Annotated in this window: 105 protein-coding genes, 1 pseudogene and 2 riboswitches (2 of these 108 only partly in view); of the genes and pseudogenes, 22 read left to right on the plus strand and 84 right to left on the minus strand. The window is 50.1% G+C overall.

Going from position 1 to position 115,343, the window contains the following annotated elements; all coding sequences use genetic code 11:
- On the minus strand, window positions 1-433 hold the 5' portion of the coding sequence (moaC, locus tag OIN60_RS19490; RefSeq protein WP_305756538.1) for a cyclic pyranopterin monophosphate synthase MoaC. The gene continues 53 nt to the left of window position 1, outside the view; the window shows 433 of its 486 coding nt (coding positions 1-433); its start codon is at window positions 431-433; its stop codon lies beyond the left edge, outside the window.
- 12 nt (window positions 434-445) lie between these two features.
- Window positions 446-1,081, minus strand: coding sequence for a 5-formyltetrahydrofolate cyclo-ligase (locus tag OIN60_RS19495; RefSeq protein ID WP_305756539.1), 636 nt, complete (start codon window positions 1,079-1,081; stop codon window positions 446-448).
- Between the two features lie 248 nt (window positions 1,082-1,329).
- On the opposite strand from OIN60_RS19495, the gene OIN60_RS19500 reads away from it, so the two are divergent.
- A complete protein-coding gene (locus tag OIN60_RS19500; RefSeq protein ID WP_305756540.1) occupies window positions 1,330-3,285 on the plus strand; it encodes an ABC-F family ATP-binding cassette domain-containing protein in 1,956 nt (651 codons plus the stop codon).
- Between the two features lie 498 nt (window positions 3,286-3,783).
- Here the strand turns inward: OIN60_RS19500 and tsaD are convergent, their stop codons facing one another.
- From tsaD to OIN60_RS19530, 6 genes are all read right to left on the minus strand, one after another.
- Window positions 3,784-4,839: a tRNA (adenosine(37)-N6)-threonylcarbamoyltransferase complex transferase subunit TsaD gene (tsaD, locus tag OIN60_RS19505; protein WP_305756541.1), complete on the minus strand. Its 1,056-nt coding sequence runs from the start codon at window positions 4,837-4,839 to the stop codon at window positions 3,784-3,786.
- A 2-nt stretch (window positions 4,840-4,841) separates the two neighbouring features.
- Window positions 4,842-5,345 carry a ribosomal protein S18-alanine N-acetyltransferase gene (rimI, locus tag OIN60_RS19510; RefSeq protein ID WP_305756542.1) on the minus strand — a complete coding sequence of 168 codons (504 nt, stop codon included), beginning with the start codon at window positions 5,343-5,345 and terminating at the stop codon, window positions 4,842-4,844.
- Window positions 5,346-5,364: 19 nt separating this feature from the next.
- Window positions 5,365-6,156, minus strand: a complete 792-nt coding sequence (gene tsaB / locus OIN60_RS19515) for a tRNA (adenosine(37)-N6)-threonylcarbamoyltransferase complex dimerization subunit type 1 TsaB (protein WP_305756543.1) — start codon at window positions 6,154-6,156, stop codon at window positions 5,365-5,367.
- 5 nt (window positions 6,157-6,161) lie between these two features.
- Window positions 6,162-6,638 carry a tRNA (adenosine(37)-N6)-threonylcarbamoyltransferase complex ATPase subunit type 1 TsaE gene (gene tsaE, locus OIN60_RS19520; RefSeq protein WP_370872550.1) on the minus strand — a complete coding sequence of 159 codons (477 nt, stop codon included), beginning with the start codon at window positions 6,636-6,638 and terminating at the stop codon, window positions 6,162-6,164.
- A gap of 158 nt (window positions 6,639-6,796) precedes the next feature.
- Window positions 6,797-6,976 (minus strand): H-type small acid-soluble spore protein, encoded by a 180-nt coding sequence (locus OIN60_RS19525; protein ID WP_305756545.1) that lies wholly within the window; start codon window positions 6,974-6,976, stop codon window positions 6,797-6,799.
- 21 nt (window positions 6,977-6,997) lie between these two features.
- Window positions 6,998-7,246, minus strand: a complete 249-nt coding sequence (locus OIN60_RS19530; RefSeq protein WP_305756546.1) for a hypothetical protein — start codon at window positions 7,244-7,246, stop codon at window positions 6,998-7,000.
- Between the two features lie 143 nt (window positions 7,247-7,389).
- On the opposite strand from OIN60_RS19530, the gene ku reads away from it, so the two are divergent.
- Both ku and ligD read left to right on the plus strand, forming a co-directional pair.
- Window positions 7,390-8,298: a non-homologous end joining protein Ku gene (ku, locus tag OIN60_RS19535; protein WP_305756547.1), complete on the plus strand. Its 909-nt coding sequence runs from the start codon at window positions 7,390-7,392 to the stop codon at window positions 8,296-8,298.
- A 23-nt stretch (window positions 8,299-8,321) separates the two neighbouring features.
- Window positions 8,322-9,230: a non-homologous end-joining DNA ligase gene (gene ligD / locus OIN60_RS19540; protein ID WP_305756548.1), complete on the plus strand. Its 909-nt coding sequence runs from the start codon at window positions 8,322-8,324 to the stop codon at window positions 9,228-9,230.
- 41 nt (window positions 9,231-9,271) lie between these two features.
- On the opposite strand, the gene OIN60_RS19545 is transcribed toward ligD, so the two are convergent.
- The 9 genes from OIN60_RS19545 to cls all read right to left on the minus strand — a co-directional run bounded on the left by OIN60_RS19545 (window position 9,272) and on the right by cls (window position 19,270).
- Window positions 9,272-10,483 carry an ABC transporter permease gene (locus OIN60_RS19545; protein ID WP_305756549.1) on the minus strand — a complete coding sequence of 404 codons (1,212 nt, stop codon included), beginning with the start codon at window positions 10,481-10,483 and terminating at the stop codon, window positions 9,272-9,274.
- Window positions 10,480-11,199 (minus strand): ABC transporter ATP-binding protein, encoded by a 720-nt coding sequence (locus tag OIN60_RS19550; RefSeq protein WP_305756550.1) that lies wholly within the window; start codon window positions 11,197-11,199, stop codon window positions 10,480-10,482. The genes OIN60_RS19545 and OIN60_RS19550 overlap by 4 nt, the downstream gene beginning before the upstream one ends.
- Window positions 11,196-12,644, minus strand: a complete 1,449-nt coding sequence (locus tag OIN60_RS19555; protein WP_305756551.1) for an efflux RND transporter periplasmic adaptor subunit — start codon at window positions 12,642-12,644, stop codon at window positions 11,196-11,198. The genes OIN60_RS19550 and OIN60_RS19555 overlap by 4 nt, the downstream gene beginning before the upstream one ends.
- A gap of 12 nt (window positions 12,645-12,656) precedes the next feature.
- Entirely contained in the window at window positions 12,657-13,805 is a 1,149-nt protein-coding gene (locus tag OIN60_RS19560; protein ID WP_305756552.1) for a TolC family protein, read from the minus strand.
- A gap of 239 nt (window positions 13,806-14,044) precedes the next feature.
- Window positions 14,045-15,175 carry a sensor histidine kinase gene (locus OIN60_RS19565; protein ID WP_305756553.1) on the minus strand — a complete coding sequence of 377 codons (1,131 nt, stop codon included), beginning with the start codon at window positions 15,173-15,175 and terminating at the stop codon, window positions 14,045-14,047.
- Entirely contained in the window at window positions 15,168-15,869 is a 702-nt protein-coding gene (locus tag OIN60_RS19570) for a response regulator transcription factor (protein WP_305756554.1), read from the minus strand. The genes OIN60_RS19565 and OIN60_RS19570 overlap by 8 nt, the downstream gene beginning before the upstream one ends.
- A gap of 109 nt (window positions 15,870-15,978) precedes the next feature.
- On the minus strand, window positions 15,979-16,491 hold the full coding sequence (locus tag OIN60_RS19575) for a VanZ family protein (RefSeq protein ID WP_305756555.1): 513 nt from the start codon (window positions 16,489-16,491) through the stop codon (window positions 15,979-15,981).
- Window positions 16,492-16,721: 230 nt separating this feature from the next.
- Window positions 16,722-17,636, minus strand: coding sequence for a YitT family protein (locus OIN60_RS19580; protein WP_305756556.1), 915 nt, complete (start codon window positions 17,634-17,636; stop codon window positions 16,722-16,724).
- Between the two features lie 203 nt (window positions 17,637-17,839).
- Window positions 17,840-19,270, minus strand: a complete 1,431-nt coding sequence (cls, locus tag OIN60_RS19585) for a cardiolipin synthase (RefSeq protein WP_305756557.1) — start codon at window positions 19,268-19,270, stop codon at window positions 17,840-17,842.
- Between the two features lie 189 nt (window positions 19,271-19,459).
- Here cls and OIN60_RS19590 point away from each other — a divergent pair, with 189 nt between their 5' ends.
- Together OIN60_RS19590 and OIN60_RS19595 are read left to right on the plus strand one after the other, a co-directional pair.
- Window positions 19,460-20,464, plus strand: a complete 1,005-nt coding sequence (locus OIN60_RS19590) for a M23 family metallopeptidase (protein ID WP_305756558.1) — start codon at window positions 19,460-19,462, stop codon at window positions 20,462-20,464.
- A 56-nt stretch (window positions 20,465-20,520) separates the two neighbouring features.
- A complete protein-coding gene (locus OIN60_RS19595; RefSeq protein WP_305756559.1) occupies window positions 20,521-20,949 on the plus strand; it encodes a bactofilin family protein in 429 nt (142 codons plus the stop codon).
- Between the two features lie 68 nt (window positions 20,950-21,017).
- Here OIN60_RS19595 and OIN60_RS19600 read toward each other — a convergent pair whose 3' ends face one another.
- Complete coding sequence (locus tag OIN60_RS19600) at window positions 21,018-21,794, minus strand: ABC transporter permease (RefSeq protein WP_305756560.1); 777 nt, start codon at window positions 21,792-21,794, stop codon at window positions 21,018-21,020.
- Window positions 21,787-22,695 (minus strand): ABC transporter ATP-binding protein, encoded by a 909-nt coding sequence (locus tag OIN60_RS19605; RefSeq protein WP_305756561.1) that lies wholly within the window; start codon window positions 22,693-22,695, stop codon window positions 21,787-21,789. Before OIN60_RS19605 ends, OIN60_RS19600 begins: the two co-directional genes overlap by 8 nt.
- Window positions 22,696-23,128: 433 nt before the next feature.
- Between OIN60_RS19605 and OIN60_RS19610 the strand changes: the two genes are divergently transcribed.
- The gene (locus tag OIN60_RS19610) at window positions 23,129-23,497 is read left to right on the plus strand and encodes a helix-turn-helix domain-containing protein (protein ID WP_305756562.1); all 369 of its coding nucleotides are present in this window, start codon (window positions 23,129-23,131) and stop codon (window positions 23,495-23,497) included.
- Between the two features lie 73 nt (window positions 23,498-23,570).
- Here the strand turns inward: OIN60_RS19610 and OIN60_RS19615 are convergent, their stop codons facing one another.
- From OIN60_RS19615 to gltB, 22 genes are all read right to left on the minus strand, one after another.
- Entirely contained in the window at window positions 23,571-23,744 is a 174-nt protein-coding gene (locus OIN60_RS19615) for a hypothetical protein (protein WP_305756563.1), read from the minus strand.
- Between the two features lie 182 nt (window positions 23,745-23,926).
- Complete coding sequence (locus tag OIN60_RS19620; protein WP_305756564.1) at window positions 23,927-26,611, minus strand: discoidin domain-containing protein; 2,685 nt, start codon at window positions 26,609-26,611, stop codon at window positions 23,927-23,929.
- Between the two features lie 48 nt (window positions 26,612-26,659).
- Window positions 26,660-28,273: a glycosyl hydrolase gene (locus tag OIN60_RS19625; protein WP_370872570.1), complete on the minus strand. Its 1,614-nt coding sequence runs from the start codon at window positions 28,271-28,273 to the stop codon at window positions 26,660-26,662.
- Between the two features lie 28 nt (window positions 28,274-28,301).
- Window positions 28,302-28,391: riboswitch (cyclic di-GMP riboswitch) on the minus strand.
- Window positions 28,392-28,557: 166 nt separating this feature from the next.
- Window positions 28,558-29,934 (minus strand): sugar phosphate nucleotidyltransferase, encoded by a 1,377-nt coding sequence (locus tag OIN60_RS19630; protein ID WP_305756566.1) that lies wholly within the window; start codon window positions 29,932-29,934, stop codon window positions 28,558-28,560.
- A 62-nt stretch (window positions 29,935-29,996) separates the two neighbouring features.
- Window positions 29,997-31,337 carry a UDP-glucose dehydrogenase family protein gene (locus OIN60_RS19635; RefSeq protein WP_305756757.1) on the minus strand — a complete coding sequence of 447 codons (1,341 nt, stop codon included), beginning with the start codon at window positions 31,335-31,337 and terminating at the stop codon, window positions 29,997-29,999.
- Window positions 31,337-32,446, minus strand: coding sequence for a glycosyltransferase (locus OIN60_RS19640; protein WP_305756567.1), 1,110 nt, complete (start codon window positions 32,444-32,446; stop codon window positions 31,337-31,339). Before OIN60_RS19640 ends, OIN60_RS19635 begins: the two co-directional genes overlap by 1 nt.
- Window positions 32,447-32,475: 29 nt before the next feature.
- Window positions 32,476-33,624: a glycosyltransferase family 4 protein gene (locus OIN60_RS19645; protein ID WP_305756568.1), complete on the minus strand. Its 1,149-nt coding sequence runs from the start codon at window positions 33,622-33,624 to the stop codon at window positions 32,476-32,478.
- Window positions 33,618-34,808, minus strand: coding sequence for a glycosyltransferase family 4 protein (locus OIN60_RS19650; protein ID WP_305756569.1), 1,191 nt, complete (start codon window positions 34,806-34,808; stop codon window positions 33,618-33,620). Before OIN60_RS19650 ends, OIN60_RS19645 begins: the two co-directional genes overlap by 7 nt.
- A complete protein-coding gene (locus OIN60_RS19655; protein ID WP_305756570.1) occupies window positions 34,795-35,634 on the minus strand; it encodes a glycosyltransferase family 2 protein in 840 nt (279 codons plus the stop codon). The genes OIN60_RS19650 and OIN60_RS19655 overlap by 14 nt, the downstream gene beginning before the upstream one ends.
- Before the next feature lie 21 nt (window positions 35,635-35,655).
- Window positions 35,656-37,035, minus strand: a complete 1,380-nt coding sequence (locus OIN60_RS19660) for a lipopolysaccharide biosynthesis protein (RefSeq protein ID WP_305756571.1) — start codon at window positions 37,033-37,035, stop codon at window positions 35,656-35,658.
- Window positions 37,036-37,042: 7 nt separating this feature from the next.
- Window positions 37,043-38,482 carry an O-antigen ligase family protein gene (locus OIN60_RS19665; protein ID WP_305756572.1) on the minus strand — a complete coding sequence of 480 codons (1,440 nt, stop codon included), beginning with the start codon at window positions 38,480-38,482 and terminating at the stop codon, window positions 37,043-37,045.
- A complete protein-coding gene (locus tag OIN60_RS19670; protein WP_305756573.1) occupies window positions 38,472-38,645 on the minus strand; it encodes a hypothetical protein in 174 nt (57 codons plus the stop codon). Before OIN60_RS19670 ends, OIN60_RS19665 begins: the two co-directional genes overlap by 11 nt.
- Entirely contained in the window at window positions 38,642-39,415 is a 774-nt protein-coding gene (locus OIN60_RS19675) for a WecB/TagA/CpsF family glycosyltransferase (RefSeq protein WP_305756574.1), read from the minus strand. The genes OIN60_RS19670 and OIN60_RS19675 overlap by 4 nt, the downstream gene beginning before the upstream one ends.
- Window positions 39,412-40,758, minus strand: a complete 1,347-nt coding sequence (locus tag OIN60_RS19680; protein ID WP_305756575.1) for an O-antigen ligase family protein — start codon at window positions 40,756-40,758, stop codon at window positions 39,412-39,414. Before OIN60_RS19680 ends, OIN60_RS19675 begins: the two co-directional genes overlap by 4 nt.
- A gap of 13 nt (window positions 40,759-40,771) precedes the next feature.
- The gene (locus OIN60_RS19685; RefSeq protein WP_305756576.1) at window positions 40,772-41,710 is read right to left on the minus strand and encodes a glycosyltransferase; all 939 of its coding nucleotides are present in this window, start codon (window positions 41,708-41,710) and stop codon (window positions 40,772-40,774) included.
- Window positions 41,710-42,408 (minus strand): sugar transferase, encoded by a 699-nt coding sequence (locus OIN60_RS19690; RefSeq protein WP_305756577.1) that lies wholly within the window; start codon window positions 42,406-42,408, stop codon window positions 41,710-41,712. The genes OIN60_RS19685 and OIN60_RS19690 overlap by 1 nt, the downstream gene beginning before the upstream one ends.
- Window positions 42,409-42,425: 17 nt before the next feature.
- Complete coding sequence (gene galU / locus OIN60_RS19695) at window positions 42,426-43,316, minus strand: UTP--glucose-1-phosphate uridylyltransferase GalU (RefSeq protein WP_305756578.1); 891 nt, start codon at window positions 43,314-43,316, stop codon at window positions 42,426-42,428.
- A gap of 29 nt (window positions 43,317-43,345) precedes the next feature.
- On the minus strand, window positions 43,346-43,987 hold the full coding sequence (locus tag OIN60_RS19700; protein WP_305756579.1) for a CpsD/CapB family tyrosine-protein kinase: 642 nt from the start codon (window positions 43,985-43,987) through the stop codon (window positions 43,346-43,348).
- Window positions 43,971-44,714: a YveK family protein gene (locus OIN60_RS19705; RefSeq protein WP_305756580.1), complete on the minus strand. Its 744-nt coding sequence runs from the start codon at window positions 44,712-44,714 to the stop codon at window positions 43,971-43,973. The genes OIN60_RS19700 and OIN60_RS19705 overlap by 17 nt, the downstream gene beginning before the upstream one ends.
- Before the next feature lie 260 nt (window positions 44,715-44,974).
- Window positions 44,975-45,613: a response regulator gene (locus OIN60_RS19710; protein ID WP_305756581.1), complete on the minus strand. Its 639-nt coding sequence runs from the start codon at window positions 45,611-45,613 to the stop codon at window positions 44,975-44,977.
- A 35-nt stretch (window positions 45,614-45,648) separates the two neighbouring features.
- Window positions 45,649-47,295 (minus strand): sensor histidine kinase, encoded by a 1,647-nt coding sequence (locus OIN60_RS19715; RefSeq protein ID WP_305756582.1) that lies wholly within the window; start codon window positions 47,293-47,295, stop codon window positions 45,649-45,651.
- 296 nt (window positions 47,296-47,591) lie between these two features.
- A complete protein-coding gene (gene gltB, locus OIN60_RS19720) occupies window positions 47,592-52,193 on the minus strand; it encodes a glutamate synthase large subunit (protein WP_305756583.1) in 4,602 nt (1,533 codons plus the stop codon).
- 585 nt (window positions 52,194-52,778) lie between these two features.
- Here gltB and OIN60_RS19725 point away from each other — a divergent pair.
- Window positions 52,779-53,969: an MGDG synthase family glycosyltransferase gene (locus OIN60_RS19725; protein ID WP_305756584.1), complete on the plus strand. Its 1,191-nt coding sequence runs from the start codon at window positions 52,779-52,781 to the stop codon at window positions 53,967-53,969.
- Here OIN60_RS19725 and OIN60_RS19730 read toward each other — a convergent pair.
- Window positions 53,960-54,766: a cell wall hydrolase gene (locus tag OIN60_RS19730; RefSeq protein ID WP_305756585.1), complete on the minus strand. Its 807-nt coding sequence runs from the start codon at window positions 54,764-54,766 to the stop codon at window positions 53,960-53,962. The two genes, OIN60_RS19725 and OIN60_RS19730, sit on opposite strands and share 10 nt — an antisense overlap.
- 101 nt (window positions 54,767-54,867) lie before the next feature.
- A complete protein-coding gene (gene thpR, locus OIN60_RS19735; protein WP_305756586.1) occupies window positions 54,868-55,461 on the minus strand; it encodes an RNA 2',3'-cyclic phosphodiesterase in 594 nt (197 codons plus the stop codon).
- A gap of 110 nt (window positions 55,462-55,571) precedes the next feature.
- Between thpR and OIN60_RS19740 the strand changes: the two genes are divergently transcribed.
- On the plus strand, window positions 55,572-56,531 hold the full coding sequence (locus OIN60_RS19740; protein WP_305756587.1) for a D-2-hydroxyacid dehydrogenase: 960 nt from the start codon (window positions 55,572-55,574) through the stop codon (window positions 56,529-56,531).
- Window positions 56,532-56,652: 121 nt separating this feature from the next.
- On the opposite strand, the gene OIN60_RS19745 is transcribed toward OIN60_RS19740, so the two are convergent.
- The 29 genes and pseudogenes from OIN60_RS19745 to OIN60_RS19885 all read right to left on the minus strand — a co-directional run bounded on the left by OIN60_RS19745 (window position 56,653) and on the right by OIN60_RS19885 (window position 87,376).
- Window positions 56,653-57,615, minus strand: a complete 963-nt coding sequence (locus OIN60_RS19745) for a THUMP domain-containing class I SAM-dependent methyltransferase (RefSeq protein ID WP_305756588.1) — start codon at window positions 57,613-57,615, stop codon at window positions 56,653-56,655.
- The gene (locus OIN60_RS19750; protein WP_305756589.1) at window positions 57,612-59,417 is read right to left on the minus strand and encodes a methyl-accepting chemotaxis protein; all 1,806 of its coding nucleotides are present in this window, start codon (window positions 59,415-59,417) and stop codon (window positions 57,612-57,614) included. Before OIN60_RS19750 ends, OIN60_RS19745 begins: the two co-directional genes overlap by 4 nt.
- A 315-nt stretch (window positions 59,418-59,732) precedes the next feature.
- Window positions 59,733-61,148 carry a deoxyguanosinetriphosphate triphosphohydrolase family protein gene (locus tag OIN60_RS19755; protein WP_305756590.1) on the minus strand — a complete coding sequence of 472 codons (1,416 nt, stop codon included), beginning with the start codon at window positions 61,146-61,148 and terminating at the stop codon, window positions 59,733-59,735.
- A gap of 96 nt (window positions 61,149-61,244) precedes the next feature.
- A complete protein-coding gene (gene nikC / locus OIN60_RS19760; protein WP_305756591.1) occupies window positions 61,245-62,144 on the minus strand; it encodes a nickel transporter permease in 900 nt (299 codons plus the stop codon).
- A gap of 70 nt (window positions 62,145-62,214) precedes the next feature.
- On the minus strand, window positions 62,215-63,216 hold the full coding sequence (locus OIN60_RS19765) for an ABC transporter permease (protein WP_305756592.1): 1,002 nt from the start codon (window positions 63,214-63,216) through the stop codon (window positions 62,215-62,217).
- A gap of 102 nt (window positions 63,217-63,318) precedes the next feature.
- Window positions 63,319-64,962, minus strand: a complete 1,644-nt coding sequence (locus OIN60_RS19770; protein ID WP_370872553.1) for an ABC transporter substrate-binding protein — start codon at window positions 64,960-64,962, stop codon at window positions 63,319-63,321.
- Between the two features lie 744 nt (window positions 64,963-65,706).
- Window positions 65,707-66,939: an IS110 family RNA-guided transposase gene (locus tag OIN60_RS19775; RefSeq protein ID WP_305756593.1), complete on the minus strand. Its 1,233-nt coding sequence runs from the start codon at window positions 66,937-66,939 to the stop codon at window positions 65,707-65,709.
- Between the two features lie 311 nt (window positions 66,940-67,250).
- Complete coding sequence (locus tag OIN60_RS19780; protein ID WP_305756594.1) at window positions 67,251-68,135, minus strand: glycoside hydrolase family 25 protein; 885 nt, start codon at window positions 68,133-68,135, stop codon at window positions 67,251-67,253.
- 447 nt (window positions 68,136-68,582) lie between these two features.
- Window positions 68,583-68,975: pseudogene (locus OIN60_RS19785) on the minus strand (phage holin family protein); the annotation flags it as partial.
- 42 nt (window positions 68,976-69,017) lie between these two features.
- Window positions 69,018-69,458: a hypothetical protein gene (locus OIN60_RS19790; protein ID WP_305756595.1), complete on the minus strand. Its 441-nt coding sequence runs from the start codon at window positions 69,456-69,458 to the stop codon at window positions 69,018-69,020.
- Between the two features lie 16 nt (window positions 69,459-69,474).
- Window positions 69,475-72,099: a hypothetical protein gene (locus OIN60_RS19795; protein WP_305756596.1), complete on the minus strand. Its 2,625-nt coding sequence runs from the start codon at window positions 72,097-72,099 to the stop codon at window positions 69,475-69,477.
- Window positions 72,100-72,358: 259 nt separating this feature from the next.
- Window positions 72,359-72,487, minus strand: coding sequence for a CD1375 family protein (locus OIN60_RS19800; protein WP_305756597.1), 129 nt, complete (start codon window positions 72,485-72,487; stop codon window positions 72,359-72,361).
- Window positions 72,488-72,537: 50 nt separating this feature from the next.
- A complete protein-coding gene (locus OIN60_RS19805; RefSeq protein WP_305756598.1) occupies window positions 72,538-73,068 on the minus strand; it encodes a hypothetical protein in 531 nt (176 codons plus the stop codon).
- An 18-nt stretch (window positions 73,069-73,086) separates the two neighbouring features.
- Complete coding sequence (locus tag OIN60_RS19810) at window positions 73,087-75,708, minus strand: hypothetical protein (protein WP_305756599.1); 2,622 nt, start codon at window positions 75,706-75,708, stop codon at window positions 73,087-73,089.
- A gap of 94 nt (window positions 75,709-75,802) precedes the next feature.
- On the minus strand, window positions 75,803-76,372 hold the full coding sequence (locus OIN60_RS19815; RefSeq protein ID WP_370872571.1) for a YmfQ family protein: 570 nt from the start codon (window positions 76,370-76,372) through the stop codon (window positions 75,803-75,805).
- 7 nt (window positions 76,373-76,379) lie between these two features.
- Window positions 76,380-77,540, minus strand: a complete 1,161-nt coding sequence (locus OIN60_RS19820; RefSeq protein WP_305756601.1) for a baseplate J/gp47 family protein — start codon at window positions 77,538-77,540, stop codon at window positions 76,380-76,382.
- Window positions 77,540-77,998 carry a DUF2634 domain-containing protein gene (locus OIN60_RS19825; protein WP_305756602.1) on the minus strand — a complete coding sequence of 153 codons (459 nt, stop codon included), beginning with the start codon at window positions 77,996-77,998 and terminating at the stop codon, window positions 77,540-77,542. Before OIN60_RS19825 ends, OIN60_RS19820 begins: the two co-directional genes overlap by 1 nt.
- Entirely contained in the window at window positions 77,991-78,398 is a 408-nt protein-coding gene (locus tag OIN60_RS19830) for a hypothetical protein (protein WP_305756603.1), read from the minus strand. The genes OIN60_RS19825 and OIN60_RS19830 overlap by 8 nt, the downstream gene beginning before the upstream one ends.
- Window positions 78,391-79,368 carry an XkdQ/YqbQ family protein gene (locus tag OIN60_RS19835; protein WP_305756604.1) on the minus strand — a complete coding sequence of 326 codons (978 nt, stop codon included), beginning with the start codon at window positions 79,366-79,368 and terminating at the stop codon, window positions 78,391-78,393. Before OIN60_RS19835 ends, OIN60_RS19830 begins: the two co-directional genes overlap by 8 nt.
- The gene (locus OIN60_RS19840; protein WP_305756605.1) at window positions 79,365-80,012 is read right to left on the minus strand and encodes a LysM peptidoglycan-binding domain-containing protein; all 648 of its coding nucleotides are present in this window, start codon (window positions 80,010-80,012) and stop codon (window positions 79,365-79,367) included. Before OIN60_RS19840 ends, OIN60_RS19835 begins: the two co-directional genes overlap by 4 nt.
- Before the next feature lie 39 nt (window positions 80,013-80,051).
- Complete coding sequence (locus OIN60_RS19845) at window positions 80,052-82,010, minus strand: glycine zipper domain-containing protein (protein WP_305756606.1); 1,959 nt, start codon at window positions 82,008-82,010, stop codon at window positions 80,052-80,054.
- A 27-nt stretch (window positions 82,011-82,037) separates the two neighbouring features.
- Window positions 82,038-82,166 (minus strand): hypothetical protein, encoded by a 129-nt coding sequence (locus tag OIN60_RS19850; protein WP_305756607.1) that lies wholly within the window; start codon window positions 82,164-82,166, stop codon window positions 82,038-82,040.
- A 23-nt stretch (window positions 82,167-82,189) separates the two neighbouring features.
- Entirely contained in the window at window positions 82,190-82,624 is a 435-nt protein-coding gene (locus OIN60_RS19855; RefSeq protein WP_305756608.1) for a phage tail assembly chaperone, read from the minus strand.
- Between the two features lie 57 nt (window positions 82,625-82,681).
- Entirely contained in the window at window positions 82,682-83,089 is a 408-nt protein-coding gene (locus OIN60_RS19860) for a phage tail tube protein (protein WP_305756609.1), read from the minus strand.
- Between the two features lie 70 nt (window positions 83,090-83,159).
- A complete protein-coding gene (locus OIN60_RS19865) occupies window positions 83,160-84,620 on the minus strand; it encodes a phage tail sheath family protein (RefSeq protein WP_305756610.1) in 1,461 nt (486 codons plus the stop codon).
- 1 nt (window position 84,621) lies between these two features.
- On the minus strand, window positions 84,622-84,831 hold the full coding sequence (locus OIN60_RS19870) for a YqzN/YkzM domain-containing protein (RefSeq protein ID WP_305756611.1): 210 nt from the start codon (window positions 84,829-84,831) through the stop codon (window positions 84,622-84,624).
- A gap of 9 nt (window positions 84,832-84,840) precedes the next feature.
- Window positions 84,841-85,674 (minus strand): hypothetical protein, encoded by an 834-nt coding sequence (locus tag OIN60_RS19875; RefSeq protein ID WP_305756612.1) that lies wholly within the window; start codon window positions 85,672-85,674, stop codon window positions 84,841-84,843.
- 420 nt (window positions 85,675-86,094) lie between these two features.
- Window positions 86,095-86,625, minus strand: a complete 531-nt coding sequence (locus OIN60_RS19880) for a DUF5412 family protein (protein WP_305756613.1) — start codon at window positions 86,623-86,625, stop codon at window positions 86,095-86,097.
- 277 nt (window positions 86,626-86,902) lie between these two features.
- Window positions 86,903-87,376: an ArpU family phage packaging/lysis transcriptional regulator gene (locus tag OIN60_RS19885; protein ID WP_305756614.1), complete on the minus strand. Its 474-nt coding sequence runs from the start codon at window positions 87,374-87,376 to the stop codon at window positions 86,903-86,905.
- Window positions 87,377-87,733: 357 nt separating this feature from the next.
- Here OIN60_RS19885 and OIN60_RS19890 point away from each other — a divergent pair, with 357 nt between their 5' ends.
- From OIN60_RS19890 to OIN60_RS19905, 4 genes are all read left to right on the plus strand, one after another.
- A complete protein-coding gene (locus OIN60_RS19890) occupies window positions 87,734-88,174 on the plus strand; it encodes a transcriptional regulator (RefSeq protein WP_305756615.1) in 441 nt (146 codons plus the stop codon).
- 40 nt (window positions 88,175-88,214) lie between these two features.
- Window positions 88,215-88,673, plus strand: a complete 459-nt coding sequence (locus OIN60_RS19895; protein WP_305756616.1) for an ImmA/IrrE family metallo-endopeptidase — start codon at window positions 88,215-88,217, stop codon at window positions 88,671-88,673.
- Window positions 88,674-88,844: 171 nt separating this feature from the next.
- Window positions 88,845-90,707, plus strand: coding sequence for a 5'-nucleotidase C-terminal domain-containing protein (locus tag OIN60_RS19900; RefSeq protein ID WP_305756617.1), 1,863 nt, complete (start codon window positions 88,845-88,847; stop codon window positions 90,705-90,707).
- 204 nt (window positions 90,708-90,911) lie between these two features.
- A complete protein-coding gene (locus tag OIN60_RS19905) occupies window positions 90,912-91,583 on the plus strand; it encodes a 3'-5' exonuclease (RefSeq protein WP_305756618.1) in 672 nt (223 codons plus the stop codon).
- Window positions 91,584-91,634: 51 nt separating this feature from the next.
- Here the strand turns inward: OIN60_RS19905 and OIN60_RS19910 are convergent, their stop codons facing one another.
- The 3 genes from OIN60_RS19910 to OIN60_RS19920 all read right to left on the minus strand — a co-directional run bounded on the left by OIN60_RS19910 (window position 91,635) and on the right by OIN60_RS19920 (window position 93,900).
- On the minus strand, window positions 91,635-92,615 hold the full coding sequence (locus OIN60_RS19910) for a helix-turn-helix transcriptional regulator (protein WP_305756619.1): 981 nt from the start codon (window positions 92,613-92,615) through the stop codon (window positions 91,635-91,637).
- A 100-nt stretch (window positions 92,616-92,715) separates the two neighbouring features.
- Window positions 92,716-93,414 (minus strand): hypothetical protein, encoded by a 699-nt coding sequence (locus tag OIN60_RS19915; protein ID WP_305756620.1) that lies wholly within the window; start codon window positions 93,412-93,414, stop codon window positions 92,716-92,718.
- 354 nt (window positions 93,415-93,768) lie between these two features.
- The gene (locus OIN60_RS19920) at window positions 93,769-93,900 is read right to left on the minus strand and encodes a hypothetical protein (RefSeq protein WP_305756621.1); all 132 of its coding nucleotides are present in this window, start codon (window positions 93,898-93,900) and stop codon (window positions 93,769-93,771) included.
- 181 nt (window positions 93,901-94,081) lie between these two features.
- Between OIN60_RS19920 and OIN60_RS19925 the strand changes: the two genes are divergently transcribed.
- The 7 genes from OIN60_RS19925 (at window position 94,082) to OIN60_RS19955 (ending at window position 99,463) form a co-directional block, all read left to right on the plus strand.
- The gene (locus tag OIN60_RS19925; RefSeq protein WP_305756622.1) at window positions 94,082-94,513 is read left to right on the plus strand and encodes a hypothetical protein; all 432 of its coding nucleotides are present in this window, start codon (window positions 94,082-94,084) and stop codon (window positions 94,511-94,513) included.
- A 23-nt stretch (window positions 94,514-94,536) separates the two neighbouring features.
- On the plus strand, window positions 94,537-95,244 hold the full coding sequence (locus tag OIN60_RS19930; RefSeq protein ID WP_305756623.1) for an AIM24 family protein: 708 nt from the start codon (window positions 94,537-94,539) through the stop codon (window positions 95,242-95,244).
- 104 nt (window positions 95,245-95,348) lie between these two features.
- A riboswitch (PreQ1 riboswitch) is annotated at window positions 95,349-95,387 on the plus strand.
- Between the two features lie 132 nt (window positions 95,388-95,519).
- On the plus strand, window positions 95,520-96,203 hold the full coding sequence (gene queC, locus OIN60_RS19935) for a 7-cyano-7-deazaguanine synthase QueC (protein ID WP_305756624.1): 684 nt from the start codon (window positions 95,520-95,522) through the stop codon (window positions 96,201-96,203).
- The gene (queD, locus tag OIN60_RS19940) at window positions 96,196-96,687 is read left to right on the plus strand and encodes a 6-carboxytetrahydropterin synthase QueD (RefSeq protein WP_305756625.1); all 492 of its coding nucleotides are present in this window, start codon (window positions 96,196-96,198) and stop codon (window positions 96,685-96,687) included. Before queC ends, queD begins: the two co-directional genes overlap by 8 nt.
- A complete protein-coding gene (gene queE, locus OIN60_RS19945) occupies window positions 96,680-97,432 on the plus strand; it encodes a 7-carboxy-7-deazaguanine synthase QueE (RefSeq protein ID WP_305756626.1) in 753 nt (250 codons plus the stop codon). The genes queD and queE overlap by 8 nt, the downstream gene beginning before the upstream one ends.
- Before the next feature lie 39 nt (window positions 97,433-97,471).
- Window positions 97,472-97,969 carry a preQ(1) synthase gene (queF, locus tag OIN60_RS19950; protein WP_305756627.1) on the plus strand — a complete coding sequence of 166 codons (498 nt, stop codon included), beginning with the start codon at window positions 97,472-97,474 and terminating at the stop codon, window positions 97,967-97,969.
- A 225-nt stretch (window positions 97,970-98,194) separates the two neighbouring features.
- Window positions 98,195-99,463 (plus strand): MFS transporter, encoded by a 1,269-nt coding sequence (locus tag OIN60_RS19955; protein ID WP_305756628.1) that lies wholly within the window; start codon window positions 98,195-98,197, stop codon window positions 99,461-99,463.
- 255 nt (window positions 99,464-99,718) lie between these two features.
- On the opposite strand, the gene OIN60_RS19960 is transcribed toward OIN60_RS19955, so the two are convergent.
- A complete protein-coding gene (locus OIN60_RS19960; RefSeq protein ID WP_305756629.1) occupies window positions 99,719-100,564 on the minus strand; it encodes an EcsC family protein in 846 nt (281 codons plus the stop codon).
- Window positions 100,565-100,783: 219 nt separating this feature from the next.
- On the opposite strand from OIN60_RS19960, the gene OIN60_RS19965 reads away from it, so the two are divergent.
- The 3 genes from OIN60_RS19965 to OIN60_RS19975 all read left to right on the plus strand — a co-directional run bounded on the left by OIN60_RS19965 (window position 100,784) and on the right by OIN60_RS19975 (window position 105,261).
- Window positions 100,784-102,535 carry an ABC transporter ATP-binding protein gene (locus OIN60_RS19965; RefSeq protein WP_305756630.1) on the plus strand — a complete coding sequence of 584 codons (1,752 nt, stop codon included), beginning with the start codon at window positions 100,784-100,786 and terminating at the stop codon, window positions 102,533-102,535.
- Entirely contained in the window at window positions 102,519-104,330 is a 1,812-nt protein-coding gene (locus OIN60_RS19970; RefSeq protein WP_305756631.1) for an ABC transporter ATP-binding protein, read from the plus strand. Before OIN60_RS19965 ends, OIN60_RS19970 begins: the two co-directional genes overlap by 17 nt.
- Before the next feature lie 100 nt (window positions 104,331-104,430).
- Complete coding sequence (locus OIN60_RS19975; RefSeq protein WP_305756632.1) at window positions 104,431-105,261, plus strand: YfjC family protein; 831 nt, start codon at window positions 104,431-104,433, stop codon at window positions 105,259-105,261.
- A gap of 204 nt (window positions 105,262-105,465) precedes the next feature.
- On the opposite strand, the gene mmsB is transcribed toward OIN60_RS19975, so the two are convergent.
- The 8 genes from mmsB to OIN60_RS20015 all read right to left on the minus strand — a co-directional run.
- Entirely contained in the window at window positions 105,466-106,629 is a 1,164-nt protein-coding gene (mmsB, locus tag OIN60_RS19980; RefSeq protein ID WP_305756633.1) for a multiple monosaccharide ABC transporter permease, read from the minus strand.
- A 2-nt stretch (window positions 106,630-106,631) separates the two neighbouring features.
- The gene (mmsA, locus tag OIN60_RS19985; RefSeq protein WP_305756634.1) at window positions 106,632-108,164 is read right to left on the minus strand and encodes a multiple monosaccharide ABC transporter ATP-binding protein; all 1,533 of its coding nucleotides are present in this window, start codon (window positions 108,162-108,164) and stop codon (window positions 106,632-106,634) included.
- 51 nt (window positions 108,165-108,215) lie between these two features.
- A complete protein-coding gene (chvE, locus tag OIN60_RS19990; RefSeq protein WP_305756635.1) occupies window positions 108,216-109,298 on the minus strand; it encodes a multiple monosaccharide ABC transporter substrate-binding protein in 1,083 nt (360 codons plus the stop codon).
- 459 nt (window positions 109,299-109,757) lie between these two features.
- Complete coding sequence (locus OIN60_RS19995) at window positions 109,758-110,429, minus strand: hypothetical protein (protein ID WP_305756636.1); 672 nt, start codon at window positions 110,427-110,429, stop codon at window positions 109,758-109,760.
- 35 nt (window positions 110,430-110,464) lie between these two features.
- Window positions 110,465-111,019, minus strand: a complete 555-nt coding sequence (locus OIN60_RS20000; protein WP_305756637.1) for a hypothetical protein — start codon at window positions 111,017-111,019, stop codon at window positions 110,465-110,467.
- Between the two features lie 258 nt (window positions 111,020-111,277).
- Window positions 111,278-112,486 (minus strand): response regulator transcription factor, encoded by a 1,209-nt coding sequence (locus tag OIN60_RS20005; protein ID WP_370872555.1) that lies wholly within the window; start codon window positions 112,484-112,486, stop codon window positions 111,278-111,280.
- Window positions 112,483-114,411 (minus strand): cache domain-containing sensor histidine kinase, encoded by a 1,929-nt coding sequence (locus OIN60_RS20010; RefSeq protein ID WP_305756639.1) that lies wholly within the window; start codon window positions 114,409-114,411, stop codon window positions 112,483-112,485. The genes OIN60_RS20005 and OIN60_RS20010 overlap by 4 nt, the downstream gene beginning before the upstream one ends.
- Window positions 114,401-115,343, minus strand: the 3' portion of a protein-coding gene (locus OIN60_RS20015; protein ID WP_305756640.1) for a substrate-binding domain-containing protein. Its footprint extends 65 nt past the window's final position; only the last 943 of its 1,008 coding nucleotides appear in the window; its start codon lies beyond the right edge, outside the window; it ends in the stop codon at window positions 114,401-114,403. The genes OIN60_RS20010 and OIN60_RS20015 overlap by 11 nt, the downstream gene beginning before the upstream one ends.

Consider the following 115,343-nt stretch of genomic DNA (forward strand, 5'->3'; position numbering starts at 1 on the left):
ACTTCAACAGGGTCGGTCCAATCACCATATCCTTCTGCAGCGCCTTGCACATATCGTAGATGGTCAATGCGGCTGCCGAAGCGGCGGTCAGCGCCTCCATTTCTACCCCTGTTTTCCCTTCAGTCTTTACCTCTGCTTCAATAAAAAGCTTATCATCCCCATTATCCGAAAATGTGATATTTACCCCGGTTAAAGCAAGCGGATGACACATCGGAATCCAATCGGATGTCCTCTTTGCCCCCTGGATTCCGGCTATCTGCGCGACTGCCAGCACATCGCCCTTGCCGACGGAGCCGCCCTTGATCGCCGCTAGCGTTGCCGGAGCCATAGTGACTTGTGAAACGGCGACAGCCGTGCGGACACTCGACGCCTTATCCGAAATGTCAACCATTCGGGCCCTGCCCTGCTCATTAAAATGTGTAAAAGCGTCCATACAGATAAACACCTACCCTTTTCCCGCGCTAATGGCGCCCTCTGCGGTGATCAGCCTGTCCACTCTTAAATCTCCGGGCTCCATCGGAATATGGCTTATAATCTGCCCCGGCAGTGCAAGCGAAACGAAAGATGGACCAGCCTCTCCCATCCGGGAGCATTCCTGGAGAAGTGTCCTGGTAAAACGATCGTAAAAACCGCCTCCATAACCGATACGCCCTCCCGCCAAATCAAAAGCAAGCCCGGGCACGACTACCCAGTCCAACTGCGACCACTGCCTGACAGGCCACAGCGGGCAAGCTTCGACAGGCTCAGGTATCCCCCAACTGCCGGAAGAAAGCTCATCCACACTCTTGATGCTCCGTAGCTCAAATGTGCGGGATACCTTGTCCACCTTTGGAGCAAGTACACGGTCTCCCCGCGACCAACAGTGCCTGACCAGCGGAGTGGTGTCCAGCTCGCTGCCGAAGGACAGGTAGGTAAACAACGTAAGCTGTTTCCACCCGCTGACCGCTCGCAACTCTTCCCACAGCTTAATGGCATGCCCGCACGCAGCCGCTGATGCCCGCAGCCGCTCAGCAGCACTCATTTCGTTCCGCAGACTCCGCATTTCAGCCCGCAGTCTTGCCTTGATCGTACGAACGTCCATTCTTCTCATCCTTTCGGACGAAACATTTCCAAATTGCGCACGGACCGATGCATTGCACGCATTCCGAATCAGCCGCGCTTTTTCAACATACTTGTTTTAGTTTATCATTGATTATGAAAAATGACCACAATCCCGGAGCCTCAAGCTTTAATCTGCTGTCCACGGACACGAATTTACGGTAAACTTAAGGGGGTCTGCCTGTTACCCTAGTTAGGGTGCAGGCCAAATCGTAATGGAGGATATAGGCTATGCTACTGCAAGTAACAGGAATTGTTAAAGCTTATGAGGTGGATCCCGTTCTCGACGGGGTGAACCTGCAGGTGCTGGAGCGTGAGCGAATCGGGCTCGTCGGAGTAAACGGCGCAGGCAAATCCACCTTGCTCAAGATTATCGCCGGAGAACTGTCCTACGACAGTGGGCAAATATATAAATCCAAAGAAACTACGCTAGGTTATCTGGCCCAAAACAGCGGCCTGAACTCGGAGCGTTCGATATGGGATGAAATGCTGCAGGTATTCCAGCCATTGCTGGAAACGGAAGCGGAGCTGCGGCGGATGGAGCAGCAAATCGCAGATCCGGCATCCATGACCAACGAAAAGGCTTATGATGACCTGCTTGAACGTTACGCCAGACGCTCAGACTGGTTCAAGGATCAAGGCGGATATGAAATGGAAACCCGCATCCGCAGCGTGCTGCACGGAATGGGCTTCAGCTCATTCGATCCACAAACCCCGGTATCCTCATTAAGCGGGGGGCAGAAAACGAGGCTGGCTCTGGCGCGCATTTTGCTGCTGGCCCCTGATCTGCTGATGCTGGACGAACCGACCAACTATCTGGACATCGAAACGCTGACCTGGCTCGAGGATTACCTGCGTGCTTATCCCGGCGCACTGCTCGTTGTATCCCATGACCGTTATTTTCTCGACAGGCTGGTGACCACCATTGTCGAAATCGAGCGCCACCGTTCGACAAAATATACAGGGAATTACTCCAGATACATTGAATTAAAAGCCGCTGAATACGAAGCACAGATGAAGCAGTATGAAAAGCAACAGGACGAGATTGCCCGCATGGAAGCATTCGTGCAACGCAACATCGTGCGTGCCTCAACAACCAAGCGTGCCCAAAGCCGCCGCAAAGCGCTTGATCGCATGGAGCGAATGGATAAACCGGTGGGAGAGCTGAAAAAAGCTCATTTTGCGTTTGAGCCTGCCTTTATGTCCGGCAAGGAAGTGCTGGATGTGGACAGCTTGTCCGTCACCTTTGATCCCGGTAAAACGCTGTTTCGGAATGTGACTTTCAGCTTGCGCCGCGGCGAAACAGCCGCGCTGATCGGGCCTAACGGAATCGGCAAATCCACGCTCTTGAAATGTCTCACCGGTTCGCTTCAGCCGTCTTTAGGCACGATCCGATGGGGGACCAAGGTGAAGATCGGATACTACGATCAGGAGCATACGAGCCTGAATCCTGCCAATACAGTGATGGAAGAGCTATGGAGCGAATATCCGCATTTGGAGGAGGTCCGCATCCGGACTGTACTCGGCAGCTTCTTGTTTAGCGGGGATGATGTGCTCAAAAAAATATCCGCTCTGAGCGGCGGGGAAAAGGCACGTGTATCTCTGGCTAAGCTTATGCTCCGTGAAGCAAATGTGCTGATTCTCGACGAACCGACCAACCATCTGGACCTGTTCAGCAGGGAAGTGCTGGAAGCCGCCTTAGTGGATTATGAAGGCACACTGCTCTTCATTTCGCATGACCGCTATTTTCTCAACAAGATGGCAGAACGCGTCATCGAGCTTCACTCTGAGGGTGCCGAGCATTTCCTAGGAAATTATGACGACTACATCGCTAAAAAGGACGAGCTCGCCGAAATCGCTCAGGAGCAGGCACAACAAGAAGGAACGCGGTCAGCAAGCTCCACTGAACGCATGGTCCAGCAGGAGTTGGAGAAGAGCGGCGCTGCCGCCTATGCCGCCGGTAAACAGGCTTCCCGCGAGGAACGCAGCCGTAAACGGAAGCTGGAGACACTTGAACAACGGATTACCGAATTAGAGGAGGCCATCGGCTCGCTGGAGGAACAAATGACCCTTCCGGAGGTTTACCAGGATTATACGGCTCTCCAGGAAATTCAGACTCAGCTTGATCAGCACAAACAAGAGCTTGCTGAGGTCTATGCCTCTTGGGAGGAACTCATGGAGGAGTAGAACCGTAAGTTCGACATTTTTTTAATTTCGTCGGTATTTGTTATCCACAAGATTATACACAGATTCCGAACATAATTAAGCATAAAAAAATGGCCCATGAGGCCGTTTTTTTATGCATATACCGCCTATTCCCTCCAAAAATCCATTATTATCCACCGAATTATCCACATTATCCACATTTTCTCCTTGATCATTTATTCACCGTTTTCACAATTACGCAGATCGACAAAATCCCTTATACCGTCTGCGTTCAGCAATTTTGTCCACAGAAAACTATGGATATGTGGATAACATTGTTAACAACTTGACAAAAGCTTAATAATCAATACAGCGAGCTTCCATTCAATAGAAGCTCGCTGTTTTGTAAAACCTATTTTATCTAAACGACCGCAATCTGAGCCGTATTCAGGCTGAAAGACAGGCGTTCCACCATACCGCAGCTCTCTTGATCCAGGATTCATCCCTACTGCTTCTGTTCATCGCGTTTGTTGTATAGCTTCAAACCGACCAATCCTCCAGGGACAGCCCAGGCTCCGCTTTCATATCCAGCGTCGTATATTGGCCTTGCTGCCATTTCAGATGAGCAGCCGCCCCGATCATGGCCGCATTATCGGTGCAGTACTTCAACGGCGGAATCAGCAGCCGCAGCCCTTCACGTTCGCAGCGCTCGCTCAGGGCTCTGCGCAGTCCCTGATTCGCGGCGACACCGCCGCATAACAGCAACTGCTGGCCGCCGAACTGCCGCATGGCACGGACGGCCTTCTCAACCAGCACCTCGACGACCGATTCCTGAAAGCCACGTGCCACAGCACCCGTATTCACCGCCTCGCCGCGCATTTTCATCTGGTTGACCGCATTCAATACGGCCGATTTCAGGCCGCTGAAGCTGAAATCATACGAATCCGGCTCAAGCCACACCCGCGGCAGCGAAATCGCTTCTTCCGATTCCAGCGCGGCTCGGTCCACGTGGGGACCTCCCGGATACGGATATCCGATGGCTCTAGCGACCTTGTCATAGGCCTCACCAACCGCATCATCCCTTGTTCGGCCGATCATCTGGAACCGCCCAGGTGATTCCAGCAGCACCAGCTCTGTATGACCTCCGGATACCACCAATGCGATACAAGGATAGATGATTTGATCCGTAAGATTGTTGGCATAAATGTGTCCAGCAATATGATGTGTACCAATCAGTGGCTTGCCGAAGGCCAGCGCAGCGCTCTTGGCTGCAACAATCCCTACAAGCAGGGCCCCGACTAGCCCCGGTCCCTGCGTTACAGCTACAGCGGACAGCCGATCAGGAGTAATTCCCGAAGCGTTCATGGCTTCTTCCAGCATGAATGTAATGCTCTCCACATGCTTGCGGGAAGCCACTTCAGGCACAACTCCTCCAAACTGCTGATGTGTGGCGATCTGGCTGGAGATAAGATTAGAGATCACCTCCTTGCCGTCCTTAACGACAGCTACCGCTGTTTCATCACAGCTTGTCTCGATCGCCAGTATATAACTGGTCCCAGCTGTTTCGTTCCCTTTGATGTCTTGTTCCTCCTGCATCCTCAATCCTCTTCCTCTCCGCCGGAGCTCTCAGCAGGAGGCAAATCCGCCCACATAATGAGAGCATCTTCATGGTTATCCGAGTAGTAGCCTTTACGGAGACCAGCCGCTTCAAATCCTTTTTTCTCATATAAATTACGGGCAACGCTGTTGGAAACTCTGACCTCCAGCGTCATCCGCTTCATCCCCACGTATGCAGCCGTTCGCATCAGCTCGTCCAGAAGACGCTCGCCAAGTCCGCAGCCCCTGTATGCTTCACGGATCGCGATATTCGTTACATGAGCCTCATCCATAATCGTCCACATCCCGGCATAGCCGATCGGCTCTCCGTCCAGCTCCATCATCATATATTTGGCAAAATGATTGTTGGCCAGCTCATTCCGGAACGCCTCCCGCGTCCACGGTAAGGTAAACGATTCATGCTCAATGACCATCACGTCCGGTAGATCATCCATCGTCATCAACCGGAAAGACAGCTCCCCGGCCAAGCGTTTTGACTCCTCCATTCTATTCAACCGGCTCCCTTCAACGCTGACGCAGCAGGTTTACTTCCGCCTCCGCCAACTGGGTATAATTCGGAACGAGCGTATGCAGCTCGTCCTGTTCTCCATTCAATAACCGTTCAGCACCCAGCCGGCCGATCCAGCGTCCTTCCAGCTCATAAGGCAGCGCCTGCACCGGTATCTCCAGATCAGCCGCAGCTTGTACATGCAGCGCGATTTCACCTACGAACCACAGGACTGCAGGACGGCTGCCCTCATCCGTATCGGATAAGCGCTGCTTCAGCTCCTCTACCCAGGAAGTCATCAAGCGGATGCCGTCCTGCTCCAACCGAATGGGAGCCCCCTCTCCGTCCGCCGCAAAAAGCCCGGTGTACACCTGGCCGCGCCGCGCGTCCAACAACGGGATGATCCAGTGAACCGCACTGTCCTGCAGCGGAGCATGCTTGTCCATCAGCCCATTCTGCCCTCGAACCCAACCGCCCCACGCCAGAGCGTGGAGCGTAGATACACCGGCTACCGGCACCTTCCATGCCCATGCCAGCGTCTTCGCCGCCGTCACCGCGATGCGGATTCCCGTGTATGAACCGGGCCCCACACCGACCGCCAAGCCTGCAATGTCTCTGCCCGTCATTCCGGCATCGGTCAGCAAGCGCTGCAGCTCGGTAATGATATGCACAGAATGATTGCGCTCCCCTTGAACATGGGCTTCCCCGATGACCTGCCGCCCATCCATTAACGATGCAGCCATAACGGTCGTCGCCGTATCTAACGCCAAAAACCGTTGTCTGGGCTGCTGCATTTCCTCTTCATTCATATACGTCATGCTCCATTCTCTCTCAAACTCCGGCACCATTCGGCGTACACTTGGCCACAGCCCGTCAGATGAAGCATCCGCTCATCCGCTGTAGCCGTTGTCTCCATAACGATGTGCAGCCGTTCTGCAGGCAGGAGAGAGGGGATCAGGCTTCCCCATTCCACAAGACAGACGCCGGTGCCGTAAAAATATTCATCCAGGCCAAGCTCCCCGGCTTCATGCTCATCGATCCGATATACATCCATATGGTATAAGGGCAATCGTCCTTCATACTCCTTGATCAGGGTAAAGGTTGGACTGTTTACGACTCCCTGAACTCCAAGATGCTTGGCGAACGCTTTGGAGAACGCGGTTTTGCCAGCTCCCAGATCGCCATCCAGCACAATAACGGTGCCTGCGAACGATCGCCCGGCAAGCGCTGCCGCCAGCCGCTCCGTGTCCTGCTCACTCTGCGCCAAATATGTGAAATGTTCCTCTATCATATCCAAATGCCCACCTCTCGGCGGCCCTCAGGCCTTGCAACTTGTTCTTTATTATATAGCTCTTTCACATTCTGCCGCAAGAAAAGGGCAGCAAGAAGCTGACACGACAAAAAGAACCGCATCTACCGGCAACGGCGAGCGGCTCTATCCTATTTGCATCATTTTTCCTCAAGTCGGTCGATTTTTACGGTTTGCGTGTCGAGCGGATCTGATCCCACCTGCACCGTCGCCATCCCGTTGTCCACATCCACATGCTCGATCCACACCGGTTTCCCCTCCAACTTGACCGCGATCATTTCCGGCGAATCAAAGATCGCTTTGGCACGCTGAGCATCCATAGCAGGGTCCTCCTTTTTCCTCTATTGTTCATCCTTGAGCATACAGTCGATATCCAGGCTCATGGAAGCCGTTAAATCTGCTTCCTTCTCGGCCATGGTCACCTGCTCCCAATTCACATGAGAGCCTGACACACCAGCTATAGGTTCCGCGTTATGGGTTAAGGCAAATTCGGGGGCAAGCGCCTCTTCCTCTCCTGCTGCCGGTGAACGGAACGGGATAGCTCTTTTGAAAGTATCTCTCCATCCCGGCTCAGGAAGCTTATCTGACATCGGTTCATCTTCCTCTCCATATGGATGTTCCCTGTTACTATGCGCCAAAACGAACCCCGGCATGCGCTACATACAATAAGACATGATACGCATACTACGTATGCACAGCATAAAACCGGCTAACAAGGAAGGTGACTATAACCATGCATACCGTCTGGAAAGGAGCCATCAGCTTTGGCCTTGTCCATGTCCCTGTCAAGATGTTTTCCGCCACGGAGGACAAGGATATTTCCATGCGTTACATTCACAAGGAATGCGGCAGCCCTCTGACCTATGTACGAAAATGCCCTGTATGCGATAAAGAAGTGGAATGGGAGGAAATCGGCAAAGGTTATGAATATGAGAAAGGCCGTTTCGTCATGTTCGAGAAGGAAGAGCTTGACCAGCTTACGGAACAGGGCAACAAAAATATTACGATTCTGGACTTTGTCAATTTGACCGATATTGATCCGATTTACTTTCAAAAAACCTACTACCTGTCCCCAGATCAGACCGGGGCCAACCCATACAGCCTGCTACTGAATGCGATGAAGGACACGGGCAAGATCGGCATCGCCCAAATCTCGATTCGCTCCAAAAGCAGTCTAGCCGCAATCCGTGTACTGGAAGGATGCCTTGCCATCGAGACCATTTTCTACCCGGATGAAATCAGGCCTGTCTCCCAAGTCCCCAATCTTCCGGGCACGACTGCCGTTAATGAAAAAGAGCTTTCCATGGCTAAAATGCTGATCGAGCAACTCTCCACCGAGTTTGATCCGGAAAAATACACGGACGAATACCGTGCGCGTCTTCTGGATCTTATCTCCCATAAGGTGGCTGGAGAAGAAGTGAAAATTGCACCCGCCAAGCCGCAGACCAATGTGGTGGATTTGATGGCCGCGCTGCAGGCCAGTATTGAGGCCGTCAAGCCTATTGTCACCGACCCGGGCCCCTCTCCAGGACGCAAGCGGGCTGCCAGGAAAACTGTCGCTCCAGCCAAAGCCGCTTCTGGAGAAGCCTCGCCGCCCCAGCCCAAACGAAAGCCGTCAGCCAGAAAAACCAGCAAGACCTAACCGCCCGATAAGGAGGCTCACGTATGGCCAAAACGGTGAAAGGCAGCATAAGGATTGAAGGGCGCGAAATCACGGTCACCAATCCGGACAAGCCTTTGTGGCCTGAAGCAGGGATTACGAAGGCGGTATATTTGACCAAGCTTGCCGTTCTAGCTCCTTATTTGCTCCCTTACTGTCGAGACCGCCTGTTAACCGTGATTCGTTGGCCGCACGGTATTCACGGCGAATTCTTTTACCAAAAAAACGCGCCTGATCCGAGACCCGACTTTGTCAATAGCTATGTTCATGAAGGGATCAATTATATGTTGCTCAATGACCTGCCACAACTGCTCTGGCTCGGCAATCAAGCCGCACTCGAGTTTCACCCTTCCCTGCATAAGGCAGGCAGTCCGCTCCCCTGTGAATGGATGATTGACCTGGACCCCTCGGTTGAAGAGGAGCCCCGTATTATGGAGGCGGCAAGCATCGTTGGAGATGTACTGGCTTCACTTGGTCTGCAATCCATCGCCAAAACCTCCGGGGCTACAGGCATTCAGGTTATTGTGCCCATACATGAAGGCATTACTTTTGACGAGCTGCGGACCGTGGGCCATTTTGTCGGAAAATACGTGACCGAGAAGCTTCCGTCCCTGTTTACGCTGGAAAGGCTGAAGAAAGACCGCGGCACCTGCATTTATTTTGATTATCTTCAGCATTACCACGGAAAAACGCTGGCCGCACCCTATACACCGCGCGCAAGAATAGGCGCTACGGTATCCACGCCCCTTACATGGGAGGAGGTTCGGCGGAATGTATCTCCCAAGGATTATCATCTGCTCAATATCGGAGAACGGCTGGAACGGATAGGGGACCTGATCAGCATGGTTCCTCCCCAGCCCATCCGCCCGTTATTGGACTATTTGAACGGCAAAAAACCTGTACAGATCCAGTGACCGTACAGGTTTTTAAAGTTTTAGGCCTCTGCTGCCTTCCTTTACTCATATCTCAAAGCATCGATCGGTTTGAGGCGCGAGGCTTTAAGGGCGGGAATAACTCCGAACAGGATGCCAACAACCATACAGCTCAGAAATGAATACAGCACCGGCTCAACCGTATATACGATCGGCATCTTTGCCATGCTGTTCAGCAGCCTGGCCGCCCCGATTCCGGCGAGCACGCCGAGGATGCCGCCAAGCAGACTGATGAATACCGCTTCCATCAGAAATTGCAGCATAATATCGCCGCGCTGGGCTCCGATGGCTTTGCGGATTCCGATTTCCCTGGTCCGTTCCGTAACGGCCATCAGCATCATATTCATGATACCCACCCCGCCTACGAGCAACGCAATCCCGGCCACTCCGAGTATCAGCAGATTCATAGTATCATTAACACCGGTAGTCATCTGCAGATAGTCTGTCTGGCTCATCAATTGAAAATCGTCCGGCTCCCCTTCCTTGATCATATGCCTGGTCCGCAGCTTCTGCGTAATTTCAGCACGTGCGCTGTCCATTAATTCGGGAGCCGCAGCGGAAATATTCAATTGCTGAATACTCATATGACTCATCCGGTCCATGCCGGTTGTGATTGGAATATAAAGCTGGTAGGCGCTGTTGTTCATCATGGAGTTTTTATTCGACAGCAAGCCTACAATTTTAAATGGCAGATTGTTAATCAATACCGTTTCACCAACCGCATTGGCACTATTATCCCCGAACAGGTCACTGGCAGCCTGCGACCCGATGATGGCCACGTTCATCCCTTTTTCCACCTCATAATTCGTGAAGGTTCTGCCATCAGTGAAGAAAAGCTTTTGCACGCTCGCAAATGAGGCCGAAGTACCTTCGATTTGAAGATTCACCTTTTGTCTGCCCCAGACAACATCAGAACTGCTCATCCCGCTCGGAGCCACATCGGCAACGGACCTGAGCTGCTCCAATGCGGCCACATCCTCCAGGGTGAATTCCGGCGGCTTTTCAAATAGGGTGCCATTGGTTCCGTCATATTGAGCAAAAGGATAGATCATGATTAAATTATTGCCCATATTATTAATCTGCGAGGTGATCTGGGCATTGGAGCCCTTGCCGATCGCCGCAATGGCAATGACTGCCGCAACCCCGATAATGATGCCGAGCATGGTCAGCAGCGAGCGCAGCTTATTGCTTTTCAGACTGGAAAAGGACATCTTCAGCGTTTCCAGCAGGTTCATGCGTTCACTTCCTCTGCCGTCATTCTTCGCGGAGTAATCCGTTCATCCTTCTCGATCCGTCCGTCCCGGAAATAGATCAGGCGCTTGGCACATGCTGCCACCTCCGCATCATGCGTCACGAGAACGATCGTGATCCCCTGATCATTCAATCGTTGAAAGATATCCATAATCTCCACGGTCGTGCGAGAATCCAGCGCGCCTGTCGGCTCGTCCGCCAGCAGAATGACCGGATCGTTCACAAGCGCGCGGGCGATGGATACACGCTGCTGCTGTCCACCGGACAGCTCGTTCGGCTTGTTCTTCAGCCTGTCCCCGAGCCCTACATGGGTAAGCGCCTCAGCCGCCCGCCGCTTCCGCTCCCTTGCAGGCATCCCGGCATAAATCATCGGCAGCTCGACATTGGCCAGCGAGGTGGAGCGGGACAGCAAATGAAATTTCTGAAATACGAAACCGATCTTGCGGTTCCGAATCAGGGCCAGCTCATAAGGCTTGGCTCCCAGCACCGGATATCCATCCAGATAAAACTCGCCGGAGTCCGGCAGATCAAGACAGCCGAGCACGTTCATGATCGTGGATTTCCCCGATCCCGATGGACCCATGATGGCGACAAATTCTCCCTGCTCAATGGAAAGGTTCACATCATTCAGGGCGTGAATTTCCTGGCCGCCTACCCTATAGGTTTTGCGAACATGCCGAATGTCAATGACGTGGCTCATCCCGCACCTCCCATCATGGGATCCACCGGCATCGCAACAGGCGCAGGGATCACCACCGTATCCCCTTCCTTCACACCGGACTTCAGTTCAACCCGGTCAGGAGTGTAAAAGCCTTGCTCAATCGGCACAAATTTATAAGCCTCTGGAGCTGCCGGATTGGACGCCACATATACGCCGTCCTGTCCTCCCTCGGAGCGGATCGCCATGGCCGGAACGAACAGCACATCTTTATGCGTACCCAGTAAGATGGATATTTCCATGACCATCCCGGTTTTCAGCTTGCCATCGGGGTTTTTGACAGACAGCTCAATCGGATAAGCGGTGCTCCCATCCTCGGTGGACGGTTCAGGCGACACAAACTTCACCTCTCCCTGAAACTCCTCACCAGGATAAGCGTTGGTACGAAATATAGCCTTCAAGCCTGTCTGCACCTTAACGATATCGCTTTGTCCAATTTTGGCTGCAATCATCAAATTGTTGGCGCTCGCGTTGTTCATCACAATGAAAGGAGCCGTCGGGCTTGTCCCCACATCGCCGTTTACTTTCAGAATTACACCGTCCCACGGTGCCTTGATTTCCAGCTTCGTCAGACTGTCCTGTTTTTGCTTCAGCACGGTTTCAGCCCGCCGCACATCAATCCGTGCCGCCTCAATCGCGGAGTCATCTGTGGGAGTCTGGACTTTTTTCAGCTCGGCCATCGCCTGCCGGTACGCTATTTCCGCATCCTCGATCGCTTGCTTCTGCTGATTTTCAATCTTGCGCATGTTCCTCTCTTGCGCTTTATAGTCCTGTTCAGCCTTTTCCAGTGTCTGCTCAGCCTGCTCCATTTCATTGGCGGGAACAGCCCCTTCTTCCAGCAGAAATTTCTGGTCATCATAAGCCTTACGAGCCTGTTCGAGCTGCTTGGAGGACTGCTCTTTCTGGCTCTGAGCCTCCTCAATATCAAAGTTCTGCTTGGCTCTTTCCAGCTCCGTCTTCGCACGCTGCACACTGACCTGCTGGATTTCCACTTCCTCCGGCTTCGGCCCTTTAAGAGCCTCCTCCAGTTTGTTTTCGGCCATAGCCAGGTCGTCCGCCGCGCTCTGTGCCTGATTGCGGGCCTCCGTATCATCAAGACGGGCCAGTACCTGTCCGGCCTTGACCCGGTCCCCCGGCGCGACATTGACCGCCGCCAGCTTATCGGTGCTTTCGCCTGTGAAGTTGAGGTTAAGCTCCTTCGACGCTTTGACCGTCCCCGTGGCGTCCAATGTCTCCGTGACATCCCCGCGCTCCACCTGCAGTGTCTCGTTCTGAGGCACGGCCGCTACTTCTTCTTCAGGCCACTGCCAATATACCACCGCTCCCGCTCCGCATAATGCAAGCACAATAACGGTCCGAATGATCCATTTCCTTCTTCGTTTCTTTTTCCATTCCACGATTGCATCGTTAGCAACGATTTCACTCACAGCCTGTCCCTCCTAGACACTCCACGGCTTATTCAGCGTATATTCCAGCTGGCTTATCTCGATCACCAATTCCTCAAGCTGACGGCGGAGCTGGTCGGCATTCAAGCGGCTCTCCACCAACTCGGACTGAATGATCATACCTCTGTCCAATTTCTTGCGGGACAGTTCCAGCGCTTTTTGGGCAATATCATAGTTTTCCTTCAGTCGTATGTATTCCTGGCCCTTATCCATCAGCGTACTGTAGACCGTCCTCAGCGATTCGGCAAAATCCTCCTTCCCTTTCGTCAGGCGCTCATTGGCATCTTCAAGATCCATACGCTTCAGCTTTTTATCAGCGTCACTGCCCTGGAAATTATCGTATCTGATATCCCATTCACTATTCTTGACCGCTTCCTTCAGGTCGATAATCTCCGGGGTACCTTCTACGAGCTTGCTGATGTGGGCCTCGATATCCAGTTTAACAGGCTCCCGATACTCTGGCGGGTTCTCCAAAGTATATGTTGTGCCCTTGGCTTTGCCTATCAGCGTATTTAACGCATCATATGACTTTTGCAGCTCCGAGCTGCGCTGCCTGACAGCTTCCTCCGCTTCCGTCCTGCTGTGCACGGCATCATCGTAATCTTTCTGTGCCACTAGACCGCGGGATGATTTGGCGGCGGCGATGCGTTCTTTTGCCCGTGCAAGCTCCAGCTGCTGTTGGGCGGTTTCAGCATTGTTTTCCGCAACATAAACGGCCTGGTAGCTCTTCATGACCGAGAAATAGACCTTATCCTTGGCAAACTTGGCATGCCTTGCAGCCGTAAGATAAGCCTCATTGGCTGAAGTATAACTCTTCCAGAGCGGATTGCTCTCCGAGGCATCAACGCTCCCATCGACATCATAAGGCGAGATATACCCCAGGTCTTCCGCTGCCTCCTGCAAAGAAATCCCCTTGCGCTCCAAATCTCGTGCCGAACTTCTCAACAGATCGTTGTTAGCCTCTGCCAGAGCTACGGCCTGCTCCAGGGTAAGCTGGACTTCCCCCTGTTTGGCAGGCGCATTTACTTCCGCATTCGATGGCTGCGGCTGCTGATTGCCCCCTGACGCTGCTTTTACTTCTCCGGCCAAAGCGGCGGATAAAGAAACAACAAGCAGCAAGGCAACCGTTTTCTCTTTCATCATGAAACCTCCCTTTGATCATGCTCTTATTCCCTCTCACACCTTCTCATGACGAGGGGATGGAAAAAATGAATTCCTTCTCCCTAGCTATTGTAAGTGAAGAGGTTATGGTAGATAAAGTTCTAATAAAACACATTTTTGTAACCTTAAACGACAAAAAAACACTTCTTCATCTTCCAGTCCTCCTGCCGTTCATATTCTAAGTTTAGGGCAGACTGTTAAAATAAGAAGTGCTGTAAATCTTAACTTTCTCTTAAAAGATCTGGCTCTTTCGTCGATGATGACAAATGCGGCAAACGCACCTCGAATTCGGTACGGATGAGATCGCTTTGCACCGATATGGTCCCTTCATGCTGCTCTACGATGTTCTTAGCGATAAACAGGCCAAGCCCGGTGCTCCCTTCCCGATGGGTTCGGGCACGATCCCCGGTAAAAAACATGTCGAACACATGAGGAAGCTCGTTCGGAGGGATGGAATCGCCGTAATTGATGACCTGAATGACGACTTGGCTCTCCTCCAGGTGGCCGCAAACATCGATGTATTCGCCGTCTTTGCCATAACGGGCGGCATTGGACAGCAGGTTCTCGAACACACGTGCGAGCAGGTCGCCGTCTCCGGAGGTCATCAACTGCGGCGCGACCTCTAGGCGTGCGGTCAGCTCGCTTTTTTCGAATACGGGATACATCTCTTCGGTTAATTGGGTCAGCAATTCGCCCAGGTCGAGCGGTTTGCGATTGATCCTCAGCTTGCCGTGATTCATCCGCGTAATTTCGAACAGTTCGTCGATCAGCTTCTCCAGCCGCTTCGATTTGGTATAGGCAATCATCATGTAATGCTTCATCTGCTCGGCGGTCAAATCTTTGCCTTGAAGGATGAAATCCAAATACCCGATGACGGAAGTCAGTGGGGTCCGCAAGTCATGGGCGAGGTTTAACACTAGCTGCTCCTTGCTGTTCTCGGCGAAATCACCCCGTTCCACCGCCTGCTGCAGCTTCTCGCTGGCCAGGTTGATGTCCCGGGCAATATCCCCGATTTCATCGTTGGATGGAATATTGACCCGGTGGGAGAAGTCGCCCCCGGCCAATTGGTTGATCCCCAGGGAAATCTCCCGGAAATAAGCAACGTATTGCCGGGTAAGCAGATAGAAGTAGACAAACGAAACCGGGAAAAAAAGGATCAGGAACACGTTAATATCGCCGATCTCTCTGATGGTTTCGCGGACCTCGTACATCGGGTCTTCGCGGTACAACGTATGGTAATACTGCTGAAGAGCCAAATAGATCAGAAAAGTAGTGCCGGCGGACAACAGCATGCTGAGCCCGAACAGCCGTATCATATGGAAGCGGAAACTGCGGAATTTGGGTTTAGCCATTGAACGTATAACCTACCCCCCAGACGGTTTTGATCAGCTTGCTCTTGTGCTGCTCCTCCCCCAGCTTCTTCCGCAGGGTACGAATATGCACCATCACAGTATTCCCGCCTTCATAATAAGCCTCGCCCCAAACTTGCTGAAAAATATGCTCCGAGCTGAATACCTTCCTCGGATTGCTGGCCAACAGCATCAAAATATCGAACTCCTTGGGCCTAAGCTCCACCGGTTTGCCGTACAGGAACACGGTCCGCTGCTCGGGATGGATCACGAGCCCCCCGGCTTCCAGCACGGACGCATCCGCCGGGGCCGCCATCGACGGGTTCAACTGAATGAAGCGTCGCAGTTGGGCGTTCACCCGGGCCACCAGCTCCATAGGGTTAAACGGTTTGGTCATATAATCGTCCGCACCGCGAACGAGACCGGTGATCTTATCCAGGTCAGTTGCCTTGGCGCTAAGAAAAATAATTGGCAGATGATGCTGCTCGCGGATTTGCCGGGTCACCTCGTACCCGTCGATCTTAGGCATCATGATATCCAAAATCGCCAAATCCACGGACTGCGTCCGGATCGTGTCGAGGGCCTCTTGTCCGTCAGCGGCTTTTAGGCAGCGATAGCCCTCTTTGATCAGATGCAGCTCGATCAGGTCGGCAATTTCCGCCTCGTCATCCGCAATCAGAATGGTGATCGGTTTCATGTCATTCTCTCCTTTTAAGGACAAGCATAACCGAGTCCGGCTTACGATTTCAAATGTTCGATATGTGCTGTAAAGTCTGTAACGCACATTGAAAACTGAATGTATTGGGCTAGTGCAGGGATTCCCCACCTCTCCAGATGATGAAAGTGTTCAATCGGTATATCACGAAGCCCAGAAATCCTCCCGCGGAATTCAGCAAAATGTCATCGACGTCAAATTGGCCAATCATGAACAGAAGCTGGGCGATTTCCAAACCTAGGCTTAGAAAAAACGCACAGATGAATATCCTCATCCCGGGCATCCCTTCTCTTTTGAACATAAGTCCCAGCAAAATGCCCAACGGCATAAAAATCGCCACATTTCCGAACAGATTAAATATATCGTGGCTGGTTAACGAATGCATCGATCTGGAGATTTCCTGAAAGGGAACCAAATTGCCTGTATGCAACCGCTGGGAGAACAAGCTGGGCTGCTGCAGGCCGGCCAGCAGCCGGGCCCAAAGAAAACCCAAGTCCAAGGAATTAAATTTCAATAAGATGATTTTGACCAACATATATACATAGATGACGAGCAGCGTTCCCACTTTCATATTGCTTATATTCACGCTCGTATTCGTTTTCATCCTGTCACCAACCATTTCTTCATGCTTAAGCTCCCCCTAATCCTTCATATGCTTGTAGCATAAAGAAAACTATTAAAGAGGAAATGAGGCTAAAAATAAAGTTTTTCTTAAATTGAAGGGCGAGCGGCTTCCTGAAGCATTACCGCTGGAACGCCAAACTGTTTCCGGCAAATAAAAAAGCCCCTGAAAATGGATCAGGGGACTGGTTTTGTCTTACGATTTTAGCCTAGCTAATGAATTCCTTTTTTCTTAAATCTTCCGCCCTTCACATCATGGATATTACCGATCGCAACAAAGGCTTGCGGGTCCCAATCCTCAACAATGGACTTCAGCTTCGCTTCCTCAAGCCGGGTAATCACGACGAAAATAACCTTTTTGCTATCCCCGGTAAAACCGCCTTCACCCTCCAGATAGGTAACACCGCGGCCCAGGCGGTCTGTCAGTGCATCTCCGATATCGCGGTATCTATCACTGATAATCCATACGGACTTGGACTGATCCAGACCTTCAATCGTAATATCGATCATTTTCATGGCAATATAATAAGCAATCATGGAATACAGCGCATTGGGCCATCCGAAGACGAAGCCGGCGCTGCCCAGAATAAACAGGTTCACAAACAGCACGATCTCTCCCACCGAGAACGGTGTTTTTTCACTGACGATAATCGCCACAATCTCCGTGCCATCGAGCGAACCGCCCGAACGAATGACGAGTCCTACGCCAATCCCGAGAATGACTCCCCCGAAGATGGCACCCAGCAGCGGTTCACCCGGCGTCAATGCCGGAACCGGATGCAGCAGCGTCGTGCCGATGGACATGAGAACTACGCCAAGCAGTGTAGAGAGTGCGAAGGTCTTGCCAATTTGTTTATAACCCAGGACAAGAAAAGGCAGATTTAGAAGAAATAGAAATATGCCGAGCGGCAGGTGAAATAATTCCGAGAACATAATGGATACGCCTGTGATGCCCCCGTCGATAACCCCGTTGGGAACAAGGAAGATTTCCAGCGCTACCGCCATCAGTGCAGCTCCCAGAGTAATAAAAGAAATCCGCTGCAGCAGTTTCTTTATCTTATTTTTCCGACTGATCGGAAGCTTTTTCTCCAATGCCGCGACTTGTTGTTTTTCGATGGTTTCCATCATCCTTCCCCCCTAAATATATATGAAATAGTCTACATATTAATAGATGAAAAAAGGGGGATTTATCAGCAAGCCCCTCCTTCGAAGTATCGTTAACTTATTTATAGTATATCACAAAATGGTCGATTTAGAGCAAAAAAGTAAGCAGGGAGCAGAAAAACAACAAAAGAATGCGCTTTCCCATCAAATTCAGGCTATTTTGGCCTTTAAAGAAGCGGAGAGAGCATGCGTGTCAATATTTCAGCTATCTTCTGGATTCTGGACCGGTTGGCAAACTCCTCGTGATCGATCGGTCTGGAATGCTGTAAATCCTCTTCAAAATCCCGCACCAGTCGGTCAATGGCCTCTTTGGAAAACAATACTGCGTTCAGTTCGAAATTATAAAAGAAACTGCGCATGTCCAAATTGGCTGTTCCTACGGAGGCCAGCAATTCATCCACAATCATCACTTTGGCATGGATAAAGCCCTTGTGATATTGATAAAATTTCACCCCGGCCTCAAGCAGCTCCTGAATATAGGATAAGGAAGCAAAATGGACCCATACGGAATCCGTTTTGAGCGGAATAATGATCCGCACATCCACACCGCTAACGGCAGCCGTCTTGAGCGCTTCATAAATGCCGGGATCCGGGATGAAATACGGAGTTGTCAGCCATATTCTATTCTGGGCAAGTGTCAGGGCTCCAAAGCACATTTCCTGAATCGCATCCCAATCCTGATCGGGACCGCTGGCCAGCACCTGTACCTGCTCATTCCCCTGGCATTGATGGGGAGGGAATAGATTTTCATCGTAAATCCTCTCCCCGGAAGCAAGCCTCCAGTCACCCAGAAACGTATTTTGCAAAAAATATACCGCATCCCCTTCAATCCTAATATGGGTGTCCCGCCAAAATCCCAGCTTCGGATACAGTCCCAAATAATCATTTCCAACATTGATGCCGCCGACAAAACCAACCGTGCCATCCACCACCAGAATTTTACGGTGATTCCGGTAATTCACCCGCCGATCCATGGTGGCTATAAGCGGAGGCAGAAAAAAATGAAATTCCACTCCTGCTTCCTGGCAATCACGGATGAAGGAACGCGGCAGATGGTAGCTGCCCAGTCCATCTACTACAAAGCGTACCCTAACCCCTTCCCTTGCCTTTTGCTTCAAGACCTGCTGAAAACGCATACCGATTTCATCATTACGGAATATGTAAAACTCGATATGAATGTGGTGCTTCGCGCGCTCCATCGCTAATAGCATGTCGGGGAAGGCCTCTTCTCCGTTCGTCAGCACACGCGTTATATTGCAGCCGGTGATGGGACTTTCCGACAAGCGGGACAGCAGATTAAACAACCGTTCTTGGGTGAAAAAACCTGGATTATTCATTTGCTCGATGCGTCCAATCACCTTGGTCTGCTGCCAGAGCCGGTCTTTCAATTCCTGAAAAAGGTAGCTGCCCCTGTGTCGCATGAACTTACGTTTTGTATAATCCTGGGCCATGAAATAATAGACAACAAAGCCGATCAGCGGAAAACAAAACAGGATAAAGAGCCAGGCTACAGTCTTGGCGGGATTACGGAATTCAAAAATCAGGATGGTTCCGACCTGAAAAATAAAAATAAGCAGGGCAATCACTAACCAAAGCATACAGAACCCCCTTTACAGAAATCCCCTTGATAGCCAGATACTCTTTACATCTTTGTCATATATGGAAAAATTCATGAATACATAGTAAGTAATCAGGCAATTTGGCCGGCGTTCCGGCTGTGCTGCCGCCGCCTGCTGTGTATCTGCCGGAAAGGAGCTGTTATGAAAAAAGGAGACATAAACCGACGTATGACCCTTCTTTTGCTGCGTGACGCACAGCGCCCTGCCCGCCAATTTCAACTTTCCAAACCTGTTATTATTCTAGTACCCGCTTTGGCTGTCCTGTCCATCTCCACCCTCGTTGTTTCCCTTCAGGTCCGTTCCTCCCAAATCATATCCAGACTGGAGACAAGCCTCGCCGCCCAAAACCTGCAATTGGAAATTACTGTATCCGACAAAGAAAAAGCCATTTCCCTGCTGCAAAATGAAGTCATGAAGCTCAACGATCAGGCCATCGACATGAGGGAACGCATACAGCGGGTTAACGAGCTTGAGCAGCAGCTTGAGGAGTTTATCCAGAAGTATGACCCCGATTCCTCCACCAAGGAAGGTGATAAGAACGAAAAGATCTCTTGGGACGGATCCGGCAGCAAAGGCGGCCAATGGATCGCAGTTCACAATCGGGAAATACTGACAGTTGGCCGGGAGCTGAAGGACGACTTTGAAGAGATCCAGGAGCTGCTGGACACCGTGGAGAAGAACGTGCCCAAGACGCTGGAACGCGCCGAGGGCGCACGTAAGATCTGGGAACAGCGCAAACAGGCCAGTCTGCTGCAGGCCAGAAGACTGGAACTGGCCCGTGAGGGCAAGCCTACGTTCTGGCCCACATCAGACCGCCGCCTCACCTCCAGCTTTGGTTATCGGCGTGACCCGCTTAACGGTCGCAGCGCTTATCATGCAGGTATTGATATTGCAGGCCGCATCGGCGATCCCGTCTACGCGGCAGGTGCGGGAGTTGTTATAGCCGCCGATCAGATGAGTGAACGCGGCAAGTATATTATCATAAAGCATCCGAACGGGCTGCAGAGCTGGTATATGCATCTCAACGGAATGAACGTATCGCAGGGTGATCAGGTGACCAAGGGCGACCTGATCGGACAGTTGGGCAACACCGGACGAAGCACCGGCCCGCATCTCCACTTCCAGGTCGTTAAACAAAATATTCCCGTTGATCCGCTACTCTATGTACAATGAGAAACCAAGACGGACCGGCCGTTCTTTGTTAAAAGAAGATCAGGGAGGTTATAACCATGTTTAAAGCGATTGCCAAACCTGTACACCCCATCTCTACGGATACACTGCTTTCCAGCGGTTCATCCTTTGAAGGAATGCTCCATAGTGAAGCTCCGCTGCGGATTGAAGGCAGGTATCAGGGTGAGATTAAAAGCACGAATGTCGTCGTCATCGGTGAATCAGCCGTGGTTCAAGCCGACATCAACGCCGCGGAGGTGGTTATTGCGGGGAAGGTTTTTGGCAATATTCGTGCAGACAAACGGGTTACCATCACTTCTACGGGAGAGCTGTATGGCAATTTAACCTCCAACACGCTTGTCATTATAGATGGTGGTATTATGAACGGTTTCAGTCAAATGACAGGTGCGGTGGCTGCCCAGACCGGAGAACTGCCTGACCCTCAGAACGGAACACTGTCTACCAGGCATGCCGCAGAGGCAGGTTGATTTTATTTAACACAGAGAAACCCCTGCTACCCGCCATGCCGGACGGATAACAGGGGTTTTGCCTGAACTCAGGCGGTGACATCCCTTTTGACAAAAACGATCCAACAGATGGCAATAAATAGGACATAATAAACGGCCAATACGGAAATGGAGAAACCGAGGGTCATGCCTCCGGGACCGATGGGGGAGAGCATATATTGGCTTAGCCCCATGTTATTAAATAATGCGTATTTCGCCCAGCCGTACCGTTCAGGAGTGAAAAACAACGACAAGGTATTCTGCATAAACAGAATGAACAGGGACAGGCCGATGGTCAGACCGCCGGAACGGAAGACGGCTGAAAGCATAAACGCAAAAGTACATATGATAAACAAGTCAGCATAACGGCTGAGCAAGTTGGCAGTCGTATATCCTTCAACGCTCCAGCCCGGCAGCATCTCTGTTATGCCTCCTGTTCCACGCAAGAACAGCAACGAAAAGATAGAACCCATCACGATTAACAGGACGGTGCCGACCAGGCTGAACAGCACGACGGACAGGTATTTTGAAATAAGCAGCTTGCTGCGGCTCCAGGGACGGATCAACAAAAGCTTGATCGTTCCCGCAGAAAATTCTCCCGCTATGGAATCAGCCGCCACCACCACGGTAAATATAATGTTGAGAAAAAATGACACAGAAGCCGATAACAGCATACCGTCCCAAGCACTGACTTCATCGGAAGCTAAATAAATAAGCACCGGGACAATCGCCGAAATGAATGCCAGAATCACGAGCATAACCCAAGTTCGGATGCGGATATAAATCTTCAAATTTTCGTTATGCACAAGCTTAAAAAAATCAGCCAATGGTACCGCCTCCTGTCATCTCCAGGAATTGATCCTCAAGCGTTCTTACAGACCTATGTATAGAATATACCTTGATCCCGGCCGCGGCCAGTCTGGCATTCAAATCCGCAGTGTCTTCCATGTTTAGCTCAAGAATGAGGCTCCCCTCCTCAATCAGGCCACCCCCGGCAATGCTCTGAGCCTGCTGCGGGTCGTTGACCTCGAAGGCTACACGGGACAACTCGGGTGCCCTGACCGTTGTATTAAGCTCCCTGACCCCCATCAGCCGCCCATTCTGGATAATGGCCACACTGTCACACATCAGCTCCATCTCAGACAGCAAATGGCTGGACACAAAAATCGTTGTGCCCTCGCTACGGCTTAAATGCCGCAAATAGTCACGCAGCTCGCGAATTCCCTGTGGATCGAGGCCATTCGTGGGCTCGTCCAGAATGAGAAGCTTGGGACGATGCAGAATTGCCTGGGCAACTCCGAGCCGCTGGCGCATGCCAAGCGAATAGGTCTTTACCTTATCCCGAATTCTGCCTTCCAGACCAACCAGCCTGACAGCCTCCTCTATGCGTTCACGGGTTACGCCCGGATTCATGCGGGCATAGTGAAGCAGATTCTGGTAGCCTGTCATAAACTTGTACATTTCAGGATTTTCCACGATTGCACCGACAGTGGCAATCGCACGCTCAAAGTCTCTTTTGATGCTGTGGCCGCATATATGTATATCCCCCTCGGTTAACGATATGAGGCCCACCATCATTCGAATGGTTGTCGTTTTTCCCGCTCCGTTTGGCCCAAGAAAGCCGAATACCTGCCCTGCAGGAATATCCAGTGTCAGGTTATCGACAAGTGTTCTGGAGGATTTAATCTTAGTGACCCCTTGCAGTCGTACAACGGGATCTATCTGCATGTTGTTAACTCCTTCCTTCCGGATATATGAAGATCCCTAAGGAAATAAATCCGGTTTTAAACTATTGTACCATATAATTATATGAATTCTCCCTTTTTCTTCCTAAAACCGGAAGTTTACATTAAATGATAGCTTCAATATCATCTTATTACTTTTATTCCCATTAAATAAGATTCTTTAGTCACATATTCTATAAATGAAGGCATGCTTTTTCTGCTACCATATAACTATATATACTCACAAAGCCCGTCCTACTGCGAAAAAACTGTTCATTCTCCATGTATTTATAGTAAAATGCATATATGCTAATACTTTAATCCAGTAAAGATACTATGCGTATCTTTATATTTTTTGCATGCGATACAAAATGTTTCATTTTATTCATAATACTCCTTACCCTCTCTAAACAACATGCAACCAGGAGGAGATTACGATGGATTATGGCACCCGCATTGCAGAACTACGGGAGAAAAGGGGTTGGAAGCAAGAAGAATTGGCTCAGATTCTTGGAATCACGCGAGCTGCTCTCTCTCATTATGAGAAAAACCGACGCAAACCTGATTTTGATACACTGACAATACTGGCAAATCTCTTTGGCGTATCGATCGATTACTTAATCGGCCGCATACCGCACACGCAAAATGACATGAACCCGGAAGTCAAACAATTTATTGATCATCTTGAGCTGTCTGACAAAGATATTTTGCGCCGCTTTAATCTAATGATTGACGGACGCAGCTTAAGCGAAGAGGAAGCCAAACGCTTCATCGCATTTATCCGTATGGAACGTATGATGGAGTAGTCTAGGGGGCTCCAACGCCATGTCAGGCTGTTGGATTCCCCTATTTCCGTTCCCCCCTTACTTTCTCTTATCTCTAATCGTCAGGATTCGCGGCGTGCGAGCCATTTTCACGGAGCCATTCCGGTTCGTCCAGACCACACTGCCTCAAAATATCCTGAACATCAAGTCTGACCATCCCTTCATTCCATTCCCATGCTTTCAGCCGTCGTGCCCCGTCTATTCGAATTTTCGCATGCTCGCTAGTCAATTGGAATCCCCCGCTTAAAATGAAATTTCCGGCTGTCTCCACCAGTTTCTATAAAACTTATATTTTTAATATTCATTATTATATAAAAAGAATACCGAAAATGTTGTCGTCTTTTGCGCACATTTGTAAAAAAACAAGCTTCCCTCCCTTTAATTTGGAGAGAAGCTTGTCGTTGGTTAAGATCATTCAGCATAAACCTGCAGTTCATGAATGGACCAGAACATGGACGCGTCTTTAGTCAACACAATTTTTACATACCTAGCCTCAACAGGGTTAAAGCGGATGTCCGTCCATTTCCCGCTGCCGCGCCCCGAGCTGACCTTGGTCCAGTCCATGCCGTTGACAGACACCAGCACGTTATATTCGCGCGGATAATCATTCTCGGACGTCGCTCCATCCAGCGTGATTTGTCCGATCCGGCTCAATTTCCCCAGGTCAACCTGAAAATAGGCTCCCGCACTCTGCCCGACATTCGTGTCCCAGCGTGTGCGCGTGCTTCCGTCAATGGCCAGTCTGGCATTCGCTTCATTAGGGTTGGCGCGTGCTTTCCAGGCTGTTCGGTCGAGTGCGGCAAGCCCTGTGTATTCGATCCCTGCTGCGGACGAAATTTTATCCGAGCCTGATGCACGTATTTTGTAAGTGTAAGAGGTGCCCGCTTTCACCGATATATCCGTATAGTGGGTCCCTCCCACTGCGGCAGCAATGACCTGATATGAACCTCCAGCGCTTTCCGCACGCAGAACATCATAGGTCTGGGCTCCCTCAGCTTCCGACCAATCCACTTCAATGGCCGCTTCCTGCGATACCACGGCTTTTACCCAATTAGGGGCGGGGATGGCATCGATTGTGCTGATGCCGTCCACCACCTTGGTCGGAACTAGAATGTACTGAACGGATTCACCGGGACCCAGGGTTTCTTCAAAGTCCAGCGTTGGGGAGGCCTGCAGTCCGGACAATGTGCTCTGTGCCTCGGAGTAGGTGGCTCCGGGTCCGATGCGCTCTCCCTGGTAGGTTCCCTGATTAGGCATCGTTACACGGACCTTTATGCGCTGGGTTGTGGATTCAAAGTTCACCAGATTGACCAGCAGCTTGTTGGATTTCGCCCCGCTCCCTGGCAACGGATCAAGCGTAGAGGTGTTCACCGCACGTACATAAACCATTTTATCAGCGGTTTCGTTCTTGTTCAGCACCTGGTAGGTCAATGGCGTGCCGTGTGTCGCATAAGCGAGGCTGAGACGCCTCATGATATCGACGCGTGAATCCAGACCGCCGGGAAATTCATGAATTTTCGTGTCCGCAGGGTTATGATCGTTCAGATCAAAGCCTGTTTCAAACAAAGAATAATCTTTATAGAACGCGGCATGCTGGATGAACATGTCAGAATAACCGATCTGTGACCGCATAATCCGGTCAAAAGCCGCGGCCTTCGGCTGGTTTGCTCCATAAATCGGATTATCCGTATGGGAGTCAGAGGTGCCAAACTCCGTGTTCAACATCTGCTTGCTGAGTCCATCCTTGGAGCCACCGAACGTCTGCAGATTTTCGACAAAGCTGCCGCCTCTTCCCTGCACATACGATTCGCCATAAGCGTGACCGTTGGTCAGGTCCGTAACCTTCTCCAGCTCAAGGCGCTGCTGAGGATCCCTTTCCCATCCGTCCGGATCGCCGCACTGATTCTTGCCCCCCGTCTGGTTCTTGCATGCTTTGACGGAATATTGCGGCCAATATGCCCATCCGGGAGCTACTGTTTGCAACTGAGGGGCGATTTTCTTCCCTTCATTGTTCAACCAGTCGGCTACCGCCAAATTGACCGCCTTGGAGCGGTTGAACAGCCCTGGTTCGTTGTCAACTTCAAAATACTGCACATACGGGCCGTAACTTTGCAGATAAGACGTTAGCTTTTGTTTGGCGGTATCCGGCAGCGTTCCGTCTGCCTTCAGCTTGATGTCACCGGTATACAGATACAGGGCAACAGCCTCCATATTGTATTGCTTGAGCGTCTTATAGTAGTCATCCATATCCGAGCATGCATTACCGACATTACTCGCACAGGTGACCCTCATAATATTGCCGCTATAGGCAAGCCCAAGCCATTTCAAAACGGCAGGAAGATGGCGGGTAGCTCCCTCATCATAATAAAACTCGTTATTGTTTACATTGGTTCCCGTACGGATATAACTGCCGTGAATCGGTTCAGTCACCGGGGAGGCAAGCTTCTCAAGGCTCAGGCTATCCCATTTCCACCAGAGATTCGTATCCTCCGCAGCCGAGCAGTACAAGCATCGTGCCGTCCGGATCTTGAGCTGATTTACTCCCGTTAGGAGCTGTTCTTTCGGAATATACAATTGATAATTGCTCTTAAAAGTGTACTGGCTTCCGGTTCCCGACACGCCCGCGATCTGGATGATGCCGGAAAGCTGATTGTTCGAGAAAACAGCCATCTGCGGTATAGCCTTGCTTGCATCCAGAATGCGGACATTAAATCTTACACCGTTAGCCGGAATGGTATCCAGCTCATACTCCAGCGCCAGCTCCGGATTGGTTGAAGCATTCAATCCTGAGGGGACCTCTCCGTTTAGCTGAATGACTGGGGAAGAGGTCTTGACTGCCTGCGCAGCGCCTCCCGCTGCCTTTAACGCCGTTCCATTCACCGGTTCAACGTCCACAGTAACAGATTCCCGATCTGTTGTTCCTCTGAATTCACTGGAAGAATCGTCTTTGACGCCCAGCATCCATAAAGTTGTAGCTGCAGTTTTGTCGTTTTCCTCATTGCTTTCGTTGGCACAACCTACAAGCGAAAACAAGATAGTTAAGCCAAGCAGGCTCAGAAGGAAATATGCATACTTGTTCGCCAACCAATTCTTCATTGTTCTTGTCCACACTTTCTGTACAGGATAATCGACGGAAAAAGAGATTTATTCCACGGAGTGGAACAATGCACTTGAGGGAATGATCGCTTTGGATACCTGCTGGCTCTCCCACATCAGGCGTGCCATAGCATCGCCTGTTCCGTCATAAAATTCCACTTTGATGTCGTAGAACTGGTCTGCCTCGAGACTGATGCTTCCTTTACGTTCCGTCCAGCTTTGCTTGATCCAACTGTCAATAATTAACTGCCCATTCACCCATACCCGAATTCCGTCATCGGAAATGGTCGTAAAGGTATAGGTCTCGCTGTACTTCGGTTTCACCTTGCCTGTCCAGCGTACTGAGAATTGATCAGTATGAACCGCTGGAGCCGGTGCGGCACCACGCCAGTTGAAATCCAGTTTGGCATCCGTGCGCGTAAGCACAGGAGTACCGCTCAGATTCGTATTGTTGAAGAACTCGACGTTCAGTCCTTCATCTACCGTGTCCGGATCCGATGGAGCCGGACCTGGTGGGTCCGGTTTTGGTGGGTCCGGTTTTGGCGGAACCGGCTTTGGTGGAGCCGGTTCTTCCTCGGCTGGCGGCGCCGCCGGAGGATTCGGCTCAGACGGCTGTACAGGAGGGGATTCGACCGGAGGGGCCATAGTGGCAATCAATTCATCCCGATTCAGTGTTCTGTCTTCATTCATGTATGCAACAATGTCATCGTTCGAATTGTTCTCTGTCAGCATCTTTCCCCAGGTCATGGAGTATACCCATCGCGGCTGGGCTAACAGCACATTTTCAGAAGGCATTTCTCCATGCTCACCGATGGCGATCGGTTTTCCCCCGGCCAAATTCAGCAGGCCATCATAGTAGCTCTGCCTAAAATCATTGTCATAAATGTCCGCAGCCAAAATATCCACCTTAGACAAACCAGGGAAGGTTTTACGATAAGGAGCGGACCAAGCATTCGGAGCGTTGGGGTTCCAGACCCACAGCAGATTGTTCAGTTGGTGGACATTCACAAATCTATCATACATGATATCCCATAATTTGACAAACCTCTTCTTTTTTCCCCACCAAAACCAATTCCCATTCATTTCGTGGTAAGGTCTCCACAGAACGGGCACACCCGCATCCCGCAGTTTGCCAAGGGATACCGCAACTTTATCCAGGTCGGCGATCAAACTTGCATATTCCGCAGTGCCTGGTGTTACATACCTGTTAAATTCCGCTTGGGTGAGCTTGATCTGTACATTGGGCCAGGTCAAGGGCTTGCCGGGAAGCGCCTGATGAAAAGTCATAGCGACGATGCCGCCCTCATTGTGCCAATTAATCGCACTATCCACAACATTGCTGCGCTGAGCCTCGGCCTTCTCAGCCGATTGGTTAGAAATGGCGCCCAGCTCGTAGCCGTGAAGGCCAGCATACTGGCCGCTGATTCTCTTCAGCTTTTTGTTCAACTCATCCGGGCTTTCCAGATAATCATGCTGACCGGTAATCATTCCCTCTCCGTCCAAATTAGACAAGTACGTATATAATTCACGCGCCTCGGCTGAAGCAGCCGGATTAATCGGTGCTTCAGCAGCCTGAACAGCAAAGTGCTCCGGAGACAGGCCTGATGGAAGCAGAGAACATAACAGCACGACAGGCAACAATTTTTGAATAAATCGATACATAGAATAAGTTTTCACCAATTCTCTCCCTCTCGGTAGCTAGGCTGCCATCCCACAACAAGGATAAAGGCCCTATAGCTTTGCGTTCACCTGCCTTTCGGCAGGGTTGCCATTTTTCTATGAAGGCTATAAAGCTTCCTCTTATCCTAGAGTATCGACTGCAATTTACCAAAAATTTATAAATAAAATTTATTAGAACCAATTTTTCGAGATTTTTTTACAAAAAAAACCTTAAAACCACATCATTTTTTTCAATTATATGCATAAAAACGCAGCATATGCGTTTTTCATGAAATGAATTGCTGCAGAGAAATGTCATTCCAGTCCATGCAAATGCGAACGATATCTTCCTCCACCAGCTCGGAACCTGTCTGCACCTCAATCAGCTCCACATCGGTTACGGCCAAAATGCTGTGCTTCGTCCCTTCCGGAATACGTACAACATCACCAGCTTTCACGCTGTGCAGCTTCTCGTTCAAAATTACGTCCGCTTCACCGCTGATGATCGTCCATATTTCACTACGTTTCAGATGAAGCTGATAGCTGATATTTTTGCCCTGCTCAATGCAAATCCGCTTGGTGAGAACTTCATTGCCCTTAGGGTATTTCACATAATCCACAACCCGGTAATGTCCCCAACGCCGCTCCTCGTACATCGGACGCTGATTGTGTGCCTTCAGCACTTCCTTGATACGCGGGCTCTCCGCTTTATTGGTTACAAGGATGCCATCCGGACTTGCAGCCACGATCAGATCACACGCCCCGATGACGGTGACCGGGATATCAAGCTCATTGATTAGGCTTGTATTGGTGCAATCCTCAGTCATGACTCCCTTGCCTACCTGGCGCTGTGACATTTCTTCCGTCAATGTGTTCCAGGTGCCGAGGTCCTTCCAGAAGCCGTCATACGGGAGAACCACAATGTTCTCTTCTTTCTCTACAACTTCATAATCAAAGCTTATTTTCGATAAAGCATGATACTGCTTCTGCAGTTCTTCATAATTCAGCGGAAGCCCCTTCTCCTCCAGGATATTCAGCAGGTATCCCAAACGGAAAGCAAAAACTCCGCAATTCCAGAGCGCACTCCGCTCAATCAGAAGCTCAGCCTGCTCCCGGTCCGGTTTTTCCTGGAAATGACTGACCTGCAAGCAGCCCGCAGGTCCTGCTGGCGAGCCTTCTTTAGGAATGATATAACCGTATTTTTCGGATGGATAGGATGGGACAACACCCATCAGAGCAAGATTGGCGCCCGTCTCCTGCAGCGTATATTCCATGCGTGCTACCGTATGGAAGAAGGCGTGCTCCACATACGGGTCTACCGGCAGAATCGCGATCACCGTATCTTGGGATACACCGGCGATGCTGTATAGGTAAGTGGCCGTAAGTGCGATAGCCGGGAAGGTATCCCTGCGCTCAGGCTCCACGATGATGCTGACTTCATTCCCAATTTGGCTCTGAATCATTTCAACCTGCGCCCTGCCTGTAGCGATATAAGAGGAGTCCGCCATACCGGAGTCCCCCAATTGTCTCCACACCCGCTGCACCATGGATTCAGGTTGTCCTTCAGGGCTTTCCAGCACCTTCAGGAACTGCTTGGAACGGGAATCGTTGGACAGAGGCCATAACCTTTTACCGGAACCGCCTGACAAAAGTACCAATTTCATTACTCAACTCTCCCTCCAGATTTAATTTTCCTAAAAAGGTCATATTTTCCTGACCACTAATATTATACTGCACCTGCTACACTTGACGAAAGGCCGTTCAGCCCACTCATACGCGGTCTGCCAACCGAATAATATTCTAATCCAGATTCGGCAATCTGCCGTTCCGTGAATACATTGCGTCCGTCAATGAGAATCGGCTTGCGCAGCACGGAGCCCAACATACGCAGGTCCACCTGCTTGTAGTGATCCCAGTCCGTCAGCAGGCAGACAGCATCGCAGCCAAGTGCCGCTTCCTCGGGTGTAGAGCACCACTGAATATGTTCGTGATTGAACTGCTCCCTGAATTTGTCCATCGCGATCGGGTCATGAACCTTGACGAACGCCCCTTCTTTGACCAAGGTTTCGACAATCTCAAGAGAAGGTGCCTCCCGGATATCATCCGTATTCGGTTTGAAGGACAAGCCCCACACACCTACGTGTATACCGTTTAACTGCCCGAGGGATTCGCGCAGTTTGGAAATCATCATATAACGCTGATCGGAGTTCACATCAACAACGGATTTAAGCAGCTTGAACTCGTAATCCACGTTGCCCGCGATTTGAATGAGCGCATTCGTATCCTTCGGAAAGCACGAACCGCCATATCCGATTCCCGCCTGCAGGAAGGAAGAGCCAATGCGTTTGTCCATGCCCATTCCTGCCGCTACATTCGTAACGTCCGCGCCTACCTTTTCGCAAATATTTGCGATCTCGTTAATAAAAGAAATTTTAGTAGCCAGAAATGCGTTGGAGGCATACTTGATCATCTCGGCGCTCCGGATATCCGTCACATAGATATTGTCCGTGAAATCCTGATGAAGCTCGACCATCGTCTCATGCAATGAAGGATTGTCAATGCCTATGATGATCCGGTCAGGGTGCAGCGTATCGCTGATCGCAGAGCCTTCACGCAGAAACTCGGGTGCAGATACGATATCAAATGACTGACGGGTATATCTTGCTACAACCTCACGGATTTTTTCGTTCGTTCCGACAGGCACGGTGCTCTTGGTCATAATGATCTTGTAGCCATTCATAGCCGCACCTACATCAGCCGCAGCCTGTTCAATATACTGCAGATTGGCTTCCCCGTTCGGCAGAGAAGGTGTCCCGACCGCCAGCAGAACAATGTCCGAGCGACGTACCGCATCACTCAGATCAGAAGTGAACTCAAGCCGCTCTTCCCGAAGATTCTGCTCAATCAGCTCCTCGATGCCGGGTTCGTAAATCGGTGATTCGGCCCGTTTCAGCTTTTCAATTTTGTCCTCAGCCAGATCGACACAAATGACCTTGTTGCCCTTCAAAGCAAAACATACTCCAGATACCAAACCTACATATCCCGTTCCGATCACAGCCAGCTTCATCATGGCTTCAGTCCCCCTTTAAGAAAGTTCACATAGGCTTGCTCCACATACTTTTTGAACTGCTCCTTGAACGTGTTTTCGTCAAATTTACGTGCATGCTGAGTGATATCGTCCACGTTCCATTGATGATTTTCCACTGCCTCCACCGCTGCCAGCACATCCTCCACTTCATGCCTGTGGAAGAAAACACCGTTCAGATAAGGCACGATCGTGTCGAGCGCCCCGCCTCCCTGAAAGGCAATGACCGGCCGACCGGCTGCGTTGGCCTCCAGCGGGGTGATGCCGAAGTCCTCTATTCCCGGGAATACAAGTGCCCGGCACTCGGCCATCAGCTTATTGACTTCGCCATCTTCCAGCCTGCCAAGAAATTGAACATTGGATTTGGCCATGCCTTCAAGCCTCTTCCGGTCAGGTCCTTCACCAACAATAAGCAGCTTCAAGCCATTCCGGTTGAAGGCCTCGATGGCCAGATCGATCCTTTTATATGAAATGAGACGGGATACGATCAGATAGTAATCTCCAATTTGGGTGGACCTCTCAAAGCGGGATGTATTAATCGGCGGGAAAATAACATCCGCATCCCGGTGATAGTACGACTGGATACGCCGCTTGACCACCGATGAGTTGGCAACGAACTGATTGACATTGCGGGACGTTTTCTGATCCCATGTTTTCAGGCGGTTCATATAAATTCTCAGCATGCTCTTGAACAGATTGGATCTGGACTGTCCAGCCATGTAAGTATCGTAATCCCATGCAAACCGCATCGGCGTATGACAGTAACAGATATGAAAAGTATGCTTGGGTACCTGTATGCTCTTCATAAAAGCGCTGCTTGAACTCAATACGATGTCAAATTCCCTGAAGTCAAAGTCACGGATGGCAATGGGATACAGCGGCAGCACGCCCTTGAAATTGGCCTTCACTCCCGGAATGTTCTGCAGCCAGGAGGCCCTTATATCCGCATCCTTCAAATTGTTTGATAAGCGGCTGTCACTGAACACCGTCGTGAAGATAGGAGCATCAGGGTACATGCTATGGAATACTTCGACTACTCTTTCGGCTCCGCCCATTTGGATCAAATAATCATGTGCTATCGCTATTTTCATCAGTACCATCCTTTTAAACGCAAGATCGTTTATACACCTGCCAGCAAACCTTTATAGTAACGAACGATATCCTTGACGGTATTCTCAATAACGAAATTTTCCTTCACCCGAATCATCCCTTTCTGTCCCATTAGCTTCCGCTCCTCGGGATGCTCCAGCATCCAACGGATGGATTCGGCCAGCTTGGCAGGGTCGCCCGGTTGAATCAGCAGCCCTGTCTCGCCATGCACCACCGTCTCTGTCGGTCCTCCCTCATTGGAGGCAATGACTGGCAGACCGGCGGCCATCCCTTCAACAATGACCTGACCGAACGGTTCCGGTGTGATGGAAGTGTGAATCAGCAGGTCACAGCGTCTCATCAGGCCTTGAATATCATCGACATGCCCAAGTAGATTGACGTTTTTCAGTCCGTAACGCGTTATGGTCTCTTCCAACTGCCGTTTATAATCCTGTTCACCGAACAGCGCATCCCCGGCAAGCCAGAACTTGACCCGAGCATCCTCCTTAAAGGAGCGCGCCGCCTCCAGCAAAATGTGCTGTCCTTTCCAATTGGCCAGCCGACCGACCAGGACCACATTGAATTCACTGGCGTCTTTGCCGGAGTCCGTTTCGCCTGCCGGACCTATCGTTTTGGCGAACGCCGAGTACACCACGAGCGTTTTTTTATTCGCAGGCAGTTCCAGTGCTCGGAGCGTGGACTTGGAGTTGGCAATCACGCCGTTTGGCAAAAAGCGTGACAGCAGGCGGATGCCCTTCGCCACAATCGGTTTGAGGTACGGTGGCCCGATATGATCCCGGATATGCCAGATAAGCGGGATTTTTGCCGATTTGGCGGCAACCGCCCCGTAGATGGCTGATTTTAGCGAATTCGTATGCACGCACTGCACATTTTCCTGTTTTAATAGCGGAGCCAGACTTTTGCCGTACGACAGCATCTTGAGCGCAGCCGCCGGCGCCCCAAAGTTCACGGCATTTCGGTTCCGGTTGCGAATTGCTTCATCCATCGGCAGGATCCGGACGTCAATGCCTTTTTGGCGCAGCCGGTCAGCAAGATCTCCTTCTTCCGCCAAAATGACCAGTGGCTCAATGTGCTCGCCGATATGGGTCAAGATGTTGTACAATGCTACCTCACCGCCGCTCCATCTGGCGGTATGATCGATATATGCTACCTTCAGCATCCTGCCGCCGCCTTTCTGTTCACAACTTGATCGAATACATTCTCTACTTGCTCGGATACCCGTTCCCACGTATAGTTGGCCAGCACATGCTCCCGGCATTCGACCTGCCCTGGCAATGAAGCCCTGTCGCTCAGAATCCGCAGCATCCCGTTCTTGATCGATTCACTGTCCGTGCCGCTGAACAGAAGCTCCGGCCGGAACTTGTTAAGTATCTCTTTACTGCCTCCGACCGGTGTCGCCATCACCGGCAAACCGGATGCCATGGCCTCGACCGTGATCAGTCCAAAGCCCTCCAATGCCTGTGTCGGCACGATGAACATATTCGAGGCCTGGTGGTACAATGGAAGCTCTTCATCGGAAACGTAGCCCAGCAGTTTTACCTGCCCTTCAAGCCCGTATTCCCTGATCTTCGCTTCCAGTTCGGAGCGGAGCGGACCCTTGCCTCCGATCAACAGGATATGATCCGGATGACGCTGGGCCACATGTCTCCAGGCTTCCAGCAGTTGAATCAAGCCCATCCGATTAACCAATCTGCGGACGGTCAGTATAATCGTAGCCTCCTGCGGCAGCTTCAGGCGCGTCCGCACCCGGCTGCGGTCTGTGGAAGGATGGAATCGCTCGACATCGGCCGCTCCTGGAATGATATGAATTTTCCTCATCGGAACTTTGTAATGCTCATGGAGAATGTCACGGAACGTCTCGCTGAGAACGATGAACTTGTCGGCCAGGCCGTAGGCTTTCATTTCAATGGATTTGGCCATTGTCGTTTTAAGCAGGTGCTTCAGCCCCTGACCTTCAATTTTCATTTCCTCCGTCCACGGACCATGGAAGGTCATGACGACCGGAATTCCGCGTTTTCTTGCTTCCAACGCCGGACCTACGCCGTAAGGGGCGAAGTGGGAATACAGCACATCCATCGGCTGATGGTTGAAGAAATCGGCCGCATACCGCTGCATCAGATCCCTGCGTTTCCATAGTGAAAGATCTTTGCTTCCGATATTGTGAATCTTCATTCGATCGGGTGCCTGTGGCTTTTCCGCGCTGCAGATCAGTGCTTCCAACTGATTTCGTTTGGATAATTCTTCACATATGGATTTGAAGTATGTGTTCAGACCTCCGGGTTGCAGTGACGGCCAGCTTAGACCCGTCGCTGCAATGCGGAATCCACCGTTACTGTACGACATAACTGGTTTCCCCCTTTTTCTCGGCAGGCCCCTCTTCTGTGATCGTTACCTGCTTCTGCCTCCGGGTCAGCTCATAATGCTTGAAGCAAATGAGAAATTCATACATCACCCAGAAAAAAGAGACGGCAAAACCGGCAAGTCCTTTGCGGTACAGACCATGCACGAAATATTTCTGTACAAAACGGGCAGGCGGTCTGAACAGCAGGTTCGTAATCCGAAATGGTTTGCCCTTGTTAAATGCGGTTTGGGCCTCCAGATCCGTGTACTTATTAAATCTCATCACATGATCGCTGATGCTGCGGAAGCCGTAATGCCACAGCACACCGTTCAGCTTGATCGTATGCTCTCCTGCTACATCAGGCATCTCGTGGACCAGACTGTTTGTAATTCCGTAAATCTGGCGGTTATACAAACGAACCAGAAATTCACCCCTATTCATCCATTTGCCGAGGAAGTCGCCAATCCGGAACACAGAATAAGCCTTGGCCGGATCATGCAGTGTCTCCTTGTGCTTAAGAATGTCAGCCGCCATGTCTTCACTGACAACCTCATCCGTATCAATCAGAAAAATCCAATCATAGTTTGCGCGCTCTACGCCGAACGTCCGCTGTTTGGCATAACCCGGCCAAGGATTCGTAAACACCTTGCAGCCCAAGGATTCGGATACCTCGACTGTATTATCCTTGCTGCCGCCGTCAATGACGACAATTTCATCCGCAAAGACTTTACAGGATTGTATGGCATTCGCAATTCTGACTGCGTCATCCTGAGCAATGATAACAACCGATATTCTGTTATCCGCCGGAACGCTCGACATATGGTTCATTAGGGGGTGCCTCCTTTTTTCTTAACCGTTCGCTGGGTTTCTCCGAATGTAGTTTGACATTGTTTTCCGGAGCCATTGAATGTCCTGCCTGGAGATAATCAATCTCGGTATTTTGGTTTTAAGTACAAATTTGACGTTGAACAGAATGCAGATGAATCTGAGAATTACCGATGACAGCATGGCTATGCCAGCCCCCGTGAGACCATATGCGGGTACAAGTATAATCAATAGCGGAACAACCAGAGCCAAGCCGAGTCCTTGAAGTATGGTAACAAGCTTAGGCTTGCCGAGCGCCATGAATGTCTGTGCGAGCACCATGGTCCCCCCTCCGATGGAAACCTCAAGTACCAGTAATCTAAAGACGGTAAGCGCCTCTTTAAATTCCGGTCCATACAGCAGAGTGAATACAAAGGGAGCAATCAGCATAAGTACGATCGCCGTCAGAATTGCCGCGGTCGAAGTAATGCGAAAGGCTCTGAACGTGATGGCGATCGCGTCCTCTCTCTCCAGGCTTGATGCTTTCGGAAAAAGAACCACGATGATGGAATTTGCGAACACGCTGACCATCCGTGCTAGGCTGACCGCCACCGCATACAAACCAAGTTCGGCGGGTGCCAACAGCGCGGCAATCAGAATCTGGTCGATATAGATGGAGACCTGCCCCATCAGATCATTGCCATAAGAGCCCATTCCATAGGAGAACAGGCGCTTGAAATGTAGCCAGCCGTTTTTAATTTTCGGACGATATTCACGAATAAGCCGCACGGTAACGACCACGTACACCGGCACCGACGGAAGCAAATAAGCCAGTGCAGAGGTATAGGGACTTATGTAGCCGGTTATAATGAGCAGTCCCAATAGAGCAAGCGTGCTCAGCGGAACAATATAACGAAAAATATTGTATTGCCTATACTCGCCGCGCACCTGCATCATGGCGTTGTTAATTTGCGAGATGGCAATCACTGGGCACATCACCATGGATAGTTGCGCGAACAAGACCACACTCGGACTGAAGGCATCCAGCCATAACGGAATGAGAAAAACCCCGACGGTTGACGCCAAGCCCCCGAATATAATGGCTAGCAGCAAAGCGATGCCATACAGGTTACCCGCGTCCTTTGGATTTTTCTTGGCGTTATAGATCAATGCCGAAGGAACCCCAAAGGTCATGCAGAAGGCAAGAAACTGCGACCAATTGGTCATGGCTGCCTGTTCGCCGCGCCCAGTGGGTCCCAGGTAACGTGCTGTCAGGATACCTGTCAGCATATTCACAAGAAGGATTAGTATGCTGAAGAACATGGTTTTGACGGCGGCCGAGCTGTTGTCTTTGCTTCTGGCGAAACGCATAATTGTTCCGATAACTGTCCGAATTGGGTTGGACAGCGCTTGTAAATACTGCATCCGAGAGTCACCTTCTTTCCGCCATAGCATCTTTGGCCCACAATCCAATCCCAATCAGCGTCCAGACCACATAACCTCTTAATCCGGGAAAGCCGTTATCAGAGATCAGATTGGCACACGCTCCCATCCATGCCGCAAAGCCCAGCCGTGCATAGGGTTGAAACGAATTTCGGGCGGTGATCCGTGAAATCAGCTTCTTCGCGAGCAAGAACAAACCTGCAAAGAAGAATATGGCACCCGGAACACCAAAGGTTAGGAAGACCGCGATAAATCCGTTGTCCATAATGCCCATCTCACCGAGATCTCCACCATTATCCAGCTTCGTTCCTGTTCCCACACTGCCCAGTCCCTGACCGACCGGGTTGCCTATGACGGTCGGCAGCATCGTGTTCAGCAAATCCAGCCGATCATTGTACGACCGATCCTCCTCAATGGACGTCAGCGTTTCCATCCGTGCGACCAATCCTTCGGCGCCCGGGAGCTTGGGTACAATGTATACAAGCAGCGCTCCCAGGATGACAAGCTGAAGGATCGTTTTCCATTTCCCTTTGGAGGAGGAAGTCAGAATATAAGCAAGCAGCATAACAAATACCAGCAGCCATGCAGAACGCACAAGGGTGGTCATGAGGCAGACCAGCGTCAGCAGCACGCCGAACCAGCCCAAGGAACCACGCCAGCGCTTCTCCATCAGCATCGGCATCAGCGCCCCTGCCAAAAAAAAGGCGCAAGGCCCCGGAGAGTTCAAGGTAGAGAATACCCGGATCTCAAGCGGATAGGGCAGACCGATCGAATTCATCTCCACATGATTCATCCAGAAGGCATCCCATGGCGGTACAGTCAGATACTGAATAATTCCATATAAGGATACTGCAACCGCAATATTGGCGTATGTGGTTAGAAGGCGGTCAATGTCTCTCACATCAAATGGCCGTACTGCGAAATAGGGCAGTATCATAAGCGGAATGATATAGTTTGCAAGATCGTAAGCAAAGCCCATTCCGTTCTTGGCGACACCGATCAGACTGCCATATCCCAGTGCCACTGCGAAATAAAGCGCTATTCTGGCCAGCGGTTGTTCCGCTTGATGGATACCGCGCAGCACCGGAATCAAGATCATGGTGCTCGCCAGCAACGGCGCAATACTAAGCAGCGACACCGACTGGTATGTTCCTTCCATCCAGTCGGAGATCCGCCGAATTTCCGGGCCGATCGCCCACACCACAAGGGTGTAGGGAATCAAAGCCTTGGACTGGATGACTGCAAATATGAATGCCGGAAAAACCAAAGCGAGCACGATTGCACCCTGCTGGCTCATGGTCGGACTCATTTTAGCGCTGATAAAACCGATGATAAGCGGAAGTATGCAGGCTGCAGCTCCCATCACCAACAGCGAGAGGCTGCGTCTATTCCACATGACGAGATGTTGTAAACGTCCATCATTTCTCATTGGAGGCCTCCCTTTCGGCTTCAGGCCCCTGCTTGCCGCCATCGATGGTCAGCATGCCATATGGAATGGTTACTTCGGATAAATGATAGGTCAGCGGAATCTGATCCACCCGCTGGGACAGCGGCTGTTCGATGGACTGCTCATCACGGGCGGAACAAGTCATTCCGCATTCCCCCCCTTCAACCGGTTGCGTTTGAGCATTTCCTTGGCCAACAGAATCAAAAACTGCGAATCTTCGATCAGGTATCTTTTCCATAGACGCCGCGGCTCCTGCGACAGTCTCCAAAACCATTCAAATCCCGTTTTTTGCATAAAATCCGGAGCCCGCTTCACGGAGCCTGACAGGAAATCGAAGGTAGCCCCTACCCCGATGGATACCGGCGCGCGATAGGTTCCGTAATGCTGATAAATCCACTTTTCCTGCTTCGGTGCTCCGACACCGACAAATACAATATCCGGGCGGGATTCAATGAGCATCTCCACAATCCGTTTGTTTTCCTCTTCGTTTTTCTCAAAACCGTAGGATGGGGAATAACAGCCGACAATGTTCATTTTCGGGAAGGATTCCTGAAGATTGTGCATCGCCTTCTCAGGCACCCCTCGTGCGGAGCCGAGAAAAAAAAGTCTGTAATTCCTTTCCTCAAATGCCTCACCGAGCTTATGAAACAGGTCCGAGCCGGATACTTTCTCCTTTAACGGTTTTCGCAGAAGCTTCGATGCCCATATAATCGGCATCCCGTCGGCGACGACTGCCCCAGCACCCGAGTAGACCCGCCGGAATTCATCATCCTTGCGGAGCTTAATCACATGATCCACGTTGCAGGTGAGAATGTAGGAATGATGCTGTGTCTGGATGGCTCTATCAATAAACTCAAGTAGATCATTAAAATCATAATTATCAAAATTGACATCAAACATGTTCACTCTGCTCATCGTATCACTTCTCTTTTGCGGAAATCGTTTTGATTGGCTGTCTGGTACAGACAGTTCAGATACCAGCAGAAAGGAATAATCATTTGAACTGTCGACAAGGTGTTATCGGAAAAAGAATACATCAGAAATCCAACAATTAAGCCTGCATAGTACGGCTTGATCGGCTTGGGAAGAGAGCGGTAAATAAGAACGAACACGATCAGCAGGGAGAGCATCAGCAGCCCGCAGCCTATATATCCTGTATCAAAATAAAAGCGGATGTATTCGTTATGCGGAACGACAAAGCCTCTGAACAGTGTTCCATCGTTCGCCACAGTCACGGCACCTAGTCCTCTCCCCGACCACGGATAATCATGCACCTTGCTTAAGAAAAATTCCCACGCCTCCGTCCTCCCCGACAGATCGATACCTTCATCTGTCTGTCGTTCGAAGGAACGCTTTTCCAAGTTATCCCACTGCATAGCCAAAGCGCCGAGGACAAGTATGAACGAACCCGCCAGAGGAAGAAGATAGTTGATTTTCCCTCTGAGATACTGCCGTGAAATGTCATACAGATATACAAGTAACATCAAAACCAGTGCCAGAATCGGACCTCTGGTGCCGGTGGAAATCAAAATCAGAAAATTGAGCGCCAGTACCGCATAAAAAAGCACCGTCTGCTGTGATCTGCGCTTGAGTTCAATCAGCGAAACCGCGATACCAAGAAAAGCAAGCATCGCCAGATGTGGCGGAATGTTCGCTCCCTGCAACCTTACAGCTCCGGTAAATTCGACTGCCGCTAACGAATGCAGACCCGCTGCTGACAAGAGAACACCTACACTCACGCTGATGATCGGCAGCAGACTGATCATGGTGATATGCTTCTGCGCCACTTCCTTCTTCCACTTAATCAGCAGGAAGACAAAAGGAAGTGACAGCCCGATAAACGCCTTAAGCGCAATGGAGGCCGTCAATGTCGGCAGCCATACTGAAAAGGTGAAGGTGATCCCTAGCATGGCGATGAGTGCAAGTATCGGATAGCTGAATTTCAAACGAATGCCATACACCAGCATACACGGGACGAGCAGTGCTAGAATTCCAAGCTTGTAAAGAGATAGAATCTCTATTCCGAAGACGCTGCCCGAATACAAGGAGTCTACAGAAACCGCCGTGCTAACCAGCACCACATAACTGATCCGCTCCGGATGCCGGATGGAGACAACCAGCAGCAGCAGCAGACATACTGCAGCAAGACTGATTATCGGCTGGTATGTAGCCGCGATTCCTACAAACAGTGCGGCTGCAAGGAAGATAAATCCGTACTGCAGGGTGTTTATTCTTGCAAGCCATGGATAATTACTCATCTTTCAACACCTCTCACCCTGCAGCAGATTCACTTTTACGGTTACGGACCGTATCCATGGTCCCGCGGATGCTTTCCAGTCTGCAGCGGTTCAGCAACTTGCTGCCTTCAGAGCGTGCATTCAGGGAACGGAACACAATATACAACAGCTTCGCCGCCGTTTTCCCTATCAACATCACCCTTTCTTTCAGGCTGGTGCATTGGACCGCGTTGGACATCCCCTGGCAGTAATAACGATTCATAATCCATTCCTTGGTCAAGCGGGCAGCGGGGACGAAATGATCGACCGCCATGTCTGGATGGTATTTGACTAAACCGCCTTTTCTGCGGATTTGTTCGAATACCCAGGACTCTTCGCCAGACAGAAGAAGATTCCCCTTTCTGCCCAGATGAAGCGGGAAGAGGTTATCCTGCAAAGCCTCACTGCGCATGGCCATGTTGGCGCCGAACGGATTCAGACTGCGCGGGTACTCCTTTTCTTCCTGGCCGAGATTCACGATCGTATAAGGAAGCTCAAGCGGACCCGTAAGCCATGCGGGACGATCGGATTCAAATATAGGTGCAATAGGGCCGCCCATAGCACTCATGTCCGAGTTCCGTTCAAAAGCGGAAATAATCGTGCGAATCCATGCAGTTGCCGGAATCGCATCATCATCCAGAAAGGCAATAATCTCGGCTGCCGCCAGCCGGATGCCCGCATTGCGTGCCGCAGAAAGGCCCTGTTCGGCTTCAAAATGATATGTCACATTAACGAATTCCTTGTGTGCAGCGATAAAGCGACGCACAACCTCTGCCGTATGATCGGAGGAGCGGTTATCCACCACGATGATTTCAGCCCGATCCAGTTCATGCAGGCTCAGTAGAGAAACAAGCGTTTTGTCCAACAGGTCAGCGCGGTTATAGGTGCAAATAATGACCGATAGATCAGGCCGGGAAAAGTTGGGCTTTTCCATCAGTATGCATCCCTAGAGAAAATCATCATAAATGCCGTTTTCACGATGATTTTAAGATCAAGCCAGGTGCTGCGGACATGGATGTATTTCAAATCCATCTGCACCATTTCCTCAAAGCCGACGCTGTTGCGGGCAGTTACCTGCCAGTAACCTGTACAGCCGGGTGTTACCAGCAACCTCTGTTTATCGTAATCCGAATACTGCTCCACTTCGCTTGGCAACGGTGGACGTGGACCAACCAGACTCATATCGCCAATCAGCACGTTCCAAAGCTGGGGAATTTCATCGATGCTGGTTTTGCGCAGAAATCTGCCCATCTTGGTTATGCGTGGATCGTTCTTAATCTTGAACATCGCTCCGCTGACCTCATTCAGTGCCATTAAATCCTTCTTCAGTTCCTCCGCATTGGACACCATAGAGCGAAATTTGTACATGTTGAACAGCTTTTCATTTTTTCCAACCCTCGTTTGTTTGAAGAAAACTGTACCTTTGGGATCCTCCAGCTTGATCAAAATCGCTATGACCACGAACAGCGGCAGCAATACGATCAACCCGACCGCACTCAGAATCATATCCAGCAAACGCTTCGTAACCAGATAGGATGTCTTGTCCTGCATTTGTTTCGTTCCATATGGCATGTAAAACGTCGTACCCGGCATGACAGCCTCATAGTCGTCCGGCAGATTTTCCATGCTCATGCTTTAAAGCCCTCCTCTCAACCGACAGTTGTTGGGTGTTCAGCTTTAGCCAGCCAATCCGTCATAGCTTCCAGCACCGACTCGCGCAGGTCGCCATTTTTCAGTGCAAATTCAAGTGTTGTCAGAACAAAGCCCAGACGTTCGCCCACATCATAACGGACACCTTCGAAGTCATAAGCGTACACGCGCTCGCTTTGATTCAGCTTTTGGATGGCATCGGTCAATTGAATTTCACCGCCTGCCCCTTTTTCCTGCAGATCCAGATATTTAAAGATTTTCGGTGAAAACACATAACGTCCCATAATCGCCAAGTTCGACGGTGCCGTTCCTTTGGACGGCTTCTCCACAAAGTTGTTGACCCGGTACAGTCGGCCATCCTGAAGATCCGGTTCGATGATACCGTAACGATGTGTTACTTCGTCCGGTACGCTTTGCACGCCTATCACCGAATTTTGCGTGTCTTCATATTGTTCAATCAACTGCCGGAGGCACGGTGTTTGTCCGGTGACAATGTCATCTCCCAGCAGTACGCCAAATGGCTCATCCCCGATAAAACGTCTTGCGCACCAAACGGCATGCCCCAGACCTTTCGGCTCTTTCTGCCGGATGTAGTGAATATCCACTTTGGAAGAACGCTGTACTTCCTGTAAAATTTCAAGCTTGCCGTCCTCCAGCAGTCTGGATTCCAGCTCAAATGCGTTGTCGAAGTGATCCTCAATGGCGCGTTTGCCCTTTCCTGTCACGATGATGATATCCTCAATACCGGATTCAATCGCTTCTTCCACAATGTATTGAATGGTCGGCTTGTTGATAATCGGCAGCATCTCTTTCGGCATGGCCTTGGTCGCAGGCAGAAAGCGCGTTCCGAGACCCGCTGCTGGTATGATCGCTTTTTTCACTTTTTTCATCGCACTCGTCCTCCTAGCGTTTTATATGACTACATTTTCACCTGATTCATCACGATGCCCAGCAACGTTGCTCCAGCCTGATCCATTAGCTGCTTCGTCTTGCGCAAGCTTTCTCTTTTAGTACTGGCATGCTTCGCCACCAAGATGACACCGTCCGTAAGAGAGGCCAGCAGACGGGCATCCGTATAATCCAAAGCCGAAGGACTGTCAAGCAGGATAAGATCGTATTCGTTCTTCAACTCATCCAGCAGTGCCGTCATCCGCTCCCCGCCAAACAAATCGGGCGCATTGTACAAATTCTCCCCACCCGGTACAACATACAGCTCCTGTCCGCCTTTGCGCAGGATTTCTTTGGAGGAGGCACCTCCGCGCAAGTATGCCGACAAACCATTTGTATTCTCCATGCCAAATGCTTCATGAAGGGAGGACTGGCGCAGATCACAATCGATAAGAACCACCTTACGCCCCTCCTGAGCAAAGGAAACGCCTAAATTGGCCAACAAGGTTGTTTTTCCTTCCCCTTTATCCGGCGAAGCAAACATCAGGACGGTCCCCCGGTCTGTATGGCGCAAAACCTGCTGATGGATATAGGTACGCAGGGAACGGAAGGACTCCGATATGTAGGACGCCGGATTACTTTCGGCAATCAACGTGTCATTCAATCGCAGCATAAGTTCGCTCCCCCACTCGTTCTTTTGAATTTCCTACAGTTCCGCTCAGGTCTTTCTTCCTCATGAGCGGAATGCTTCCGATGACCGGAAGGCCCAGATCCGCCTCGGCTTCCTTCTCATTGCGCAGCGTGGCGTTAATGCTCTCCAGGAAAACAATCGTTCCCAAAGCGATCATCAAGGACACCAAGAAGCTGATTGCAATATTCATGACCGGACTACCGTTGATCGGCTCCGGCTGATTTACGATATCGGCCAGGTTCAAAATTTTCACATTATTCATATTCATCAATTCAGGAACGGAGCGTGTGAACGTCTGAGTTATGGAGTTTACCATAGCAGCGGCCGTCTGGTAGTCCTCCCCTTCGATGGTCAGCCCGATCACCTGACTTTTGTCCGAGGACTGAATCTTCAGCTTTTCAGATAGCTCTGATGGGTTCACCCCGAATTCCGGATGCTCGGCAACGACTTTGCCCATAATGGCAGGAGATGTGAGAATTTGTCTGTAGCTCTCCACCAGATTAAGGCTTGTGCTTACCTGGTTCAGTTCATTGCTGCCTTCTGCTCCGGTAATGTTATTAATAAGCAATTGACTGGAAGCAGAGTACACCGGTTTCACAAAATTTTCACTGACATAAAACGTCGTGATGCATGAAATCAATACGAATGCCGCAATCAGCCACAGCCTTTTCCTTATTAACACTAGATAGTCCAATATCGTCTTCTCCACAGATATCCTCCCTTCCGCCTTTTTTTTCTTCTTATAAGAAATATATTTTCATTTTATCAATGGCATCTATAACGCACATGGACCCTATCGGCACTTTGATCGGAACTAAGGTGGTGATTTATCTACCACTTCCGTTCATTTTTTGGTATACTTTTGGACCATCTTTTTATGGAAAATAAAAAAACACGGAACAGCTTCCGTGTTTTTACTTTCATTTAAAATTTTAGTTAATTTTTAATAATAGTATACAATTCAGAGCATCAGACGGTGGTGGTCGGTTCATATTTCGCAAGGCCAATGGCATTGGCATAAAGAGCAGCCTGTGTCCGGTCCGTCAAACGAAGTTTGGCCAGGATTTGGCTAACATGCTTTTTCACCGTAAATTCGCTGATAAATAGCTTAGCAGCAATCTCACGGTTACATGCTCCCTGCCCCAATTCAATGAGAACTTCCCTTTCCTTCGGTGTCAATTCATCGGTCAATGATCCGGCATCCTCGCGCAGCTTATTTTCCAAAATGGTCGGATCGTAATACTTGCGTCCCTTGCTCACAAGCTGAATGGCATACAGCAATTCCTCCGGTAGCGCTTCTTTCAGCACATACCCATCCACGCCTGCTTCCTCCGCTTTCAGAAAATCTTCACGACTTGCAGAGGAGGTCAGCAAAATAAACTTGCCGCTAAAGCCCTTTCGGCGTGATGCCTTGATGATATCCAGACCGGATTCATCTCCCAGCTTCAGATCCAACAGGACCAAGTCCGGTTGTGTTTCTTCGAGGACCATCAGAGCTTCCCGTTGATTTTTGGCCTCTCCTGCAAATTGTACATTCGGCTGCATAGATATTACCGCAGCGAGTCCTCTCCTTACTAAAGGATGATCATCTACAATGACAATTTTCATCACACGACCTCCTGTTCCTAGTGGAATGATTCAGTTCACTGAATTCGTTCGGCTGCCTGGACGGGAATCGCGATTACAATCTCGGTTCCTTTCCCGACTGCGCTGGAGACACTAAATTCACCTCCCATAGAACGTGCAAGGTATTCCATATTCCTCATACCAAGTCCACCCTCCGATCCAATCTCCTCCCCTCCAGCCGCAAGCTTCTCGGTCCTGAACCCGATCCCGTCATCCAAAATGGCCAGTTCAACCTGCTGCGGTGTCAGCGTAAGCTTCACCTGAATCTGCTTGGCATGACCGTGGCGAATGGCATTGCCGGCCGACTCCGATATGATGCGAAATAATGCTTTCTGGTATGGGTAAGGGAGCGTATACTGATCTCCCGTGTTGTGCAGCTCGATCTGTACGTTGTTTAGCCGAGACAGCATATGCAAATGACTCTTTACCGTTGCCATCCAGGTCGGTCCGCCGCTCTTCTTGGAGCTTAGACTATGAATGGCAAGCTTTAATTCGCGCACCGCCTGATTCGCAGATTCCTGAATCAATTCAATCTGCTCATCCACCTGGGCCCTGCCAAGCTGATGCCACGTTTGCCGCAGCGAATGGGCTGCATAGACAATCCCGAACAAACTCTGCGATACATTGTCATGCATTTCATTGGCGATCCGGTTCTGCTCATTCGTCACCAGCAACTGGCTTTCGACCCGTTCCAACTCATAACGTTCGAGGAAAATCGCACTTAGCTCCGCAAGAAATATGAGCTGCTGTACAAGCCAGCGCCTTCTTCCCATTCCTTGCTCCGGGTCAAGCTTTACACCGATCGCTGCCACAAACCGCGTGGTCATAGGCACCGTAATCATCAAAAAATCTCCCCATTCCGGGAAGTTCTTGAAGAATGGCTCCTGCTCCAAGCGGAATTGCTCACGATAGGCAGCCAGCTCCTGAAATAGTTTCAGCTCTTCATCCGCTGCCCAGCCCGTCTGGCTGCTCGCCGGCGCGTCCTCGACTTCCCTATTATCCAGCCAGAAGAACGCTTTGCTCTGCTTGGTAAGCTTCACTGCATAATCCGAGATGACCTGCCCCATATTCATTGCTTTGTTGTGACTTGCCGTCTCCATGATGTGATACAGCGATTTGATATGATCCATCGTTTCATTGGTTCGCTCATTCGCCTTCACAAGCTCCCTCTTCATAGTGCCGATCACCTGCATCGCCATCGTTGTCAAGGCCAATACCAGAATCATATTCATATTTTGGAGCAGCACATCCAGGAGACTGATCCGATTCACATTGAAGAAGACATAACAAATCGTGAGCTGGATGCCGATATAAGAAATAAGCAGTGTCCAGCTATACAGAGCGCTTAAATATACCCCTGCGGCGAGAATCGGATTCATGACATACCATTTGTACGGGCTATCCATCCCGCCGGTTAAAAACTGTAAAACTATAATTCCTAAGGCTTCCACGGCGATACATATTTTCAGTACCGGCCCTTGATTGCGATATCTACGATAAATGTACGTAAACATCGTCACAAAAAAGAACAATAAAAAAATTAAAACCAGCTTGTGACTTAAAGTGCCTGAGTCATTTAATGCATAGGCAAGCGATGTAAAGGCCCAGGATGCATACCTGTATACAAAGATCATCCTGCCTTCTGCTGTGGTCCTCGCTTTCATCCTTTCACCCTATTCTTTGATTAGTAGGGAAGATGAAACATCCGATGTGTTACAAAAATGATAACGAATAAAAAAAGAAATAACAAGTCGTATTGATTCTAGTAAACGTTTACATCGAAAATATTTTGGTATTTTTTATGTCAAATTTCATGTTTCAGTAAACTTCTAACGGGGTAATGTCGCAATTTGTTGCATTTGTCAACAAGAGAATTATTTATTTTTCAAAAAAAATGACTTACTGCCAGGAAAACTCAAAATCATCCTGTAGTAAGTCATCTTTTTGTCATTATATCGAATCAGTTGGTGCCTGTGCGGGCAAGTTCACGCATGTTGGCTTCAAATGCAGCCAGCAGAGCTTCATCACCAGTCAAGCCGGTTGCCTCCACCTTCTCGATCTGCTCCATCATCCGTTTATAATCTTTAGGGATGATACGGACAAATTGCTGGAGTGATGTCTGCCAATCATGCAGAATACGCTGTCCCGCCTCACTATCCGTATAGGCAACATGACGCTCGATCATCCCGTGTAGGTCCGCAGCCTCAGCAGCCTCCTCCACACGCTCCAGCAGCACCATTTCCAAATTACAACGAGTAAGGAATGTGCCTTCAGGATCATACACATAGGCTATACCGCCAGACATACCCGCCGCGAAGTTGCGCCCTGTGTTCCCAAGCACAACAACCCTGCCGCCAGTCATATATTCGCAGCCATGATCTCCCACACCTTCAACCACAACCCTGGCCCCGGAATTCCTTACGGCGAAGCGCTCACCGGCTATGCCGCTGATATAAGCCTCCCCGCTGGTCGCTCCGTAGAAAGCGGTATTGCCGATAATGATGTTTTCCTCCGCTTTAAAGGTGGCCTTAGACGATTTCTTGACGATAATTTTACCGCCGGACAAACCTTTGCCCACATAGTCGTTCGAATCCCCCTCTACCGTGAGGGTCATGCCTTTCGGTATGAAGGCTCCAAGGCTTTGTCCCGCCGAACCGACAAAATGGAAGCGAATCGTGTCGTCTGGCAGGCCGACTGCCCCATATTTACGTGTCACCTCGCTGCCGAGTATGGTTCCTGCGGCACGGTTGACATTGGTAATCTTAAGTGTTGCTGCCACCGGTGTCTTGCTCTCCAAAGCCGGAGCAGCAAGAGGGAGCAGTTGCTGGACATCCAGCGTTTCTTCCAGACCATGATTCTGACGCTGTGTGCGGTACGGTTCTTTTCCTTCCGGAAGCTCAGACGCGTGCAGCAGCAGACTCAGGTTCACACCACTCTTCTTCCAATGCTCATTGGCATCGGCTGCATCGAGGCAGTCTGTACGTCCGACCATTTCCTGAATGGTACGGAAGCCGAGCTCAGCCATAATTTCGCGCACATCTTCCGCCACGAATCGCATAAAGTTAACGACATGCGCCGGATCTCCCATGTAATTCTTACGCAGCTGCGGATTCTGGGTAGCCACGCCTACAGGACATGTATCCATTTGACACACACGCATCATGATGCAACCTAATGCAACCAGCGGCGCAGTAGAGAAACCATATTCTTCCGCCCCAAGCAGGGCAGCTACCGCGAGATCTCGTCCTGAAAGCATTTTACCGTCCGTTTCAAGAACGACACGATCTCTCAAATTGTTCAGGATCAGCGTCTGGTGCGCCTCGGCAAGCCCAAGCTCCCACGGCATTCCTGCGTGGCGGATGGAGCCTTGCGGGGATGCGCCGGTACCTCCGTCATATCCGCTGATCAGAATGATATCCGCGCGGCCTTTGGCTACGCCGGCGGCGATCGTACCTACACCTACTTCCGAAACGAGCTTCACGTTGATGTCAGCACGAGGATTCGCGTTTTTCAAATCATAGATGAGCTCGGCCAGATCCTCAATAGAATAGATATCATGATGCGGCGGGGGTGAAATTAGACCTACACCCGGTGTTGATCCGCGCACTTCCGCTACCCATGGATACACTTTACGTCCTGGGAGCTGCCCGCCTTCACCCGGCTTAGCCCCCTGCGCCATCTTGATCTGAATTTCGTCAGCATTCACCAAATAATTCGAGGTTACTCCAAAACGGCCGGACGCTACCTGCTTGATGGAGCTGCGCCGAGAGTCACCGTTCTCATCCGGAACAAAGCGTGCCGGATCTTCTCCACCTTCACCTGTATTGCTCTTACCGCCGATACGGTTCATGGCGATCGCCAGATCTTCGTGGGCCTCCTTGCTAATCGAACCGAATGACATGGCACCTGTCTTGAAGCGGCGCATAATCGATTCTGCAGACTCAACTTCCTCAAGCGGAACCGGTTGGCCATTAGGCTTCAGCTTCAGCAAAGAACGAAGCGTCAGCTTCTTCTCGTTTTCACCCTGAACGAGCACTGCATATTTCTTATACAGCTCATAATCACCTGTCCGTACCGCCTGCTGCAGCAAATGGATTGTCTGGGGATTGAACAGATGCTCCTCCCCATCATTCCGCCACTGGTACTCTCCGCCGGAGTCCAATACTTTATCGCTGCCGTCCTTGTCGGTAAAGGCACGGTTATGATGGGCCAACGCTTCCGCCGTAACCTCTTCAAGTCCAATGCCGCCAATACGGGACGGTGTCCATGTGAAGTATTTATCCACAAACTCCTGCTTCAGGCCAACGGCCTCAAAAATTTGTGCGCCCCGATAGGACTGAATCGTAGAAATTCCCATTTTGGACAGGATTTTGACGACACCCTTCGTGGCGGCTTTAATATAGTTCTTTACGGCCTTCTCGTGTGATACGCCGCGCAGCATTCCCTGCTGAATCATGTCATCCAGCGTCTCGAACGCCAAATACGGATTGACGGCGCTCACGCCGTATCCAAGCAGCAACGCATAATGATGGATATCACGCGGTTCACCGGATTCAAGCAGAATGCTGACTTTCGTGCGCGTTCCGTTCTTGATCAGATGGTGATGCAGGCTGGATACAGCCAGCAGTGCCGGAATGGCCGCATTCTCCGCATCCACGCCGCGATCAGACAGAATCAGGATGTTATGACCTTTGGCAATAACGCGGTCAGCCGACTCGAACAGCCCTTCCAGCGCATTGCGCAGCCCTTCCGCTCCTTCCTTGGCAGGGAAAAAGATCGGGATGGTCATTGATTTAAAACCCGGACGGTGAACATGTCGGATTTTAGCGAAATCCTCATTAGAAAGCACTGGAGTCTCCAGACGGATCTGGCGGCAGCTCTCAGGCTCCGGATGCAGCAGATTCCGTTCCGGTCCGATGGTTGTGCCCGTAGAAGTCACGATCTCCTCACGGATGGCATCAATCGGCGGATTGGTTACCTGAGCGAACATCTGCTTAAAATAGTTATAAAGACGCTGCGGCTTATCGGACAGCACGGCCAGCGGAGCGTCATAACCCATCGAGCCGATCGGCTCCGCTCCCGTAGCGGCCATGGGCTCCAGCAGCTTGCGCAGTTCTTCGAACGTATAGCCAAACGAAAGCTGTAGCTGGTTCACATTATCATGCTTGGGCTCCGGCAGCTCCGGCGCATCAGGCAGTTCGTTCAGATCCATGAGATGCTCGTTAAGCCACTCCTGATAAGGCTGCTCCGAAGCAATCTGCGCCTTGACTTCCTCATCAGAAACGATCCGGCCTTCCTTCGTATCGACCAGCAGCATGCGGCCAGGACGAAGACGGTCCTTGTACAGCACATTCTCCGGCGGAATGTCGAGCACACCCGCTTCTGAGGAGAGTGCGATCAGGTCGTCTTTCGTGACATAATAACGCGCTGGACGAAGTCCATTGCGATCCAGGATGGCGCCGATCTGAACGCCGTCCGTAAACGCCATCGCAGCCGGTCCGTCCCAAGGCTCCATTAATGTGCTGTGATATTCATAAAATGCTTTCTTTGCTGGGTCCATGTTCTCATGGTTATTCCAGGGCTCAGGAACCATCATCATGGCCACATGAGGCAAGGAACGCCCGCTCAAATATAAAAATTCCAGCGTGTTGTCGAACATTGCCGTATCCGAACCATCCGGGTTGATGACCGGCTTGACCTTATTCATATCTTCCCCGAACAGCTCGCTCCGGAACTGCGCCTGACGCGCATGCATCCAGTTCACGTTGCCACGCATGGTGTTGATCTCGCCGTTGTGGATCATGAAACGATACGGATGCGCGCGTTCCCAGCTCGGAAACGTGTTTGTGCTGAAACGGGAGTGGATCAGAGCCATGGCCGAGGACACCCGGCTATCCCGTAAATCCAGATAAAACTGGCCAACCTGAGCCGTCGTCAGCATCCCTTTGTATACTACTTTCCGACAGGAGAGACTTGGAATATAAAACGTTTCCCCATTCTCTTCATTCTCGCTGTAACGAATCGCAAGCTCTGCCCGCTTGCGGATGACGTACAGCTTCCGCTCGAAGGCGAGCTCATCCTCGAAATCCACACTACTGCCGATAAATACCTGGCGCACACACGGCTTGGCAGCTTTGGCTGATTTGCCCAGCATGCTGTCATCCGTCGGAACATCACGGAAGCCCAGAAGCTGCTGGCCTTCCTCAGCGATAATGTTCTTCAGCGCTTCTTCATGAGCCGCACGTACGGAGACATCTGTAGACATGAACAGCATGCCGACGCCATAACGTCCAGGGGATGGAAGCGTGAAGCCAAGTTTCTCCGCTTCTTCCGCAAGGAAAGCATGCGGAATCTGCAGCATAATTCCGGCTCCGTCGCCGGAATTCGGCTCGCTCCCCTGACCGCCGCGGTGCTCCATATTCTCAAGCATGGTAAGCGCCTGACTTACAATGTCGTGAGAAGCCTTGCCCTTGATATGCGCGACAAAGCCCATCCCGCAGGCATCTTTTTCAAATTGGGGATCATAAAGCCCTTGTTTTGGAGGTAGTCCTGTCTGTCTCATGGAACGCAACCTTTCTGTATTGAACTCATAAAGCCGGGACCTGCCCGGTATGGGGCCTGAAGACAGTGGCGACAAACAAACAATTCAGCAGGAGCTGGAAATGGGGGTACGACGAAACGCCGCCACTTGGACACCAAGGGCGCAGCGCCTGACAGATTGAATACGGATTAAAGCGGCAGTACCGCTTCAGTAGATTGCAAATTCAATAAATATGCACTTCTCACTTTTGAATAAGATTAGTTCTATCATTTTAACACTGACCTAGCGCGTTAGCAATTCAAAGTTTTTATGATAGTGATAATATTTTTTTGGATGCGCAGCTTCACCGCAATAGTGCGATAAATAGCGAAGGATATGTATAAATATACGATAAAATGATGTTTTTATTATTTGATCGGCACTTTAAGCGCCTGAAGCCTTTTTTTTGACTCATGAATGCAAAATGAATTTCATATTTTACAAATAGAGATTAAAACGAAAACGTTGCGTCTATAAAATTTTGGCAAGCAGCATCACGGCAGACGGCAGGACAACCTTCAACAGTATGCCCGCATTTCCAACGATCCGAATAAAGTAGGTGCATTGATGTCATCCAAAAAATTCCTGATTTTGTCCGAAGGCTTCGGCACGGGGCACACCCGCGCAGCGGCCGCTCTTGCCGATGGTCTGCACAGATTGTATCCCGGTGTTGGCACACAGGTCATGGAGCTCGGTAGGATGCTGAATCCTAAAATAGCCCCGGTCATCTTCTCCGCTTACCGCAAAACTGTGTATAAGCAGCCCAAAATGATCGGCAGGCTGTACCGCAGACAGTATCACAAGCGGCTAAACGGGCTGACCCGCATGGCTTTACATAAACTTTTTTACACCAGGGCCTTGAGGGTAATTGGAGGCTGGGAGCCGGATGCGATTATTTGCACCCATCCGTTCCCTAGCGCAGTCGTCGCCAGGCTGAAAAGACTTGGTCTCAATATCCCACTCTATACTCTGATTACAGACTATGATGTGCATGGAGCCTGGATCAGCCAAGAGGTAAATCAATATCTGGTCTCCTCACCACAAGCTGAAGAAATGCTCAGAGCCCATGGCGTAGAAAAGTACCGGATATCGGTCACAGGCATCCCCGTTCACCCCGATTTCTGGAACTGTGGTGACAAGCCTACGGCCCGTGCACGCTTTGGATTTCATGATATGCCGACAGTTCTTGTCATGGGCGGTGGCTGGGGCATTCCGCTCGAAGAGAGCATGATGAACGTACTAATCCGTATGGCCGATCAGATTCAGGTGATTCTGTGCACAGGCAACAATGACAAGCTGTTCGACAAGCTTACAGAAAGCCCTAAATTTCGACATCCCCATCTTCACGTGCTTGGCTTCACCCGCGCAATCAGCACACTGATGGATGCAGCCGACCTGCTCATTACAAAGCCGGGTGGGATGACCTGCACAGAAGCGATGGCCAAAGACCTCTCCATGCTGTTCGTGTCCTATCTTCCAGGTCAGGAAGAAGAAAATTGCGATTTTTTTGTAAAAAATGGTTGCGCCAAAGCAGTGACCCATCCCGTCCAACTGGAGCAAAGCCTGCGTAATGAACTACTTAATATTCAGGATAAAAAAGGTAGTGCACGCCCCACGAGAACATCAGCTACGTCGGACTTCAGATACGATCCGTTATGCTGTCCGGCAACTGTATTTCGTTTGACTATCGCAGCCTCCGTTCGTGATCGGCCTGAGCTTGTATCACCCGGTGCAGCGGAACTGTCTGCTCATTTATAAAACGTATGATTGCCTATCGTTTTGACTTTGGCACGTGAGTGATGGACTGTCAGATCATCAGCTAAAGTTAGAGACAGAAAATAATAAGTATCATCCGGAACGGCTTTGTGACCACTCAGCGCGTCATTGACTGCTTTCACTGTTTCTTCATTCGGACGAACACGGTTAAGACGACCGTTTGCCACCGGACTGAATTGAGCTTTCTGATAAATTACTTTTTGTATGGTATCAGGGAAATTGGCTGACCGCAGCCGGTTCAAGACAACATTGGCGACTGCCACTTTGCCTTTGTACGATTCGCCTTCTGCTTCCGCCATGACGATTTTTTGCAGCAGAAGCACTTCTTGCGCGGTGATACTGTAGCTCCAAGTTGCTTTGGCCTGATCTGCCTGGGTCAACGTTGCAGTTCGCGTAAAGAAGAGTTTTTTAGGAGGGGTTTGGGATTGGATTTTAATTTTGCCGATGGCTGGAGCCGCCTGTTTCGAGGCAGACCTGTCATTCTTCGCAGTTTGGGCCGCCTTTTCCACCTGTGCGATCAGCAGAGGTGCAATGAGGCTTTTCCAACTATGCAGTTCATCCATGGACGAGCTCGTTTTATCCATAATATGCATAGACTGAGACCTATCCTGCCCCTTCTCGTCATTCGTAGCAGCCGGCCATTGCAGCGCGTTGGCTGTATGTGCCGCTGTTGTTGTCTGTGCATTCTGACTTTCCACTACCAAACTGATCCCCAATATACTTACTATAAGCACACTCAGCAGAGGTGCGATCCAACGATGTTGTTTAATGATTTCCATATTGATCCTCCCGTTATTTAGGCACATTTTTCAGTTATGTAACCTAAAATCCACCTTTTTGAATAACGCTGCACAATAGTATCACTAAGTTGACAGCAATTTCAAGGCCAAGAAGTTGGAAGCGGGAATGTTTGCAGAACTTTGTACATCGGATGATGTCCGAGCCTGGTCGCAAAAAGCACAAAATCCGTGACCTTCCAGACGGCCTGATTACCAGCATCTTCCCCCTCTGTTAGAGGCTGCGCAGGCTCAGCTCCGGTGTACGACCTCGCAACTGTAATGTGGGGACTGTATGGCCTCTCCTCCGGGCTGAAACCGAGCGGTATCATATGCTCTACAACGGTTTTTTGCAGCCTATGAAGCCTCCCCATCTCCCCTTCCACACCCCGCCACAGCACCCTCGGAGAAGACGGTTTCCCGAAGGCTCCTGGCGCACCCAAATAAAGCTCAAAGGCTCCACATTTTACCGCAGCTTCCTTCAGCGCTTCAGTCACAAGAGGGATGGTGTTCATATCCACATCACCCATAAATTGAAGGGTAATATGATAGTCCCGCGGATCGGTCCATTTACGAAATGACAGACGCCTTTTTATATCGTTCCGCCAAACATACACCTGTTCCTGGAGATGACCGGGCAGCCGAATAGCTGTAAACAAACGCTCCGTTTCCGTGTTGTCTTTTCCGTGTTTTGTCATGTACAAAGGTCCATTTCTCACATCTGTGTTTTATTTATTGGGCCACATCCGGGCTATATCTGTTATCCTAATTATAGATGAATCCATCAAATTCGGGAGGTAATGATCAGATGGGAAAGATCGTTTGTCTGCAGGCACTATCGCCTGAACAGGAGTCCCTTATTCAGAAAACGGCTCCAGGCTATGAGATTATCCAAGGAAAAGCTAAGGAAATCGATCCGGCAATCGTCCGGCAGGCTGAAATTCTACTGGGCTGGTCCAAGCTGCTTGAAGAACCCGCACTTCATGCGGAGAGCCCACTGCGCTGGGTTCAGGTCCGATCCGCAGGAATAGACATGCTGCCGCTGGAGCGGCTGGAGCAGAAAAGTGTTTTGCTGACAAATGCCAGCGGCGTGCATGCCATTCCGATCACGGAAATGATCTTCGGGTTCCTGCTGTCCCACACCCGCTATTTGCATACAGCCGGCAAACAGCAGCTTCAGCAGATCTGGAAAAAACCCGCCAACAATACGCTTGGGGAACTGCATGGACAGACGATGCTGATTGTCGGTGTTGGAGAAATCGGTTCCGAAACCGCACGCATCGCAAAAGCATTTGGCATGCGAGTTACCGGAATCCGCCGCTCCGGCAGGAACCTTCCCTATGTGGATCACATGTATACGATGGACGGATTACAGCAAGCCGTCGCGGATGCGGACATTGTCGTGAACATTCTGCCGGCGACGGATGAGACGCTGCATATTTTTGACGAAAAGCTATTCGCCGCCTTCAAGCCGGGCATGTTCTTTGTCAACGTCGGACGAGGTCAGACTGTCAATACCGATGCACTGGTACAATCCCTGGAGAACGGGCAGGTTGCCTTCGCCGGATTGGACGTCTTTGAAGAAGAGCCTCTTCCTGCTGGCCATCCGCTGTGGGCGATGGAGAATGTGCTGATTACACCACATATTGCGGGAGATACCGAACGTTATGATGGACGAGTCTTTGATATTTTTCTGGAAAATCTAAAGGCTTATGCAGCCGGACACGAGCTTCCACGCAATAGGGTGGATTATAAGATAAAATATTGAAGAAAGGGGTAGCTACCTCTACCTCAACAACAAACCTTTTATGCTCGTCAATAGGGGGCGCCCACTCATAGATTCAATCTAGCTTTAGGGCAGCCCTCTCCTTTTCATGAACTTATCTATTCTATTTACAAAAATAGATGTCCCTTATCATGCCACCGCGTTCCCCTTTATATAATCTGCATTCTCCCTCAATCTTCCAGCCCGCGGCCAGCAGCTCCGCACGGATCGGTTCAATGCTGACGACGACAGCCTCAACGGCGAGCCTTCTAAGACTGTTCAGCATTCGTGCTCTTTCCGGCTGGGTCAGTACTGAGCAAAGATTATACGGCATATCCAGGATAGCCGTATCATAACGACCTTCCAGCAAATTCATATCTCCAAGCGTTACCAGATCTTCCCGAAAGCCATAGTGACGCAGATTCACCCGTGCTCCTTGAACTGCCCGTGGATTCATGTCGTTCCCACGGATGTCAATGCCGTTCATTAGCGCTTCAATGACGACATTGCCCATACCGCAGCAGGGATCAAGCAGCCTCACAGCCTCGGGATAAGGTGCCGCCAGATTGACCAGCGCTTTGGCCGCCAGCACAGGCAGACCTGTGGAATAATTTTGCGGCTTATGCCGACGCTCCAGCCAGGAACGATCGCTGTACACGCATCTGCCCAGCAGCCATTGCCCTTTGAAACGGATTACACCGAAAACAACAGCGGGCTCCTTCATTTTTGCTTTTCCCCGGATGCGCAGACCGATTTCCCGCTCGATCTCCCTCTGTCTTGTATATTCCTCTGTGCCGTCCCCTTCTTTGATAAAAGTTACTTTAAAGGTTGTTCCTTCCTCCAGAACCAGCTCAGAAGCGGATACCGCCAGTTCATCCAGATCCGACACCGCTGTAAGCACGTCCAGCCTGAGCCGAATAAACGGACTTACATCCGGGGCTATCAGACGATTCGCTGCAAGCAGCGAGGAGGTATGCGGCCTGGTATCGAACAATCGCAGCATTTCCAGCTCACACAGCTCTCTTTCGGTATCATGGCATGCATACACATACATATGACGGAACTCTCCGGACATCCTGCTGCTCATGATGTTTTCCGCACCTCGAATTGGGAGACGGATTCAAGCAGAATATCAGACAGCTCCTTCAGTGTATGAATGCTTTCCGTAACCATTTCAATGTTGGACACCTGCTGCTGCACTGATGCTGACGTCTGCTCAGCCCCGGCAGCAGCCTGCTGGGAAATGGCGGAAATATTCTGACTCTGCTCGCTCATCTGCTCACTGGCCTCCTGCATGCTCATCAGATTGGAAGAGACCTCCGAAATGACCTGCACCATAGAAGCAACCGATTGATTAATATCTGAAAAAGCTTCACCAGTGACATTCATCTGCTTGTTCCCCTCCTCTGTCTGCAGCACTCCATCCTGCAGCAAATTTACGATTGCCCGTGAATCATTCTGAATATCTGCGGTAATGCCCGTGATTTGCGATACAGCCAGCCGCACCGCCTCAGACAAGCTGCTTACCTCCTTGGCCACTACAGCAAAGCCCCGCCCGCTCTCTCCAACCCGTGCCGCTTCTATTGCAGCATTGAGTGACAGCAAATGGGTCTGCTGAGCAATCTCACGGATGGTCTGAACCAAACGGTCGATGTTCTGGTTTTTGCGGTCAAGCTCCATAACCTTTGTCATGGAATCGGCTACCAAACGGGAGATAACCGTCATCTGATTGATGGATTGGTCCATTGTGCTTTTGCCAATACCGCCTTTATAAAGCACAAGCTCGGAATTGCGCTGCAACTCCTCTCCATGCCGCGCATGCTGCGCAATTCGTTCATTCAATTGCTCTACAGTGGCAGCCGAGTCAGCCGCCGTCTGCGCCTGATCCTCCGCTCCCTTCGCCAGCTCTGCCGCCGTGATGGCAATTTGCCCGCTTCCTGCCTTCACTTCCGCTGCTGAAGCCGCCAGTTCAGTGGTGCGCTGATTCATAACCGTGGAAATATCATGAATACTTTGAACCATGGCTGTAAAGTTACGCTTCATCAGATTCACTGAATCGGCCAGCTCTCCGATTTCGTCCTGATAAGAGACCGTTATATTTTCGCCAGTCAAATCCCCTTTGGCAATAATTTCAACATTAGAAGTAAACTCCCGCAGCGGGACAACCACACGTCTCAATATTTGCCGGTTAGCAACATAAACCAAAGCAATAGCCAACAGAAGACAAATGCCTGTAATCATCTGCGCCCAGACAAAGCTGCCGGCTGTCTCACTCCCTGCTACCGCAGCCTTCTCCTGATGAAAGGAAACGAGATAATCCAGATCCCCCTCCATAGCGGCAAAAGCATTCGTTCCTTTGGAGGCAACTTCCGCCGCCAGCTCGCTCTGATCATTATTACTGAGGTTGATCGCCTGCATGTTCAGCTTTAAGTAATTATCCCATTTCTCATGAAGCGCCTGCAAATGCTCGGTCTCTCCGGATGTCAGCGGACGCGCTTCCAGCCTCTTGAAGCTCTGTGCCGCCGTCCGCACCATTTCATTGCGCTCTTCCTCAAGCAAACCCTTTTCACCGGGGTCCCCTGTTGAGAAATGGCGGAAGCTTAATGTTAATACGTGCTCGGTTGCATATCGTATGCTGTTGATATCCTCCAAAACGGGCATTACACTGTTCACAATATTAGACGAATTTTGCTGCATTTTATTCATTTGCACCAATGAAACGACCCCAAAGATCAACAAGTAGACGATTAGACCGGCAAAAATAAGAGCCACAAATTTTCCAACACTTTGGTTTATGCCAACTAGCTGCAGCCATTTCCCCGGATGGCTTCTCACTTTCTGCCGCTGTTTGCGCTCTCCACGCTTGTCCAAAAATTTACGATTGTTCATCTTTTCAGACACCCTCCTTCATCCTACTCCTCTTCTCTGTATACGGCCCTTTAAGAAATCCTACCGTGGAACGCTGCCGGAATAGATATACCTGCAAATTGTATAGGTTATCCATCCAATGGACCTCTAAGCAATTAACACGTATATCTATTTTTCGGTAGGTAGGGAGTTAGATTTAAGGTCATTAGTCATGAAAATGATGTATTTTCGATAATTTTCATGTTTTGCTCAGCTTTCCACAAGAAAAAAGCAGCCCTCTTAGGACTGCTCCATTCTCTTCAATATAATACATTCAGATAACCCGCTTCAATCCGGCTAATCCAGATCATAAATGGATCCGACCTTCAATCCATACAGTTCATTGTAGATTTTCTCAGCGAACGCATCCGTCATGCCGGCAATATAATCAATGACCATATGCTCCCAGGTCCAGATCGGCTTCGGTTTGGCCTGGTCACGTTCAAAACGGAGCAACCAGTCACTGGGGATGATCGCTTTGGAGGTCTCGGGATCAAGAAAAGCCTGCCATAACCGCTTCAGCATCCATTCACTGCGCTTCTGCAACCGCTGTACTCTGAGATCACGGATCATCGTAACCCAAGCAAAGCTCTTGAGCACACTTACGATTCTCAGCATATCTTCATCCTCAGCGCCTTCGTTAACAAAGGTAACCTTCTTCCAGTTTCCGTCATCAATGATGCCAAGGCTGTTCACAAAGAGGCTGACCCAGTATGCTTTGACCTCACGCCGGGTGCGGGAATAGTCGTTTTCGCAAAATGGCATTTTGGCATTCCATACCTTGAGGAATTCCTTGAGCACCGCTTCCACCTTGCGCTCGATTTGTTCAGAAGCCCAGCCTTTCCAGAACGGGTCCTCCAATGTAGTGATTTTCTCCGTTATGAGCCGGTTCAATAATGGGTCGTACAGAAAATGCTCGTGTACCTCAATCTTGCCTGCTTTAATACCATCCTCCAGATCATGCGCGGAATATGCAATGTCGTCACATAAATCCATGAGCTGGGCCTCCAGCGTTTTCTTGCCGTCAGGAATGCCCCAATCTCTGCGGATGGCCTCTAAATACTGCCATTCATGGAGATACATGCCCTTCTTGTTCACCGTTCCCGGATACGGATATTTGTTAATGCCCAGCAGCACCGCATCAGAAAGGTTCAGGCCGTCGATATCCTCCCGCTTCTCAAGGAACATGATCAGGCGGAAATTATGTGCGTTGCCCTCAAAATGCTCATATTTGAGGCGCGCATCCGCTCGCAGCTTCAGAGCTGGTTCCGATCGTGGAGGCAGCCCCAGAGCGTCGGCGGCTTCCCAGGCTCTTTGCTTCACCAATTGGTCCAGAATACCGTCCAGCACTTCCTCGCCTTTATGACCGAAAGGAGGATGCCCGAAATCATGAGCGATAGCTGCACATTCCACAACCTCGGAATCCATGACCAGACCGGGATTATCCGCCCGTTCGAAGGTGGCGTCCGGGTAAGCCCGGATCAGGCTGCGCGCCGCTTCACGGGCAATCTGCGCAACCTCCAGTGAATGGGTGAGCCGGGTCCGGTAGTAATCGCCTGTGCCTGCACCGAATACCTGGGATTTCCCTTGCAGTCTGCGGAAGGTCGGTGAATGGATCAAACGTGAATAATCTCTTTCGTAAGCCGCCCGAGAAGCATCGGAACGAATTTGCTCCGGATGCTGGCGGTGTTCTCTTTTAGCGTTCCATGTCATGCAACTTCACTCCCTACATCGTTGGAGTGATTATACACATTTTTGATCCAGTGGAAAAGCCAGACCCTCAGCTAGGTCTATAAGCGGATTACCGGATCATCTCGGTTTCATACGCGGATCCAACACATCTCGTAATCCGTCCCCAAGCAGGTTAAAGCCCAATACTGTCAGCATGATCGACAACCCCGGAAAAACCACCGTCCACGGTGCCGTCTGAATAAATTGTCTGGAATCGGACAGCATCTTGCCCCATTCCGGCTCCGGCGGCTGTGCCCCCATGCCCAGAAAGCCCAGCGCGGCCGCTTCAATAATCGCCGTACCAATCCCGAGTGTTCCCTGCACGATGATGGGTGTCAAGCTATTGGGAAGAATATGCTTAAGCAGAATCCTGGAGTTTTTAACCCCGATCGCCCGCGCCGCCGTGATATACTCCTCTGTCTTCAGACTGAGCACCTTGGAGCGCACGATACGTCCATAAGTCGGCACATTAACGATCGCAATCGCATATAGAGCATTCTCAAGCGAAGGACCCAGAATGGCGACGATCGCAATCGCCAGCAGAATGCTGGGGAAAGCAAGCAGAATATCGAATAAACGGGAAATGAGCATATCCCACCATTTTCCGTAAAACCCGGCCAGAATGCCAAGCGCCGTCCCCAGAATAATTGAGCCTACAACAGATAAAAAGCCGACCCAGAGTGAAATACGCGCTCCATATAAAGTCCTTGTAAGAATATCCCGTCCCAGATCGTCTGTGCCAAACCAGTGCTCGGCAGACGGAGCCTGCAGGCGATCCGTCAGCACCTGCTCCTTATAATCATAAGTGGACAGCAAAGGTGCAAAGATCGCAATCAAAATGAAGATAATAATAATAGACAGACCAACCACGGCGGTCTTGTTGCGCCGGAAGGCCTTCCAGGCGTCCCGCCACGGCCCTGATGCCCGTTCTGCGGCCGGAACGCTGGCCTTATGTGTATTCATTGAAATTTGACTCATAATTTCCTCCTGCCTGTCATTGCCTCACCAGAATGGCGGCCATTTTCAGAGTGAGTTAGTGCCGAATGGACTAGTAACGTATACGGCGGTCGATCACGGCATACAGCAGGTCGACAATAAGGTTGATGACGACGAACAAGAATGCAATGACCAGAATACCGCTCTGAATGACAGGATAGTCCCGGGAACTGATCGCATCATAAATATAACGGCCTACACCCGGCCATGCGAAGATCGTCTCTGTCAGCACCGCCCCGCCGAGCAAAGAACCTGTCTGCAGGCCGATGACGGTCAACACCGGAATGGCAGCATTTTTGAGCGCATGCTTGTAGACCACCCGAAATGGAGCAAGCCCTTTGGCACGGGCCGTCCGGATATACTCGGAATTCATCACTTCAAGCATACTGGAGCGTGTCATTCTTGCAATGACAGCCATCGGAATTGTTCCCAGAGCGATGCTCGGCAAAATCAAATGCTTGACGACTGTCCAGATCTGATCCCACCGTCCGGCAATGATGGCATCTACCACAGCCAAATGCGTAACTGCTTCGACAGGATCACGCGGATTCATACGTCCAATCGAAGGAAGCCAATGCAGCTTGTTCGCAAAAATCCACTGTTCCATAAGACCGAGCCAGAAAATCGGCATTGAGACACCGACCAGCGCGACCACCATACTGGCATAATCAAACCAGGAATTTTGCTTCCATGCGCTGATAATACCGGCATTAACACCAACGATCAACGCAAACAACATACTAGCTACCGTCAATTCAAGAGTAGCCGCCAGATAAGGCAGCATTTCCCGGGCAATTGGCTCGCGGGTCCGAATGGAATCTCCCAAATCTCCGCTTAACAGCTCCCCTAAATACGATCCATACTGCTGAAACCACGGCTTGTCCAGCCCGAGCTGCTCCCGCAGCGCCTGTTTGGACTCCTCTGTAGCTTTATCTCCCAAAATGGTATCCGCAGGATCACCAGGAATCGCATGAATAATGGAAAATACGATTAATGTCATGCCTAGCAGTACCGGAATAAGTACAGCTATTCTTTTAATAATATAAGCGCTCAAATCGATTCACCGCCCGCTTGCTGTGGGTATGAACATGGCGGCGGCTGCCCCATGCGGCCAACTTTCGACCGCGGAGCAGACCGCCGGATGTTCATTCATATTTTATTCAAAATAAATGCCGGAGTAAGGCTCCGTGCCTGTTGGGGAAGGTGTGTAACCCTTCAGGTCCGATCTTGCAGCCATCAGTGGCGTAGTATGCACCAGCGGAATCCAAGGAGCATCCTTCTTGATGATTTCCTGCGCCTTTTCATAGAGTGCAGTACGTTTAGCCTGATCTGTCTCCTGCTGTGCCTCAACAAGAACCTTGTGCAGTTCTTCATTTACATAAAAGCTGCGGTTGTTGCCTGGAATGGTATCCTTGTCGAGAAGCGTATAAATGAAGTTGTCAGGATCTCCGTTATCGCCGGTCCAGCCAAGCATATACATATCGTCTTTCTCGCCTGCCTTAAGGTCATCAAGGTAGGTCGCCCACTCAGGAGACTGGATGTTGACCTTAACACCGATTTTGGCAAAATCAGCCTGGATCGCCTCAGCCACCTTCTTGCCGTCAGGCATATAAGGACGTGAGACTGGCATTGCATAAAATGTCACTTCTTCAGGCAGGCCGTTCGCATATCCGGCTTCAGCCAGCAGAGCTTTCGCTTTCTCTAAGTCGTACTCATAATCCTGGATGCTGTCATTGTATCCCCATAGCGTTGGTGGCATCGGGTTTTTCGCCGGAATTGCGCTGCCTCCGAAGAAAGCATCTACGAGTGCTTGTTTATTCACCGCATGATTCAGCGCTTGTCTTACGAGCGGGTTATCAAACGGCTTTTTCTTAACATTGAAGCCGATGTATGCGACGTTGAAGGAAGGACGCTCGATCTTCTGCAGCTCCGGATTGCTTTCCAGCACTGTCAAATCATCTGCGTTCAGGTCTTCCATAATATCGATTTCCTTGTTCTGCAGTGCGTTAAAACGGGCTGTATTATCAGGGATAGAGCGAATGATAACTTTATCCAACTTAGGCAACCCCTCTTGCCAGTAATCCGGATTCTTCTCCAGCGTGATGGAGTCATTGCGCTTCCATTCCACAAACTTGAACGGTCCTGTACCTACCGGCTCGCTCTTGAAGTTCTCTTTCTTCTCTTCGATGGCCTTAGGGCTGGCAATACTAAAGGAAGTCATCGCGATATTTTGCAGGAACGGCGCCTGTGGAGCGTTCAGCGTAAACTGAACCGTCAGGTCGTCAACTGCCTTAACTTCTTTAATCACCCTGCTGTCAGGGGATCCAAACATGGAATCGTAGTAGTCAAAGGAATCTCCTTCAAACTTGTATGGGCTGTTCGGATCGGACCAACGGTTAAAGTTGAATACAACCGCATCGGCATTGAAGTCCGTGCCGTCATGGAATTTTACGCCAGCTCTCAATTTGAAAGTGTAGACGAGGCCATCCGCAGAAACTTCATAACTTTCAGCCAGTGAAGGCTTGACCGTTGTTGAACCTTCTTCATACTCAAGCAGCCTGTCGAATACCTGCTGAGCAACTTTCGAAGATTCGCCATCTGTCGTGATCGATGGGTCCAATGCCACCGAGTCACCGCCACGGCCGAAAATCAGCGTATTATTTTGTGACGCATCCCCTTGATCCGAGGACGGGTCGGCAGCCGGATCAGCACCTTCACCCGATCCCCCTCCGCAACCGGCTAAAACAATCACTGCCGCCAGCATCATAACAAACATACTGTACCATCTTTTCTTTCTCATTCTGAAACCCCTCTCGATTTGTATGTTTATGTTATAAATGTGTTGTTACCCAATTGAAATTGCTGACCACATCCAGACACAAAAATAAGGACCAAAAAAATCCAAATAAAAAACAAAATTCGACAATGTTAGAAAAAACAAAACTAGGAAACATGAAAATTGTCAAATGTCATGATTAATAACATTAATTCATCATCTTCTATGTACCTCAGAGGTTATTTATGGATACTTTACAACAGGAAGACGTTTTTAACAAGCATTTTTTAGAAGATTACGACAATTCAATTTTCATTATGTAAAGTATTATCACAAGTAAAATAATGGATTGTAGACTTTCACTATCAATCTAGTAATTAAATAATGGTCAATAAAACGCCATAAATTCGCTATAAAATAAAAAAGAGTGGGTGTCCCCAAAGGCTCTTGACCGGTGCACTCTTTTCGTGCGTGTTTCGTGCGTGGGTGGGACGCTCCGAGAACGAAGCATTCCTCCATCACTGTTGACCCTCCGGGCCAAAGGTGACCGCTCCGCTTTTCCGGAATTGCTTCGTTCTCTCCGCTGCTTTTGTGCATCCCCCAACTTAAAAAGAACAACCGGAAATCGCAATCTTCTGGCTTAACAAAATTGAAAAGGGGGCTGCCCTAAGCCATTTTCATGACTTTTTATACGAAAATATAAGCTCCCAAAAAGCACAAAAAGGCCTCCTCTACAATGTTTGTTTAATTACATAAAATGGATATTATTTAAGAGACCTCCGTGGATATTACGTTCACCTTAAATCCCTGAGCCTCGATTTTTTTAATCCAATAATCTACGGGCGATTGCGAAGAAGTTAGATAATCCCAACCTACTTCACAGTAGGGTACTCTATCTTTTAGCATTTGATAGATGATTCTAAGTAACAGATGAGCTGTCGCTATAGTTGCCTTTTTCTGCCCTCGTCGTTTTTGTATTCGATAAAAGAAAGAGGCGACTCGCGTACCTTTGGTTTTACTTGCTGCCCAAGCAGCTTGGCAAAGTACCGCCTTCAGGCTTTTATTTCCCTTTGCTATTTTCGAGCTTTTCTTCTTCCCTGCACTTTCATTATTCCCCGGGCTTAATCCTGCCCAAGCTGCAATTTGCGAATCGCCTCCAAAACAAGACATATCATTCCCGATCTCTGCTAAGATGACCGCCACCGCATCTTTCTGGATTCCAGGGATGGTGACCAACAGCTCAATGGATGCCGAATAAGGCTCCAGCAATCGATCAATTTCCAGTTCTACTTTCTTCAATTGCTTTTCAACGAATGATAAGTGCTCCATATGCAGCCCCAACATCATCCGATGATGTTTCTTCAAACGTCCATCTAAAGCCTCCAAAAGTTCAGGAACTTTGCGCTTTAGTGAAGTTTTTACTTTTTCCTTGATCTCATCCGCCTCTAAAACCTCACCATTAATGACGCATTCCAATAAAGCACGGCCCGATACGCCAAAAATATCGCTAATGTAAGTGGTAAGCTTCAAATTAGCATCTTGTAATATCTTGTGAATCCTATTCTTCTCAGAAGTCGCATCCCGAAGCAGCTTTCGACGGTAACGCGTCAAATCCCGCATATTTCGAATGTCCGCTGGAGGTACAAAACTAGGAGTAATGAGCCCCGAGCGAAGCAATTGGGCAATCCATGCTGCGTCCGATACATCCGTTTTCCGACCGGGTACGTTTTTGATCCGTCTCGCGTTAGCCAGGATTAAAGTAAATTGTTCCTCTAATATGTTCCAAACCGGTTTCCAATACACACCTGTACTTTCCATGGCAACATGCGTGCATTCCCAATCGTTTAACCCATCATGGAGTGCGAGTAATCCCTTTGTTGTTGTAGAGAAAGTACGAATTTCCTGCTTAGGTTTATGATCCAAATCACCATATAGAACACAAGCAACCACGGTCTCTTGATGTACATCAAGTCCAGCACACCTTTCCAAAATCGCTTCCATCCCACAGATCACTCCCGTAATTGTTAAGTTGCAGGTCACGTACCCTCAGAGAAAAGAATTTTTATACACGTGCTCGTGGCAACAATTGGCGGTACTCGTGGGATACGGTCGGCCAGTTTGGGACTCAGAGTGTTATCCTACCAAAAAAGTCTCGGCCTGTGCCCTGCAGTTCCATTATGGAACATACAGATTAGCAGGCCAAGACATTTTCATTCATCGTGGTGGCCGTCAGGCCATGTTAGTTTGGGACAGCCCCTTCTCGTGCTCGGTCTACGCTTAATCAGCGTACTCTAGCGTACTCTATTGCAAGTTTACTTACCATTTTTATTAAAAAGACCCATACGGTGCATGATTACGATCAAGCGGTACATATCATAGCTCGTGGCACTCTTTACATCTAGTAGAGGCTCTCCCGGATTATAAGCTCCCGCTGCTGCTACGGCTTCCTTTGCCCATTCAGGAACCGGCATATTGTGCAATGCCTGCAGTTCGGTTATCTGCTGCTGGAGCGCCTGAAGTGCTGCTTTCTCCCCATTCGTCATCGCTTCATCTCCTCCGCTTTTTGCAAATTCTTCACGCAGCTCTGCTTCCGTGCCACTGTACACATTTAAGTCCACAGGGCCTGAAATCCCGTCCACACGTCCACTATCCGTGTACTGCCAGAAATCCCACTGCTTCCAGGCAGGAGAATCATAAGGTGTACTGGTACTATATCGGGCAACCCACAGCTTGTACGATCCGAGTGAAGTGTCGAAGTTGGAGGAAAATGAATTCCCCGAATAAATGATCGGCCGGTTTCCTGTTAAATCTTCAAGATCTGTCAGAAAAGCCTTGGCTACACTGCTGATTGCCGATTTGCTGAGTCCAGCCGGATTCGTTTCATAATCCAGAACCGGCGGAAGATCCAGTACAGCCGCACCCCCAACCCGCTCGAGCACCTCCGCAAAGTGGCGGGCTTCCAGCCTGGCCGCACTTACGCTCGTCGCATCCAGAAAATGATACGCGCCGATCAGCACCCCAGCCTCCTTCGCACCCTTCACATTGGTTTCGAACGTAGGATCCACGTAACTTTGTCCCTGGCTCGCCTTGACGAAGGCAAAAGACTTGCCATCTGCACGGACCTTTCGCCAGTTAATGCTTCCCTGGTATCTTGAAGCGTCAATGCCCTCGGCATCTGTAGGGCGGCGATTCTGCATGTTGCCCTCCCCCTTTGTCTATCCGGATAATCCGGATTTTTTGAGTAAATAAAAGCTCTTAGGTGATTATCTTGTCTTACCCTATATTGTATGCCTGTCTTCCATTCTTGTACGGGCCGTTATCTTTGCAACCACACAACAATTTATAAAAATGTATCATTTAGGGTTTTATGGTAGTTTTGTCACTTTAGAATGAGCTTGCTTCTCTTGCATATCAACAGCCACTGATGCAGTCATATGGTCCTTGGGTTCCAGCACTGTCTCGGGATCTATAGCCAGCGTATGCAGCAGCCCAGCCGCCCCTTCCCGATTAACCACAGCAGGCTCCTGCGGGTTGATTTTTGAAGATTTTTCTGATTGGCCAGAAGCCTGCAGTCGCGTATCTTCCTTTTCCGTTCTGTGTCCGACCTCATTCTGCTCTATATTATCCTGTTCACCTGTGTTCGTCGCTGATCGGGACTGGAATATGGCAACCGCATTGCGTAAAATATCCGGCATCGGAACGCCCATTCTACCCACATTTTCAATAATGGACAGCAGCTCGTTCGCCAGATAAAAGAAAACAACGGCATCTCGGAAATAGTGCTCGTCTCCAAGGATACCGTCGATTAAATGTGCAATGGTGATCAGCAAAAACACAGTGACCTTCCTAAAAACGCCGTAATATCCTGATCGGCTCTTGAGTTCGCCATTGATCCAGGCCGCCGCCCAGCCGGTGAAAAAGTCGATAACCACCATCCACCACAGCAATGTCAGCATCGTCGTCCAGCCGCCGAAAAGATATTCAACCACCCCTCCGGTGGACTGAGCCACGGGCATAAAGGCTGTATATTCACTCATAGCTTCTCCCTCCTTCCTACTGCCGGTTTGTTGCGCATAGGGTTACACCGACCTTTTGCGAAATATAGCATGATACCATTTCCCCTTGATGGCTATGGAAAGATCCCCTTCGGACTGCAGCTGAGCAATCTCCTCGGGAGTTAGTCCCTCGATCCATAGCTTCGGCTGCTCCGGCGACACATACATAGAAGCCTCACCGCGCTCTTCTTCAGGAATAGCAGACCATTTGGCACATGCTGCCTGGTATTCGCTGACGGCTTCCTGATATGTTGCCCAGGCTACCAGGTCAAAGCGCGGCTTGTACAATCCGGAAGGGACGACGTAACCAATAACATAGCCTGCGATTTCCGGCTCTTTGTATTCGCCGCCACCGTCCGTTTCTCCCCACTGAGAATAAAAAGGGACGACCCCGAAAAAGGAATCGTCCATGATTTCGTCCTCAATAAAGGAACCGTTTATATCGACTTTCGGTACTAGTTTCATCCTCTACGGCCTCCTTTCAATTGTGTGCATAAAACTTTATAGCATCTAATCTGACCCAAATCATTGCCTCGGGAGGAACAAAGGATACGTTTCCATCAGAGCCGACAATGCTTCTGACAAGTAGATCCCCCTTAGTGGAGCCATATCCGGAACATAAAACCACACACGTCTGTTTAGGTCTGTATCCTACAGGTAATGTAAAAGCTGTGATTGATGAAGAAGATCCAGAGAATTTCAAAGACCCTTGCAGTAAAACAAGACCGTCTGACATTTTTCGGATTTCTACAGGTGTAGTGCTTAATTCCAACGTTACGCCGTTTATCAAAGTTGGAGTCAGTATAGGAGAAGCCGTATCCTTTTCCAACTTTTTATTTTCAACGGTAGACAAGCGAACTTCCTGCTGCGTGACACTATCTACCAAATCCTCCAACAACGATTTTTCATTTGCAGCATATGTTCCGATCATTGACTGAATTGGGGCTGTTGTCAGCATCAAGTACGAAGCACTATATGTTACGTTAGGATCAAAGTGTAATCTTGATAGTTGACCATAGGCGTAAAACTCGTTGTTATAAACAGACGTTCCCTTATACCATGAAAAATCATTAATGTCGTTTTTGTATACAGCAAGTATTTTTCCCGAACGATACTTCAACCTCGTACCAGAATTTATAGAGTTTATATACACGTTTAGTGGGTCCCTATCGTCCAGCTTAACAGTTTCCCTTAACACGATTCCCGTACCCACCTCCACCTGATTACTACCCTCGTTAAACGTAAGCTGACCCTCGGAAACAATCGGCTCGACGGTCGGTATTGCTAGTTGATAAACAAGTTCATAAGGCGTAATATCGCGGGCTTTTGTATAGTTATCACTATTAAACGTGCTGGGCGTTGCCGTAGGTACCCCTGGCCCTGACCACCACCCATAGTAACGCACACCGTTGTATGAATCCAAAGGAGTCCAAAGCTTATTAGTCTCCTCTGATCCATTATACGGCGAATTACCATCACCTGCAGTTAGAGATTTGTCAAACATCTTCCAACCCAGGAAATATGCCTTAATCTCAGCGGTTGTCGGTGCGTAGTTATCGCCCCATCCACTATCCTCATTGGATATAGATATATGCAAAATTGTACGGTCCCCATAGTCAATACCTGATCTATCAGGTCCCGCCATATTTTGATCCGTCTGTAGAATGGAGCCCGTGAACTTAGTTACAAGCTCAGAATTTATTTCACCCGCTGCTGGCAACCTGATAGCTATTTGCTTCCTTCCCGTTGTGGAAAACGCATTTACAAACGTAATATTGCTGTCAATTTTGAATTGGTGCCATTTCTTTACCTTATAATACTGCCCATTCTGCTCAAATACGGAATCGGCACTTGTTCCGGTCAATGGATCGGCATATAAATCTGTTTGCAGTGCTAACATAGCATCCTCACGGGGTACGAATGGCAGAGCTTTGTCGCCGATATTAAGCATAGGATTGGAAAACGTAAAATCACCAATTTGTGGTGTGCTACTACCAGTGGTGTAATTTGTCACATAAACTCTTATCCATTTGTGCACTCCTGTATTAAAAGTGACACTCGTGGCATTCGTATTACTAACAATGATGCTGGATATACCGTCGGTTACAGAAATCGTCGATCCGTTTGATCCGACACTAAATGTATAGTCTGTGTTGGGTAATACAGCGAGTTCGTACCAACATGCTGTTTCTACTGTTTTTGTTGAGTTAAGGGTAGCTGTGTAAGGAGATGCTACATTAATCACCCCCTTGCTCATCCATTTATAAAACGGCGGCAGCAAATTAGCCCCGTACCGGATCACATATGGATTACGGACAGGCATAACGCTGTCTACGTAGGGATATTTCGCGGCTACCTGTTCGGAAGTCATACTTGCAATTGCGGTCGCTTCCTCTGCTGTAATCTCGTAAACTGCTATCTCGTCGAAGTATGCTGATTGTCCAGCACCTCCCCTTGCCACGCAATAAACCGCCGGAGTAGCTGTTGCTTTACTAGCATCATAAACAGCATAGCAAAAATTAAATTTAGTTGTATCGGTTGTACTCATTTCGCTAGCATAAACTTTTTCGTCTGTAAGTTGAATATAAGCTCTGGCACCTGTCCCTACCAGATTTCCGTTTTTGACGTAGGCTCGCACAAGATAAAAAGGCGCTCCACTCCCATATTTCAGAGGGGTATTATACTTACTAATTACTGCTGGGCTACTAACAACAGTCACCTTCAACCCATTTGAGCCAGAAACTTTGTTATTTGCATCAAGCGCTAGCGTTGCGGATGAGTTATTAGAAGTCCATCCTGCAAGACTCTCCATCGATCCAGCTCGACCCAACAGGTTAACCAGCGTCCGGCCTTCCAATCCTTTCAAAGAGAACGGTGCAGCCTTCACGGCATCAACGATCTGCACTCCTCCTGTGAGGACAACTTCTTCTTCAACATTTGTATTCAATCGATCTTCGAGTTCTTCAATACTAGACTTCGCTTCGCCAGCAAACTGATCAATCTTCTGCCAGTTGTCGTTCATCATCGTTTTCACATTAAAATATTCATGACCATCTAATGTCGGGTCTTTCATTAACAAATCCAACTGTGGCGTATTCTCGCTCAAAATTCTCACCTCTCTACTCGTTAATAGCTATTAAATACATCTACATCGCTTCTCAAGAGACTAAATATCTTTATACAGACACCTCGTTTGCTTTCAATGGGCCATACTGAGCGATCAAATTTAAATAGCCAGTTAAAGTCTAAGTAAAGTTGCCTCCAACTGTTTACTGTATTCCAATTATCCAATCCACTTCCCCTGTCATAACAAAAGCCCGCGGTCGGCTCAGAAGGAATAAAAATAGCGCCTCTCGGCGCACAAACTATTCGACCAAGTATTCAAGTCCGCTGTCAACCAAAATCCCCTTCACTCCAGCCTGCAGTGTTGCAGGCACATCTGCATACTTTGTCTTACCCAAGATAACACGTTGAGCAAAAAACATCGCCATCATAGTCTCACCTCCCCTACCACGGAATAAAAGCCACAAGAGCAGCCGGGTAATCACTGATACACCTGCAGAGCCATTTCAGCAACGACGTCCTCAATAAAATCGGCTCTCTCGGACAGGGCGGCATTCTGCGCTTTGAGCAAAGCGTTCTCCTGTTCAAGCCGGGCCATCTTTTCTTCTGGTGTTTCCGTCGCCGGCGGCTTGGTCAACTCGTCGATTTCTTCCTGTGTCAACCCCTCAACCCAAAGGATCGGTTGCTCTGGCGAAACATATATGGGAGCCTCGCCGCGCTCTTCCTCGGGCAGTGCGGTCCACTCGTCATATGTGCCCTGATATTCGTCCAGGGCGGCGCTGACAACCTTCTGATACGCTTCCCATGCCATGAGGTCAAACCGGGGCTTGAACAGTCCGACTAGGACCGGAACGCCGATGATGTACCCCGCAGGCTGCGGCTCCCCTTCCGGCTGCTCGTCTGCCGTCACGGGTTGATCGGCATAAAAAGGGACGACTCCAGTAAAGGAATCGTCCGTGATTACGTCCTCAATAAAGAGGCCGTCAGTATCAACTTTCGGGACTGCTTTCATGATTTATGAGTCCTCCTTTTATTGTTCTGCCACAAAGGAAATCCCGTCCAACCACAAAGTTGAATATACCACATTCTGTATAATTACTTTGCCGTCCGGATTTATGATTATTGTTGAGTTGCTTGAATCTCCGCTCCCATTATATGATCTAGCCCTAATTTCCATGGATTGAGATGGCCGGAAACCTGCTGGCAATTGGAATATCAGTGTTCCCGCATTTGTAGTACCGTTTTGTATAACACCCCTTAAAACTACTAGCCCGTTTTCTAACTTTGTGAACATCGCAGTTCCGCCAATCCAACCATAAAGCAGTGTAGGTCTAATCCATACTACAGGGCTATCCTTTTCAGCCTTCTTATTCTCGACGGCCGCAAGTCGTATCTCCTGGTGCGTGACGCTATCCACCAAGTCCTCCAGCAATGACTTTTCATTTCCGGCATAGGTTCCGGTGATGGTCTGTACCGGTGACGTTGCAAGCATTAAATACGTGGCGCTGTAAGCTGCGGATGGGTCGTATTGATAAGCTGGTTTTGCTGCCTGTGAAAGTCCATATGATGTCTGATCCCCTGTTGAATGACCTATAACAGACCACAAATCTTTCTTTCCGTTTTTGTATACTTGCAAAATTTTCAGAGGTTTATTGTTTAATCTAGACGATGCACCTGTAGCTCCATTTATCCAGTATTGTCCTCCGCTCCACTGCGGCTTCGCAGCTTCTCGCAAGACAATCCCCGTGCCCACTTCCACCTGATTACTGCCCTCGTTGAACGTGAGCTGACCCTCAGAAACAATTGGCTCAACGGTAGGCGTTGCGAGTTGGTATACAAGTTCATAATAATCAATTTCAAAATTGTCCAATTTTCTGGCGGCTGGAGTCGTAGGTAAAGTTGAAACAGCATTTGTTGAAGTGGGTTGATTTTTTACTATAACAATATCTGACCAACCTTTTGTGCCTGTACCATTATAGACGCTGTTTCCGATTTGTTCACCTAAAACGACCATCTTCCATCCCAAGAAATACGCCTTGATCTCGTCGGGTGTCGGTGTGTAGTTGTCTCCCCATCCGCTGTCAGCATTGGATATAGTTAAGTTGAAAGCGTTATAAGTGCCCCCGTTGTAAGTCCCGGTAACAGTCTGCTGATCCCCCGATGATGGTAACACTCCAGAAGAAATTCTGCTTAATAATTTCCCATCATATTTAACGAGCCATCCAGAATCATTAACGGGGTTGTTTAATACTTCATAATTACCGTTTGAACTTGGTTGTACTAACTTATAACCCGTATACGATGACACTGACCATATCCAATTTTGGGACCCGTCTAACACAAGCCGCTGCCACTTCTTAGCCTTGAAATACTGCCCGCTCTGTTCAAATACCGAATCAGCATTCGCTCCTGTCACCGGATCGGCGTACAGATCCGTTTGCAGCGCAAGTAAAGCGTCCTCACGCGGTACGAACGGTAGGGCTTCGCTGCCAATGTTTAGCATTGGATCAGTTACGCTAATAAACCCGACACTCTCACCATTACCGAAAAAAACACCTAAAGACACGGTATTCTCATTTAATGTAATGATTGCGGGCAGCGTCTTTAATACGTTCTGTTTAAGCATTGTATTTTCGCGGTCGTACTCGTTAATATACCCCCACGTCAACGAACTTTTATCCCCGACGCTTAACGTAATGGTACAGCCCGGCTTTATATTTATTCCGTCAGCCCCTACATATTGATTGGTCGCTGTTGTCGTCATCTGTGCATTATAAGGGCTGTTCACGGTTAATGATGCCCCGTTTAAGGGTGCATCTCTTCGCTCATAAAACGTCGGAAAAAGGTTCTCCCCGTACCGGATCGCATACGGATTACGGACAGGTGTCACACTATCTACATAAGGATACTTTGCGGCTACTTGGTCGGAAGTCATGCTGTCCAGTGCTGCGTATTCGGCAGAACTGATTTCGTAGACGCGAACAGCATCAAAGTAACCGTACTGACCAACAGCCCCGTTTACTGCCAGGTCTATATTCCCTGCACTCACGTTTGGTTGAATCTTTTTCCAAACAGTTGTAAATTTATCGGTTGCAGTTATTACGTCGGTATAACCCGGATTAAAACCACCACCCCACCCAACATAAAGCCCTGTAGATGCGTTCCCGTTCTTTCCATCAGCGATAAGCACGTAATACCCGCCCACTTTCAGGCCAGACATGGGTATGTACGCTATACCCGAATCGCTCGCGGGCGAAATGGACGTTGTTACCTTCAAGCTATAGGACCCAATTGTTTTGTTGGACGCATCAAGCGCTGTGGTTGCGTTGCTGCGTCCGATGCCTGTTAATGACTCCATCCCGCCCAATCGTCCCAAAAGGTTAACTAGCGTTCGGCCTTTAAGGCCGGTCAAGTTGAACGGAGCCGCCTTGACGGCATCAACAATCTGAACTCCCCCATTGAGGACAACTTCTTCCTCAGCCTTTGTGTTCAAACGATCTTCGAGACTTTCAATGCTCGCCTTAGCGTCGCCAGCAAACTGATCAATCTTCTCCCAGTTGTCGTTCATCATCGTTTTCACATTAAAATATTCGTGGCCATCCAAGGTCGGGTCTTTCATTAACAAATCCAACTTCGGCGTATTCTCGCTCAAAATTCTCACCTCTTCATTCATTTCAGGCTATCAAGACTTCAAAACAAACAGTCGTTGTCCAATCAATATGTCCGCGACTGCACATGTCTCCATATTAAGCACGCTGCCCGTCCAGACGGACACCTCCCGCAAATTTTTGTAATAAGGTCTGCTCCATCTCGGCCAGGGTCATCACTTCATGAATATCGCGGATCAGCAGGTAGCTGAATTCGTATTCAACCGCCAAGTGGGCAGGCTTGATCTCTTCAATAACGGCCTTCAGATCCTCAAGATTCGGCGGAATGCCAATCGTATCGACAAACTTGACCGTAAAACTCCACTCCTGCGGTTGAAAAGTAACATCCACCGTTCCGCCGTCATACGCCTCAGCCACATTTTTCACAAGACGGCCGGTAAAAGAACCGGCCCCCCGCAGCTTCGACTCCACTACAGCACGGCGCTGCTCTATCGGCTTGGTCAAATCCGTTACAATCCCCAGTTCACGTTCCCAGCGCTTCAAGCCCCAGGTCGCCGTGCTGACAAAAAACTGATCCACCGTTTCGTTCAGCGCCGCATACAGCAGTTCCATTTCCCCACCCTGGGTATCCATCATCGAACCCATAATTCTTGAGGTGTTATAATACGACGGCAAATAGGAAAAAAGCTCGCTTCCCCTGCTGCTCATCTCCAAATTACTCACTGACGCTCACCGTCCCCAGTACCGCTACCTGGCCGGTCTTAATCTCAATATTTTGATTACTCATCCCGTTAACGAGCAGATCCGAGTAATCAATAATGATTGGAATATCCAGCAAAATGGAAGCTATGCGCGTATAACGCACCAGCGGGTCGTCTGCATTAAAAGCCAACGTTTTTAGATACTCCCTCACGCCGTCTTCAATCTTCCTCTGCACCTCAGGCAGTGTGGATGGCTGCTCTGCGGTCCGCTGAACCTTAACCGATACGTTAATCGGGATCTCGGTCGCTGCCATCACCGTGACGATCGGCCCGGCAGGGGCCTTGCCCTCCCCTTGACCATCCTGAGTGGGATCAATGCTTTGCTGCACCGCCTTAACGATATCTTCACTTGCGGCCTGCTTATCGGTATCCAATAAATAAACAGCCACCGTTCCAGGTCCCTGCCATAGAGGCTGGACTTTAACACCGCCAACGCCGGCAATTTCGTTTGCCCATTCAATATAATGAGCCTTATTGCCACTCGTTCCCTGGTTGCGTACTTTGGCATAGAACCGCTCCAGCAGCAACTGATCGCTCTCCACGTCGGTACCGCTTCTGGTCGCCAAAGGATTGGTAACCGAGATGACACCACGGACTCCTGACGAAACAATCTGGATCACATGTGGAGGGACATTGCCACTGCTGCCCGGGTTTACCGCCCGGATAGCCGCTTCCCCAACCCCCTGCTCATCCAAAGTGACGGCCGTCGTTGTCAAAAACTCGATGGATTGCTCGCCGGACACATCATCCGCCGGGGTGGCTACAACCGTTCCGGCGGGCACAACCGTGCCAGGGGTTCCTTTAAAAAGAACACTCCCGGACGCCGCCACCGCTTCACGCCGGGTAATGCCGTGCTCGGCTGCACGCAAATCCAGCTCAGGTGAACGATAATCCTCTGTTTCGCTGGCAGCCGTGCTGGCAAATCCGCGGCGCAGCAGCTCCTGCGCCCAGATTGCTGCCTCGGACAGCATAAAAGCAACCGGAGCCTGCGCGTCCCAAATAAAAGAGCCTTCAGAGGCATCAATATCCGAAGGCACCTTGTCCAGCATACGCTGCATAATTCCATCTTCCGTCTGTTCCTGCAAATATTCCGGCAGTTCCGGTAAATCCGCCATTAGATCACCACGCTTTCTATTATCTCGGTTTCATCTCTTACGTTACGAATACGGCAGGTAAAGGTGCATGCCTCACCCTCCCAGGAAAAAGTGAACTGGTCTACAGCCTCTGTGCGGGCATCTGCCAGCAGCGTTTCGGTCACGATCCGCTGGATTTCGCTTTCCTGCACCGCATGCCCAAAGCTGCTGCCGATTAACTCCTCAAGCTCGCTGCCATAGTCGCGTGAGTAGATCACATGCCGGTATCTGGGAGTACGGATCGCTTTCTCGCACCACTGTACCCAGGCTTCTTTTTCATCCGCCACCGCGATTTTGCGAGTAGGGGTCGTAATAAATTCACCGGCATCAAAATCAAAACGCCAGCTCCTGCCGAATACCGGCGTTACTCCCTCCAGCAGCTCGGTTTCGGTCACATCGGTCCAGGTCATTTCGCCCGTTTCCGGAAATAAACTAGGCACCTGCGCTCACCACCCTGCATACGACGACAACATCGTTGCCGCCGTTCACTCTTACCGCCAGAACGCGGTCTCCAGGCTTTAACCCCTGATTCAGCTCAAGCCGCACATCCTCGATGTCCGTCTTTTCCATATAAAAGGATGTGTTGATCTGCTTGTCATCCCAATAAGGCTCTTCCAGCTTGGCCGTCGTGCCGGTTCCCATGTAGCGCGGCAGAGCCAGCATGCCCGGCAGCTCGGCAATCATGTAGTCCTGCAGCTCATGCTTGAAGTCATCCAGCTTCAATCCGGTCGCCGTAATGGTGCCCAGCACGGCGCCAACGCCGCTGACTGCCTGTTTCGTTTGCTTCGAGAATGTGGAATGGAGCGCGGAGGCGAGATTCGTATACGGATCTTTATTCAAGGTAAAACCTCCTTTTCACATCGTCATAGGTGCCAAGCTCAAGCGACATGCTGCCCGGATTGCCCAGTTCCCTGCTGACGGAGATGACGATCAGCTTCATTGAGCCGAACATCACCGCATCTCCCGCCCGGATTGTGTTAATATCCGGAGCGGTAACGGAAATGGTCTGCCGGATGCCGGACAGCCTGCTCTTCGCCAGCTTCTGTGCGGCAGCACCGGGCTTGACCTCATCATCCTGGATAATGGCCTGCAGCGTACCGTACAGTTCCGTATCCTTTTCGGCAACGGCAAGGATCTTGGAAGGCACTTCCTTACCTGTTTCACTGGCGGTCGTTGCCAGCACCTTCACCTTGGTCGCTGCGCCTTCCAACGTTCTAGACTGCGTTGTCTCCATGATCCTTTCAAGAATGTAAACATCTGCGTTTGATCCAACCTCATAAAGCTCCAGTCCTGTTGGAATCATGCGCGGATGATACAGCTTTCCTCCCATTTTCGCGGTTTCCCGCAAATCGGCAAACATCATGGAATACAGCGACTGCGTGCGGTACACCGCCCTGCCAAGCTTCTCCACCGTATCCGGAAGGGCTGTGATTTTCAATTCCCAGTCCGCAGCATATTTTTTGAAACGCTGTGTCGCTGTCTGCTTGGCCGGAAAAATGTATTCGTCCTCTGATTTATCCAGATAAACGGTGCGGTCATACAGCGTTAAAGTAATTCTTTTATTTCCGCTATTGGAGCTTTCCACTTCCCAGATGACCGCCGGATGAAGCAGTGGAACATAACTCTGCTTGCCGTAAGGAATGCCGCTGACACGGATGGACATCCCCGGATTTAATGCAGGCATGTCTGGCACAGCCGTCAGGTTGACCGTTCCCTGATAGGCAATCTGTTCCAGAGAATCCCGCAAATTAATAGACTCCACCAGAGGAGACAAATCATATTTATCCTGCAAAATCACTTTATAGCTCATGGCAGCACCAGCTTCTGTCCCGGCTTGATCGCATTCGGGTTGGTGCCGATTATTTTTTTGTTTAATGTGTAGATGCTCTGCCATTTGGAGCTGTCTCCCAGCTCCAGCTTGGCGATCTTGGAAAGAGAATCTCCAGATTTCACCGTGTAGGATTTCTTCTGCTCTTTCAGGTCGGAACGCTGCTTCTTGTTGACAGCAGTCTGTTTTCCGCTGACACCCGCCTTTTGCGCAATCTTCATATCACGCCAGGTTCGCAGCGAAATATCGAACGAGACATCCCCCTGTTCATTGCCACGAAAAGTTGAATTATGCGACGCCACGAACACCGGCACATTAATTGCCGTCTCTGTCATGATGAAGCGCAGCGGCTTCTGTGACATCAGAAAAGCGTTCAAGGTATTCATGGCCGCCATCGGATCGGGTAGCTCATTCTCTTCACAATTGCAATAGGACGGGTCGTACTCTTGTGGAAAAAAAGAAGAGAAGGTGATCTCCTTCACCTTCTCCCCCTGTGGAAAATCAAATTCGCCATAATTCAAAATATTCACCGTATCATATCCCTTTTGCCGTGAAATGCTCACTTCCTCGGGATTTACGGGAAACTTGAACGAGACTCCCTGTCCATCCTTTAAAATAAAATCCATCGCCTGCCTCCTTTCCCCTTCTGTCAGGCCGCCTTATTTTTAGACCACTGCAGGTTTTCTGTTCTGACCGGCTTTCCGCAGCTCCGCATCCAGTCTTGCGGCAACCTGGGCTACAATGGCACCAATGTCCAGCGTGTTCTCATGAACCGTCATCTGCACGGCTCCCACCGGGAAGTTCACGCTAATCTGATTGGTTGTCTCAGTTTTGAAGTCTTTCAGATACGTTCCCAAGGTCGTCATTTGCTCAGGGCTGATCTGAACGACCTGAGGTGCTTGGGCACCTTTGCCTTTAACAGCCGGATTTACCCCCGCACCCGCTAAGTTCGCTCCTGCGGCGGCTGAAAGCATTGGATTAACACCCGCTGCAGGATTCAACAGATTAGGCGGCCAGGCATAAGGCGATACAGGCATAGCGGCTCTATTCATTGGAGGAACAGCAGGATACACTGCTGGGGCGACCGCCGGAGCTACAGCCGGTTTTGGAGGCACTGCTGGCTGTGCCGGTGTTTCTTTCTTGGCCGGTTCATCTTTTTTACCCCATGAAAAGAATTTGGAGACTCCTTTACCGATGTCGGAGGTTTTATCTGAAAGCCAGCCGGTGATCTCGGACACCTTTTCCTTGATTACAGGGCCGTAGTTAGATACTAAACCTTCCACTTTCTCACCGATAAAATTCTTGACTGCACCTCCAGCTTTCCCTATTCCTTGACCTATATTAGATGCCTTTTCGGAAACCCAACCAGCCGCAGTGGATACCTTTTCCTTAATCGCAGGGCTATAGTCAGTTATTAAACCACCAACTTTCCCCCCAACAAAATCCTTGACTGCACTTCCTGCTTTCCAAATTCCTTGACCTATATTGGACGCCTTTTCCTTAACCGCAGGGCCATAGTCAGTTATTAAACCTCTCACTTTCCCTCCAACAAAATCCTTGACTGCACTTCCAGCGTTCCATATTCCTTGACCAATATTAGATGCCTTTTCGGAAATCCAGCCAGCCGCGCTGGACACCTTTTCCTTGATCACAGGGCCATAGTCAGCTATTAGGCCTCCTGCTTTGCCTCCTATAAAATCACCGACCATGCTACCTACAAAACCTCCAACAGCTGTCCCAACCCCTGGCAAAATTATCGTCCCGATGGCGCCTCCAATAGCACCTCCTGCTACTCCACCTGCCGTAGAGCCAATAGCTTGTGTCCTTTCTTTTCCTGATTCAGCCGTTACGATACTAGCGGCGTCGAGTATTGTTCCGGCAGGGCCACCAATTAGCTTTTCGCTGTTACCCAATAGACCCTTAAATAGACCGGAAGCCGCATCTCCCCATTTTCCAAGTGTACCCACAATATTAGCACCGGCATCACCGATATTTGATGCAATTGTTCCTACACCAGTAACTCCGCCTACTATTTTTTGAAATTTAGTGCGTGGTGGTCCACCAGCAGGACCATCCACAAACTTTTCTCTGAAATTTTTAATGTTATCTGCTGCTGAGGCACCACTTTGTAGGCCTGTCCCCAAGTTCTTCACATCAGTAAACAATGAAGTTGCTTTCTCATACCATTTTTTGGGATTACTGGCTGTGCTTCCTGGGCTGGCTGTACTTCCTGTACTTCCTGTGCTTGCTGTGCCGGAAGGTGGCTGTTTCATTACTTCCGTTAGAGCGGTAAGTGCGGTAGTGTTTGCATCCAATTCTAAGGCCAGTAGCCCCAATCCTTTTACAGACATCTCCCCGCTTTGCGTAACCTTCATACTAAAGGTTCCCGATGCATTGAGAATCTGCGAGCGAACCCGATTCAGCTTATTCAAAAGCTGGTCCAGCCCTTTTGAGGCATTATCCTTCAGCACCACTTCAGGCATCATACGGGTTCTACCGATTTTCAGCACACGGCCCTGAATGCGCTCAAAATACCGCTCCATCGCCCTCAGCTCACGATTGGCCCTGATCACGTTTTTCGGTTCAATGACCAGATTGATGCGGTAATTTAAATTTTTTGCCATCTATTTCTTTCACCTCCTCACAAAATGCTACACCTGGCCTGCCAGACGGCTCATTTCCTCTTCCGCAAAAGCCTGCAGCAACAGCCGCTCGCCGCGCGGAAGCCTCCAAAACTCTCCGGGACGGAGGTGATGCCGTACCCACAAGTGATACAGCATCGTCGTTATTCCCCCGGAGCCGATCAGTTTTTTAGGTCACTGATCTCAACGCCAAAGCCGGACAGCTCCAGCACCTTATCCCCTACGGCATCCAGCTCTCCCGCCAGCAACATACGGCGTACCGCCTGCTCACCACCAGACAGCTTCAATCGGCTTGTGATGCGCGGATCGCCCCAGCCGTTCAGCGTCAATCCCTTCACTTCCAACGAAGCGGTTGCCTCGGAAATCAGCAGGGCGTTGAACGTTTCGGTGTCCACCTTTTCGTCCACTTGCCCCTTCACGGTGCGGCGGATCGTGCAGCGCTCACGGATGCTGTCCACCTTGCTGGAGGTCAGGCCGCGCAGCACCATCTGCATATCCAGACGGCGAATTTGCACTGTCTCTTCCGGCAGCTTCTCCGCCGCTTCAAACAGGCTGTCCAAAATTTGTTCTTCCGTCATATGTTCATTCAAGCTCATATTCAGTCTCCTTTTAATGAAGAATTAAGTAGCGCAATTTCCAAAAAATCTGTTCTATTAGTCCGCAACAATCGGATCCAGCAGCTCATAACCCTCGAACGTAAACGTGGTTTCCTCTTGCACTTCCTCGCCAGCCGTCCAGTTCGCCAATTGAATCTTATCTGGCATGCAGCGGATCAAACGAACACGTTCATGTCCGAAAGATTCGGGATCGTCCAGCTTGGAGATAATGTCGAATTTGGAGAAGCCGCGCTGAATCATGTCCGAAGTAACCTTGTAACCACTCATGGTGCCAGTGCCTTTTTTAATGCCGTTTTTATGCACCTTCCAGTCGTTGCCCACCAGGTTCAGCTCACGTTTTTCCATCTCCACACTGGCTTCCAGCTTGTTGATATGGGTCTGCCATACCCCGTCAATATACGCCTGACCATACGTTCCCAAAATAACTCTTGAAGCATCCAACATATTGTTTCCTCCTCGAAATAATCAAAATTTAGGTTTGAATGAGGGAGCCTTCCAGCTCCCCTGGATTTAATTACTGAACATAAAATGTGCCAAAGAGCTGTTCCATCACGTCGGTCAGCTTCACATTCCACTGCAGGAACACCTGATCCGGCTCCGGTGTAACGACCGGGGAATCTCCATAATAAGCAGGGTCCAGGATGACATCGTAGCCGGAAGGCTCGATAACATTGCTCAGCGATAGCTGGGCCAGATATTCCTTGATCGCGCCGATCAGGGCAAGTCGGCCTTCCTCTGTGTTGTTCACTTTGCCGATATAAGTTTCTTCAGCCGCACGCTGCAGATCCGCATTGATGGCATCCATGACACGGATGGAGCGGATTTTCTTCCAGGCGTTGTTTTGACCTGCAGCCGGAACGACAAGGCTGTTGATGCCACGCAGCGCCTTCACCTGGCGTCCGTCATGGAAAAGAATGAACACACCGTTTTTAATGGCACTTTCCTGCTCCGGACGGGTCCAGCGGCGGGTCACATCCTCGAACGGAGTCACCGCATAGGTTGTCGATTGATTCAACCGTTGCCCGGCGATCAGCCCGGCCACATACGCAGCAGTCTGGGCGGAGCTGTAATCCGTGCCAGACAGGCGCACACCAGTGCCGACGTTAATGATGCCTTCATGATTCAGAGCAAGGGATCTTGCCGCAGCCAGCTCAGCCGCATTCGGTGCCGTATCGTCCGTCTGCGAACCGCCAAAGACAGCCACCACTCCTTTGCCTTGGTCACGAATGCGTTTGATCCAGGCGGCAAAGCTTTGCAGTAGAGCCATATCCGCCGCATAATCCAGCGCCAGTACATTGAAGTCCTGGCCTTCCAGCGCTTCCTGCATGGCAATATAATCAGCATTGGTCAGCTTGCTGCTGCCGCTGATACCACCTGCAAGCAGCACACTTGTCACATCAGCCGGAACGGCTGCCTCATCCATAGCCTTCGCCGTCACCCATACATTTTCGCCGTCTTCGTTGACTGCCGCCGCTACAGCAGCAGCCGTATGATCCGCGGCCGTAAAGGTTTTCAGCAGCTTGGTTCCCTCATAAAGACGGATTTCCTTCGCCGCGCTATTTTCGAGGGATGGCTGCACGGTTACGGCAAACTTATTACCGCGAGAGCCCGGATATTTGGCCGTCAGCTTTAATACTTCGGCATCCTCCGCATTTTTCAGGCTTACCGACGCCGCAGCAGCCGTATCATCCGCCAAACGGTAGGCCAGCAGCTTCTTCGGTCCGCCGAGCAGCGCCAAATACAGGATCGGATAAGCGGTTGCCCCGTCCTCCGTGCCGTTAGAGAATACCTGGCCGATAGCCGTCTCACTGCCAATTTCCACAAATTCGCGCACAGGTCCCCAATTTGCCTTGACGGGAACGACCACCGTACCACGCGAGCCGCCCTGAATCGCCGATGCGGCCGCCGCCTGAAAATTCATATACAAACCCGGTAATACCGGTTTATTCGTGTTTTCCCATGTTCCGCCTGCCATATTACTCCACCTTCGCTTTCATGAATTCATTAATTTTTGCTTTCGCTTCTTCCACCGAGCAGACCGTTTGTCCGCTTCCGTAGAACGCGCCTGCCAATACTTCTTCCTTTACAGAGAACAGTTGCTCTGCTTTCGCCTTCAGCTCATCCAGTGTGTAACGCGGAGCGTTGTCTTCACGGACGGCTTTTGCCGTAGTTTCTTTTGCTGCCATATGGATACCTCATTTCAAAATAGGTTGCATCTCCACTCTGCGGATCAGTGCAGCCTCCTGGACTGGCCTGATCTGCCGCTGCGCCAGCGTAAGACGAAGCTGCCCTTCAAGGATCGCATCCGCCTCCAAATCAGCCCTGATCTCTACGGCCGACAGATAACGCTTGTGCGCGGCATTCAGCGGAATCTGAATTTGTGCGCTGAGCCGTTCGGCCAACAGGATGGCGCTGCCTTGCTCGCTTGCCGGATCAGGTGCGATGACGTGGCCTGAAAAGCTTTTCCTCACTTCATACATGGAAGCTCCGGGCAGCCGAGTTTCATAACCAGTCATTCTCCACAGTATCGAATAACTGCCAAGATCTGCCGGCCATTGGTTACGGTAGACCATCCAGTTTTCATTCAACTGATTCTTCGTCCAGTTGGCGAGTGACCCGAGCCATTCATCCTCTGCTTCCTGCAGTGCGTCGTCTTGAGATTCAGGTACATACACACCGAATCGGAGCGCCCGCACAGTTGTGCCTGAGTTACTGTCCGCGCTCTCTGCTTCACGGCTGCCCAAATAGTGGAACATTACCGTGGAGGCTCCGTCAGCCGTGCTTACCGGAACCGGGATGCGGTGCAACCCGTCAATCAGTCTGCGTGCCTGCTCGTCCCGCAAAGGGGCATCGTCCGCGCTGCCATGTAATCGGACCCGAACAACCTGTCTGTATCCGGCCCAGCCTGATTTCCAAATTTCTTCGCCCAGTACAAGCACAACAAACGGGGCCTGCTGTCCTTCCGGCGGCTGAATATTGAATATCCTGCCCTGCAGCTCTGGAACAAGCTCTGCAATTTTCTGCTTCATCGCTTCTCTCATCCGTTATGTCCGCTATGCAGCATGTCAGCCTTGGACCGATTCATTACACAGCCCTCCTTTCTTTTATATTGCAATCTCAATCCCGGCTAAGACCGGGTACGGAAATGAAGCAAGCAGAGCGAACCGCAGTTGAAAAAATGGCTCATGGGCCGGATCACGATAACCGTGTGGGTGTTCGGTTGTTGTCCCTTGCCTTCATTCCCGATGTTATAATCTTACACCACCAGAACGTATGTGCTGATGCTTAAAAGCACGAATACCGACCGAAATAACGATAGAAATTGACGGAAAAAAGTAGAACATATATTCTTGTTTTCGGAAATCAAAAAAAGCCGACCTCTGCATGGAATGCCCCTGCGGAAATCGGCTTTTAATTCACACTACCAAGTTTCAACAATTAAGAACCTTCTATTGTATAATTAAAGGCTCACTCTTCATTAAATCCAATTTGTGATTATTAATCAAAATGGTGTGGCTATTCTCCCATTCAAAATCAACTTGATCCACCCTTTGCTCAAAATAAATTTTCTTCTTGAACCAGAGCGAACCCTCTAATTCACCTGAAATACCGAAGGTTCCCATAGCCCCTGCATCAGTTCTATAGAAATTTATTGTATACTTTTCATCTGGCGAGTGTGCTGTTGTCAGCAATTCTTTTGCTCCAGAAAACATAGCTGTAAATGACATCACAATGATTAAACTGAGGATCAATATTGAAGAAAGTATGGTTGATAACCAGCTCCTTAGCTTCGCAAACCAGCTTGACTTATCTTGAAAACCAAGTATAGCCAAAATCAAGACTATAAATGAAAAAATAAGAATTATGTAGTTCGGCGGAATGATTAACCATTGGTTATACGCATTTGAATATAACGAGTAAAGCAGCATTATATACAACAATAAGACTAAAAAAAATGCAAACCAGTTACATTTTCTCATGAATAAATCACCCTTTCTCATATGCTTATTATCATCATATGACAGTATAGACTCATATCTTTCAAACTACGACTGTACAGAAGAAAGGAGCGGCGCAACTACTGGTATCAGGAACTGTGTTTCCGTATGGTAATTCGTGACACGTCGTGTCCCCTAACAATCGACCAATAAATAAGAACACGTGTTCTGTATTTTGTGATATAATAATACCACCCGGATTCAGACGTGAAAAAACCGGACAAGCCTGTAGAGCAACCCGGTTTTGTCTTCTTTCTACTTATTGTTTTACTGCTGCCTTCTTGCCTAAACTGTCGAGCTGCAGCCACCCTAGGTCGGCCAGAGTCAGCGCCATTTTATAAAAGGCCCGGGAGCGGATTTTCATATAGGTATCCTTGCTGACCGGCGGATCAAATACATGATTGTAAATTTTATAGTCGAACACATCGTCCTGCTTCAGGTAACGTTCCTTGATCAGCAGTTGTTCACGTTCATTCAGGCGGCTCACGATCGTATCCACCATATCACAATAAGCGGCTCTTGCCGCAGGCGCATCCACATTATACACGGCTGTGCGCGCAGTCGGATCGGAGGTCAGATTCGTCGGACCGTGGGGCCTGTCTGTATAGGATGCCGTAACGGACACTTCACGGTCCATGAACGTGATCGTTTTGTAGATGCGGTATTTTTCAAACACTGCCTCCATGGCAGCTTGTGTTTTGCGGCGGTCCAATTCAGGCAAATAGGTATTCATCAGCCAGTCTCCTTTGTTATGCCTTTTGGCAATGATTTAAGTGCAGTGAAGGATCTCTGCTGTTTTTTCATATAAGCGATTCTTCATGCGTTGCATACAATTTTCATATTTTGTTCGTGTTTTTGTTCGTATATTAACCACAATATACCACTTCCTGGTGGATGAACCAAATCGCATATTAGCCCGTTTTGCCCAGAAAAAAACGTCCGAGCTTTCATTTTCTATACCTTTTGGCATGATTATGACCATTTTTCTTTACCTTTTGGCATCACGGATTTATAGTATTACATGGGCTGGTTAGCTTGTAAGCTCGCCAGCGCTGTGCTTTGGATCCTGTTTAAAGGAGTGTCCGTCATCGTGCAAAACCCTTCATTCGGTAAGTACCTGAAACAATTGAGAGAACAAAGAAAGGTAAGCATTAATCAACTGGCTGAAGCAGCAGGCATTAGCAATTCACAAATATCACGCATTGAGAACGGCTTGCGGGGCATTCCGAAGCCCGCTACGATCCGTAAGATTGCCGATTCGCTATCGGTGCCTTACGCCGAGATCATGAAGCAGGCGGGGTATCTGGAAAATGACGCAAGCGAGGAGGCAACAGCCGCTTCCCCTTCCTGGGCCACCTCCAGAGACCGCCGCGACTTCAAGAAAATGCTTGAAGAAGATGGGGAGCTGATGTTCGACGGCATACCACTTGATGAGGAAGACAAGAGGCGGATTAAGGATGTGCTCACAGGACTGTTCTGGGAAGCCAAGCAAATGAACAAACGCAAGCCCCCTGCCTCCAAGAAGAAATGAGGCCGAATGTCCATTTATCAACCGATAGCAGGTGAAGACAATGCATGAGATGATACAGAAGCTGGTTAAAAAATACCGAACCAACTGTCCATTTGATATCGCCCGCTCACTCGGCATACATATCCGCTACACAGATTTGGGTAAGACCACGAAGGGGCTTTACTTCCGTAAGCTCCGGCGTCGCTTTATTGTGCTTCATAATGGCCTTACACCCGAGTGGGAGCGTTATGTATGCGCCCATGAGCTTGGGCATGACCGGCTTCATAAAGGGATCAGCCGGTTTTTTCTGGAGGAGCACTCCTATTTTCAACCCGGAAAATGGGAACGGCAGGCCAACCAGTTTGCAGTGCTGCTGCTGAGTGAAGGCCAGCCTCTGCTCCCCGGAGAGCCGCTGGACGTCTATCTCCCGCGCATCGGCCTGCCCAGGGAAGCATCGAAGTTCTGGATATCACCTACGGAGCAGAAATTCGGCTATGCCGGGTTTACGGATATAGATTGAAGAAAGCCGGTTACGCCAAACTCTTTCAATAATTCCTAAGAGCAATTTGGTACTTTGTCAGTTCCATGGCATCTATTTTTACGCAAAACACAGGATTTCTTTACAATTCTCTGATAAAATAACAGCTATGATAGATTTGCATTTATATGTTGTAGGAGGATGATGAATTCAATGAATCAATGGAAAAAGCTTTCTTCCGCCGTGCTGAGCGCCAGCGTATTGTTCGGCAGCTTCGGGGCCGCTGTCTCCGCAGCTCCGGTGACCACTAGTGGGGCCGCTGCTCCTGAAGGCAGCAAGCACATTACTCTTTTACATACCAATGACGTGCATTCCCATGCCGTCGAGAACAAGGAAGAAATGGGTTACGCCAAGCTGGCCGGTATCATTGACAAGTATCGCGGGGAGAATCCGGATACGCTCCTTCTCGATGCTGGTGACTCCGTTCATGGCACTACCTTCGCTACACTTGTCAACGGTGAAAGTGTTGTGAAAGTCATGAACGAGATGGGCTACGACGCCATGGCACCAGGCAACCATGAATTTAACTACGGCTGGCAACAGCTCGTCAAGCTGTCCGGTGAAATGAAATTTCCGCTGATTAGCGCCAATGTGAAGCAAGCGGATGGCAACAGCTTGTTCAAACCTTATGTCATTAAAGAAGTAGACGGTGTAAAAATCGGCATCATTGGCCTTACAACACCGGAAACAGCATACAAAACCAACCCTAAAAATGTGGAAGGTATCGATTTTGCCAACCCTGCAGAAGAAACACAGGCGATTGTGAACGAGATCAAGGATCAGGTTGACGTAGTTGTTGCCGTGGGTCATGTTGGGCAGGATAAGTCCAGTGTGGATACCAGCCTGAAAGTTGCCCAGGAAGTGCCGGGCATCGACGTCTTCATCGACGGTCACAGCCATACTGTACTGCAGGATGGACTGGTTGGCGGCAACGGTACACTGATTGCAAGCACTGGAGAATATTCCAAGTTCCTCGGCGTGGTTGACCTCTATCTTGATGAAAATAACGACGTGGTCAGCAAAAAAGCAACGCTGGTGGACGCCAAGGAAGCCGCAGATATCCAGCCTGATGCTGAAGTAGACGCTCTGGTGAAGTCCATCCAGGCTGAACAAAAGCCGATTCTGGAGGAGAAGGTCGCCAACAGTGCGGTTAACCTGAACGGGGAACGTGAAAACGTGCGTGCTGGTGAGACCAACCTGGGTGATCTGGTTGCCGATGCAATCCGGGATGTGAGCGGTGCCGATGTGGCTTTGACGAATGGCGGCGGCATCCGTACCTCCATTCCTGCCGGTGACGTTACCAAAGGCCAGGTCATTTCCGTGCTTCCTTTTGGCAACCAAGTAGTCACCCTCGAAGTAACCGGTGCGGATATCAAAGCTGCGCTTGAGAACGGTGTAGCTGCCTACCCGGAACCAAGCGGCGGATTTCCGCAGGTGTCCGGCATGACGTTCCAGATTGATACGTCTGCGGCTGCAGGCAGCCGTGTCACTTCGTTGATGATCGGCGGCAAAGCATACGATCCGGCGGCAACCTATACACTGGCCACCAATGACTTTACAGCCGTAGGCGGCGACCAATACACCGTGTTTACAAAATACCCGCAAGCAGGCATGTTCGGTTCGCTGGATGAGGCGCTGATCAGCTATATGCAGGAGCTTGGCGCTGTCAATGTACAGACAGACGGACGCATCACTGAAGCTGCCGGAGGCAGCAATACGGGCGCTGAGCCTGTACCTGCTCCTGTTGAACCAACCCCTGTTCCGGAACCAGCACCTGCACCAGAACCAACTCCTGTACCCGAGGTACAAGAGCCTGCACCAGTGCCTGCGCCTAAGCCAAGCACACCACAAGCTCCAGAGGCAGCAGCCGGCAAAGTATATGTAATAAAAGCCGGTGATACGCTGTATTCTATCTCCAAGAAACACGGAACAACCTGGCAGGAGCTGCAAAAGCTGAATAAAATTAAAAACGCGCACTGGATTTATCCAGGTCAAAAAATTAAACTCCCTGCCTAATCTCGCTTTTTAGAGCACTAAAAACATAAGAGAGTGGAGCACGCTTGACTGCATGCGCTCCACTCTCTTTTTTAAGATTATCGAATGAATCAGTTTTCAACGTCGATAAAACATTTTTCTTACGGTTAACTCTGTCCGCTTAGGCTGACATATGGTTCATTTACAGGTAAGATATAAAGAATACATGCAAAAGGAGTAATTTAAATGGTCTACATTATATACGACCTGGAGTTTACAGTCAGCCGTGACACCCGTTACTCATCTGAGATCATAGATATAGGCGCAGTTAAAATAGAAAAGCGAGGGGCAGGACTGGAGATTACAGATACCTTCCATACTTACGTCCGCCCCTCCAATAGACCCGTGCTTACCGCAGAAACCGTGCGTTTTACCGGTATTACACAGAAAGATATCGATGCCGCTCCCCTTTTTCCTGCAGCAATAAAGAAGTTTAGCGAATGGCTGGGTACCGATCCTGCCTACAGCTTATGCGCCTGGGGACCGGATGACCGAATGAAGCTGGTTTCACACTGCCGCACACATCATGTTGATCTGTCCTGGATCGTGAATACAAATGATATCCAGAAGCAGATTTCCCGGCTTTTAAGCGAGCAGGGAAAATACCGTCAGCTCAGTCTTGCCCAGGTGCTGGAATTGTGTCAGATTGAATTTGATGGCCGCCAGCATAGCGCTCTGGATGACGCGTTAAACACCGCGCAGGTATTTATGCGCTATTTTGACAGACTTGTGATGGAGACGAACAGCGCCACCGAAGATGAAGGCTCAGGATCCAAGCTGGTGTACTCCAGTAACGATGAGGACGATAGCGAGCCCTATAATCCATTCGGCAATCTGGCTGATTTGTTCAAAAAATAAACCATGCGCTCACCCTTCGGCTTTCATCACCGGAGTTTTGCTTTGTGCTGTCTATGTTCCGTGTTCCGGTTGAAGATACATTCGGCTCCAGTCAGCCAGCATATCGGCAAATTGCTTGCGTTGAGCCGTGGGGTGAAGAATTTCAGCGCCAGGTCCAAACTTTTTCAGCCAGGTTAAAAATTCGTTTTCATTATTAACTACGACTTCGAAAAGCAGGCTTCCGTCCGACATTTGCTGAATTTCCGGTTTTACGAACAATTCTTCAGCCCGAACGATATCTGCCCATTCAGATGAGAAACGGACCACAAAGCGTGTTGTGTTATCCCCCCCCTTCATCCCCCACGTATGTCTGAAAAAGGCCTCTATTTCCATTTTATCTTTAGAGAAGGTACGGGGAAGGACTCGGACATTACGGAAGCGGCTGATGCGGAACGTTCGGACGGCTGATCGATAATGGCAGTAACCAAGCATATAAAAACGCCGTTCCTGTGGAATAAGGCAGTATGGATCAATTCGCAGCACAGTGACCTCTTCCTCGTGAGAAACGGGATGATACTCTGCTTCTATCGTGTGCTGCGAAAGGCTTGCCAATATAATCGGCATTAAATAATATGGCTGTTCTTCCCAGTCCGTCCGTCTCCCCAGATGGATGATGTTCGATACCTGCTGGGCAATATTGGCCTGTTCGATCTTTTTCTTCTGAGTAGAAGCCATAACTTTCTCATAAGCCCGTTCAAAGGCCGAAGGAAGCAACGGTTTAACCTTGTCCATCACGACAGACAGCATCGAGAAGGCAGCCGCCTCTTCTTCCGTCCAATTCAGGGGATACAAGGCAAAATTGCTGATAAAGGCGTAGCCCTTGCCATGTCCTAGATTCGTAATCGGAATATGCATCGCGCTCAGTGCCTCCATATCCCGATATATGGTACGTTCGGATGTCTCACATCGTTCGGCAAGTTCTCTTGCGAGTATACCCGGATTAGCCTGTACAATCGTGATAATCCGCATTAGTCGAATGAGTCGGTCGGTCAATAGAGCCCCTCCTTTCAAACAATCATTATGTAGTTTTTCTACAACTGTAGCGGCATTTCTATTGCCTTTTTCGACCAAAATTTTACACCAAAACAATGACTCAAGAACTATAGCAAAATTCCGTTCTGTAGGTTTTATCCCATTGCTGCTGTAACCCTAAGAACATTTCGGCTTCCTGCAGATACTCCAAATCATCCGTTCTGGCGGCCATCAAAAGAAGCTCATCGGCATGTCTGCGCAGCTTCCAGCTCCCTTCATCACGTTTACCTTTTTCGTAAGCGCGCAGAGCTTTCTTTAATATAAATGACGACTCGTCTAATTTCACAAATTTCTCCACTCTCGGATCTGCGGGAAGCTGAAGAAGGCCCAGATGATAGGTAAACTGGATATAGATGCGTTCTGAACGGATCACCGTACGCTTCTCCGCCAAGGGTTTATGCCAACTCCATTCCATGGTCGCGACGGGCTGTTTTCCGCTTACATGCTTGTCAAAGGAAAACATAAAAATGGCGTGCTTCTGCTGGCCGTTAAACATGTGACCACAATAGAGCACGGTTTCTTGCTCATAATCAGTCTTTCTCGTATTGATTCTGGGGCCGTTTTTATGTATCACCTTTACTCCACTCTCCGGTATAATACGCAACTGCAGATCAAACCCGATCAGCTTGGGCTTAACAGCCACTTTTCTTCTGGAAATCGTTCCGCAACTCCATTCTACAAGCAAGTGTCCTTGATCAGCACCGTTCGCCAAAACGGCCTCTTTTTCCCATGTGTAATTCACGTTGATAGTAGAATTCATTTCCATTGTCCCCCCAATCTGTAAATCATCTCTTACGTTATCAGGGGACCTCGACATTATATTGTCAGGGAACATATGTTTCATGAAAAAAACACCAGTTTTTTAATCGAAAAGTAGACAATTATGTAAAAACATCTAAGGATTTACGAAAAAAAGTGCATAATAACGAAAAAAAGCAGCCCGCATACGCGGACTGCTTTTTTATAAGGAAAACGCCTATCGTCATAACATTCAGAGAGGATAGACCGCTTCTGCGGTAGTTTTCCTTGCGATTATAGAATTATTCAGCCTCGCTGAAAAATTATACATTCTATAATCGCAAAAAAAGGGGCCGTATTGAGGAGGACGAACAACTCAATTGTCCCTTGTTACTGCTTTCTTCTGAATCGGTGCGTACGTCACGCTGTCGATAACAAGCTCTTTATTTATCGGTTTTCCATTCACTGTAATCATAATCGTTTTGAATCCTTTCTCTGTATCATTCATTGTCTTTTCTCCTTATGCTTCAATGTGTAATCGAGACCCTCGGGATGAGAAGGCTCACCAAAACAGATGACATGTAACGCCACTTTCTTCATATACCCAGTTTAAGGTACACTTAAACCGTTACGAGATCATTTTTTGAAGTTAACTCATGATTCAACAAACGTATACAGGGGGGATCTGGATGAAAATCTCCGTCAAGTGCAGGCTTGCGCCATTCGTCCTTGCAGCGGCTCTGTTGGCTAGTGTCCAGCTCTCCTTTCCGGACAGTGTGCAGGCTACGAATTGGAACGATATTCTAGAAGGATGGGAACGCTATTCGAATCTGCCTGAAGAAGTAAATCAACTACATGAAAGCTACCAGCAGACCCAGGAACAGTTACAGCAGGCCCAGGAAAATCTAAAGTCTTATCAGGAGCAGAACGCCCAACTCCTGGAGCAAAACCGCAAGCTGACTGAAACGGTAACTGAATTAACGAGGCAGCAGCAGCGGCGGGCGGCGGCTCTGCACCGGAATAAAATCATATTCTGGACTTCACTTGGACTGCTGATCGGCTATTTTGTGTTGATCAGGCTGATGCGATATTTAATGAAGCGGAGGTCTGATCGACTATAACAGCACGGAAGGATGTGCAGATCATGAAATTTACGGATGGTGAGCACCAGCACGGCGGCTCCTCAGGCAATGCAGTGACCTTTACACTGGAGGAACAGGAGGTCGTTCATGTCCTGCATCCACAGCAGATTATTGCTTATCGCGGCCCAAGCAGCGGCCGTTCCGACAAACTGATGAATATCAAGGGAATTTATCGCAAGCGCAAGCTGATACAAGGCGACTTCGCGGGACCATGCCGTTTCACTGCAGCACTCCCTCCCGGCTTCAGCCTTAAAATGGTCACTCTGGCAGACGGAAGCGACCTGCTGTATGATTTCAAGCATCTCTTTTGTTATACCAGCGGGATTCGCATGCGGGCAAAGGTACTAAGCATGAAAAACATGTTATTCACCCGCGATGCCGTAAAAATCAAATTCGAAGGAAGCGGGCAAATCGGTTTATTGACACAGGGCGTGGTCTGCCAGGAGGCTCTGCACCCTACCGAGCCGATTTATATCGATGCGCGCAGCGTAATCGCTTATCCCGAGAGTGCATCTCTGGAGCTGACCGTCTACGGCAACAATCTGGCCAGCCAGCATATGAACTATCATTTTAAAATGACCGGTCGTGGCACCGTGCTGTTTCAGGCAGGTGAATACAACCGGCGGTTGGCGCAGGACCTGGACGACGAGAGTGTGATCAAACGTTTTCTGCGGGAGGCGCTTCCGTTCGGCGGAGTTTTCATCAAATAGGACTGCATCTTTTACAAAAGCGTTTGTTCAACAAATAGTGCGTTCATGATATAATAGCCCCTGTGCCCTTTAGAACCAGAATTGAAGAGAATCCATGCTGCTGCATGGGAGAGGTTCGCGAACTCCCTCTATAAAAAACTAAGATTGCTTTGTCCCGGATGATGCGTCATGCCGGCAAGGCCTGTTTTTTGTTGGTGTTAGTTCAAGAACTCTCTTTCTTCCCGAGGCGGAGCCGGCGGCTCTGCACAAATTCAAGAAGATGGAGAGGTTTTTATATGCTTAAAAATGAAAAAGCTGTTGTTGTTTTCAGCGGTGGTCAGGACAGCACGACTTGTCTGTTTTGGGCAAAAGAGCAATTTGCCGAAGTGGAAACCGTTACGTTTGACTACGGCCAGCGCCACAAGCTGGAAATTGAGGTAGCGGCCGGTATAGCCCGCGATTTGAATGTTCCTCAGACCGTACTGGATATGAGCCTGCTGAACCAGCTTGCTCCGAATGCGCTGACGCGGACCGATATCGGGATTACTCAGGAAGATGGAGCGCTGCCAAGTACATTTGTGGATGGACGCAATCTGTTATTCCTCAGCTTCGCCGCCATCCTGGCCAAGCAGAAGGGCGCTCGTCATTTGATTACGGGTGTCTGCGAGACCGATTTCAGCGGTTATCCCGATTGTCGGGACATTTTCATCAAATCGCTGAATGTGACGCTGAATTTATCGATGGACTACCAGTTTGTCCTTCATACCCCGCTAATGTGGCTGAACAAGGCCGAAACGTGGCGCATGGCTGATGAACTGGGGGCCTTTGATTTTGTCCGGTCCCGCACGCTCACCTGTTATAACGGAATTCAAGGGGATGGCTGCGGAGAATGTCCTGCATGCAAGCTGCGCAGAGCCGGTCTGGAGCAGTATCTGAACGAACGGGCAGCTTACGGCGAGGGAGACCATACTCATGCATGAGCCCGGCACCTTCCGCATTGTCGACAAGCTGCAAAAGATAGGTGAGGACATCCAGCAAGAACAGCTCCGTTATCACCATAAACGCGTCATGGTCAGCAAAGAATTCACTTTTGATGCGGCCCACCACCTGCACTGTTATGAAGGAAAATGCAAAAACCTGCATGGTCATACCTACAAGGTTGTGTTCGGAGTAAGCGGGTATACGGGCGACACGGGATTGACGATGGACTTCGCAGACCTTAAAAGCATCTGGAAGGAACGGATCGAAATTTATCTTGACCACCAATATTTAAACGAAGCGCTGCCTCCGATGAACACAACGGCGGAAAATATGGTTGTATGGCTGTTCGAGCGGATGGATACCGCCCTGTCTTCTCCCGAATACAGCGAGCGCATACGAGGTGGGCGTACCGAATTCGTCCGGCTGTATGAGACGCCGACCAGCTACGCGGAAGCCAGACGGGAGTGGATGCTGGATGAGTAGCCTTGCACCCCAAACCGCTGCGGCCATCCCCGTTCTGGAAATTTTCGGTCCCACCGTGCAGGGCGAAGGTATGGTGATCGGACGTAAAACGATGTTCGTCCGCACCGCGGGCTGCGATTATCGGTGTTCCTGGTGCGACTCCGCCTTCACCTGGGATGGCAGCGCGAAAGACCAGATTCGCCGCCTGAGCGCGGAAGAGATCTGGCAGGAGCTGTACAGTCTTGGCGGCGAGCGCTTCTCACATGTTACCCTTTCCGGCGGCAATCCGGCGCTTCTGCCCCAGCTTGCCTCGCTGATAGAGCTGCTGCGCGGCAAAGGAGTAACGACCGCCGTAGAGACGCAAGGTTCACGTTGGCAGAATTGGCTACTGGACATCGATGAAGTCACGATTTCCCCAAAGCCGCCAAGCTCAGGCATGAGCACTGATTGGGATGCGCTGGATGATATGATTCGCCGTCTCTCCGGTCGCTCGCAGGCCTATGCCGTCAGCCTGAAGGTCGTTATTTTCGACGAAGCCGATCTGGATTATGCCCGCTCGCTTCATCAGCGTTATCCTGATCAGGAATTTTATCTGCAAACGGGCAATCCTGATGTACATTCACTCGATACGGCAGGCCAGGCAGCCTCACTGCTGGCCCGTTATGAATGGCTGATTAACCTTGTCATGGAAGACCACCGACTGAATGACGTTCGTGTGCTTCCGCAGCTTCACACCTTGGTCTGGGGCAATAAAAGAGGAGTTTAGCGTCAATATATATCATTTTGTTATTAAAGGAGATTTAATATGGCAGGCAGAGAACGAGAGGAAATGCAGGACATTACGCTCCTGGGCAATCAGGGGACCACATACAAGTTCGAATACGATCCTGACATCCTGGAAAGCTTCGACAACAAGCATCCTTACCGCGATTATTTTGTGAAATTTAACTGTCCCGAATTTACAAGTCTGTGCCCGATTACCGGCCAGCCGGATTTTGCGACCATCTATATTAGCTATATTCCGGATATTAAGATGGTGGAAAGCAAATCTCTGAAGCTGTACCTGTTCAGCTTCCGCAACCACGGAGACTTTCACGAGGACTGCGTTAATATTATGATGAACGACCTGATTAAGCTGATGGACCCCCGCTATATTGAGGTATGGGGAAAATTCACGCCGCGTGGCGGCATTTCCATCGATCCGTACTGCAACTACGGGCGTCCCGGTACCAAGTACGAGGAAATGGCGCAGCAACGGCTGTTCAACCACGATCTGTATCCGGAAAAAGTGGACAACCGCTAATCAGCAGGGGAGATTCCAAAGGTTCTTTGACCTGGAGCTCCCCTTTTCCTGTTCCGAGACGCTCCGTGCCTGTTTCTCCCCTCAAACAACCAACAGAACTTCTAGTCCAAAGGAGCTTCCTGCGATTCCTCACTTTATAAGGGTTGCCGGGATGACATGACTGCGTTATATTTTAAAAAATACATATCAGCACTACTCTTGCTGCTGTTACAAACGGAGGTAATCATGTCCATAAAAAACGCTGCGAAAAGCGCCTCTGGCCGTCCGCTGCCCATTCCCGGCCAGGAGCCGAAGGCGACGGTATTCGCTGTTCTGCTTGCCATTAGCCTTGTGCACCTGTTCAACGATACCATTCAGTCGGTCATCCCGGCGATCTTTCCGATCCTGATGGATTCGATGCAGCTCACCTACACCCAGCTCGGGTGGATTTCCTTCGCCATTAACTTTACGGCATCCATCATGCAACCCGTTGTCGGCATGTTCTCAGACAGAAGGCCCACTCCTTCCCTGCTGCCTATTGGCATGGGCTTTACCCTCACGGGAATGCTGCTTCTCGCCTTGGCGCAGGATTATGCAGCAGTTCTGCTCGCAGTCGTCTTCGTTGGACTAGGCTCCGCCGCATTTCACCCGGAAGGCTCGCGTGTCTCCCATATGGCTGCCGGCTCCCGGCGGGGACTCGCTCAGTCCATCTTTCAGGTAGGCGGCAATGCCGGCCAGTCGCTGGCCCCGCTGCTGACGAGCCTTGTGTTCGTCCCCTTGGGCCAATTCGGAGCCATCTGGTTCACAGTGGTCGCAGGCGCTGGCATCCTGGTACAGGTCTTCATCGCCCGCTGGTACGGACAGATGCTGCGAACGGAGCTGTACCAACGCAAGACAACGAAGGCACGCCGACTCAAACCGGACGTCAAGAACCGTATTATATTCGCCCTCGTGGTGCTCATTGTTCTTGTGTTTGTCCGCTCATGGTATAATGCTTCGATCGGAAGCTACTATTCCTTTTATTTGATTCAGGTGTTCAATTTACCACTGGAGACGGCCATGGTCTACATCTTCCTATTTCTCGGCGCAGGTGCGCTGGGTACTTTCTTCGGAGGTCCCCTGGCAGACCGCTTCGGCAAACGGAACATGATTTTTCTGTCGATGGCGCTCTCCGCTCCACTGGCGCTGCTGCTGCCGTATGCCAATCTGTTCTGGACCGGCGTACTGCTGGCGCTGATCGGCTTCATCATGCTGTCAAGCTTCTCCGTGACGGTGGTATATGCCCAAATGCTGATTCCGGGCAGAATCGGCACCATTTCCGGCCTGATTACGGGTCTCGCCTTCGGCCTTGGAGGTGTCGGCGCACTCGTGCTCGGAAACTGGATCGACAAGGTGGGGATTGAAAAAGTGATGGTGCTGTGCGGATTCCTGCCGCTGCTCGGTGTGTTAAGCTTCCTGCTGCCTTCTGACAAGCAATTGAACCGCTGGGCCGAAGAAAACGGAGCGGAAGTATAAGCACACACCGTTTCCTGGAGCGTTCCTCTACGTGTTTCAGAGTCCGCTCCGGGAACGAAGCATTCCTACAATCGCTGTTGACCCTTCGTGTCAAAGGCGAACGCTTCGCTTTTCCGGAATTGCTTCGTCCCCTCCGCTGCTGCGTGCATACTCCTCGTAAGAAAAGCATAAGAAATCGCAGGGGCCTTACGCGTTCCTGCTTGTACAAAAAAGGCAAAGGACAGGGTGATTTTTCCGCTGTTCTTTGCCTTTGTGCTAATTTGAGTCAGCGGCTGCGCCCTCCTCCTCAGCAAGCCTCTGCAGAATGCGCCGCTTTTTATACAACATCTTGCCTGCCTCCGCCACATCACCGATAGCGCTGCGGTTAATCAGCGAACCGAACAGCATTCCGGCCACAGGCACGAGCTGAAATAGCTTTTTCCAACCGAAATTATCCCTGTAGGTGTTCAGGACCTCGCGCCAGCCCTGAATTTGCGCAGCCACCTGATCCTCGCCATCCCGTGGCGCGTCATATCTGGCCAGTTCCTCCAGCACTGCCTTCTTGCCGACAATGTCGGAAGAAGCAAACTGAAGACATTTAATAATAAACACACGCTCGCGTTTGTCTTTCGGATCAAAGCCGTAACATATGGCCATCTCCTGCAGCACCTTAAGCGACAATCCGAGCACAAGCGGAATATCCGCTGCCAGTGTAAAAAAGCCTCCAAACCCCGTTGTTGCTCCCTGGGCTGTAGCCAAGGTGATCCGCCCGGCAGCCAGATCATCCGCAGTCTGGTCCATGACAGCTACCGGAAGCGTAGAGACCTGCGCCAGCGTCAGTGATTCTTCCTCCCCGGCTGCCTTCTGCAGCCGTTTAAGAACCGTGCTCTCCTTCACAAGATACTGGCCGCCACTCTGCACGAAGCCGCCGAGCTCGTTCAAGGCTGTGCCAATTTTGTCCTTGATCACCTTGGGTGTAATTTTATCCAGCAGCATGAAGGGAATACGGCCGATTTTTTCCCAAAAGAATACATCCTTCTGCTCCTTCTCCCACTGCTCGATCTTCCTGATTTCATCCCGCAGATATTCCCTGCTCTCCGGCACACCGCTCTGCTGTCCCATATGTTCAATCCCTCTTTCGGAGTAAATAATCTATTCTAGTCTATACGTTCATAACATGGTAAAGGATACACGCAAGCGTTGACAAGTTCGGTCTTTTTCGCAAGAATATGTAATGGTATACAGAACGAAAAATCATCGCTTGAAAGGGCACGGCGCGTCAGAAGGAGCGCCTGCCCTTTTCTTGCCTGACGGTTCACCCGTCCGAAAGGAGCGATCCCATTGAATGATAAGGAACTTCTCAAGGATTATGTCAAAAAGCATTGGGCAGCATACACGATCGCCGTTCTGCTCATCATCGCCTCCAATATCGACCAGGCGCTGCTTCCGCTGCTGCTTGGACACTTTACCGATCGTCTCCAGCAGGGGCTGCTGACGATGCAGGATGTGATCCGCTACAGTCTGCTTGTGCTGGCTGTAGCCGTAACCTACAATGCTTTGTTCGCGCTTGGACAGTATACCGTTATGAAGCTGGGCAGACGTTTTGAGTTTTTCACTCGTGACAAATTATTCGGCAAATTTTCCGAGCTTGGGGTACAGTATTATGCCAAGCAAGGGAACGGCAAGCTGCTCAGCTATGTCCTGAATGACGTGACCTATGTTCGGGAAGCCATTTCTAACGGGATTACCCAAACGACGAATGCCGTTTTTCTGCTGCTCTCCTGTATCGTTATGATGCTGATTAGCGGTATTCCCCCTCTGCTGATCTGTGTCAGCGCAGGACCGCTGCTGCTGATCCCTTTTCTCGTCGTTTATTTCGGCCCGCGCATTCGTGAACGCTCCAGACGTGTGCAGGAGTCCATTGCGGCCATGACCGAAGCGGCCGAGGAACAGCTTAACGGAATCCGAATCTCCAAAACGTTCGCCGTCGAAGAAATTGCGCGCGCACGATACGGGGCCACGGTTGACGGCATTACAGAGAAACAGTTGAAGCTTGTCCGTTTGTCCTCTCTGTTTCAATCATTATTGCCTTTTCTGGGCTCCATCTCGCTCGTCATTTCACTTCTTAGCGGCGGTTTCATGGTCATGAACGGCAGCCTTACGCTCGGCAGCTTCGTGGCCCTCACCCTCTATTTGCGCATTATAGGAGGGCCGCTTCAGCAGATCGGCAACGTCATTAACATGATGCAGCGCTCGGGAGCCTCTCTGGAAAGAGTAAATAGGCTGATGGCGGAGGTTCCCGACGTCCGCGACAGTGAAAAGCCTGCCAGGCTCGAAGCCGTTCACGATATCATGTTAAGCGGTCTGACCTTCACCTATCCCGGAAGCAGCCTGCCTGCCTTGAAGAACCTGAACCTGTCCATCCGGGAAGGGCAGACGCTGGGCATTGTCGGCAAGACCGGCAGCGGCAAGAGCACGCTGATACATCTGCTGCTCCGTATATATGACCCTCCTGAAGGAAGCATGTGCATCAATGGCAGGGACATCCATACGTACTCGCTGGACAGCCTGCGCTCCACCATTGCCTACGTGCCTCAGGACGGCTTTCTGTTCAGCACGACCATCCGCGATAACATTGCGTTTAGCGACCGTGCAGCACCGATGCTCCTCATCGAGGACGGGGCCAGACAGGCGATGATTTATGACAACATCATCCGCTTCCCCGACCGATTCGATACCCGGCTCGGCGAACGTGGCGTCACGCTGTCCGGTGGGCAGAGACAACGCACCAGCCTCGCACGCGGGCTGATCAAGAACTCATCGCTGCTCATTCTCGATGACAGCATGAGCGCCGTGGACGCCGTAACCGAGAAGGGTATTCTCGCCAGTCTGCGCAGCATGCGCAAAGGAAAAACAACGCTGATCGTCTCGCACCGCATTAGTGCAGTCATGCATGCGGACCAGATTATCGTGCTTGAGGAAGGCCAATTGGCGGAATCGGGAACACACCCCGAGCTGCTTGCGCGGCAAGGCATTTACGCAGCCATGCACAAACTGCAGGAGGAGGGATTACAGGATGCCGCAGACCAGTAACGTATCCACAGAACATGAACCCGGCAAACCAATAGCCAGACGTGCCAGTGCATTCCGCGCCATTTTAAGATACGCCCGCCCGCATGCCTGGACCTTCGCAGCCATTACATTATGCTCGCTGTTGGGTATTTCCGCCGACCTGCTGCAGCCGTATCTCGTAAAAATCGCCATTGATGATCATCTGGCGGCTGGACGAAGCGATGCTGGCTTTCTTATCGGCATTAGTCTTGTTTATTTCGCACTGGCAGTCGTTAGCCTTGCGTTCACTTATATACAGAACAACCTGCTGCAATATGCGGGGCAAAGTGTGGTTGCCCGTATCCGCAAGGATCTCTTTAATCATATTTCCCGCTTATCCATGTCCTTCTTCGACCGCTTTCACATCGGCAGTCTGGTCACTAATGTCTCCAGCGACACCGAAACCATCAGCCAGTTCTTCACCCAGGTGCTGCTAAGCATTATTCGTGACGGTATGATGCTGGTGCTCATTATCTATTTCATGTTCAAGCTGGACCCCATGCTTGCCTGGTGCGCAGTGCTGATTCTGCCCGTTGTCGGCGTGATCGCCATTTCGTTCCGCTCCTATCTGCGCAGAACCTATCAGCAGGCCCGCAGCAGACTGTCCCGCCTGATCGCCTTCACCGCCGAAAATCTGGCCGGCATGTTCCTGATTCAGGCCTTCCGCCAGGAGAAGGAGCAAATCCGGCGTTTTGATGAACAGAACCGGGATTATCTGGCCGCCAACATCCGGCAGGTCCGCTCTAACGTACTATTTAACAGAACATTTGATATCCTCGGCAATACTGCATTGGCGCTTATCGTCTGGCTCGGCGGCAAAGCTGTGCTGGATGACACCATCCAGTTCGGCGTACTGTATGCATTCATCAGCTACATCCGTCAGTTCTTCCAGCCGATTAACCAGATTACCTCCCAGTGGAACACGCTTCAATCCACAACAGTTTCCATGGAACGAATCTGGCGCATCTTATCGACAGAGCCGGATGTCCGCGACCCCCGGCCGGAGAACACCGCCGCTCTGCAGCCAGAGGATGTGAAGGGACAAATCGATTTTGAACATGTCAGCTTCGGCTATATTCCGAATGTGCCGGTGATCACCCATCTGAATCTCCATATCGCCCCTGGCCAAATGCTCGGTGTCGTCGGCACAACAGGGGCCGGTAAAAGCACCCTGATCAGCCTGCTCAACCGATTTTATGATGTGACTGAGGGTTGCATTCGGGTTGACGACCGCGATATCCGCAGCATTCCGCAGGAGATTCTGCACCGCATTGTCGGCTTAATCCAGCAAGAGCCATTCCTGTTCTCCGGCTCCATCATCGACAATGTGAGGCTGTTCCGGCAGGATATTTCCCGCGAACGGGTCATCGAGGCCTGCCGCTTCGTCGGCGCCCATACGATGATCGAGCGTCTCTCGGCAGGTTATGATACCCTGCTGTCCGAACGCGGGAGCGGGCTATCCGCCGGGGAAAGGCAGCTTATATCTTTTGCCCGGATCGTCGTATTTGCACCCAAAATTCTCATTCTGGACGAGGCAACAGCTAATCTGGATTCGCACACCGAGCAACTGGTACAGCAGGCTCTGCAATCCGTCTCCGCCGGACGCACCACCATCGTAATCGCCCACCGCCTGTCTACGGTGATGCATGCCGACCGCATTATCGCCATGAAGGACGGACAGATTGTTGAGCAGGGCACGCATGAGACTTTGATGGCCCTGAACGGGTACTATGCAGACTTATACCGGCATGCGAAGGAAGCAAGCAGCACGGGTTAACCGAATTTTTTCGTCAATAAGCCTGAACAAGATGTGAAAACAGCTCTCTATTGTGTACAATCTATCTATATACATCAGTATACAGTTAAAGGAGTTTTGCATGAATCATACTTTATCCGTTTTTTCTTTGGAAGAGCTTGCCTTGGCCTTTTCACTGCTTGATGCAGATGAGCAAACGGAGCATCTGCTGCAGTCTTTCTACGGTAATATGTCCGGGGGCCAGAAAAGACTGCTGTTTGTGGCTGCCAGACACAGTCTGATATCGAAGGGCTTTATTCTTCCTGTAAATGATCCTGCGGACAAGGATGTACTAATGCCAGACATCGAGCAAATGCTTCGCCATCTGATTCAAAGCAAGCATAAATTGCTGGGGATTATGGAAAATGAGGACGAGGAGACCCTGATGGTTCACGTATCACAGGGAAAGCACATATATCACTTGTCCAAAAAAAATGCGGTTCATTTCCTCGGCTGGACGTCCCCTGTGGACTGGATCGATCGGTTTACAGCCTTTTTCCGGCTAAGCAGCGCCGGGTCTGAAATTCTCGTCCGGCATGATCGTTCGACACTGTTATCTCCCGTACTGTGGAATAAATTGACGGATGAGGATTGGGACCAGTCCACCGATATCCTGACCTGGGATATCCCCTCCTCCCAGAAGGATCTGCTCATACACTGGTACCGCGATTACTTGGCTAACGACCGGCTGCTGCATCGGATCAGCTATATCGTGCAGGACAACAGCGGACCTCCTCAAGCAGCCGACGTCCTGTACATTTTGCCAGATCAAGCGGGAGTATGGACTGTACACCAGCAGCCCCACGAGTCGAATACGGAACAGCGCATTTCCATCGCTCTGCTGACGCTGGAGGAATGGAAGCAGCAGCTCGTCCGCTTCACGGCCCAGCTCACGGAATCCAATCCGAGCTGATGCTGCGGAAACGGATGGATAAACAACAAACGGCAAGACCGTTCCCCTCAAGGGTGCAGGCTTGCCGTTTTGTTGTTGCCATGTGTTGTCATTACGCAAGCAAGCTGCTGTCAATCTTCACAACAGCCTTGCGCTCGGTATTGCTTCACAGACGCTCCTGAAGCTGCGCTAACAGAGCTTGTGCTGTGGAAGCAAGCGGGAAGATTATACAGCCCTTTTATTCTTGTTGTATATATCAAATGCCACAGCCAGCAGCAGCACAAGTCCTTTAATGCCTTGCTGCCAGTCGATGCCAAGACCGATCAGGGACATGCCGTTGTTGAGCACACCCATAACCAAGCCGCCGATGATGGCTCCGAACACGGTACCGATGCCGCCCGCGGCGGATGCGCCGCCGATGAAGCAGGCCGCAATCGCGTCAAGCTCGAAGTTGGTGCCTGCTCGCGGTGTTGCCGCATTCAGACGGGCAGCGAAGATCAGACCGGAGACAGCGGATAGCACACCCATGTTCACAAACACCCAGAAGGTGACCTTTTTCGTTTTGACACCGGATAATCCTGCCGCTTTCTCATTGCCGCCCAGCGCATAAATGTGGCGTCCCATAATCGTCCGGTTCATGACAAAGGAGTACACCACAATCAGAATAAAGAGCAGCACCAAGATGTTAGGAATACCGGAATAGCTGGCGAGTACAATCGTAAAGGCGTTGATAATAGCTGCAACAACCACCAGCTTCAGAATGAACAGTCCTTGCGGGGAGAGCTCGAATCCGTACTTGCTCTGTGCCCTGCGGTCGCGCAGCTCGTTGATGATGTACCAAATGGTCAGCACAATCCCGGCCAGAATCGCCACGATATTCATGCCTGAACCGCCGAAGCCCGGAATAAAGCCTGAGCTGATTTTCTGGAATCCGCCCGGGAATGGGGAGATGGACTGCCCCTCCAGCACGATCATCGTCAAACCGCGGAACAGCAGCATGCCGGCCAGCGTAACGATAAAGGCGGGAATCCGCACATACGCGATCCAGAAGCCCTGCCATGCGCCAATCAGTCCCCCAAGGATCAGCGAGGCGATAACAGCCAGCCATGCCGGAAGCTGCATATCCACCATCATGATGGCAGATATTGCGCCTACAAAGGCGGCGATGGAGCCAACCGACAGGTCGATGTGCCCTGTGATGATGACAAGCACCATGCCGATCGCGAGCACGAGAATATAGCTGTTTTGCAAAATAAGATTCGTAATATTGATCGGCTGCAGCAGCAAGCCGCCCGTCAGGATTTCAAACAGGATCATAATGACGACAAGCGCGATAATCATGCCGTACTGACGGATATTGCCTTTGAACATTCTCGATATGGTTTCCATGCTTATACCCCTCCCGACTTGGTCATATATCTCATCAATACTTCCTGCGACGCCTCTTCCCGGCTGACCTCACCGGTAATTCGCCCGGCGTTCATGACATAAATCCGGTCAGACAAACCTAGCACCTCAGGAAGCTCGGAGGAGATAACCAGTACCCCTTTACCCTCAGCGGCCAGCCTGTGGATAATCGTATAAATCTCGAATTTGGCCCCAACGTCAATGCCCCGTGTCGGTTCATCCAGAATCAGAATATCCGGGTCCGAATAAATCCATTTGCCCAGCACGACCTTCTGCTGATTGCCGCCGCTAAGATTGCCCGTTTTCTGCAAAATGCTCGGCGCTTTGATGTTCATTCTTGTGCGCATATCCTCCGCCACCAGCACCTCTTCACGCTCGTTGACCACCATGCCGCTCGTGAGCTTGGCAAGGCCAGTTAGAGAAATATTACGCTTGATGTCATCCATTAGAATCAGTCCGTACTCTTTCCGGTCCTCGGTCACGTAGGCAAAGCCGTTATCGATGGCCTCGGTAATCGTATGATTACGAATCTCCTTGCCTTCCTTAAGCAGCTTGCCGCTGATGTTCCTGCCGTAGGCTTTGCCGAAAATACTCATGGCCAACTCTGTCCGCCCGGCCCCCATCAGCCCGGCAATTCCGACGATTTCCCCCTTACGGATGGTCATGTTCACCCGGTCCAGCACCTTGCGGTCCGCATGATGCTCGTGATACACCGTCCAGTCCTTGATCTCCAAAATGACATCCCCGATCTTCGGATCGCGCTCAGGATAACGATGCGTCAGATCCCGGCCCACCATGCCGCTGATGATGCGGTCTTCGGTCACCTCATCCTGCTTCATATCCAGCGTCTCAATCGTTTGGCCGTCACGCAGAATGGTGATGGAATCAGACACCTTCGCCACTTCGTTCAGCTTGTGCGAGATCAGGATGCAGGAGATGCCCTGCTTCTTGAATTCGAGCATCAGATTCAGCAGATTTTCACTGTCATCCTCATTTAGCGCGGCGGTCGGTTCATCCAGGATGAGCAGCTTGACTTTTTTGGACAGCGCTTTCGCAATTTCCACCAACTGCTGTTTGCCGACACCGATATTGGCTACCAACGTATTCGGATTCTCATTCAGGCCGACCTTGGCTAGCAACTCTTGGGTCCTTACTTGCGTTTCATGCCAATTGATAATGCCGCTGCTGGCGCGCTCGTTGCCGAGAAAAATATTCTCCGCAATCGACAGATAAGGGATCAGCGCAAGTTCCTGGTGGATAATGACGATGCCAAGCTCTTCACTTTCCTTGATATTTTTGAATTCGCATACCTTGCCTTCGAACAAAATGTCGCCCTCATACGTTCCATGGGGATACACACCGCTCAGCACCTTCATTAGCGTCGATTTCCCCGCCCCGTTCTCTCCGCAGAGGGAGTGAATTTCCCCCGCTTTAATCTTCAGGTGTACATGTTCCAGCGCCTTTACGCCGGGAAAGGTCTTCGTAATGTTTCTCATTTCCAGAATCGTTCCGGACATCCGTCTTCGCTCCCTTCATGAACCGATTTGTGATGCGCCGTTCCCCGGCCGCTACAGCCCAATTTCCTCTGCTGTGTAGTAACCGGTCCCGACAATATCCTCTTCCACGTTCGTCATGTCGACTGAGACCGGATCAAGCAGGTAGGCAGGTACGACCATTAATCCGTTGTCATAGGATGTTGTATCGTTAACCTCCGCTTTTTCACCCTGCAGAATGCTGTTGGCCATTTTCACCGTTTGCGCAGCCAGCTCCCGCGTATCCTTAAACACCGTCATCGTTTGCTCGCCAGCCACAATCGACTTGATCGACGCCAGCTCCGCATCCTGCCCGGTGATAACCGGCAGCGGCTTGCTTTCCGTGCCATAGCCGATGCCCTTCAAGGATGAAATGATCCCGATGCTGATGCCGTCATAGGGAGACAATACCGCGTCCAGATGCTCTGACGAGTAGTATGCACTGAGCAAATTATCCATCCGGGACTGAGCCAGCGCACCGTCCCAGCGAAGCGTCGCGATCTGTGCCATCGTCGTCTGCTTGCTTCTCACAACCAGCTTGCCTGAATCGATGTAGGGCTGTAGCACAGACATGGCACCGTCAAAGAAGAAGTAGGCATTATTGTCATCCGGCGAACCGCCGAACAATTCAATGTTGAAGGGGCCCTTGCCTTCCTTCAGCCCGAGCTTCTCCTCGATATAGGAGCCCTGGAGCTGCCCTACCTTAAAATTGTCGAATGTCGCATAGTAGGTCAAATATTCGGTATTGCGGATGAGCCGGTCATAGGAAATGACCGAGATTCCCTGATCATGCGCCTTCTTGATCACATCTGTCAGCGTATTGCCGTCAATAGAGGCAATCACAATGACATCTACACCCTTGGTGATCATATTCTCGATCTGGGCGATTTGGTTCTCGACGACGTCCTCGGCATATTGCAGATCGGTTTTGTACCCCTGCTCCTGGAACAGGCGCACCATGTTTTCACCGTCCCCTACCCAGCGTTCCGAGGATTTGGTCGGCATCGCGATGCCGATGTAGCCTTTTTCTTTATCCCCCGCACTGCTTTCCGCCAGATTGCAGGCAGAGCATACCACAGCAAGCAGGAGCACGAGCAGCGCAACAGCTCCTTTTTTCATGAGGAACTCCCCTTTCTCGATAATGGACCTGAATAGCAAAGTGTAGCTCATTCGGAAAAGATAACGCTTACATATTTCTTTTATATCTTAGCACCGGCCTGGTGCACGGTCTTTACAGCTATACAACCTTTTTTATAAATTTTTAACTTTTCTTGTGCCTCAAAAGGTTAACAGGTTCATTTCGAGCATAATAAAGTAGGGAAACCACTCTCATGGCTTCCCCCTTATCGAGCCGATCCACGTGCCCTACGCCTTAGATTAGGCTTCTCAAGTCGCACCAGAGCGCTTGAGGAGAAACTTTCACCCTCCGGAAAAACATCTTTCCAAGCTCTCGGCTCGTTTTTACCTGCAGTAACGTGGCAGCCGCTATCAACGGATTGTTTATAACGATTAATTTCGCTAAAGTTACGACTGCTCGTCGCACGCAAAAGAGCCGCCTTATTAGACGACTCTAAGCCTTTATTTCACTAATTCAATTGCCCTTACATGCTGGGTGTTTATGTTTACAGTTAAAATAATACCAGTGGAAAAATTCGAAAAATAATTTAATACCGGAGATTCAAGAAGTTCATCGCTAAACAGCCAGTTATAAGGGAAAATGATGATTGATTGGTCATTATTACTTGAATTTTTAACAAGAAAATCCCATAACGACCCGTCAATCTCACTATCTTTTTCGGTGTTCATTTCACGAAATGCTGGCATGATAATCTCATAATCCTTTACGTTTAAAGCTCCTCGTGAAAGAGATATTTCATCTCGCATATAAATATCTTTAACCACTGGATTAAAGTCTGATGCCTTATTTTGAAGTATAGTAAAGATATCATTCTTCAGGTCGGAAACCCTAATTTCGATAAGTTCACCATTTATGTACACACCTTTAGCTGTTTCAAAAAAAGAGGCTACGTTACCGATAGCGTAATCCTTTGTTTCACCTATGAAATGATACTGAACATCTTCTTTAATGAGAAAAGGAGTTAAAATCCACTGTAAAACTAAGTCCTTTTCAAGTTTAGTTATATCTGGCTGACTGTCAGTAGATAATGTTCTTATTGAAAAATCACCGCTATCATTCTGAATAACCCCATCATATTCTAACGGTGTCTTTTTCTCTTTGTACCATTTCATAGTATCCTCCCTTAAACTGAGTCTTTCAGGGTTGATCAATAAACATTAACCCAGTCCCCGGTAACAGCTACAACTTCGTACACTGCTGTGCGGCCCTCTACGGCTCCGTATTTCTCTACATTAAACATACCTTTTCCCGGGTTGAAATCAATTTGATCTTTATATGTTGCTTTGTTGCCACCCAAAGGCGTTTTATATACCTCTTTTGTTCCAACAATATTCCCAGATGAATTTGATACCTCAAAAATAAGATACATACTTTGGATTGCTTCACCTTTTTTTGTTAAAGTGATGCTCCAATCACAACTCATTTTCCCGCCACCAATGGCTTTGCAAAAAATATCACCCATTCCACCAACCGGTGGAGCGGCTTGTGCTTGAATGCCATTTTCCGCAGTTTTTTCTGAGTTGAAGAGAGCTTTCAAACTTTCTTTGTCATTAAAATCAATGTCTGCATCCTTTTCAACCAGTAAAAATTCCGAGTGAAGTTCTGTCGGAACGTTCTCACCTTCACCTTCTGAAGCAAATGCAGAGAGAGGTACCGTCAAACATAATACCATAATCATGACCAAACTTAACACCTTTTTCATTTTTATTCCCACTTTCTGTATAATTTTTAAGAACAATCCTATGGTAACATGTACCAAATTATCAAAAAAAGAAACTTATGTATCAAATTTAATAAACTAAATTCAGGATGTTTTTCCTATGCTACTTTCATCTTTCAGCAAATTTTAATCGAACGTTGTCGATAAGAATTTGCTTAGTGTAGCAATGGAAGAAAGATGTGAATGAAGTTACGCATAAAATAATAAAAGGACGACTGCTACGTCGCCCCTGTTTCACGGTTATTTTGCCGCCGAACCTTTGCGGTACTGATTTGGCGATACGCCCATTCTTTTTTTGAACGCTGTGCTGAAGTAATGCTGGCTCTCATAGCCCGATAGTAGGGCGATTTCATGCATCGGCAGACTGGTCGAATCCAGCAGCCGAACCGCCTTGGCAATCCGGGCACTGCTGACCAGGCTTACAAAAGAAGTATGCAGCTCCTTTTTAAGCACCCTGCTTAAGTATACCGGCGACACCTGCAGCCTGGAGGCTGCAGCTTCCAGCGTCCATTCGGGATCAGCATAACGTTCCCCGATAAGTTGTCGTGCGCGCCGCACTAGCGGGGACAGCCGCGATTCCCGGTATACCTGCTCCCGACAGCTTCTATATACTTCGGGCACGGTGGACATTCCGTCGGTTACCGCTCCAAAATAGGCCTGCACGGCAATATTCAGGTACCTGCCAACCTCTCTTTCAATCACCGCTCCAACGCCTTCCGGCGCTTCCTCCCAGAGACAAATACCGATCAGACCATTCTGATCATGAAAAATAACGTGCCGCAACGGAGCAAGCAGTTCTGAGGAAATATTTTCGGCGGCAAAGAGAAAGAGCTGCCTGTCGTTTTCCTTCATAAGTGATTCACGCGCCGCAACGGCCGGCCAACGAATCACACCAATCTGTGCAGGGACCGTATTGGGCAGCCGCAGGAAGTCAAGTTTTTCCACAATGTCCTCCCCGGCCATCAAGCCTTCCATCCACTCCTGGCAGAAACGCTGCCGCAGCAGCGGGATGTTGCGGTCGATCTGCTCGGAAGCCAGCTTGATATAATGATCATGCCGCCGCTCTTCATCCAGTTCATGGCCGACACGGGACAGGACGCTGTGCAACTGCTTCGGGTCCATCGGCTTTAGCAGGTAGTCCTCCACACCGAGCCGCAGCGCCTCCTGGGCAAAGGCGAATTCATCATGGCCTGAAATGACCACAAAACGGCAGCCGGGCCGTTCCGAACGCAGTCGTCTGATCAATTCAATGCCGTCCATGAAGGGCATATTCATATCCACCAGCATGATATCAACAGCCTTATCCAGGGCCAGCTCAAGCGCTTCCTCCCCGTCCTCCACCTCGCCCAGCACGCTCATTCCGAGCTCCTCCCAGTTGACGGCATCACGTATTCCTTCACGGATAATAGGTTCATCATCAGCAATCACAACCTGATACCTTGCTTTCACTCTGATTCCTCCCTGCCCCATTTTTGGACATTCTCATGCAAAAGGGGATGCACGATCGTTACCCTGGTTCCCTGACTTGGTTCACTCTCCAGCCGGATACCGTACTCGTCCCCGAAGGCCAGGCGGATGCGGGCCTGTACATTCAGCATGCCATAGCTCCTCCCCGCACGTCCCTCCTCCTGCTCTTCAATTGCCTGCAGCGGATGCTCCAGCAATCCTTTGAGCTCTCTCAGCCGGTCCTCTGCCATACCTGCTCCATTGTCGGTGACGACAAGCAGCAGCCTGTCATCCACGGTTTTGGCTTCAATGCGGATTTTACCCGGGCCACGCCGCGCTTTAATTCCGTGATAGATCGCATTCTCCACGATAGGCTGCAGCAGCAGCTTCAATACGTACAGATGGCCGATCTCGTCGGGAACGTTCATTTCACAGGTGAGACGGTCCCGGTATCTTGTTTTTTGGATTCGCAGATAGCTCTCGATATGTGTCATTTCTTCCTGAACCCGGATCATATCCTCGCCTTTGCTCAGTCCGATACGGAACAGTCTGGACAAGGCTTCCACCATTTCCGCGACATCCTCCGCCCCTTTTTTCCTTGCCATCCAATGGATCGTATCCAAAGTATTGTACAGAAAATGCGGCTTAATATGCGCCTGCAGGCTTCTGAGCTCCGCTTCCCGCTTCTGGCGCTCCTTCAACTCATTCAAGGACATTAACCTGCGGATTTGCGTCAGCATGCGGTTAAAGCTCCTTTCCAGCATACCGATTTCGTCTCCCCGCTCGCTATGATTGCGAATGGTCAGATCCCCCGTTTCCGCGTGTCTCATGCTGGCCATTAACTGCCGGATGGGATCAGCGATCGAACGGGACAGCGTCAAGGAAGCGCCGATGCCGATCAGGCAGGCCACGAACAGGAAGCAGAAGACATAGAATTGAATTTGCCGGACCTCCATCGCGGCTTCATGGGCCGGGAACACACCGATCGTCCGCCAGCCCGTGAATGACGAGGAGCGGTACATCAACAGCAACTTTTCTCCGCCAACCGACCTTGTCAAAGAGCCGCTTTCCCCCACGTTGAAAACTTCAGAGGGAACCTGCTCAATCAAGGGACGCTCAGGTATGTATATACTGCTGCCATCCTCATCGGCCACCATCAGATAACCTGTCTTGCCAAGCGTTACGTCACGGGCCGCGTGTGATATGGCGCGCAGCTTCAGATCGATCAGGACGACGCCAAGCGCCTTGCCTGTCTGCGGATCCGTATACGAACGGGCGACCGATATAATCTCGTTATCCCTGTAGCTAACATGAGAAATAACGCCCCGGTCGGCAGGATGACCGATGATCGTAAAAATCCCCTCAGCACGCTCTGCCTGCCTGTACCAGCTCTCCGCCGTCAGGTTGCGCTGGTCTCTGGCATACATTTCGTTGCTAATATAGTCCCCGTGTTCGTTCACGAGCATGATACCCGCGATTTCAGGATACAAAGTCGTGAAGCCCTGCAAATACTGCTTGATTTCATATAGATCATTCCTGCTTCCCGCTGCGGAAATCATTCGCTCAGCCTGCTGTTTTCGAGCCTCGGCTGCCTCACCCGTATACCCGTCCGCGACTGTTCCGCCCTCCATGAAACCGGCCACCTGCGGCTGAAAACCGATCAGATACGTCATATTTTGCAAATTTTCCATACGGCTGTCCAGCGTTTCGTTCACCTTACCGATGAGCTGCATCGTATTCTCCTCGATCTGGCGCTCGACAATCCTCTCCACAGTCCAGTTCACCAGCAGCCCCAGACCAAGTGACGGGACAATGCCGATTAGCAGGAACAGCACAATCAGCTTGTAGCGGAGCGGCAAATCCCTCAGACTGCGCCGACCGGCCCTTCTCATCCCCTTCAGTTGGCCTATCCACTTGTTATTTGGCATAATAATCAGCCACATTCGCTTTGGTGATTACGGAAATGCCCGTGTCTACCCTAACCGGAAGCGGTGTATTTTGCCCTGAAGGAGAAGGACCCGGAACGGTCAGTCCATGATGCAGATGGAACAGGTATTGCAGCGACCAGTAGCCCATATTCCAGGTGCCCTGTGCGATACTGGCCGAGAGGGTGCCGTCCCGGATCATATCCAGCGTCGCTTTATTGGCGTCAAAGCTGACGATCTTGACCGAGCCTGCACGCTGCGCGCTGATAACCGCTTCCCCCGCACCTGCTCCGCCCGCCGCGTCCGTAACAAAGATGCCCGCCAGATCAGGATAATCCCGGAGCATTCGTAAAGCCGCTTCACGTACAGCCACCGGATCGCCCCGTCCGTCCATAGTGGAAATAACCTTCATGCCCGGATAACGGTCCATGATGATGTCCTTGAAGCCTTGTGTCCGCTCCTCATGATTCTGCTGGCCGTTAAGCGTGATAATGCCAACGCTTCCTTCCCTGCCCAGAAGCTGTGCCATTTTGTCAGCGGCGGTAACGCCCGCGTTATAGTTGTCTGTACCGAGGAAGGAATAAGCCTTGCTCCCCGGTGAATCCGAATCGAACAGCACGACAGGAATTCCCGCCTCAACCGCCTTGTTGATGGTAGGCAGGAGCGAATACGGATCGATTGCAGAGATGGCAATGCCAGCCGGCTTCTTGGCGATCGCCTGCTCCAGCACAAGTCGCTGTTCCTGGGCGTCATAACGTGTCGCCCCGCGATATTCGATGGACACACCAAGCGCATCCGCTGCGTCCTCGTAGCCCTTAAGAATGCTCTTCCAATATTCCATGCCCGACTGAAAAGTAATCATGACATAAGTCTCGCCGATCTCTCCATGCAGCCCCTGATCTTCCCAGACGCCTCTCTCTTTGCCTTCGGCATCG

Origin of the sequence: Paenibacillus zeirhizosphaerae (genome assembly GCF_030705605.1) — a bacterium.
Taxonomy (GTDB): Bacteria; Bacillota; Bacilli; order Paenibacillales; family Paenibacillaceae; genus Paenibacillus; species Paenibacillus zeirhizosphaerae.

Bases quoted from the DNA above. Each gene is read 5' to 3' on its own strand.
- OIN60_RS19495 (WP_305756539.1), bottom strand. From the start codon at position 1,081: ATGGACGTTCGTACGATCAAGGCAAGACTGCGGGCTGAAATGCGGAGT.
- OIN60_RS19500 (WP_305756540.1), top strand. From the start codon at position 1,330: ATGCTACTGCAAGTAACAGGAATTGTTAAAGCTTATGAGGTGGATCCC.
- tsaD (WP_305756541.1), bottom strand. From the start codon at position 4,839: ATGCAGGAGGAACAAGACATCAAAGGGAACGAAACAGCTGGGACCAGT.
- rimI (WP_305756542.1), bottom strand. From the start codon at position 5,345: ATGGAGGAGTCAAAACGCTTGGCCGGGGAGCTGTCTTTCCGGTTGATG.
- tsaB (WP_305756543.1), bottom strand. From the start codon at position 6,156: ATGAATGAAGAGGAAATGCAGCAGCCCAGACAACGGTTTTTGGCGTTA.
- tsaE (WP_370872550.1), bottom strand. From the start codon at position 6,638: ATGATAGAGGAACATTTCACATATTTGGCGCAGAGTGAGCAGGACACG.
- OIN60_RS19525 (WP_305756545.1), bottom strand. From the start codon at position 6,976: ATGGATGCTCAGCGTGCCAAAGCGATCTTTGATTCGCCGGAAATGATC.
- OIN60_RS19530 (WP_305756546.1), bottom strand. From the start codon at position 7,246: ATGTCAGATAAGCTTCCTGAGCCGGGATGGAGAGATACTTTCAAAAGA.
- ku (WP_305756547.1), top strand. From the start codon at position 7,390: ATGCATACCGTCTGGAAAGGAGCCATCAGCTTTGGCCTTGTCCATGTC.
- ligD (WP_305756548.1), top strand. From the start codon at position 8,322: ATGGCCAAAACGGTGAAAGGCAGCATAAGGATTGAAGGGCGCGAAATC.
- OIN60_RS19545 (WP_305756549.1), bottom strand. From the start codon at position 10,483: ATGAACCTGCTGGAAACGCTGAAGATGTCCTTTTCCAGTCTGAAAAGC.
- OIN60_RS19550 (WP_305756550.1), bottom strand. From the start codon at position 11,199: ATGAGCCACGTCATTGACATTCGGCATGTTCGCAAAACCTATAGGGTA.
- OIN60_RS19560 (WP_305756552.1), bottom strand. From the start codon at position 13,805: ATGATGAAAGAGAAAACGGTTGCCTTGCTGCTTGTTGTTTCTTTATCC.
- OIN60_RS19565 (WP_305756553.1), bottom strand. From the start codon at position 15,175: ATGGCTAAACCCAAATTCCGCAGTTTCCGCTTCCATATGATACGGCTG.
- OIN60_RS19570 (WP_305756554.1), bottom strand. From the start codon at position 15,869: ATGAAACCGATCACCATTCTGATTGCGGATGACGAGGCGGAAATTGCC.
- OIN60_RS19575 (WP_305756555.1), bottom strand. From the start codon at position 16,491: ATGAAAACGAATACGAGCGTGAATATAAGCAATATGAAAGTGGGAACG.
- OIN60_RS19580 (WP_305756556.1), bottom strand. From the start codon at position 17,636: ATGATGGAAACCATCGAAAAACAACAAGTCGCGGCATTGGAGAAAAAG.
- cls (WP_305756557.1), bottom strand. From the start codon at position 19,270: ATGCTTTGGTTAGTGATTGCCCTGCTTATTTTTATTTTTCAGGTCGGA.
- OIN60_RS19590 (WP_305756558.1), top strand. From the start codon at position 19,460: ATGACCCTTCTTTTGCTGCGTGACGCACAGCGCCCTGCCCGCCAATTT.
- OIN60_RS19595 (WP_305756559.1), top strand. From the start codon at position 20,521: ATGTTTAAAGCGATTGCCAAACCTGTACACCCCATCTCTACGGATACA.
- OIN60_RS19605 (WP_305756561.1), bottom strand. From the start codon at position 22,695: ATGCAGATAGATCCCGTTGTACGACTGCAAGGGGTCACTAAGATTAAA.
- OIN60_RS19610 (WP_305756562.1), top strand. From the start codon at position 23,129: ATGGATTATGGCACCCGCATTGCAGAACTACGGGAGAAAAGGGGTTGG.
- OIN60_RS19620 (WP_305756564.1), bottom strand. From the start codon at position 26,611: ATGAAGAATTGGTTGGCGAACAAGTATGCATATTTCCTTCTGAGCCTG.
- OIN60_RS19625 (WP_370872570.1), bottom strand. From the start codon at position 28,273: ATGTATCGATTTATTCAAAAATTGTTGCCTGTCGTGCTGTTATGTTCT.
- OIN60_RS19630 (WP_305756566.1), bottom strand. From the start codon at position 29,934: ATGAAATTGGTACTTTTGTCAGGCGGTTCCGGTAAAAGGTTATGGCCT.
- OIN60_RS19635 (WP_305756757.1), bottom strand. From the start codon at position 31,337: ATGAAGCTGGCTGTGATCGGAACGGGATATGTAGGTTTGGTATCTGGA.
- OIN60_RS19640 (WP_305756567.1), bottom strand. From the start codon at position 32,446: ATGAAAATAGCGATAGCACATGATTATTTGATCCAAATGGGCGGAGCC.
- OIN60_RS19645 (WP_305756568.1), bottom strand. From the start codon at position 33,624: ATGCTGAAGGTAGCATATATCGATCATACCGCCAGATGGAGCGGCGGT.
- OIN60_RS19650 (WP_305756569.1), bottom strand. From the start codon at position 34,808: ATGTCGTACAGTAACGGTGGATTCCGCATTGCAGCGACGGGTCTAAGC.
- OIN60_RS19655 (WP_305756570.1), bottom strand. From the start codon at position 35,634: ATGAACCATATGTCGAGCGTTCCGGCGGATAACAGAATATCGGTTGTT.
- OIN60_RS19660 (WP_305756571.1), bottom strand. From the start codon at position 37,035: ATGCAGTATTTACAAGCGCTGTCCAACCCAATTCGGACAGTTATCGGA.
- OIN60_RS19665 (WP_305756572.1), bottom strand. From the start codon at position 38,482: ATGAGAAATGATGGACGTTTACAACATCTCGTCATGTGGAATAGACGC.
- OIN60_RS19670 (WP_305756573.1), bottom strand. From the start codon at position 38,645: ATGACTTGTTCCGCCCGTGATGAGCAGTCCATCGAACAGCCGCTGTCC.
- OIN60_RS19675 (WP_305756574.1), bottom strand. From the start codon at position 39,415: ATGAGCAGAGTGAACATGTTTGATGTCAATTTTGATAATTATGATTTT.
- OIN60_RS19680 (WP_305756575.1), bottom strand. From the start codon at position 40,758: ATGAGTAATTATCCATGGCTTGCAAGAATAAACACCCTGCAGTACGGA.
- OIN60_RS19685 (WP_305756576.1), bottom strand. From the start codon at position 41,710: ATGGAAAAGCCCAACTTTTCCCGGCCTGATCTATCGGTCATTATTTGC.
- OIN60_RS19690 (WP_305756577.1), bottom strand. From the start codon at position 42,408: ATGAGCATGGAAAATCTGCCGGACGACTATGAGGCTGTCATGCCGGGT.
- galU (WP_305756578.1), bottom strand. From the start codon at position 43,316: ATGAAAAAAGTGAAAAAAGCGATCATACCAGCAGCGGGTCTCGGAACG.
- OIN60_RS19700 (WP_305756579.1), bottom strand. From the start codon at position 43,987: ATGCTGCGATTGAATGACACGTTGATTGCCGAAAGTAATCCGGCGTCC.
- OIN60_RS19710 (WP_305756581.1), bottom strand. From the start codon at position 45,613: ATGAAAATTGTCATTGTAGATGATCATCCTTTAGTAAGGAGAGGACTC.
- OIN60_RS19715 (WP_305756582.1), bottom strand. From the start codon at position 47,295: ATGAAAGCGAGGACCACAGCAGAAGGCAGGATGATCTTTGTATACAGG.
- gltB (WP_305756583.1), bottom strand. From the start codon at position 52,193: ATGAGACAGACAGGACTACCTCCAAAACAAGGGCTTTATGATCCCCAA.
- OIN60_RS19725 (WP_305756584.1), top strand. From the start codon at position 52,779: ATGTCATCCAAAAAATTCCTGATTTTGTCCGAAGGCTTCGGCACGGGG.
- OIN60_RS19730 (WP_305756585.1), bottom strand. From the start codon at position 54,766: ATGGAAATCATTAAACAACATCGTTGGATCGCACCTCTGCTGAGTGTG.
- thpR (WP_305756586.1), bottom strand. From the start codon at position 55,461: ATGACAAAACACGGAAAAGACAACACGGAAACGGAGCGTTTGTTTACA.
- OIN60_RS19740 (WP_305756587.1), top strand. From the start codon at position 55,572: ATGGGAAAGATCGTTTGTCTGCAGGCACTATCGCCTGAACAGGAGTCC.
- OIN60_RS19745 (WP_305756588.1), bottom strand. From the start codon at position 57,615: ATGAGCAGCAGGATGTCCGGAGAGTTCCGTCATATGTATGTGTATGCA.
- OIN60_RS19750 (WP_305756589.1), bottom strand. From the start codon at position 59,417: ATGAACAATCGTAAATTTTTGGACAAGCGTGGAGAGCGCAAACAGCGG.
- OIN60_RS19755 (WP_305756590.1), bottom strand. From the start codon at position 61,148: ATGACATGGAACGCTAAAAGAGAACACCGCCAGCATCCGGAGCAAATT.
- nikC (WP_305756591.1), bottom strand. From the start codon at position 62,144: ATGAGTCAAATTTCAATGAATACACATAAGGCCAGCGTTCCGGCCGCA.
- OIN60_RS19770 (WP_370872553.1), bottom strand. From the start codon at position 64,962: ATGAGAAAGAAAAGATGGTACAGTATGTTTGTTATGATGCTGGCGGCA.
- OIN60_RS19775 (WP_305756593.1), bottom strand. From the start codon at position 66,939: ATGGAAGCGATTTTGGAAAGGTGTGCTGGACTTGATGTACATCAAGAG.
- OIN60_RS19780 (WP_305756594.1), bottom strand. From the start codon at position 68,135: ATGCAGAATCGCCGCCCTACAGATGCCGAGGGCATTGACGCTTCAAGA.
- OIN60_RS19790 (WP_305756595.1), bottom strand. From the start codon at position 69,458: ATGAAACTAGTACCGAAAGTCGATATAAACGGTTCCTTTATTGAGGAC.
- OIN60_RS19800 (WP_305756597.1), bottom strand. From the start codon at position 72,487: ATGATGGCGATGTTTTTTGCTCAACGTGTTATCTTGGGTAAGACAAAG.
- OIN60_RS19805 (WP_305756598.1), bottom strand. From the start codon at position 73,068: ATGAAAGCAGTCCCGAAAGTTGATACTGACGGCCTCTTTATTGAGGAC.
- OIN60_RS19815 (WP_370872571.1), bottom strand. From the start codon at position 76,372: ATGAGCAGCAGGGGAAGCGAGCTTTTTTCCTATTTGCCGTCGTATTAT.
- OIN60_RS19820 (WP_305756601.1), bottom strand. From the start codon at position 77,540: ATGGCGGATTTACCGGAACTGCCGGAATATTTGCAGGAACAGACGGAA.
- OIN60_RS19835 (WP_305756604.1), bottom strand. From the start codon at position 79,368: ATGAGCTATAAAGTGATTTTGCAGGATAAATATGATTTGTCTCCTCTG.
- OIN60_RS19840 (WP_305756605.1), bottom strand. From the start codon at position 80,012: ATGGATTTTATTTTAAAGGATGGACAGGGAGTCTCGTTCAAGTTTCCC.
- OIN60_RS19845 (WP_305756606.1), bottom strand. From the start codon at position 82,010: ATGGCAAAAAATTTAAATTACCGCATCAATCTGGTCATTGAACCGAAA.
- OIN60_RS19850 (WP_305756607.1), bottom strand. From the start codon at position 82,166: ATGCTGTATCACTTGTGGGTACGGCATCACCTCCGTCCCGGAGAGTTT.
- OIN60_RS19855 (WP_305756608.1), bottom strand. From the start codon at position 82,624: ATGAGCTTGAATGAACATATGACGGAAGAACAAATTTTGGACAGCCTG.
- OIN60_RS19860 (WP_305756609.1), bottom strand. From the start codon at position 83,089: ATGTTGGATGCTTCAAGAGTTATTTTGGGAACGTATGGTCAGGCGTAT.
- OIN60_RS19865 (WP_305756610.1), bottom strand. From the start codon at position 84,620: ATGGCAGGCGGAACATGGGAAAACACGAATAAACCGGTATTACCGGGT.
- OIN60_RS19870 (WP_305756611.1), bottom strand. From the start codon at position 84,831: ATGGCAGCAAAAGAAACTACGGCAAAAGCCGTCCGTGAAGACAACGCT.
- OIN60_RS19875 (WP_305756612.1), bottom strand. From the start codon at position 85,674: ATGAAGCAGAAAATTGCAGAGCTTGTTCCAGAGCTGCAGGGCAGGATA.
- OIN60_RS19880 (WP_305756613.1), bottom strand. From the start codon at position 86,625: ATGAGAAAATGTAACTGGTTTGCATTTTTTTTAGTCTTATTGTTGTAT.
- OIN60_RS19885 (WP_305756614.1), bottom strand. From the start codon at position 87,376: ATGAATACCTATTTGCCTGAATTGGACCGCCGCAAAACACAAGCTGCC.
- OIN60_RS19895 (WP_305756616.1), top strand. From the start codon at position 88,215: ATGCATGAGATGATACAGAAGCTGGTTAAAAAATACCGAACCAACTGT.
- OIN60_RS19900 (WP_305756617.1), top strand. From the start codon at position 88,845: ATGAATCAATGGAAAAAGCTTTCTTCCGCCGTGCTGAGCGCCAGCGTA.
- OIN60_RS19905 (WP_305756618.1), top strand. From the start codon at position 90,912: ATGGTCTACATTATATACGACCTGGAGTTTACAGTCAGCCGTGACACC.
- OIN60_RS19915 (WP_305756620.1), bottom strand. From the start codon at position 93,414: ATGAATTCTACTATCAACGTGAATTACACATGGGAAAAAGAGGCCGTT.
- OIN60_RS19920 (WP_305756621.1), bottom strand. From the start codon at position 93,900: ATGAATGATACAGAGAAAGGATTCAAAACGATTATGATTACAGTGAAT.
- OIN60_RS19925 (WP_305756622.1), top strand. From the start codon at position 94,082: ATGAAAATCTCCGTCAAGTGCAGGCTTGCGCCATTCGTCCTTGCAGCG.
- OIN60_RS19930 (WP_305756623.1), top strand. From the start codon at position 94,537: ATGAAATTTACGGATGGTGAGCACCAGCACGGCGGCTCCTCAGGCAAT.
- queC (WP_305756624.1), top strand. From the start codon at position 95,520: ATGCTTAAAAATGAAAAAGCTGTTGTTGTTTTCAGCGGTGGTCAGGAC.
- queD (WP_305756625.1), top strand. From the start codon at position 96,196: ATGCATGAGCCCGGCACCTTCCGCATTGTCGACAAGCTGCAAAAGATA.
- queE (WP_305756626.1), top strand. From the start codon at position 96,680: ATGAGTAGCCTTGCACCCCAAACCGCTGCGGCCATCCCCGTTCTGGAA.
- queF (WP_305756627.1), top strand. From the start codon at position 97,472: ATGGCAGGCAGAGAACGAGAGGAAATGCAGGACATTACGCTCCTGGGC.
- OIN60_RS19955 (WP_305756628.1), top strand. From the start codon at position 98,195: ATGTCCATAAAAAACGCTGCGAAAAGCGCCTCTGGCCGTCCGCTGCCC.
- OIN60_RS19960 (WP_305756629.1), bottom strand. From the start codon at position 100,564: ATGGGACAGCAGAGCGGTGTGCCGGAGAGCAGGGAATATCTGCGGGAT.
- OIN60_RS19970 (WP_305756631.1), top strand. From the start codon at position 102,519: ATGCCGCAGACCAGTAACGTATCCACAGAACATGAACCCGGCAAACCA.
- OIN60_RS19975 (WP_305756632.1), top strand. From the start codon at position 104,431: ATGAATCATACTTTATCCGTTTTTTCTTTGGAAGAGCTTGCCTTGGCC.
- mmsB (WP_305756633.1), bottom strand. From the start codon at position 106,629: ATGGAAACCATATCGAGAATGTTCAAAGGCAATATCCGTCAGTACGGC.
- mmsA (WP_305756634.1), bottom strand. From the start codon at position 108,164: ATGTCCGGAACGATTCTGGAAATGAGAAACATTACGAAGACCTTTCCC.
- chvE (WP_305756635.1), bottom strand. From the start codon at position 109,298: ATGAAAAAAGGAGCTGTTGCGCTGCTCGTGCTCCTGCTTGCTGTGGTA.
- OIN60_RS19995 (WP_305756636.1), bottom strand. From the start codon at position 110,429: ATGAAATGGTACAAAGAGAAAAAGACACCGTTAGAATATGATGGGGTT.
- OIN60_RS20000 (WP_305756637.1), bottom strand. From the start codon at position 111,019: ATGAAAAAGGTGTTAAGTTTGGTCATGATTATGGTATTATGTTTGACG.
- OIN60_RS20010 (WP_305756639.1), bottom strand. From the start codon at position 114,411: ATGCCAAATAACAAGTGGATAGGCCAACTGAAGGGGATGAGAAGGGCC.